General features: G+C 62.2%; 103 protein-coding genes, 1 tRNA gene and 1 riboswitch (1 of these 105 cut by a window edge). Of the genes, 55 read left to right on the forward strand and 49 right to left on the reverse strand.

The genetic code is table 11. From position 1 onward, the window contains the following. Window positions 1-9 precede the first annotated feature (9 nt). Window positions 10-85 (reverse strand) — tRNA-Thr (locus tag ACYVKQ_RS05910). A gap of 149 nt (window positions 86-234) precedes the next feature. Between ACYVKQ_RS05910 and ACYVKQ_RS05915 the strand changes: the two genes are divergently transcribed. The 7 genes from ACYVKQ_RS05915 to ACYVKQ_RS05945 all read left to right on the forward strand — a co-directional run bounded on the left by ACYVKQ_RS05915 (window position 235) and on the right by ACYVKQ_RS05945 (window position 7,843). Further along, window positions 235-690: a hypothetical protein gene (locus ACYVKQ_RS05915; RefSeq protein WP_460576620.1), complete on the forward strand. Its 456-nt coding sequence runs from the start codon at window positions 235-237 to the stop codon at window positions 688-690. A gap of 807 nt (window positions 691-1,497) precedes the next feature. Next, window positions 1,498-2,268: an FkbM family methyltransferase gene (locus ACYVKQ_RS05920; RefSeq protein ID WP_460576621.1), complete on the forward strand. Its 771-nt coding sequence runs from the start codon at window positions 1,498-1,500 to the stop codon at window positions 2,266-2,268. Beyond that, on the forward strand, window positions 2,268-2,567 hold the full coding sequence (locus tag ACYVKQ_RS05925) for a hypothetical protein (RefSeq protein WP_460576623.1): 300 nt from the start codon (window positions 2,268-2,270) through the stop codon (window positions 2,565-2,567). Before ACYVKQ_RS05920 ends, ACYVKQ_RS05925 begins: the two co-directional genes overlap by 1 nt. 192 nt (window positions 2,568-2,759) lie before the next feature. Then, window positions 2,760-5,327, forward strand: coding sequence for a YfhO family protein (locus ACYVKQ_RS05930; RefSeq protein ID WP_460576625.1), 2,568 nt, complete (start codon window positions 2,760-2,762; stop codon window positions 5,325-5,327). A 181-nt stretch (window positions 5,328-5,508) separates the two neighbouring features. Then, window positions 5,509-6,435: a 1-aminocyclopropane-1-carboxylate deaminase/D-cysteine desulfhydrase gene (locus tag ACYVKQ_RS05935; protein ID WP_460576627.1), complete on the forward strand. Its 927-nt coding sequence runs from the start codon at window positions 5,509-5,511 to the stop codon at window positions 6,433-6,435. A gap of 30 nt (window positions 6,436-6,465) precedes the next feature. Beyond that, a complete protein-coding gene (locus tag ACYVKQ_RS05940) occupies window positions 6,466-7,098 on the forward strand; it encodes a DUF4230 domain-containing protein (RefSeq protein ID WP_460576629.1) in 633 nt (210 codons plus the stop codon). 214 nt (window positions 7,099-7,312) lie between these two features. Further along, window positions 7,313-7,843 carry a cupin domain-containing protein gene (locus ACYVKQ_RS05945; RefSeq protein ID WP_460576631.1) on the forward strand — a complete coding sequence of 177 codons (531 nt, stop codon included), beginning with the start codon at window positions 7,313-7,315 and terminating at the stop codon, window positions 7,841-7,843. Between the two features lie 78 nt (window positions 7,844-7,921). Here ACYVKQ_RS05945 and ACYVKQ_RS05950 read toward each other — a convergent pair whose 3' ends face one another. After that, window positions 7,922-8,419, reverse strand: a complete 498-nt coding sequence (locus ACYVKQ_RS05950) for a regulatory protein RecX (RefSeq protein WP_460576633.1) — start codon at window positions 8,417-8,419, stop codon at window positions 7,922-7,924. Window positions 8,420-8,758: 339 nt separating this feature from the next. On the opposite strand from ACYVKQ_RS05950, the gene ACYVKQ_RS05955 reads away from it, so the two are divergent. Both ACYVKQ_RS05955 and ACYVKQ_RS05960 read left to right on the forward strand, forming a co-directional pair. Then, on the forward strand, window positions 8,759-9,634 hold the full coding sequence (locus ACYVKQ_RS05955) for a DMT family transporter (protein WP_460577253.1): 876 nt from the start codon (window positions 8,759-8,761) through the stop codon (window positions 9,632-9,634). A gap of 126 nt (window positions 9,635-9,760) precedes the next feature. After that, the gene (locus tag ACYVKQ_RS05960) at window positions 9,761-12,403 is read left to right on the forward strand and encodes a DUF5686 and carboxypeptidase regulatory-like domain-containing protein (RefSeq protein ID WP_460576635.1); all 2,643 of its coding nucleotides are present in this window, start codon (window positions 9,761-9,763) and stop codon (window positions 12,401-12,403) included. Window positions 12,404-12,445: 42 nt separating this feature from the next. On the opposite strand, the gene ACYVKQ_RS05965 is transcribed toward ACYVKQ_RS05960, so the two are convergent. Next, entirely contained in the window at window positions 12,446-13,387 is a 942-nt protein-coding gene (locus ACYVKQ_RS05965; RefSeq protein WP_460576637.1) for an EamA family transporter, read from the reverse strand. Window positions 13,388-13,549: 162 nt separating this feature from the next. Here ACYVKQ_RS05965 and ACYVKQ_RS05970 point away from each other — a divergent pair, with 162 nt between their 5' ends. The 4 genes from ACYVKQ_RS05970 (at window position 13,550) to ACYVKQ_RS05985 (ending at window position 21,281) form a co-directional block, all read left to right on the forward strand. Next, window positions 13,550-16,051 carry a type III PLP-dependent enzyme domain-containing protein gene (locus ACYVKQ_RS05970; protein ID WP_460576639.1) on the forward strand — a complete coding sequence of 834 codons (2,502 nt, stop codon included), beginning with the start codon at window positions 13,550-13,552 and terminating at the stop codon, window positions 16,049-16,051. Window positions 16,052-16,220: 169 nt separating this feature from the next. Continuing rightward, a complete protein-coding gene (locus ACYVKQ_RS05975; RefSeq protein ID WP_460576641.1) occupies window positions 16,221-19,052 on the forward strand; it encodes a TonB-dependent receptor in 2,832 nt (943 codons plus the stop codon). Between the two features lie 136 nt (window positions 19,053-19,188). Then, window positions 19,189-20,577 (forward strand): alpha/beta hydrolase family protein, encoded by a 1,389-nt coding sequence (locus ACYVKQ_RS05980; protein ID WP_460576643.1) that lies wholly within the window; start codon window positions 19,189-19,191, stop codon window positions 20,575-20,577. 77 nt (window positions 20,578-20,654) lie between these two features. Next, window positions 20,655-21,281: an OmpA family protein gene (locus ACYVKQ_RS05985; protein WP_460576645.1), complete on the forward strand. Its 627-nt coding sequence runs from the start codon at window positions 20,655-20,657 to the stop codon at window positions 21,279-21,281. A gap of 171 nt (window positions 21,282-21,452) precedes the next feature. On the opposite strand, the gene ACYVKQ_RS05990 is transcribed toward ACYVKQ_RS05985, so the two are convergent. Beyond that, the gene (locus ACYVKQ_RS05990; protein WP_460576647.1) at window positions 21,453-22,301 is read right to left on the reverse strand and encodes a carboxypeptidase-like regulatory domain-containing protein; all 849 of its coding nucleotides are present in this window, start codon (window positions 22,299-22,301) and stop codon (window positions 21,453-21,455) included. 240 nt (window positions 22,302-22,541) lie between these two features. On the opposite strand from ACYVKQ_RS05990, the gene ACYVKQ_RS05995 reads away from it, so the two are divergent. Beyond that, window positions 22,542-22,799 (forward strand): FeoA family protein, encoded by a 258-nt coding sequence (locus ACYVKQ_RS05995; RefSeq protein WP_460576649.1) that lies wholly within the window; start codon window positions 22,542-22,544, stop codon window positions 22,797-22,799. Window positions 22,800-22,808: 9 nt separating this feature from the next. Next, the gene (gene feoB, locus ACYVKQ_RS06000; protein ID WP_460576651.1) at window positions 22,809-24,974 is read left to right on the forward strand and encodes a ferrous iron transport protein B; all 2,166 of its coding nucleotides are present in this window, start codon (window positions 22,809-22,811) and stop codon (window positions 24,972-24,974) included. 14 nt (window positions 24,975-24,988) lie between these two features. On the opposite strand, the gene ACYVKQ_RS06005 is transcribed toward feoB, so the two are convergent. From ACYVKQ_RS06005 to ACYVKQ_RS06040, 8 genes are all read right to left on the reverse strand, one after another. Then, complete coding sequence (locus ACYVKQ_RS06005; RefSeq protein ID WP_460576653.1) at window positions 24,989-25,699, reverse strand: SAM-dependent methyltransferase; 711 nt, start codon at window positions 25,697-25,699, stop codon at window positions 24,989-24,991. Between the two features lie 70 nt (window positions 25,700-25,769). Then, window positions 25,770-26,546, reverse strand: coding sequence for an alpha/beta fold hydrolase (locus ACYVKQ_RS06010; protein ID WP_460576655.1), 777 nt, complete (start codon window positions 26,544-26,546; stop codon window positions 25,770-25,772). Window positions 26,547-26,604: 58 nt separating this feature from the next. After that, window positions 26,605-28,509, reverse strand: a complete 1,905-nt coding sequence (locus ACYVKQ_RS06015) for an ATP-binding protein (RefSeq protein WP_460576656.1) — start codon at window positions 28,507-28,509, stop codon at window positions 26,605-26,607. 93 nt (window positions 28,510-28,602) lie between these two features. After that, the gene (locus ACYVKQ_RS06020; protein ID WP_460576658.1) at window positions 28,603-29,187 is read right to left on the reverse strand and encodes a hypothetical protein; all 585 of its coding nucleotides are present in this window, start codon (window positions 29,185-29,187) and stop codon (window positions 28,603-28,605) included. Beyond that, window positions 29,188-30,264 carry a selenide, water dikinase gene (selD, locus tag ACYVKQ_RS06025; protein ID WP_460576661.1) on the reverse strand — a complete coding sequence of 359 codons (1,077 nt, stop codon included), beginning with the start codon at window positions 30,262-30,264 and terminating at the stop codon, window positions 29,188-29,190. It lies immediately after the preceding gene. Window positions 30,265-30,312: 48 nt separating this feature from the next. Beyond that, window positions 30,313-30,702, reverse strand: coding sequence for a VOC family protein (locus ACYVKQ_RS06030; protein WP_460576663.1), 390 nt, complete (start codon window positions 30,700-30,702; stop codon window positions 30,313-30,315). Continuing rightward, window positions 30,699-31,751, reverse strand: coding sequence for a tRNA 2-selenouridine(34) synthase MnmH (gene mnmH, locus ACYVKQ_RS06035; RefSeq protein WP_460576665.1), 1,053 nt, complete (start codon window positions 31,749-31,751; stop codon window positions 30,699-30,701). The genes ACYVKQ_RS06030 and mnmH overlap by 4 nt, the downstream gene beginning before the upstream one ends. Window positions 31,752-31,840: 89 nt before the next feature. Next, on the reverse strand, window positions 31,841-32,554 hold the full coding sequence (locus ACYVKQ_RS06040) for a pyridoxine 5'-phosphate synthase (protein ID WP_460576667.1): 714 nt from the start codon (window positions 32,552-32,554) through the stop codon (window positions 31,841-31,843). A 171-nt stretch (window positions 32,555-32,725) separates the two neighbouring features. Between ACYVKQ_RS06040 and ACYVKQ_RS06045 the strand changes: the two genes are divergently transcribed. The 14 genes from ACYVKQ_RS06045 (at window position 32,726) to ACYVKQ_RS06110 (ending at window position 46,370) form a co-directional block, all read left to right on the forward strand. Further along, window positions 32,726-33,187, forward strand: coding sequence for a GatB/YqeY domain-containing protein (locus tag ACYVKQ_RS06045; RefSeq protein WP_460576668.1), 462 nt, complete (start codon window positions 32,726-32,728; stop codon window positions 33,185-33,187). A gap of 81 nt (window positions 33,188-33,268) precedes the next feature. Next, window positions 33,269-33,787, forward strand: a complete 519-nt coding sequence (locus tag ACYVKQ_RS06050; protein ID WP_460576671.1) for a CvpA family protein — start codon at window positions 33,269-33,271, stop codon at window positions 33,785-33,787. A 72-nt stretch (window positions 33,788-33,859) separates the two neighbouring features. Beyond that, window positions 33,860-34,540 (forward strand): anthranilate synthase component II, encoded by a 681-nt coding sequence (locus ACYVKQ_RS06055; protein ID WP_460576673.1) that lies wholly within the window; start codon window positions 33,860-33,862, stop codon window positions 34,538-34,540. Then, window positions 34,506-35,303, forward strand: a complete 798-nt coding sequence (locus ACYVKQ_RS06060) for an alpha/beta fold hydrolase (RefSeq protein ID WP_460576674.1) — start codon at window positions 34,506-34,508, stop codon at window positions 35,301-35,303. Before ACYVKQ_RS06055 ends, ACYVKQ_RS06060 begins: the two co-directional genes overlap by 35 nt. A gap of 140 nt (window positions 35,304-35,443) precedes the next feature. Then, window positions 35,444-36,124, forward strand: coding sequence for a CBS domain-containing protein (locus ACYVKQ_RS06065; protein ID WP_460576676.1), 681 nt, complete (start codon window positions 35,444-35,446; stop codon window positions 36,122-36,124). A 101-nt stretch (window positions 36,125-36,225) separates the two neighbouring features. After that, window positions 36,226-37,608, forward strand: a complete 1,383-nt coding sequence (locus tag ACYVKQ_RS06070; protein ID WP_460576678.1) for a BamA/TamA family outer membrane protein — start codon at window positions 36,226-36,228, stop codon at window positions 37,606-37,608. 27 nt (window positions 37,609-37,635) lie between these two features. After that, window positions 37,636-38,529 carry a diacylglycerol kinase catalytic domain-containing protein gene (locus tag ACYVKQ_RS06075; protein WP_460576680.1) on the forward strand — a complete coding sequence of 298 codons (894 nt, stop codon included), beginning with the start codon at window positions 37,636-37,638 and terminating at the stop codon, window positions 38,527-38,529. A gap of 129 nt (window positions 38,530-38,658) precedes the next feature. Further along, a complete protein-coding gene (locus tag ACYVKQ_RS06080) occupies window positions 38,659-39,588 on the forward strand; it encodes a DUF6089 family protein (protein ID WP_460576682.1) in 930 nt (309 codons plus the stop codon). 36 nt (window positions 39,589-39,624) lie between these two features. Then, the gene (gene porG / locus ACYVKQ_RS06085) at window positions 39,625-40,368 is read left to right on the forward strand and encodes a type IX secretion system protein PorG (protein ID WP_460576684.1); all 744 of its coding nucleotides are present in this window, start codon (window positions 39,625-39,627) and stop codon (window positions 40,366-40,368) included. A 124-nt stretch (window positions 40,369-40,492) separates the two neighbouring features. Continuing rightward, window positions 40,493-41,182 carry an undecaprenyl diphosphate synthase family protein gene (gene uppS, locus ACYVKQ_RS06090; protein WP_460576686.1) on the forward strand — a complete coding sequence of 230 codons (690 nt, stop codon included), beginning with the start codon at window positions 40,493-40,495 and terminating at the stop codon, window positions 41,180-41,182. A gap of 12 nt (window positions 41,183-41,194) precedes the next feature. Then, a complete protein-coding gene (gene bamA, locus ACYVKQ_RS06095) occupies window positions 41,195-43,807 on the forward strand; it encodes a BamA/OMP85 family outer membrane protein (protein ID WP_460576688.1) in 2,613 nt (870 codons plus the stop codon). Between the two features lie 36 nt (window positions 43,808-43,843). Next, a complete protein-coding gene (locus tag ACYVKQ_RS06100) occupies window positions 43,844-44,521 on the forward strand; it encodes an OmpH/Skp family outer membrane protein (RefSeq protein WP_460576689.1) in 678 nt (225 codons plus the stop codon). Between the two features lie 37 nt (window positions 44,522-44,558). Then, window positions 44,559-45,230, forward strand: a complete 672-nt coding sequence (locus ACYVKQ_RS06105) for an OmpH/Skp family outer membrane protein (protein WP_460576691.1) — start codon at window positions 44,559-44,561, stop codon at window positions 45,228-45,230. Between the two features lie 81 nt (window positions 45,231-45,311). Next, window positions 45,312-46,370 carry an RluA family pseudouridine synthase gene (locus ACYVKQ_RS06110; protein WP_460576693.1) on the forward strand — a complete coding sequence of 353 codons (1,059 nt, stop codon included), beginning with the start codon at window positions 45,312-45,314 and terminating at the stop codon, window positions 46,368-46,370. A gap of 79 nt (window positions 46,371-46,449) precedes the next feature. Here ACYVKQ_RS06110 and ACYVKQ_RS06115 read toward each other — a convergent pair whose 3' ends face one another. The 9 genes from ACYVKQ_RS06115 to mazG form a co-directional block, all read right to left on the reverse strand. Continuing rightward, the gene (locus ACYVKQ_RS06115) at window positions 46,450-48,072 is read right to left on the reverse strand and encodes a tetratricopeptide repeat protein (protein WP_460576695.1); all 1,623 of its coding nucleotides are present in this window, start codon (window positions 48,070-48,072) and stop codon (window positions 46,450-46,452) included. A 56-nt stretch (window positions 48,073-48,128) separates the two neighbouring features. After that, on the reverse strand, window positions 48,129-49,109 hold the full coding sequence (locus tag ACYVKQ_RS06120; RefSeq protein ID WP_460576698.1) for a PstS family phosphate ABC transporter substrate-binding protein: 981 nt from the start codon (window positions 49,107-49,109) through the stop codon (window positions 48,129-48,131). Further along, complete coding sequence (locus ACYVKQ_RS06125) at window positions 49,096-49,347, reverse strand: hypothetical protein (protein WP_460576700.1); 252 nt, start codon at window positions 49,345-49,347, stop codon at window positions 49,096-49,098. Before ACYVKQ_RS06125 ends, ACYVKQ_RS06120 begins: the two co-directional genes overlap by 14 nt. A 191-nt stretch (window positions 49,348-49,538) precedes the next feature. Next, window positions 49,539-50,369 carry an energy transducer TonB gene (locus ACYVKQ_RS06130; protein WP_460576702.1) on the reverse strand — a complete coding sequence of 277 codons (831 nt, stop codon included), beginning with the start codon at window positions 50,367-50,369 and terminating at the stop codon, window positions 49,539-49,541. Window positions 50,370-50,599: 230 nt separating this feature from the next. Next, a complete protein-coding gene (locus ACYVKQ_RS06135; RefSeq protein WP_460576703.1) occupies window positions 50,600-51,424 on the reverse strand; it encodes an energy transducer TonB in 825 nt (274 codons plus the stop codon). Then, window positions 51,421-51,879, reverse strand: a complete 459-nt coding sequence (locus ACYVKQ_RS06140; RefSeq protein WP_460576705.1) for an ExbD/TolR family protein — start codon at window positions 51,877-51,879, stop codon at window positions 51,421-51,423. The genes ACYVKQ_RS06135 and ACYVKQ_RS06140 overlap by 4 nt, the downstream gene beginning before the upstream one ends. Window positions 51,880-51,945: 66 nt before the next feature. Then, window positions 51,946-52,545 carry an ExbD/TolR family protein gene (locus tag ACYVKQ_RS06145; protein WP_460576706.1) on the reverse strand — a complete coding sequence of 200 codons (600 nt, stop codon included), beginning with the start codon at window positions 52,543-52,545 and terminating at the stop codon, window positions 51,946-51,948. Window positions 52,546-52,625: 80 nt separating this feature from the next. Beyond that, window positions 52,626-53,519, reverse strand: a complete 894-nt coding sequence (locus ACYVKQ_RS06150; RefSeq protein WP_460576707.1) for a MotA/TolQ/ExbB proton channel family protein — start codon at window positions 53,517-53,519, stop codon at window positions 52,626-52,628. Window positions 53,520-53,788: 269 nt separating this feature from the next. Continuing rightward, a complete protein-coding gene (gene mazG, locus ACYVKQ_RS06155; protein ID WP_460576708.1) occupies window positions 53,789-54,622 on the reverse strand; it encodes a nucleoside triphosphate pyrophosphohydrolase in 834 nt (277 codons plus the stop codon). Between the two features lie 108 nt (window positions 54,623-54,730). Between mazG and glmM the strand changes: the two genes are divergently transcribed. Both glmM and ACYVKQ_RS06165 read left to right on the forward strand, forming a co-directional pair. Further along, window positions 54,731-56,125 (forward strand): phosphohexomutase domain-containing protein, encoded by a 1,395-nt coding sequence (gene glmM / locus ACYVKQ_RS06160; protein ID WP_460576709.1) that lies wholly within the window; start codon window positions 54,731-54,733, stop codon window positions 56,123-56,125. Window positions 56,126-56,351: 226 nt separating this feature from the next. Next, entirely contained in the window at window positions 56,352-57,515 is a 1,164-nt protein-coding gene (locus ACYVKQ_RS06165) for a cysteine desulfurase family protein (RefSeq protein WP_460576711.1), read from the forward strand. Between the two features lie 96 nt (window positions 57,516-57,611). Here ACYVKQ_RS06165 and ACYVKQ_RS06170 read toward each other — a convergent pair whose 3' ends face one another. Beyond that, window positions 57,612-58,802: a hypothetical protein gene (locus ACYVKQ_RS06170; protein ID WP_460576713.1), complete on the reverse strand. Its 1,191-nt coding sequence runs from the start codon at window positions 58,800-58,802 to the stop codon at window positions 57,612-57,614. Further along, entirely contained in the window at window positions 58,799-59,800 is a 1,002-nt protein-coding gene (locus ACYVKQ_RS06175; protein ID WP_460576715.1) for a DUF2157 domain-containing protein, read from the reverse strand. The genes ACYVKQ_RS06170 and ACYVKQ_RS06175 overlap by 4 nt, the downstream gene beginning before the upstream one ends. 194 nt (window positions 59,801-59,994) lie before the next feature. Between ACYVKQ_RS06175 and ACYVKQ_RS06180 the strand changes: the two genes are divergently transcribed. Together ACYVKQ_RS06180 and ACYVKQ_RS06185 are read left to right on the forward strand one after the other, a co-directional pair. Continuing rightward, on the forward strand, window positions 59,995-60,678 hold the full coding sequence (locus ACYVKQ_RS06180) for a hypothetical protein (protein ID WP_460576717.1): 684 nt from the start codon (window positions 59,995-59,997) through the stop codon (window positions 60,676-60,678). 31 nt (window positions 60,679-60,709) lie between these two features. Beyond that, window positions 60,710-61,240 carry a YlmC/YmxH family sporulation protein gene (locus ACYVKQ_RS06185; protein WP_460576719.1) on the forward strand — a complete coding sequence of 177 codons (531 nt, stop codon included), beginning with the start codon at window positions 60,710-60,712 and terminating at the stop codon, window positions 61,238-61,240. A 73-nt stretch (window positions 61,241-61,313) separates the two neighbouring features. Here ACYVKQ_RS06185 and ACYVKQ_RS06190 read toward each other — a convergent pair whose 3' ends face one another. The 9 genes from ACYVKQ_RS06190 to ACYVKQ_RS06230 form a co-directional block, all read right to left on the reverse strand. Continuing rightward, window positions 61,314-62,831, reverse strand: a complete 1,518-nt coding sequence (locus tag ACYVKQ_RS06190; protein ID WP_460576721.1) for a TSUP family transporter — start codon at window positions 62,829-62,831, stop codon at window positions 61,314-61,316. 6 nt (window positions 62,832-62,837) lie between these two features. After that, the gene (locus ACYVKQ_RS06195) at window positions 62,838-64,541 is read right to left on the reverse strand and encodes an assimilatory sulfite reductase (NADPH) hemoprotein subunit (RefSeq protein WP_460576723.1); all 1,704 of its coding nucleotides are present in this window, start codon (window positions 64,539-64,541) and stop codon (window positions 62,838-62,840) included. A gap of 56 nt (window positions 64,542-64,597) precedes the next feature. Further along, window positions 64,598-65,383 (reverse strand): DUF2490 domain-containing protein, encoded by a 786-nt coding sequence (locus ACYVKQ_RS06200; RefSeq protein WP_460576724.1) that lies wholly within the window; start codon window positions 65,381-65,383, stop codon window positions 64,598-64,600. A 42-nt stretch (window positions 65,384-65,425) separates the two neighbouring features. After that, complete coding sequence (locus tag ACYVKQ_RS06205) at window positions 65,426-68,335, reverse strand: TonB-dependent receptor (protein WP_460576726.1); 2,910 nt, start codon at window positions 68,333-68,335, stop codon at window positions 65,426-65,428. Between the two features lie 48 nt (window positions 68,336-68,383). Further along, window positions 68,384-70,207: a diflavin oxidoreductase gene (locus tag ACYVKQ_RS06210; protein ID WP_460576728.1), complete on the reverse strand. Its 1,824-nt coding sequence runs from the start codon at window positions 70,205-70,207 to the stop codon at window positions 68,384-68,386. 55 nt (window positions 70,208-70,262) lie between these two features. Further along, window positions 70,263-71,024, reverse strand: coding sequence for a uroporphyrinogen-III C-methyltransferase (cobA, locus tag ACYVKQ_RS06215; RefSeq protein WP_460576730.1), 762 nt, complete (start codon window positions 71,022-71,024; stop codon window positions 70,263-70,265). 147 nt (window positions 71,025-71,171) lie between these two features. Continuing rightward, window positions 71,172-72,443 (reverse strand): sulfate adenylyltransferase subunit 1, encoded by a 1,272-nt coding sequence (locus ACYVKQ_RS06220; RefSeq protein WP_460576732.1) that lies wholly within the window; start codon window positions 72,441-72,443, stop codon window positions 71,172-71,174. Window positions 72,444-72,555: 112 nt separating this feature from the next. After that, on the reverse strand, window positions 72,556-73,470 hold the full coding sequence (gene cysD, locus ACYVKQ_RS06225) for a sulfate adenylyltransferase subunit CysD (protein WP_460576734.1): 915 nt from the start codon (window positions 73,468-73,470) through the stop codon (window positions 72,556-72,558). 131 nt (window positions 73,471-73,601) lie between these two features. Further along, on the reverse strand, window positions 73,602-74,348 hold the full coding sequence (locus ACYVKQ_RS06230) for a phosphoadenylyl-sulfate reductase (RefSeq protein ID WP_460576736.1): 747 nt from the start codon (window positions 74,346-74,348) through the stop codon (window positions 73,602-73,604). Between the two features lie 315 nt (window positions 74,349-74,663). Beyond that, window positions 74,664-74,756: riboswitch (SAM riboswitch) on the reverse strand. Window positions 74,757-75,001: 245 nt separating this feature from the next. Between ACYVKQ_RS06230 and ACYVKQ_RS06235 the strand changes: the two genes are divergently transcribed. Then, entirely contained in the window at window positions 75,002-75,745 is a 744-nt protein-coding gene (locus ACYVKQ_RS06235) for a hypothetical protein (protein WP_460576738.1), read from the forward strand. Window positions 75,746-75,822: 77 nt separating this feature from the next. Here the strand turns inward: ACYVKQ_RS06235 and hemH are convergent, their stop codons facing one another. Next, window positions 75,823-76,902 carry a ferrochelatase gene (gene hemH / locus ACYVKQ_RS06240; protein ID WP_460576740.1) on the reverse strand — a complete coding sequence of 360 codons (1,080 nt, stop codon included), beginning with the start codon at window positions 76,900-76,902 and terminating at the stop codon, window positions 75,823-75,825. Window positions 76,903-77,167: 265 nt separating this feature from the next. On the opposite strand from hemH, the gene era reads away from it, so the two are divergent. The 4 genes from era (at window position 77,168) to ACYVKQ_RS06260 (ending at window position 80,334) form a co-directional block, all read left to right on the forward strand. Beyond that, complete coding sequence (era, locus tag ACYVKQ_RS06245; RefSeq protein WP_460576742.1) at window positions 77,168-78,067, forward strand: GTPase Era; 900 nt, start codon at window positions 77,168-77,170, stop codon at window positions 78,065-78,067. Window positions 78,068-78,140: 73 nt separating this feature from the next. After that, window positions 78,141-78,503, forward strand: a complete 363-nt coding sequence (locus ACYVKQ_RS06250; RefSeq protein WP_460576744.1) for a hypothetical protein — start codon at window positions 78,141-78,143, stop codon at window positions 78,501-78,503. An 85-nt stretch (window positions 78,504-78,588) separates the two neighbouring features. Further along, on the forward strand, window positions 78,589-79,911 hold the full coding sequence (gene der / locus ACYVKQ_RS06255; protein ID WP_460576746.1) for a ribosome biogenesis GTPase Der: 1,323 nt from the start codon (window positions 78,589-78,591) through the stop codon (window positions 79,909-79,911). 168 nt (window positions 79,912-80,079) lie between these two features. Then, window positions 80,080-80,334, forward strand: coding sequence for a hypothetical protein (locus ACYVKQ_RS06260; protein ID WP_460576748.1), 255 nt, complete (start codon window positions 80,080-80,082; stop codon window positions 80,332-80,334). Window positions 80,335-80,429: 95 nt separating this feature from the next. Here the strand turns inward: ACYVKQ_RS06260 and ACYVKQ_RS06265 are convergent, their stop codons facing one another. The 4 genes from ACYVKQ_RS06265 to ACYVKQ_RS06280 all read right to left on the reverse strand — a co-directional run bounded on the left by ACYVKQ_RS06265 (window position 80,430) and on the right by ACYVKQ_RS06280 (window position 83,699). Then, window positions 80,430-80,999 carry a hypothetical protein gene (locus ACYVKQ_RS06265; RefSeq protein ID WP_460576750.1) on the reverse strand — a complete coding sequence of 190 codons (570 nt, stop codon included), beginning with the start codon at window positions 80,997-80,999 and terminating at the stop codon, window positions 80,430-80,432. A 365-nt stretch (window positions 81,000-81,364) separates the two neighbouring features. Beyond that, on the reverse strand, window positions 81,365-82,171 hold the full coding sequence (murQ, locus tag ACYVKQ_RS06270; protein WP_460576752.1) for an N-acetylmuramic acid 6-phosphate etherase: 807 nt from the start codon (window positions 82,169-82,171) through the stop codon (window positions 81,365-81,367). Window positions 82,172-82,214: 43 nt separating this feature from the next. Continuing rightward, the gene (locus ACYVKQ_RS06275) at window positions 82,215-82,466 is read right to left on the reverse strand and encodes a cytochrome b5 domain-containing protein (protein WP_460577255.1); all 252 of its coding nucleotides are present in this window, start codon (window positions 82,464-82,466) and stop codon (window positions 82,215-82,217) included. A gap of 90 nt (window positions 82,467-82,556) precedes the next feature. Further along, the gene (locus ACYVKQ_RS06280; RefSeq protein WP_460576755.1) at window positions 82,557-83,699 is read right to left on the reverse strand and encodes a formimidoylglutamase; all 1,143 of its coding nucleotides are present in this window, start codon (window positions 83,697-83,699) and stop codon (window positions 82,557-82,559) included. Between the two features lie 154 nt (window positions 83,700-83,853). Between ACYVKQ_RS06280 and ACYVKQ_RS06285 the strand changes: the two genes are divergently transcribed. The 8 genes from ACYVKQ_RS06285 (at window position 83,854) to ACYVKQ_RS06320 (ending at window position 94,180) form a co-directional block, all read left to right on the forward strand. After that, on the forward strand, window positions 83,854-85,638 hold the full coding sequence (locus ACYVKQ_RS06285) for an AMP-dependent synthetase/ligase (RefSeq protein ID WP_460576757.1): 1,785 nt from the start codon (window positions 83,854-83,856) through the stop codon (window positions 85,636-85,638). Between the two features lie 117 nt (window positions 85,639-85,755). Beyond that, window positions 85,756-86,514, forward strand: a complete 759-nt coding sequence (locus tag ACYVKQ_RS06290; RefSeq protein ID WP_460576759.1) for a carboxypeptidase-like regulatory domain-containing protein — start codon at window positions 85,756-85,758, stop codon at window positions 86,512-86,514. A gap of 117 nt (window positions 86,515-86,631) precedes the next feature. Next, complete coding sequence (locus tag ACYVKQ_RS06295; RefSeq protein WP_460576761.1) at window positions 86,632-87,108, forward strand: MarR family winged helix-turn-helix transcriptional regulator; 477 nt, start codon at window positions 86,632-86,634, stop codon at window positions 87,106-87,108. 84 nt (window positions 87,109-87,192) lie between these two features. Next, a complete protein-coding gene (locus ACYVKQ_RS06300) occupies window positions 87,193-89,598 on the forward strand; it encodes a 3-hydroxyacyl-CoA dehydrogenase/enoyl-CoA hydratase family protein (protein ID WP_460576763.1) in 2,406 nt (801 codons plus the stop codon). Window positions 89,599-89,697: 99 nt separating this feature from the next. Then, on the forward strand, window positions 89,698-90,876 hold the full coding sequence (locus tag ACYVKQ_RS06305) for a thiolase family protein (RefSeq protein WP_460576765.1): 1,179 nt from the start codon (window positions 89,698-89,700) through the stop codon (window positions 90,874-90,876). Between the two features lie 55 nt (window positions 90,877-90,931). Next, window positions 90,932-91,240 carry a 50S ribosome-binding protein YggL gene (locus tag ACYVKQ_RS06310; RefSeq protein ID WP_460576767.1) on the forward strand — a complete coding sequence of 103 codons (309 nt, stop codon included), beginning with the start codon at window positions 90,932-90,934 and terminating at the stop codon, window positions 91,238-91,240. Between the two features lie 216 nt (window positions 91,241-91,456). Next, window positions 91,457-93,244, forward strand: a complete 1,788-nt coding sequence (locus tag ACYVKQ_RS06315) for an acyl-CoA dehydrogenase family protein (RefSeq protein ID WP_460576771.1) — start codon at window positions 91,457-91,459, stop codon at window positions 93,242-93,244. A 393-nt stretch (window positions 93,245-93,637) separates the two neighbouring features. Next, a complete protein-coding gene (locus ACYVKQ_RS06320; RefSeq protein WP_460576773.1) occupies window positions 93,638-94,180 on the forward strand; it encodes a hypothetical protein in 543 nt (180 codons plus the stop codon). A gap of 91 nt (window positions 94,181-94,271) precedes the next feature. Here the strand turns inward: ACYVKQ_RS06320 and ACYVKQ_RS06325 are convergent, their stop codons facing one another. Together ACYVKQ_RS06325 and ACYVKQ_RS06330 are read right to left on the reverse strand one after the other, a co-directional pair. Further along, entirely contained in the window at window positions 94,272-94,589 is a 318-nt protein-coding gene (locus ACYVKQ_RS06325; RefSeq protein ID WP_460576775.1) for a hypothetical protein, read from the reverse strand. Between the two features lie 3 nt (window positions 94,590-94,592). Beyond that, window positions 94,593-95,996, reverse strand: coding sequence for a hypothetical protein (locus ACYVKQ_RS06330; RefSeq protein WP_460576777.1), 1,404 nt, complete (start codon window positions 95,994-95,996; stop codon window positions 94,593-94,595). A gap of 330 nt (window positions 95,997-96,326) precedes the next feature. On the opposite strand from ACYVKQ_RS06330, the gene ACYVKQ_RS06335 reads away from it, so the two are divergent. Next, a complete protein-coding gene (locus ACYVKQ_RS06335) occupies window positions 96,327-96,668 on the forward strand; it encodes a hypothetical protein (protein WP_460576778.1) in 342 nt (113 codons plus the stop codon). 41 nt (window positions 96,669-96,709) lie between these two features. On the opposite strand, the gene recG is transcribed toward ACYVKQ_RS06335, so the two are convergent. The 4 genes from recG to mutY form a co-directional block, all read right to left on the reverse strand. After that, the gene (recG, locus tag ACYVKQ_RS06340; protein ID WP_460576780.1) at window positions 96,710-98,806 is read right to left on the reverse strand and encodes an ATP-dependent DNA helicase RecG; all 2,097 of its coding nucleotides are present in this window, start codon (window positions 98,804-98,806) and stop codon (window positions 96,710-96,712) included. An 87-nt stretch (window positions 98,807-98,893) separates the two neighbouring features. After that, a complete protein-coding gene (gldD, locus tag ACYVKQ_RS06345; protein WP_460576782.1) occupies window positions 98,894-99,475 on the reverse strand; it encodes a gliding motility lipoprotein GldD in 582 nt (193 codons plus the stop codon). 132 nt (window positions 99,476-99,607) lie between these two features. Then, window positions 99,608-100,045 (reverse strand): single-stranded DNA-binding protein, encoded by a 438-nt coding sequence (locus ACYVKQ_RS06350; RefSeq protein WP_460576784.1) that lies wholly within the window; start codon window positions 100,043-100,045, stop codon window positions 99,608-99,610. Window positions 100,046-100,139: 94 nt separating this feature from the next. Continuing rightward, complete coding sequence (gene mutY / locus ACYVKQ_RS06355; protein WP_460576786.1) at window positions 100,140-101,234, reverse strand: A/G-specific adenine glycosylase; 1,095 nt, start codon at window positions 101,232-101,234, stop codon at window positions 100,140-100,142. A gap of 146 nt (window positions 101,235-101,380) precedes the next feature. On the opposite strand from mutY, the gene ACYVKQ_RS06360 reads away from it, so the two are divergent. The 3 genes from ACYVKQ_RS06360 to ACYVKQ_RS06370 all read left to right on the forward strand — a co-directional run bounded on the left by ACYVKQ_RS06360 (window position 101,381) and on the right by ACYVKQ_RS06370 (window position 104,755). Next, window positions 101,381-101,722, forward strand: a complete 342-nt coding sequence (locus ACYVKQ_RS06360) for an HU family DNA-binding protein (protein WP_227762932.1) — start codon at window positions 101,381-101,383, stop codon at window positions 101,720-101,722. 106 nt (window positions 101,723-101,828) lie between these two features. Then, window positions 101,829-102,740, forward strand: a complete 912-nt coding sequence (locus tag ACYVKQ_RS06365; protein WP_460576788.1) for a tetratricopeptide repeat protein — start codon at window positions 101,829-101,831, stop codon at window positions 102,738-102,740. 407 nt (window positions 102,741-103,147) lie between these two features. Then, on the forward strand, window positions 103,148-104,755 hold the full coding sequence (locus ACYVKQ_RS06370) for an Rne/Rng family ribonuclease (RefSeq protein ID WP_460576790.1): 1,608 nt from the start codon (window positions 103,148-103,150) through the stop codon (window positions 104,753-104,755). Window positions 104,756-104,905: 150 nt separating this feature from the next. Here the strand turns inward: ACYVKQ_RS06370 and ACYVKQ_RS06375 are convergent, their stop codons facing one another. Continuing rightward, window positions 104,906-105,598 (reverse strand): porin family protein, encoded by a 693-nt coding sequence (locus ACYVKQ_RS06375; RefSeq protein ID WP_460576792.1) that lies wholly within the window; start codon window positions 105,596-105,598, stop codon window positions 104,906-104,908. Window positions 105,599-105,711: 113 nt separating this feature from the next. Here ACYVKQ_RS06375 and gldB point away from each other — a divergent pair, with 113 nt between their 5' ends. After that, entirely contained in the window at window positions 105,712-106,731 is a 1,020-nt protein-coding gene (gene gldB, locus ACYVKQ_RS06380) for a gliding motility lipoprotein GldB (RefSeq protein WP_460576794.1), read from the forward strand. 82 nt (window positions 106,732-106,813) lie between these two features. Next, window positions 106,814-108,013, forward strand: coding sequence for a glycosyltransferase family 4 protein (locus ACYVKQ_RS06385; RefSeq protein ID WP_460576796.1), 1,200 nt, complete (start codon window positions 106,814-106,816; stop codon window positions 108,011-108,013). Here the strand turns inward: ACYVKQ_RS06385 and nth are convergent. The 5 genes from nth to ACYVKQ_RS06410 all read right to left on the reverse strand — a co-directional run bounded on the left by nth (window position 108,010) and on the right by ACYVKQ_RS06410 (window position 110,854). After that, window positions 108,010-108,684: an endonuclease III domain-containing protein gene (nth, locus tag ACYVKQ_RS06390; RefSeq protein ID WP_460576798.1), complete on the reverse strand. Its 675-nt coding sequence runs from the start codon at window positions 108,682-108,684 to the stop codon at window positions 108,010-108,012. The genes ACYVKQ_RS06385 and nth overlap by 4 nt on opposite strands. Window positions 108,685-108,774: 90 nt before the next feature. Next, the gene (locus tag ACYVKQ_RS06395) at window positions 108,775-109,005 is read right to left on the reverse strand and encodes a hypothetical protein (RefSeq protein ID WP_460576800.1); all 231 of its coding nucleotides are present in this window, start codon (window positions 109,003-109,005) and stop codon (window positions 108,775-108,777) included. Continuing rightward, complete coding sequence (locus ACYVKQ_RS06400) at window positions 108,944-109,579, reverse strand: RNA polymerase sigma factor (protein ID WP_460576802.1); 636 nt, start codon at window positions 109,577-109,579, stop codon at window positions 108,944-108,946. The genes ACYVKQ_RS06395 and ACYVKQ_RS06400 overlap by 62 nt, the downstream gene beginning before the upstream one ends. Window positions 109,580-109,814: 235 nt before the next feature. Continuing rightward, on the reverse strand, window positions 109,815-110,366 hold the full coding sequence (locus tag ACYVKQ_RS06405; protein ID WP_460576805.1) for a DUF6799 domain-containing protein: 552 nt from the start codon (window positions 110,364-110,366) through the stop codon (window positions 109,815-109,817). Between the two features lie 83 nt (window positions 110,367-110,449). Next, window positions 110,450-110,854: a hypothetical protein gene (locus tag ACYVKQ_RS06410; RefSeq protein ID WP_460576808.1), complete on the reverse strand. Its 405-nt coding sequence runs from the start codon at window positions 110,852-110,854 to the stop codon at window positions 110,450-110,452. 135 nt (window positions 110,855-110,989) lie between these two features. Here ACYVKQ_RS06410 and ACYVKQ_RS06415 point away from each other — a divergent pair, with 135 nt between their 5' ends. The 3 genes from ACYVKQ_RS06415 to ACYVKQ_RS06425 form a co-directional block, all read left to right on the forward strand. Continuing rightward, window positions 110,990-112,273 (forward strand): MFS transporter, encoded by a 1,284-nt coding sequence (locus ACYVKQ_RS06415; protein ID WP_460576810.1) that lies wholly within the window; start codon window positions 110,990-110,992, stop codon window positions 112,271-112,273. Between the two features lie 162 nt (window positions 112,274-112,435). Next, entirely contained in the window at window positions 112,436-113,038 is a 603-nt protein-coding gene (locus ACYVKQ_RS06420; RefSeq protein WP_460576812.1) for an RNA polymerase sigma-70 factor, read from the forward strand. A gap of 86 nt (window positions 113,039-113,124) precedes the next feature. Continuing rightward, window positions 113,125-113,583, forward strand: partial view of a head GIN domain-containing protein gene (locus ACYVKQ_RS06425; RefSeq protein WP_460576814.1) — the 5' portion only. Its footprint extends 270 nt past the window's final position; the window shows 459 of its 729 coding nt (coding positions 1-459); its start codon is at window positions 113,125-113,127; its stop codon lies beyond the right edge, outside the window.

Here is a 113,583-nt window from a genome sequence, read left to right on the forward strand (position 1 = left end):
CTTTGTTTGTGGAGCCTGCTATTGGACTCGAACCAACGACCTGCTCATTACGAATGAGCTGCTCTACCAACTGAGCTAAGCAGGCTTCTCAGTTCCCTTGTGCGAAGCCGCGCAATGGGAGTGCAAATATAATGGGCCCTGGCGCATGCCGCGCAAGTCTTAGCTGAAATTTTTTTCGCTCGAAGGCGGCCGATACGCTGCAATGGCCCTTTCACCCCTCAAACTCGTCCGATCATGAACTCTGCCTCTTCCGAAATTACCCAAGCGCTGATCAGCGGCCTGAGCGGCTCTATTGTGCTGACGCTGGTGCATCAGACCGCCAAAGAACTTACCCCGGATGCCCCGCGCATGGACGTGTTGGGCGTGCGCGGCCTGCGTAAGCTCGTGGCTGCCGCCCACGCCCCGCAGCCCGGGGCCCAAACCGCCTACAACGCCACGATGGCCGGCGACCTGCTGGTAAACGGGCTCTACTACAGCTTGGTGGGCACGGGCACCGACGCGTGGTGGCGCGGCGCGGCGCTGGGCGTAGCGGCCGGAGTAGGGGGCGTGGTGCTGCCCGGCCCGCTCGGCCTCGGCGACGGCCCCAGCAACCGCACCCCGCAGACCATGCTGATGACCGTGGCTTGGTACACGCTGGGCGGACTGGTGGCCGCTGGGGTGTCGCGGTGGTGGAGCCAGACGGCGAGGTAGCGGGCTGGCTCCGATATTGCCAGCCGCTTCTTGCCCTGTACCATGAAAGCACGCCGTCTGCTGCTCAGTTTGTGTTTGCTGATTCCCGCCGTACGGGCTACCGCGTTGAATGGCTCGGAAGGGCTAGTCAAGGTTGCCGTTGGAATGCACCTGCTGGCGGCGCCGGTACTAATCATAACGATGCTAGCATTTATGCGAAGCCGGCTTACTAGGTTGCGGTAGCTGAGTACGGTATTGGTGGCAGTGGGCGTAGGGTGGGAGCTGGGGCTTATGTGCTTCGATAAGGGCCTGCCCTCATTGATCAACCCTTTTCTAACGTTCTGCCTACCTTCGGCCTTGTGGCTGAATGGCATATGGTACGCCCGCCGAGTGGCCGGCTGCTGGCCGCTGATGCTGAGCTCAGCCGCCGCCGCAGTAGGATTGATGACGTTAGCTAGTACAGGGCTGGCCCTGATACTTCCGGCTCCTGCGGATGAATGGGCTTGGTTGCCGGTGTTGTTTGGGGCGTGGTGGCTGGTGCTGTGTCAGGCGCAGCAATACCGGGCTCTGCCTTGGTCTGATTGGTCATCTACTCTGCGAATAGCTACGATATTCTTGGCCATGGATGCCGCGTACGCACTGCTGCCGCTGTGGCTGTCAGCGCACCAGTCGGCAGACGAAGGAACCGCCGCGCCGACGTATGATTACTGGCCGGCCTTGCTGCTGCAGGTCGGATTAAGTTGGGGAATCAGTCTGCTGGCTATCCGGACCGAGCTGTGGTGGCGCAGCAGGCGGGCCCCAATCCGGTAGCTGCTACCTTTGCCCCACATGAAGGCATTGCGCAAACTGCTGGTCAGTACCCTGGGCTTCGAGCGGTATATCCGCCTGGCGAGCTACGCCTACCTGCGCCTGGTGGCGGCGGGCTGGGGCCGCAAGAAGTACCCCGAGCTGTTTTTCCTGGAAAAGCTGGTGAAGCCCGGCGACGTGTGCCTCGACATCGGGGCCAACCTGGGCTACTACTCCGTGGCGCTGTCGCGCCTGGTCGGGCCGCAGGGCAAGGTGCTGGCCGTGGAGCCGGTGCCCCTGTTTCAGCACATCTGGCAGGACAACGTGCGCCTGAGCGGCCACGACAACCTGCTGCTGTTGCCCTACGCCTTGGGCGGGCAGAACGACACCGTGCGCATGGGCACCCCCGCCCGCAACGGCCTGCTGCACCACGGCATGACCAAGGTGGCCGACAGCAGCCCCGCCGAGCAGTACGGGCAGTACTACGAGGTGCAGATGCGGGTGCCCGACGAGCTGCTAGCCGACTTCGAGCGCCTCGACTTCATCAAGTGCGACGTGGAGGGTTTCGAGTACGAAGTGTTCCGCCACATGCAACGCACCTTGCGCCGCCACCGTCCCGTTATCCAGACCGAGCTGAACGGGCTCGACAACCGCCGCCGCGTGGCCGAGCTGCTGGCCGACCTGGGCTACCGCCCCTACGTGCTGGAAACCCTGAGCGGTCCGGCGCGGTTAGTACCTTGTCCGCCGGCGGTGCTCACGGGCCCCGCCGACCGCGACTTTTACTTCAAACCCGACGCTGAACCCGCGAGCTGATGAGCTTTTTCTCTTTCCTGCTGGTCTCTTTCCTGGTTTTCTGGCTGCTGCGCCTCGTGCTGCCGCACCTGCTGCGCTGGGCCCTCACGGCCTTCGTGAAAAAGCAGATGCGCACCGGCGGCATGCCGTTTGGGGCCGAGGGCAACCCCTTCGGCGGCCAAGTTCCGCCGCCCCGCTACGAGCGCACTACCGAGTCCACGGGACGGGTGCGCGTCGATTACGTGCCCCCGACGGCCAAGCGCCAGCCCAAAAAGGATTTCCGCGGCGGCGACTACGTGGAGTTCGAGGAAGTAAAATAATCGGACTACCTTCGGGCTTCAAGCCCGGCTGGCGCCTGCCGGCCGGGCTTTTTTATGGATTGTCAGCGGCGGAAAGTCGGTTGCCAGGGTGCCAGCGGCGCGCGGCGGCCAGCCTTCCGCTTTCCACTAGCCGGGGGCTGACTTCCCGCCGTCCATCTGCTGCTTACTACCTACCGACTACCGACCTTCTCCATGCCCTCCGTAGTTCCGCCGACTCCGGCTGCCGCGCCGCTACCCCTGTGGCAGCGCCTGCTACCGCACTTGCTGGCCGTGGCCTGCCTGCTCGTGCTGGCCGTCCTGTACTTCTCGCCCATCGTGTTTGGGGGCAAAACCCTGAGCCAGCACGACATCGTGCAGTTCAACGGCGGCGCCCGCGAGGCGCTGCTCTACCGCGAGCAAACCGGGCAGGAAGCCCTCTGGACCAACTCCATGTTCTCGGGCATGCCCACCTACCTGATCAGCACCCGCTTCCCGGGTGATTTGTCGGTGTACCTAGTCAACCTGTTTACCCTGGGCCTGCCGCCGGTGGTGGCCAACCTGTTTGCGGCCCTGTTCTGCGGCTACCTGCTGTTTGCCTGCATCGGCCTGCGGCCTCTGCTGGCGGCCATCGGCGCCATTGCCATCGGCTTCACGAGCTACAACCTGATCATTCTCGCGGCCGGCCACAACTCCAAGTCGTACGCGCTGGCCTACGCGCCGCTGGTGCTGGCGGGGCTGCTGGTGACGTTCCGGCGGCACCGGCTGCTGGGCGGGGTGCTCTTTGCCCTGGGCCTGACCATGAACATGCGGGCCAACCACCTGCAGATTACTTACTACCTGCTGCTGCTGGTGCTCGTGTTCGGCATCGTGGAGCTGGTATTTGCCGTGCGCGAAAACCGCCTGCCGGAGTTTCTTAAGAACACGGCCGTGCTGGCCCTGGGCGCGGTGCTGGCGGTGGGCGTGAGCTTCGGCCGCCTCTACACCACGGCTTCCTACGGCAAGTACAGCATCCGGGGCGGCTCGGAGCTGAAGACACCCGCGCCCACGGCCCCCGGCCAGGCACCCGCGGCGGAGGAGGAGGGCGGCTCGGGCCTCGAGCGCGAATACGCCTTCTCCTACAGCTACGGCGTAGGGGAGACCATCACGCTATTGGTACCCAACTACTTCGGCGGCGCGTCCACCAGCAAGCTGGCCGCCGATTCGAACACGGGCAAGGCCCTGAGCGGCCTCGTCGACCCCAGCCAGCTGGATCAGTACCTGGCCGGCATGCCCACCTACTGGGGCGACCAGCCCATTACCAGTGGCCCGGTGTACGTGGGGGCGGTGGTGTTCGTGCTCTTCGTGCTCGGCCTGTTCGTGGCCGACCGCCGTACCCGTACCTGGCTGCTGGCGGGCACCATCCTCTCGATTATGCTGGCCTGGGGCAAGAATTTCGCCTCGTTCAACGACCTGATGTTCGACTTCTTTCCGGGCTATAACAAGTTCCGGGCGGTGTCGATGGCGCTAACCATTGCCCAGCTGGCCATGCCGCTGCTGGCCGTGCTGGCCCTGGCCCGCGTGCTGCGCGCCCGCCCCGCCGCCACGGCGCCTCTGCACCCGGGCCTGCCCACGGTGCAGCCGGATACGCCCGAAACCGCCGAGCTGCGCCGCAAGCTGCTGCTGGCCACCGGCATCACCGCCGGCATCTGCGTGCTGGCCCTGGTGCTGGGCCTCGGCAGCGACTTCGCCGGGACGGTAGACGGGCAGCTGCCGCAGGGTTTCCCGCTGGACGCCCTGCGCCAGGACCGCGCCGCCCTGATGCGCGCCGACGTGTTCCGCTCCATCTTCTTCATCGTGGCCACGGCCGGGGTGCTGTGGTTTTACCTGAGCCGCAAGCTGAGCCTGACCATGGCCGCCGGCCTGGTGGGCCTACTGGTGCTGGCCGACCTCTGGACCGTGGACAAGCGCTACCTGGGCGAAAACAACTTCACCACCACCACCATCACCCAGCAGTTTGTCGCCTCGAAGGCCGACGAGCAGATTCTGGCCGACACCACCAAGCACTACCGCGTGCTGAACCTGAACAACCCGTTCAACGACGCGCAGACCTCGTACTTCCACAAGAGCATCGGGGGCTACCACGGCGCCAAGCTGCGCCGCTACCAGGACCTGATCGAGCGGCAGATTTCGCAGAACAACCCGCGCGTGCTCAACATGCTCAACGCCCGCTACGTCATCACCCCGCCCGATCAGCAGACGGGTGAGCAGCAGGCGCAGCAAAACCCCGGCGCCCTCGGCAACGCGTGGTTTGTGACGAGCGTGCAGCCCGTGCAGAACCCCGACCAGGAAATGGCCGCCCTCACCAGCTTCGATCCGGCCACCACGGCCATCGTCGACGTGAGCAAGTTCCCGCAGGCCAAAACCAGCTACAACGCGGCCGGCTCCACCGTGGCTCTGACGAAATACTCGCCCAACGAGCTGACCTACGCCGTTAACGCGGCGCAGGAAGGGCTGGTGGTATTCTCCGAAGTCTACTACGCGGAGGGCTGGAACGCCTACCTCGACGGCAAGCTGGTGCCGCACCTGCGTGCCAACTACGTGCTGCGGGCCCTGCCCGTGCCGGCCGGCAAGCACACAGTGGAGTTTAAGTTCGAGCCCAAGCAGTACACCCTCGGCAACACGGTGTCGCTGGTATCGTCGGTGCTGCTGCTGCTGGTGCTGGTGGGAGGCGTGGTGTACGCCCTGCGCCGCCCGGCCACGCCCGCCGCGGCCGCCCGCCCCAACGAGCTGCTGACGGCTTAAGTGCCGCTCAATCCGCTGTACAAGCCCGGTCTTGCGCGTCCGCCGCGCGGGGCCGGGCTTGTGTGTACTCGATGCCGGGCACCGTCTTCGACGGGCTAGCTTTGTCCACTGCCTGGCCGGTCCATCATTTTCGAACGCGGAGTTCTGGAAATGGAGGCCAAGCTCTCAGGTTGATGTGCCGATGACTGCTGCTCCCATCCTGCTGGATTTGCCCGAGCCCGCCGCCGAGCGCCGCGGCGTGCGCTTGCGCCTGCTTCGCGACGACCTGCTGCACCGGGAGCTGCCCGGCAACAAGTGGCGCAAGCTCAAATACAACCTGCTGGCGGCCCGCGAGCAGGGTCACGATGCGTTGCTGACCTTTGGCGGCGCCTACTCCAACCACTTGGCGGCCGTGGCGGCCGCGGGCCGCCTGCGGGGCCTACGCACCGTGGGCGTGGTGCGGGGAGAAGAGGCCGACGCCTTAAGCCCCACGCTGCAGCAGTGCCGGGCCGACGGTATGCACCTGCACTTTGTGAGCCGCGAGGCCTACCGCCGCCGAGCGGAGCCGACGTGGATCGGGGAGTTGCTCACGCAGCTGGGCCCGGCCTACGTGCTGCCCGAAGGCGGCACCAACTCCCCGGCCCTGCGCGGCGTGGCGGAGCTGGTACAGGAACTGGACGCGGCCGGCCAGCCCTACGACGCGCTGGCCGTAGCCTGCGGCACCGGCGGCACATTGGCGGGCCTGCTCACCGGGCTGAACGGTCGGGCGCAGGCCGTGGGTGTAGCGGCGCTGAAAGGCGCGGGCTGGCTGCGGGCCGAGGTCGATGGGCTGACGGAGCAGGCCGTGGGCCGGCGCTTCGCCAATTACTACCTCCACCTCGACGCGCATTTCGGGGGCTACGCCAAGCCCTCGGCCGAACTGCTGGCCTTTGTACACGCCTTTTACCAGCGCCACGGCGTCGTGCTGGACCCGGTGTACACCGGCAAGCTGCTGGCCGGCACGCTGCAACTCATCGAGGCCGGGTACTTCGCGCCGGGCAGTACGGTGGTGGCCATTCACACCGGCGGGCTGCAGGGCTGGACGGGCTTTGCGCAGCGCTTCGGCGTGCGGGCACCCGGAGCCGTATAGTTTCGCAGTTGCCCTTCCATATTGCCGCTTATGTCTCTTGTTCGTTTGCTGCGGCGCCTGCTGCCGCTGTTGTTTCTGCTTGCCCTGGGCTGGTTTCTGTGGAAGAAAGTCGCCGGTACACTCGACGACGCCAACCCGCTGCGCGCCGAACCCCGCGTGACGGTGACCCACAACACGGTGCTGGAAAAGATTGAGGGGCTGGGCCGGCTGGAACTGGTGCGCTACCGCTTCAAGGACGTGGTGGAGTACAAGAAAAGCACCTACCGCTTCCTGCCCGACGCCAAAGTGGCCCTCATCGTGGCCGGCGAGGCAGTCGGCTGCCTGGATCTGCGCCGCATTCGCCCCACCGATGTGGTGTTCGAAGGCGACTCCGTGGTGCGCGTAGCGCTGCCGGCGGCCGAGCTCTGTACCTGGCGCATCGACCACGCGCAGAGCCGGGTGTACAGCGTGGAAAACGGCTTTCTGCAAGACGCCGAGCTAGTAGACCAGGGCTACAAGTACGCCGAGCAGAACGTGCGCCGCGCCGCCCTGCAGTCGGGCATCCTGGCCCAGACCGAGCAAAACGCCCAGCAGATTCTGCGGCCCATGCTCGAAACCATGACCGGCCGCCGGGTAGTGCTGGTGCCTCAAACCGCTCCGCCGCAACGGGGAGCCCTCCGCTGACCAGCTGCTTCGGAAGCCAGTGGAGGCCAGGCGACTGCGCTACTACCAGGGCCGGGCTGCTGAGGCCTCACATAATGATGTGCAGGCCGAACGGCAGTAGGTGATGGTCAGGGATATGTTTTGATAGTCACCCGTTTATGTGATGCGTGGCGTTTGGGCCAAGCAAGTGAGGTGGATAGCTTTGGGCTAACGCCAACTGACCAACCTGCCCGCTATGAAAACCACCGCCCCGGCCGTGCTGGCCTGCACCGAAGCCCGCCCCGAAGACGAAACTACCCTGATGCCCTGCGCGCAGCCATTCGTGCGGCGGCGCAGCCTCGCCAATTCATCTTGGTGCATGGGCACGCTGGTCACAACCCTTGTTTCCGGGGCCGATACCCTCGGGGAGTTTGCCCTGCTGGATATGTGCCTGCAGCGCGGCAGCGAACCGCCCGCCCACACCCACCGGTGCGAAGATGAAACCTATACCGTGCTCGAGGGCCGCCTGCGCTTCTACGTGGGCGAACAGGTGCTGCACGCCGGCCCCGGCGACGTGGTGCACCTGCCCCGCGACAGCCGCCACTGGTACCGCCTCGAATCGGATTATGCCCGCGTGTTGGTGCACTTGGCCCCGGCCGGGTACGAAAACTACTTTCGGGCCGTCGGGGAGCTGGCCCGCGCGCTGATTGTGCCGCCGCTACCCGCCGAGCCTGACCTGCCGCGTCTGCTGAGCGTGGCGGCCCGCTTCGGCGTGACGTACGGCTAGAAGAATTCTGTGCAACGACTGCGCCCCGGCCTTAAGAAGTCGGGGCGCAGTCGTTATCGGAGCGCGGCCAAGCTGGGCTCAGTCCTGCTCGCCCAGCACTTCGCCCAGCGCGTCCTGAATGAACTCGCCCTCGTAGCCTTTCTGGGTGGCGTAGGCTGTGAGTTTCTGGCGGCGCTTGTGCGGGTTCGATTCCTTTTCCAGCGCATTCTTCTTTTCCAGCAGCTCCTTTAAGTTCTGGTAATACTCGTCGCCGTCGATTTCGCTCAGGCCGGCTTTGATGCAGAATTCGGAGAGGCCGCGCTGCTTGAGCTCCAGCCGAATGCGGCGGCGGCCCCACTTCTTGAGGCGGTGCTTGCCGCGCACGAAGGAGCGGGCAAACCGCTCGTCGTCGAGCAGCTTCTCGCGCACCAGCCGCATCATGATTTCGGCGGCTTCGTCCTCGTCGAGGCCGTAGCCGCGGAGCTCGGTTTCCACTTCGCGGTGGCTGCGTTCCTGGTAGGCGCAGTAGGCCGCAATTTTTTGCAGGGCCTCGCCGGGCGTGTAGGTTTTGCGTTTGCGCGGGCCGTGGTCGTCCATACCGGTCAGAATAAAAAAGCGGGGAGAGGGGACTTACGCAGCCCGGAGCCGCGCGGCTGCGTTCCTTGGAAATGGCCAAAAAAACAGCCGCCGCCCAGAAGGCGGCGGCTGTTCGCTCACATAAACAAGTTGAATCCAAAAATCAAAACCAAAAGAATCGGGAGAGGTTCTTGGGTTCAGCTGCGGCAAGGTAATACGCTTGCCGCACATTTCACACAATATTAAGGAATTAATATCCATTCTCCTGTAAATGGGAATGGATTCGCCGGTTTGCTGCGAGCTTCGTAGTCGACCCGCACTTTTACCTCCAAGATGATATTCAGCCGCGGTGCCCGTTACATGTTGCTTTCCACGTTCTGTTTTGCGTTAATGAACGTGTGCGTAAAGCTGCTGGGGCATCTGCCGGCCATGGAAATCATCCTGTTTCGCTCGGCGCTGTCGGTTCTGCTGAGCTACCTCACGCTGCGGGCCCTGCGCATCCGTCCGTGGGGCACCAATCACCTGCTGCTCATCTCGCGCGGCACCACCGGCGCCCTGGCCCTGATGCTGTATTTCGGCACGATTCAGCACATGCCGCTGGCCACGGCCGTGACGGTGCAGTACCTGGCGCCCATCTTCACGGCCGTCATCGGCATCTTCGTGGTGAAGGAGCGCGTGCTGCCCTGGCAGTGGGGATTTTTCCTGCTCTCCTTCGCGGGCGTGGTGTGGGCCGAGGGCGTTGACGCGCGCGTGGAGCCGCTGTGGCTGGGGCTGGGCGTGCTGTCGGCCGTGTTTTCGGGCTTCAGCTACAACTCCATCCGCCGGCTCAAGGGCAAGGAAGACCCGCTGGTGGTGGTGTTTTACTTCCCGATGGTGGCCCTGCCGATTGCGGGCGTCTACTGCCTGTTTCACTGGCAGACGCCGCAGGGCTTCGATTGGCTGTGGCTGCTGCTCACCGGCGTGTTTACGCAGGGCGCGCAGGTGTTCATGACCAAGGCATACCAAGCCGAGCGGCTGGCCAGCGTGGCCAACCTCAACTACATCGGCATTCTGTACGCCATCGGTTTCGGCTTCGTGTTCTTCGGCGAAGCCTTTCCGCCGGGCGCCTACGTGGGCATGAGCCTGGTGCTGCTTGGCGTGCTGCTCAACGCCTGGTACCTGAGTCGCCACGCCCGGCGCACCCAGGCGCCCACGCCCGAGCCCGACGTGGTAGAAGGCGAAGCCTTGCGCACCTAAGCCTGGGTGTACCGCACGCGGGCAAGTGACCGTAGCGGGGCGGCAAATATTGCATAAGCCGTAGGCAACGTTGGACGCGGGAAGCTTCTCTAGTCCATAAATTGCCCATCCATGCAGGCTTAGCTTATGATTCGTCGCTTACTCTATTGCTTTACCATTGGGCTGTGGCTGCTGCCGCTGCTGGCGTCGGCGGGTATTCTGCGCGGCCGCATCACCGACCCGAAAGGGCAGGCGCTGGGCTTTGCCAACGTAGCAGTGAAGGGCACCACCACCAACACGGCTTCCAACGAGCAGGGCAACTACCAGCTCAGCCTCGCCGCCGGGCAGTACGACCTCGTGTTTCAGTACGTGGGCTACAAGCCGGTGGTGCAGCCCGTGCGCGTCCTGGGCGGCGACACGGCCACGGTGCTGAACGTGACGCTGACCCCTGAAAACTACCAGTTGCGCGAGGTGGTGGTGCGCGCCAAGGACCGCGACCCGGCCTACGCCATCGTGCAGCACGCCATCGACTGGCGCAACTACCACCGCCGCGAGGTGGCCAGCTTCACGGCCCGCGCTTACATCAAAGCCCTGGCCCGCCTCAAGGACATGCCCAACCGCGTGCTGGGCATGTTCAAAGTGGGGCCGGACCTGAAGCCCGGCATCATTTACCTCTCCGAGTCGGTGTCGGAAGTCTCTTTTCAGCAGCCCAACGTGGTGCGCGAGCGGATGATATCCTCCCGGGTAAGCGGCGACGCAAAGGCCTTCAGCCTGAACCGCGCCGGGGCCGGGCGCGGCCTGAACTTTTACAACCCGGTGCTCAAGGTGTTTTCGGAGCGCGGCTTCGTGTCGCCCATCGCCCCGAACGCCTTCCTGTTTTACCAGTACGTGCTGGAGGGCAGCACCCAGCAGGACGGGCAGTTGATTCACAAGATCCGGGTGACGCCGCGCCGCCGCACCGACCCCGTGTTTTCCGGCCACATCTTCGTGGCCGAGGGCACGTGGCGGCTGCACTCCGTGTCGCTGAGCCTGAACGAGGACTCCCAACTCGATTACGTCGACAACGCGCGCATCGAGCAGCAGTACGCCCCGGCGCCCGGCGCCCCGCACGTGTGGGTGATGCAGTCGCAGACGCTGACGGCCAATATCTCAGCCTTTGGCTTCAAGGGCAACGCCTTCCTGACGGCCATTTTCTCGCAGTACCGCGTGAAGCCGACCTTCCCCAGCCGACCAGCCCCCGCCGCCCCGGCCCCGGCGCCCTCGAACGAGCCCGTGCACGCCGAAACCGTGGCCGAAGCCCGGCAGCAGCGCCCCGAAGTGCGGGCCGCCACCCGGCAGGTGAAGCGCCAGGCCCGCAAAACCGCCCAGGCCGCCGCCGATTCGGCCGCGCGCCGCGGCGACCTGCTGGAGGTGGAAAAGCTGGCCGTCGGCGAAATCATGCGGGTGGAAAAGGGCGCCAACGAGCGGGACAGCGCCTACTGGGCGCAGATCCGGCCGGTGCCTTTGACCGAGGACGAGGTGAAGGATTACCGCGTGAAGGACAGCACCGAGGTCATCCGCAACTCCAAGCCCTACCAGGATTCCCTGGACCGCCTGCGCAACAAGTTCGATGCCGGGCAATTCATCTCGCTGGGCTACACCTACAACAACAGCCACCGCAAGCAGACGTACTTCGTGAAGCCGCTGATGACGCTGCTGCAGTACAGTACCGTGGAGGGCACGATCCTGAACCTGGAGGCTACCTACTCGCGCTACACCGACGACGAGCGGCGCTTCTGGCTGACGCCCACGCTGCGCTACGGCACCACGGCCGAGCTGTTTAGTCCCTCGGTTGAGATAAACTGGCAGCACGAAGCTAACCGCTTGGCGCGTTGGCAGGTGCAGGTGGGCCGTACGGTGGAAAACTTCGACCCGAACTCCCAGCTCACGCCCGTTATCAATACCGTCGCGACGCTGTTTCGCAACCACAACTACGCCAAGTACTACCAGCGCCGCGGCGCCGAAATCGGCTACCTGACCGAGGTGGTAAACGGCCTGCAGGTACGCGGCGCGGTAAACTACTTCGACCGGCGGGAGCTGGAAAACACCACCATCGACCTGATAACGGACATTCCGGGCCGGGCTTTCACGCCCAACGACCCGGTAGCGGCCGAGTTACCCGGTGGTACCGGCTTCGGCCGCAGCCGGGCGCTGGGCTCGGAGCTGTGGGTGAGCTGGCGCCCCGGGCAGCGCTACATCACCCGCCCCGACGGTAAAATCACCCTCGGCTCGCGCTACCCCACGCTGCGCCTGACGTGGCGGCAGGGCTGGGGCACGGGTATTTCCGACGTGCGCTATACCTTGCTCGAAGCAGGCATCCGCCAGTCGGTGCAGTTCGGGCTGCTGGGTACCAGCAGCTACCGCCTGAACGTGGGCGGTTTCCTGGGCACGCCGAAGCTGGCCTTCATGGATTACCGGCAGTTTTCGGGCAACCGTTTCTTCGCCGCCGCCGACTTCTCGCGCTTTCAACTGCTCGACTACTACCGTTTCGCCACCCGGCAGCACTTCGTGGAGGGCCACTTCGACCACCACTTCAACGGCTTTTTCCTGAACAAAATCCCGCTGATGCGCCGGCTGAAATGGCAGGAAGTGGGCTCCGTCAATTACCTCTACACGCCCTCGGCCAAGCAGTACGTGGAGTTGGGCGTGGGCATTGAACACATCTTCAAAGTCCTGCGCCTGGATTACTATACGGGCTTCCAGCAGGGCACCAAGCTCAACCACGGATTCCGCTTCGGCATTGGCTTCTAAGCCGTAGATATGTGGCGAAGCTCCCGGGTAGCCTGAGCCTGGCTACGCCACCTCCCGTACCGCTGACTTAAGCTTAGGCTGCTTGCCCGCTTTGCCCGGCCAGTTGTAGAGCAGCACCGAGGCAATGATCAGCCCGTAGGCGGCCAGCTGCCCCGGCGTGGCCGATTCCCCGAAGTACACAAAGGCCAGCAAGAAGCTCACCAGCGGGTTCAGGTACATCAGGATGCCCACCGTGCCCGACGACAAACCGCCGAGGGCGAACAGGTTCAGAAACAGCGGCAGCACGGTAAAGACCGCACTGAGCAGCCCCACCACGAGCAGCAGGCGCGCATCGGCCAGCCCGGCGGCGGGCTGCGCGCCCAGCGGGCCAGCCAGCGGCACCAGCACGGCCGTGGCCAGCAGCAGCTGCGCGCCGAGCAGCACCAGCTTGTCGTAATGGCGCAGTACCCGCTGGCTAATCAGGTAGCTGGCGTAGCTCAGGGCCACCAGCAGGCTCATGCCTACGGTTTGCCAGGCCCCGGCGGCCAGCAGGCCGCAGCTGACCAGGCTCAGCGCAATGGCCGCGCCCTGCACCGGCCGCAGCCGCTCCCGCAGGATGGCCCAGCCCAGCAGCGCCGTGAGAATCGGGCAGAGCAGGTACGCAAAGGAGCCCGCCTGCACGCTCACGTTGTTGACCACGTAAATGAACAGCAGCCAGTTAAGCGTGAGCAGCAGGCCGCCCAGAGCCGTGAGGCCCACCAGGCGCCGCCGCTCGGCGGGCAGGGCCGAGCGCAACTGCTCCCAGGTACGGCGCAGGGCCGCGCGGCGCCCGAGCAGCAGGATGCCGGCCAGCAAGGCCAGTGCCAGCAGCACCCGAAAATACAGAATCTGCCCGCTGGGGTAGCCGGCCAGCAGCCGGAGCGGAATCGGGAAAAAGCCCCAGATAAGGTAGGCCGCCAGGGCAGCGGCGTGGTAGCGCGTCGGTTTCAACAGCAGGTCAGGCAAGCGGCACGGCGCCGGGTGAAAAAGGCCGCAAAGATACGGCCGCCGCCCCCTAACCCCATTGACGATTATAAAGTTGATGTTGCGGGGACGCCGCCGGGGTGCCTGCCATGCGCGGCGCGGCTGCGGCCAAGCCCTACCTTTGCCGCGGAATCCCGCCGCCCTATGCTGACTTTTTCCGACCTGCCGGCCCTCACCCACGGCACGCTGCTGCAGGCGCCGGCCGACGCGGCCGCGCCCGTACTGCACCTGCTGCTCGACAGCCGCCGCATGGCCCAGGCCTCCGGCACGCTGTTCGTGGCCCTGCGCGGCCCCCACCACGACGGTCATCAGTACCTGCCGGAGCTCTACCGGCGCGGCGTGCGGCTGTTTGTGGTCGACCGGGCGGAAGCCGTGACGGGGGGGCTGGCGGCATATCCGGAGGCGGGCATCTTGCTGGTGTCCGATGCCCTGGCGGCGCTGCAGGCCGTGGCGGCGCGGCACCGCGCGCAGTTTGCTCCGCGGCCGGTGCTGGCCATTACGGGTTCCAACGGCAAGACCATCGTGAAGGAGTGGCTGGCGCAGCTGCTGAGTCCCGACGAGCTGATCTGCCGCTCGCCGCGCTCCTACAATTCGCAGGTGGGCGTGCCGCTGAGCGTGTGGGAGCTGCGGCCCGCGCACACGCTGGGTATTTTCGAAGCGGGTATTTCCGAGCCCGGCGAAATGGCGCGGCTGGCAGCCGTGATTCAGCCCACGCTGGGCCTGTTTACCAACCTGGGCCCGGCCCACGACGCGGGCTTTGCCTCGCGGGCGCAGAAAGCCGCCGAAAAGATGCAGCTGTTCCGGCACGTCGATACGCTTTTTTACTGCCAGGACCACCCCGACGTGCACACCGCCGCGGCCGCGCTGCCCGCCGCCGTTCGGCGCGTCACCTGGTCGCGGCAGGGAGCGGCCGGAGCCGCCGTGCAGGTGCGCCTGGAGCCGGGCGCCGACCCGGAACAGACGCTAGCTTACGTGGGCTATCAGGGCGCGGAGCATCCGTTTACGCTACCCTTGGCCGATGAGCCTTCCGTGGAAAACGCGCTGCACTGCCTCGTGGTGCTGCTCTGGCGCGGGCTGCCGGCCGCGGAGGTGCAGCGCCGGCTGCTGCGCCTGCAGCCCGTGGCCATGCGCCTGGAAATGAAGCAGGCCATCCACGACTGCTACGTGCTCGACGACACGTACAACAACGACCTAACCGGCCTCGACCTCGCCCTCGACGCCCTCGGCCGCCAGGCCCGCCGGGGCCGCCACACGCTCATCCTCTCCGACGTGCTCGAATCGGGCCTGCCCGCCGCCGAGCTCTACCAGCGCGTGGCCGAGCTGACCGCCCGCCACGGCGTGCAGCGCCTGCTGGCCGTGGGGCCCGAAATGGGGGCGCACGCGGGCGTGCTGCGCGCGGCCGTGCCCGACAGCGCGTTTTTTGCCGATACCGACGCCCTGCTGCGCTGGTTTTCGCCCGATCATTTTCGCAGTGAAACCATCTTGGTGAAAGGGGCGCGCCGGTTCGGCTTCGAGCGGGTGGTGGCGGCGTTTCAGCGGCAGATTCACGGCACTGTGCTCGAAGTAAACCTCGACGCGCTGGTGCACAACCTGAACTACTACCGCGCCCGCTTGCAGCCCCACACCCGGCTGATGGTGATGGTGAAGGCCTTCGCCTACGGCAGCGGTTCCTACGAAGTAGCCAACCTGCTGGAGTTTCACCGCGTCGACTACCTCGCTGTGGCTTATACCGACGAAGGTGTGCAGCTGCGGGAGCACGGCATTTCGCTGCCGGTGATGGTGATGAACCCCTCGCCGGATTCTTTCGCCCTGCTGCGCCAATACCACCTGGAGCCCGAAATCTACTCCTTTGCCCGGCTGCACGAGTACCTGCAGGCCGCTCAAGACGGCCCGCTGCCGCCCGTTCACCTGAAGCTGGATACCGGCATGCGCCGCCTCGGCTTCGCCGAAGAAGACCTCGACGAGTTGCTACCCCTGCTCCGGCAGCACGCCGGCACGCTGCGCGTGGCCAGCGCCCTCACGCACCTCGCCGGCGCCGACGAGGAGCAGCACAACGACTTCTCGCACCGGCAGCTGGCAGCCTTTCAGCGCATGGCGGCTCGTCTCGAACAGTCCCTGGGCTACACCGTCATGAAGCACGCGCTGAACTCGCCGGGTATTATGCGCTTCCCGCAGGCGCAATTCGATATGGTTCGGCTTGGTATCGGCCTGTACGGCGTCGAAGCGGCCGGCCTCGAGCCCTCCGCTCTGCGGCCCGTCAGCACGCTGCGCACCACCGTCTCGCAGCTGAAGCGGCTGCCGGCCGGCCACACCGTGGGCTACGGCCGGCGCGGCGAGGCCGCCGACCACGACCGGCGCATTGCCACCCTCGCCATCGGCTACGCCGACGGCTACGACCGGCGGTTTTCGCGCGGGGGCGGGGAGGTGCTCATCCGGGGCCGTCGCGCGCCCGTCATCGGCAACGTATGCATGGACATGTGCATGGTCGACGTGACGGGCATCCCCGACGTGCAGGAGGGCGATGCGGCGGTAATTTTTGGCGAAGATCTGCCGCTCACGGAGTTGGCCGCTCGCATCGGTACCATTCCTTACGAGCTGCTGACCAATGTGAGCGAGCGGGTGAAGCGAGTGTTTGTGGCGGAATAAGGTCCGCCGTCGGGAGAGCAGAGGATACCGTTGACACAGCCGGTGTTCATCCCCGGCAAGTAACAGCGAATAAATAAAAACTGAATTCCATTTTTACTCAGAAAAGCAATGTACTATTGTCGCTTGATAGTACTTTGCGAAGACGTGAATAAAATTTTGGTCAAATTCTATGCGACAAACATTTACTATTGCTGCTGTCGTTGGGCTGACGGCTTGTGCCCTGGGCAGCGCGCGCGAGGCGGTAGCGCAAAGCCGCAGCGCTAGCCTTAGTGGCACCGTAAAATCGGAAAACGACGATATGATAGTTGGAGCAACGGTGGTGGCCATCCACATGCCCACGGGCATCCGCCGCACGGGCACCACCGATGCATTCGGCCAGTTTTCCATTCCGGACATGCTGCCGGGCGGGCCGTTTACTTTGCAGATCCTGCAGCCTGGTTTTCGTACGCAGGTGGTAACCAACGTCTTTCTGACCGCCGACAAGCCCACCCAGCTCGATTTTGCCCTTGCGGCCGACGTGCTGGCTGTGGGCACGCGCCGCGCCGACCGCACCCTGCTCGACTCGCCCGTGCCCGTCGACGTCATCGACCTGCGAGAGCTGGCGCCGATGAGCCCGCAAACAGACCTTACGCAGGTGCTGCACTACGCGGTGCCCTCGTTCAACTCCACCCGCCAGACCTCCGCCGACGGGGCCGACCACATCGACCCGATCAGCCTGCGCGGCCTGGCCCCCGACCAGGCCCTGGTGCTGGTGAACGGCAAGCGCTACCACACCACCGGCCTCATCAACCTGCTTGGCAGCCGGGGCCTGGGCTCCGTCAATTACGACCTGAACGCCTTCGGCACCAACGCCCTGGACCGGGTGGAAATCCTGCGCGACGGCGCCGCCGCCCAGTACGGCTCCGATGCCATCGCCGGAGTAATCAACCTGAACCTGAAAGGCGACAACCACGGCGGCAACGCCCTGCTCAGCACCGGCCTCACGGGCCAGGGCGACGGGTTCACGTCGCTGCTGAGTTTGAACCGCGGTATAAAACTCGGCCAGAAGGGATTCCTGAACGTGACGGCCGAGGGCGACTACCGCGGCGCCACCACCCGCGGCTCGGCCCAGCGCGACATCCGCTCCTGGCCGGTGTTTTCGTTTGACCCCGTGGAAGAGGCTCAAATGCTGCGGGCCAGCGGCAAAACCTACGACGACTTCCGCCAAATCAACGGCGACGCGCGCATCCACAACCTGCGCGGCAGCTACAACCTGAGCGTGCCGCTGTCCAAGACGGGCGGCAAGAGCCGGTTCTACTCCTTCGGCGGCTACAACCGCCGCCGTGGGCAGGCCGTGGCGCCGTGGGTGCTCATCTCGGCCCAGCCGCTGGACGTGCCCGAGGCCGGCCCGTACGCGCTCGGCTACCAGCCCAACATCAACACGCGCATCCACGACGGCACGGCCGTGGCTGGCTTGGCCCTAGGCCTGGGCGCCTGGACCCTCGACCTGAGTCACGTGCTCGGCGCCAACCGCATGCGCTACGACCTGAGCAACTCCCTCAACGCTTCGATGGGCGCGTCTTCGCCCACCGAGTTCGACGCGGGCGGCTTCCAGTTCGTGCAAAACGTGAGCAACGCCACGCTCACGCGCTTCTTCCCGAAAGTGCTGGCCGGCACCAACGTGGCCTTCGGTGGGGAATTCCGCGCCGACCGCTACGAAATTGTGGCGGGCGAAGAAGCCTCGTGGCGGGATTATGGCCGGGGCGAAACCGACGGGGTGAGCAGCTCGACGGGCGGTGCCCAGGGCTTCATTGGTTTCGATCCAACCTCGGCCGTAGCTGGTACGCGCACCAACATGGGCGCCTTCCTCGACGTGGAAGCCGACGTGACCAAGCGCTGGACCGTGAGCACGGCCCTGCGCTACGAAAACTACACCGACTTTGGCTCGGCCTTCATCTACAAGGGATCCACGCGCCTGCAGCTGGGTAAGAAGCTGGCCGTGCGCGCCGCCTACAACACCGGCTTCCGCGCCCCGGCCCTGCAGCAGGTGCTGTACCGCCAGCTCACGCTGCTGCCCACCTCGGGCGGCAACGTGTACGCGGGCATCTTCAACAACCAGAGCGACGTGGCCCGCGCCGCCGGCATCGGCCGCCTGCGCCCCGAAAAGTCGCGCAACGTCAGCGCCGGCCTCGTGTTCACGCCCACGCCCACGCTCACGCTCACGGCCGACGCTTACCAGATTGACATCGACGAGCGCATCATCCTCTCGGGCATCTTCGGCTACGATAGCACCAACGCACGCGCATCCTTCAACCAAGCCTTGGTTCGTGCCAACGCCGACAACGCGCAGTTCTTCACCAACGCCGTGGACACGCGCACCCGCGGCCTCGATTTGGTGGCTACTTACCGCGACAACCTCGGCCGCGGCCTGGTGCACTTGAGCCTAGCGGCCAACGTGAACCGCACCAGCATCCGCCGCTTGCAAGTGCCGGCCGCGTTCCAGCCCTTGCAAACCGACAACCTGCCCGGCAACGACTACATAGACCAGCGGCAACTCTCGCTGATTGAGTCGGGCAACCCGGCCAATAAGATCATCCTGAACACGGGTTACGAAATCGGCAAATTCAACGTGTTGCTACGCAACGTGTACTTCGGCCAGGTCAAGACTTACGATTTCAACTTCGACCCACTCGACGAGGGGAGCGTGTACATGGTGTTCCGGCCCAAAACATCGACGGACCTGATGTTCACTTACAAGCCCACCAAGTCGCTGCTCCTGACGGTTGGCGTGAACAATCTGCTGAATGTGTACCCGGACAACATATACACCGCCGCCTACAAAAATGGCCGGCCGCCAGTCGGCTTTGCGACCTTTGACCAATTCAATACTTATTTCGCCAACAAGTACGGCCGCCCATCCAACCTGCCCTACGACTTTGACATCCTGCCGTACCAGTCCCAGCAAATGAACTTCAACGGCCGCTTCTTTTTCCTAAAAGCGGCCTATAGCATCGGACTGTAAGCTGTGACGGCGGGTTTTGGCTCATTTTGGGACACTGATTTATTTTGATAATAAATTTGATTATGTTCGTATGCCGGAAGCCTGCTTATTTAGCTGGCCCCCAATAATTCGCGCCGTTTACCGCCTCCATTCCACCATGAAGCAACGACTACTTTATTTCCTGAAAAACGCCTGCGGCTTGCTTCTGCTGCTGAGCTGCTTGGGTGCCCAGGCCGCGCCCGCCCTCGACGGCCTCTGGAAAGGGCCACTCAAAGTACCCGGCGGACAGTGGGAAGTCATTTTCCGCGTGGTTACGCTCGCCGGCGGCAAGTATTTCGCCACCCTCGACGTGCCCATGCAGAAGGTGTCGCGCATGAGCGTGGACGTGCAGCTGCACGGCGACACGGTGGTGTTCGTGGCCGAGGAGGCCGCCAGCCAGTTTGTGGGCCGGCTGCTGCCCGACGGCAAGCACGTGGAAGGCACCTGGCAGCAGCCGGGTCTGAAAGCGCCCATGACACTGGAGTACAGCGCTCCGCCCGCCAGCACCGGCGCCAAGGTGCGCCTCACGCCGCCTTACCGCGAGGAGGAGGTCACCTTCACCAACATCCCGGTAGACCTGCGCGTGGCCGGCATGCTCACCATCCCGCCCGGCAAAGGCCCCTTCCCGGCCGTGGTGCTGGTGTCCGACGCTGGCGCCCAGGACCGCGACGCCACCATCGGCGACTACCGCCCCATGGGTGCCCTGGCCGATTTCCTGACCCGGCGTGGCATTGCCGTGCTGCGCGTGGACGACCGCGGCGTGGGCCAGTCGGGTGGCACGCCGGCCGCGGCTACCACGGCCGAGCTGGTGAGCGACGTGCAGGCCGGACTGAACTTTCTGCGGGCCCGGCCCGAGGTAAACCTGTCCCGCCTGGGCGTCATCGGCCACGGCGAGGGCGGCAACGTGGCCCTGCTGGCCGCCGCGCAGCCGTTGCCGCCGGCGTTTGTGGTGACGCTGGCCGCCCACGGCCTGCCCGGCCGCGACATCGTGGTGCAGCAGCAAACCAACACGCTCCGCTCCCTGGGCACCGAGCAGCCCCAGATCGAAGCGGCCGCCAAGCGCCAGAAGGCCATGCTCGACATCATTCAGCAGACCGCCGACAACAACCAGGCCCAGGCCATCGTGGCCAACATGCTGCGCCAGAACAACGAGGCCATCGACCAGGCCACGGCCCAGGCCAGCGCCGCCGAGCTGACCTCGGCGCGCTACCGCCACTTCCTGAGCTTCAACCCCGCCGAGAAGCTGGCCGGCATCACCTGCCCGGTGCTGCTGCTGCACGGCACCGCCGACACCTACGCCACCGCCGATGTCAACCTGCCGCTGCTCGCCAAAGCGCTGAAGGGCAACCGGCACGTGGTGAGCAAAAAGCTCAACGGCGTGAACCACCTGTTCCAGTCCGATCCGGCCGAGTGGCCCATCGTGGGTGGCCAGCAGCGCGAGACGTTTTCGCCCCAGGCCCAGGAGGCCATCCGGGAGTGGATCATGGATTTGGGGAAGGATCAGTAATTAACTTGCCTGTGGGCGCCAACGGGGGGAGAACAAGCGCGTATACCGCGCTTGTTCTCCCTTTCCCTTTTTCCGCCATGGTCAAACACCTGCTCCCCCTCACCGCCCTCACGCTGACGCTGGCCGCCTGCGACGGGCTCAACAAGCCCCAAGCCAAAGACGAACCCCAGGAGGCGACCCAGGACACCGCCGTAGTGTACCGCGACGGCCAGACGGCTGCCGATGCCGCCGGCGCTGCCGCCAGCACCGCCGCCAACGCCGTCGATAACTGGGACGTGGATGCCGACCTGCCCGCCGCCCGCTACGAAGAGGTGACGTCCACGGACGTGACCGTGCGCGGCAACGAGCGCTACAGCGTGTATTCCGTGGATGAAACCGTGTTCTTCGACACTGATAAGAGCGAGCTGAAGCCCACGGCCAAAACCACGCTCGAGCAAATCACGGGCTCCATCGGCAAGCGCTTCGGCGGCAAGCAAGTGCAGATCCGGGGCTTTGCCGACTCGCGCGGCGACAAAAACTACAACCGTGAGCTGAGCGCCCAGCGCGCCGAAGCCGTGAAAAACTGGCTGGTGCAGAACGGCAAGATCGAGGCCGCGCGCGTGAGCCTGCAGCCCATGGGCGAAGCGGCACCGGCCGCTTCCAACGCCACTGCCGCCGGCCGCCAGCAAAACCGCCGCGTCGAAATCGTGGTGCGGAACAGCTGATTGATTGCTGACTGCTGACTGCTGACTGTTGATGGTCGGATGGCGGGATAGTAAAACCGTCTCCGGCGCCCGGCAAGGCTCGACCAACTAAAAAGGCCGACCCAGATGGGTCGGCCTTTTTAGTTGTGGCTGTTGTTGTCGAAAAACAATCCACAAACAGCAGTCAACCCTTTACTTATACACGTCTACTTCGGCCTTGATCATGGCGTTGTAGCGCAGGCCCGAGCCGTTCGACATCGTAATCAGGCTCCAGCCCTTGCCCATGGAATACGTCCAGGTACGGCTTTCCTTGAACTCAAAGGTCGGGCGCATGATCTGGCCGTAGGGTGTGTAGTTGTCCATGAAGTTCGTGGTGTAGAACTTATCGCCCGATACAATCCACTCCATGGCCACGAAGAATCCTTCGTCGGGGGCGGGAATGTTGTAAGGCGTCATGTCAACGGTAAACCACTGGCCACCGCCCGGGGCCGACACCACCACGTTCTCCGTGAGCAGGTCGGTGTTGGGCGCGTTGTAGTCGCCGTCGTTCTTGTAGATGCGGACGCGGAACGGCTCCTTCGGGAAGCCATGTTCCCCGATGTAGAACGACACGGTGCGGATCATGCCGAGCTTTTTGCCCTTCTCGTTTTTCACAAAAAAGGCGTACTGGCTGCCGGGCATGCCCTGAATCATGCCTTCACCCGGGTTGTTGTTGCGGGCGCCCATGTCGCTGGCCTTCACCTTGCCGGCCGTAACTTCCACGTTCTTCAGCACGATGTTGCGCTTTTCCACCTCGATGATGAGGTCTTCGAGCTTGTCGGTCTTCTTCACCGCCACGGCTTTGCGCAAGTAGCCCAGCGCCTGCACGATCAGGGAGTCCTGCGTGGCTTTCTCGGGCTTGGCCATCTGGAAGAAGCCGTACTCGTTGGTCAACGCGCCGGTTTGCTCTTCTCGGAGGCCGATGGAGGCGAAAGGAATGGGCTCTTTGGTCTTGGCGTCAACCACGCGGCCCGTAATGCGGTTATCCTGCGCACTAGCCAACTGCGGAAGCAACCAACCTAGCGCAACGAAAAAAAGTAAGCGTCTGAGCATAAGCGGTGGATTATACCCTCAAAAATACAAGCCAGCAGTCGGGTAATTGCAAGTCCACTAAGAATATTTATAAGAATGCAATTCCGAACGGGGTAAGTGCTAACGGCTTAGTAAAAAGGTGTGATGTTGGCAGAAACCTTTGTGGATCGTACCTTTGTTTATAGCTTGTCTAAATAACCCGCTCCACCCGTGCCTGCACCCACCCTTGCTTCCGCCACGACGCCCCGCAGTGTCAAGGACCTGCGCCTCGGCGAAACGGGTACCATCTGCTGCCTCAAAGACCCCGAAATGGCGCTCAAGCTCCTGGAAATGGGGTGCATTCCGGGTACGCGCGTGACGCTCAACGGCCGCGCGCCGCTGGGCTGCCCCATCACCCTGCACGTGGACGGGGAGTACACGCTGTCGTTGCGGGTGAGCGAGGCGGCTACGATCATGCTGAAAGACTAACCTGAAGGAATGGCGCGTGCGGCGGTGGTAGATGAGCCCCAACAGGGGCAGGTAGCGGCAGCTTTGCCAACGGCGGAGCGCCACACGCGCATTGCGCTGATCGGCAACCCCAACTCGGGCAAGTCCTCGCTGTTTAACCAGCTCACGGGCCTGAATCAGAAGGTCGGCAACTTTCCGGGCGTAACGGTGGACCGCAAAACCGGTTCGGCCCAGCTCACACCCCAGCACCGGGCCGACATCATCGACCTGCCCGGCACCTACTCGCTGTATCCCAAGAGCCTCGACGAGAAGGTCATCACCGACCTGCTCTACGACCAGGGCGCCGACGGCTACCCCGATTTTGTGGTGGTAACAGCCGACGCGTCGAACCTGAAGCGCAACCTGCTGCTGTTTACCCAGCTGGCCGACCTGCAGCTGCCTATGGTGCTGGCCCTGAACATGATGGATACAGCCGAGCAGCACGGCGTCCAGATCGACGTGGCGGAGCTGCAGCGGCAGCTGGGCGTACCCATCATTCCCATGAATGCCCGCAAGGGCGTGGGCGTGACGGCCCTCAAGATTGTGATGGCGCAGGAGCTTGGGCCGCCCACCCAAACGTTCTACGAACCCTCGGAGGAGCTGCTGCCGATGATCCGGCAGATTCGCTACTACTTCAACCTGCACAATGACTACCTGGCGCTGCACTACGCCCACCAGGGCGACCGGCTGAAGTTTCTCTCGGCCGACGACCGGGCTTATTTGGCCGAGTTGCGCGAGCAGTACAAGTTCGACTCGATCAGCCTGCAGGCGCAGGAAACCATCGACCGGTACGCTCGCATCTCGGAGCTGCTGCTCGACGTGGTGCGCGTCACCCGGGCGGAAAAAAACGAGTCGGCCAGCAACAAGCTCGACCGGATACTCACCCACAAGGTCTGGGGCTACCTGATTTTCCTGAGCATTCTGTTCCTGCTCTTTCAGGCCATTTTTGCCTGGGCGGAGTACCCCATGGACCTCATCGACCAAGGCGTGGCCTGGCTGGGTGGGCAGGTGAAAAGCCTGGGCGAAGGTCCGCTGATCGACCTGCTTTCCGACGGCATCATCGCCGGGCTGGGCGGGGTGCTGATGTTCATTCCGCAGATTGCCCTGCTCTTTGCCTTCATTGCCGTGCTCGAGGAATCGGGCTACATGGCGCGCGTCACCTTCATGATGGACCGCATCATGCGCAAGTTCGGGCTGAACGGCAAGAGCGTGGTGCCGCTGATTTCGGGCATGGCCTGCGCCGTGCCGGCCATCATGAGCACGCGCACCATCGAGAACTGGAAGGACCGCATCATTACCATTTTCGTGGTGCCGCTGATGTCGTGCTCGGCCCGTATTCCGGTATACACGGTGCTGGTGGCCCTGGTGGTGCCCGATGAGAACGTGCTGGGTATTTTCAACATGCAGGGCGTGGTGCTGATGGGGCTGTACCTGCTGGGCTTCGTGTCGGCGGTGCTTTCGGCCTGGGCGCTCAAGGTGGTGCTCAAAGCCAAGGAGCGCAGCTTCTTCATCATGGAGTTTCCGGTGTACCGCTGGCCGCGCTGGAAAAACGTGGGGCTGACCATCATCGAGAAGAGCAAGGCTTTTGTGTTTCAGGCCGGTAAGGTCATCGTGGCCATTTCAGTGCTGCTGTGGGTGCTGGCTTCCTACGGTCCCGGCAATGCCCTGCAGCAGGCCGAGCAGCAGGCCCGCATTGAGGCCACCCGGCAGCAACTGACGCCCGAGCAGACCGAAAACCTGATTGCCGCGCACAAGCTGGAAAACTCCTACGCCGGCGTGTTTGGCCGCAGCATCGAGCCCGCCGTGCGGCCCCTGGGCTTCGACTGGAAAGTGAGCATTGCGCTGCTGACCTCGTTTGCCGCCCGGGAGGTGTTTGTGGGCACCATTTCCACCATCTACAGCGTGGGACAGGATGCGGACATGAGCACCGTGCAGGAAAAACTGCGGGCTGAGAAAGACGAGAACGGCCAGCCGTTCTTCACGCCGGCCCGCGCCGCTTCGCTGCTGGTGTTTTACGTCTTTGCTATGCAATGCGTGAGCACCCTGGCCACCACCTACCGCGAAACCAAAGGCTGGACCTGGCCGCTGCTGCAACTGGTATACATGACAGGACTGGCTTATGTACTGTCCTTGCTCGTGTACCAGGTCATGAAGTAGCGCGCCGCAAAGGGCTACGTTCCGATCAGGAATACCGCCGGCTGTTTGTGGATATCCGGCAGCTTGCCTTTCCAGCCGGCTACAGTATCGGTGCGCAGGTACTCGTTCGGAGCCGTCAGGCTGGCGGCGATGCAAAGGCGCATACCCGGCTGCAGCGTAGCCAACAGGTCTTCCAATAACTGCCCGTTGCGGTAGGGCGTTTCGATAAACAGCTGCGTCTGGTGCTGGGTCTGGGCGTTGCGTTCCAGCTGCTTCAGCGCGGCCACGCGTTTGGCCCGCTCGATGGGCAGGTAGCCGTGAAACGCAAAGCTCTGCCCGTTCAGGCCCGAGCCCATCAGCGCCAGCAGCAGCGACGACGGCCCCACCAGCGGCACTACCCGCACGCCCACGCGGTGCGCCTCGCGGGCCAGCAGCGCGCCGGGGTCGGCAATGCCCGGGCAGCCCGCCTCCGACAGCACGCCGGCGTCCAAGCCTTCCTGGAGCACCGGCTGCAGTGCGGCCCGCACCTGCGCGTCGCTCGAGTCTTTGTCGATAACGGTAAGGCGCAGCTCCTCAATTACCTGCGCGGGCGCTACCTGCTTGATAAAGCGCCGAGCCGTGCGGGCGTTTTCGACCAGGAAATAACGGAGCGCCGCTACCTGGGCCGGCACCTGCGCCGGTAGTACCAGCGCGGCCGTATCATCGGCCAGCACTGTGGGAATGAGGTAAAGCGTGCCGGGTTTCAAGCAGAGAAGAAGAATAGAGACGAAAGATGAACCCTGAACCAAGTGCACCGGGCTGTTGCCGCCGCGCCGATCAGCTGGCGGTGAAAGCCGACACGAGGCCAAATACCTCTTCCGGCTTTTCGGCGTGCACCCAGTGGCCGGCGTCAAGCACGGTTTCCACCTGCGAGTTGGGGAAGAGGGCCGGGATGCCGTGCAGCTTGTCTTCGGCGCTGACGTAATCCGACTTGCCGCCGCGGATAAACAGGGCGGGCTTCAGAAAAGGCTGCTCAGCGGTAATTTCTTCGCCCAAGGCCGCCAAGCCAGCCGTGAGCACCGGCAGGTTGATGCGCCAGGCAAAGGAGTTGTCCTCGCGGCGGTACAGGTTTTTGAGCAGAAACTGGCGCACGTCGGACTGCCGAATGTGCCGGGCCAGCGCGTCATCGGCCTGCTGACGGTTGTCGATGGCGGAAAAATCCAGGGCATTGAGGCCCTCAATGACGTCGTCCTGGTGTTCCATGTCGGAGAACCGCGGCGCAATGTCCACGACGACAATCTTGGCGACCCGCTCGGGGTGGTCGAGGGCGAAGCGCATGGCCACCTTGCCGCCCATGCTATGGCCCATCAGGGTCGTATCAGATCCAAGCTGAAGTTGGTCGAAAAGGCCGAGCACGTCCTGGGCCATCAGCGCGTAGCTGTGCTCCGCGGCGTGGGGCGAGCGGCCGTGGTTGCGCAAATCCACCATGATGACGCGAAACTGCTCGGCCCAGCGGCGGGCCAGCGTCTGCCAGTTGTCGAGGGTGCCGAAGAGGCCGTGCAGGATGACCAGCGGCCGGCCCTGGCCCTGCTCGCGGTAGTGAAGCTGTAGCATGGTGGCAAAGGTCGGAAACCGGCGCTAAACGCCGTCGGAACGGGGTGTCAGCAGCCAATCAGCTCCGCGCCAGCGGCAGCGTGAACTGCACCGTGGTGCCGGTGCCGGGCTGGCTGTGGATGTCGAGGTGGCCTCCCTGCCGCTGCACGAAGGCCTGGCAGAGCGGCCACCCGAGGCCGGTGCCCGAGCGGGTATGCCCATTCTGGTGCCGGGCCAGTACCCGCGTCGGGTGCAGCAGCGCCTGCACCTGCTCGGCGGTCATGCCCGCGCCGGTGTCGGTCACCGTTACCAGTACTTCATCGGCCGAGCCGGCCCGGACGGCGCCGAGGCGGATCAGGCCGCCGCGCGGGGTAAAGCGCAGCGCGTTGCCGATGAGGTTGCGCAGCACGGTGCGCGTCATGTGCGCGTCGGCCCAGGCGCTCATGCCCTCCGGCACCGCGGCCGAAAGGGCAATCTGGCGGGCCTGCGCGGCGCTCTGGTGCAGCTCTACGGCCTCCTGCAGCAACTCGGGCAGCGCCAAGTTCTGCGGCTCGAACGCCAGCTCCCCGGTCTGGCTTACAGCCCAGTTCAGCAGGTTGTCGAGCAGTCCGTTGAGGTGTTGGGCCGACTGCCGCACCTGTTCGGGCAGGCGCCGCAGGCCTTCCTCGTCGCCGGTGCGCAGGTAGAAGTCGATGAGCTCCGTCACGCCGACGAAGGAGGTGACCGGGCCCCGCAGATCATGGGCCACGATGGAGTAGAGGCGGTCTTTGCTGGACGCCAGCTGGCGGGTCGCGGCGTTGGCTTGCTCCAGCGCGGCGTGGTTAGCGGCCAGGGCCTGGCGGCTGCGGCGCAGCTTCCAGGTCAGCGCGCCTACGCCCGTCAGGCCCAGCAGCAGAGTGCCCACCACGGCCCACAGCTCGCGGTTGCGCAGCTGCTGCAGCTGCGAGCGTTGCGTGAGCAGGCGAATCTGGTTTTCCTTGGTGCGTGTTTCGTAGCGGGCCTGCAGGGCCGAGAGCGTGCTGAGACGGGCACGGCTGTTGAGCGTATCGTTCAGCCCTACGTACCGCTGCCGCCACTCGTACGCCTGCTCAAAATTGTGCTGGCTGGCGTTGATGTTGGCCAGCAGGTCGTAGGCGTCGAGCACGCGTTCGGGGTAAACAATGCGCCGGGCCAGCTGCAGGGCGCGGCGGGCCAACTCCCCGGCTTCGTCGAGCTGGTCGCGAAACAGCAGGGCCGTGGCCAGCAGCACGAGCTGGCTGGTCTGCACCCTCGGGTTGTTCGATGCCTCGCTCAGAGTCAAGGCTTTGCGCAGCAGGCCCTCGGCCACGTCGTAGCGCTCCAGGCCCAGGTAGTAGGTGCCCAGGTGCCCCACGTACACCGACTCGCTGGCGAGGTCGCCGTGGCGGTGGGCCAGCTGCATGGCGCGGCGCGTGTAGAGCAAGCCCTCGTCGTGACGACCCATATAAAAGGAGAGGCTGCCCAGGTTGCCAAACAGCATGAGCTGGGTGCGCACGCTCACGCCCGGCTCCTGCACGTGGGTCAGGGCCAGGCGGTAGTTGCGCAGGGCGCTGGTCGTGTCGCTGCGCTCGTGGTGAATGCTGCCCATGCCGGCGTAGCCGCGCACGATGCCGTCGGCGTGGCGCAGGCGCTGGGCCAGGGTCAGGGCTTCCTGCTGCAGCCGCAGGGCCTGGGGGCCGTCGGATAAGTTGGCGTAGCAGCTGCCGAGGGTAAGCAGGGCATGCAGCAGGCCGGGCCGGTCGGCCAGGCGGCGGGCCAGGGCGACGGCCTGCTCCCCGTAGGGCAGGGCGCGGGTGGGGGCCCGGTCGTGGAGCGCGTAGCAGAGCTGGGTAAGGGCCCGGACGCGGCTGGTATCGGCGGGAAGGGTGCGTAGGTGCTCCCGCAGCCGCGTGACGGCAAGCGTATCCTGGGCGCGTGCCGGCAGCACGCTCCCCAGCAGGAGCAACCAGAGCGGAATCCACCGCATGTAGGGCAATAGGTGTGGGAGTAAGCGGAGTCGAGGGCCCAAGGGCGGGTTCAAGATAAGCAGGCCCCGGCAGGTTTCGGCAGCCGCCCCGGCTCAGAGCCAGCAGAACCAGCGCCACGCGGGGCGCAGCTGGGTGTGGCGCAGAAACTCCGCCAGCGGCCGCAAATCCGTAAGCAGGGAAGTCAACTCCACGCGGCGGCCGTCGTGCAGGTGCAGGCGCAGGTACTCGTAATTGCTCCAGAAGGCGCGGCGGGCGCGGCAGCGGCCGTACTCCACCTCCCGGATGTCGGCCCGCTGAAAAGATACCTGACTGGCTCCTTCGTAGACTTCTAGGAAATTGCGCTTGGGCTCAAAAAGCAGGGTGGTGCGACGGTTGCGGCGGTAGTACTGCAGGTGCAGCAGCAGGCTGGGCAGGGCAAAGCCCAGCACCACCGCAAACAGCACCCCGAACAAGGCCACTTCCCACCAGCGCACCGGCCCCACCAGCAGCGGCCGCAGCAGCGGCAGCGCCACCGACAGGCTGGCCAGCGGCCAAATTAGCAGGTACACCCCGCGCCAGTACGTGACCTGAAACACGGTGCGCTGCCGGCCGAACAGCCGGAGCACCCACTGCAGCAGCCAGCTGGCCGCGCCCACGGCTACCACCAGCTGCAGCAGCGGAACGAGCAGCCGCCGCACCTACCCGACGACGATGGCCGGCTCCTGGGCCGAGCGGCGGGCCCGCAGGCGGCCAAACGGCTCGGCCGGCACCCCGGCCTCGCGCAGCAGCGCCTCCACGGCCGCGCGGCCTGCCGGCGTCACGCACACGAGCAGGCCGCCCGAGGTCTGCGGGTCGCAGAGCCAGTGGCGCTGCTCCTCGGTGATGGTGCCAATCTTGTGGCCGTACGAGCCCCAGTTGCGGTGCGTACCGCCCGGAATGGCATTCTGCTGGCGGTAGTGCTCGGCGGCCAGGATGCGCGGTACGGCGGCAAAATCCACTTCCGCCGTCAGCCCGCTCCCTTCGGCCACTTCGGCCAGGTGACCGAGCAGCCCAAAGCCCGTCACGTCGGTCATAGCTTTGACTTCCGCCAGGCGGCCGAGCGGTTCGCCAAGCTTGTTAAGCTGCATCATCTGCTGGGGCGCCAGCTGGGCGTCTTCGTCGCGCAGCAGGCCTTTTTTCTGGGCCGTGGTGAGCATACCTACGCCCAGCGGCTTGGTCAGGTACAGTAGACAGCCCTCGGTGGCGGTGTCGTTGCGCTTCAGGTGCCGAATGTCCACGAGGCCGTTCACGGCCAGCCCGAAGATGGGCTCGGGCGAATCGATGCTGTGGCCGCCGGCCAGGGCAATGCCGGCCTCGGCGCAGATGCTGCGCCCGCCCTCAATCACCCGACGGGCAACTTCGGGGGCCAGCTTATCGATAGGCCAGCCCAGGATGGCAATGGCCAGTACCGGCCGCCCGCCCATGGCGTACACGTCCGAAATAGAGTTGGCCGCCGCGATGCGCCCGAAGTCGTACGCGTCGTCGACGATGGGCATGAAGAAGTCGGTGGTGCTGATGAGCGCCTGGCCGGTGCTCAGGTCGTACACGGCCGCGTCATCGCGGGAGGCATTGCCGACGAGTAGGCGGGCGTCGGGCTGCTGCGGCACGGTGGTGTGCAGGATCTGGTCGAGCACGGCCGGCGCGATTTTGCAGCCGCAGCCGGCACCGTGGCTGTACTGGGTCAGGCGAATAGCCTCGGTATCGACGGCGGAAGTGGAAGCAGGGGAAGAAGCCATAGTAGTCAAAGTCGGCGGGGGCATAAAACCAGCGCGGGGCAAACAAAGTTACCGCTCCCAGGCGGCTCGCTGCAGTACCACGCGGTAGCCGTCGGGGTCCTGAAAGGTCAGGCCGTGCTGGTCCCAGTACGGATTGCGGGCCGGCACGGGCGCAAAGCCAGCCGCTTGCATCCGCTTCACGGCGGCCTGCCACGCATCAGCATCGGGCAAGTAGAACACCAGCAGGTGCTCGGGCGAGGGCGCGCCGCCGGTCGGCTGGACGCGCTCCGTGGTAAACTCTAGGTGGTAGGGGGCCTGCGGGTGGCCCAGCATCAGCCCATCGAAGCCGGCGTGGTCGTGAAAGGCGCCGATAACCTCGAAGCCGATTCCGTCGCGGTAGAAGGGTAGTAGGGCGGTGAGGTCGTTGGTGGGGCGCGCCACGCGCAGGACAGGTATCATGCTGGGTCAGCTGGCTGTGGCAGCGCTTGTCCCACCGTGGGCAACGCCGCCAGCACCCGGTCGGCGTTGGTTTCCGGGTCGCAGGTGTCGGTGGGCACGCGCAGCAGCACGGGGCGGCCTTCGAGGCCGTGCGCGTAGGTACGGTCGTAGTAGTCGAGCACCAGCGTCACCATCTTTTCCATGTCGCCTTCCCCGATGGCGCCCATGGCTTCCTTGGTGGCCAGCCCGCCCAGGCGCTTGCGGATACGCAGGATGGCGGCGGCCAGCGCGGCCGGGTCGTGGCGGCCGTACTCCTCGGCCAACTTCTGCACCCGCACCGCGCGCGGCACCTCCAGCACCACCAGCGGCGCCTGCTGCATCTGTCCGTACAAGCCCGCCGGCACGGCCACCGCCCCGATGGTCCGGCTTTCGTCCTCCACCCACAGGCGCGTGGTGCCGGCCGGAGTCTGGCTCAGCGCCCAGGCCAGCTCGTTTTCGAACTGCTCGGTGGTGGGCTGGGCCGGCAGCCCGATGGCGCCGAATGAGGAGCCCTTGTGACTGGCCAGGCCTTCGAGGTCGAGCACGGCCTGCTGCCGGCGGGCCAGGGCGTGCAGCACGTCGGTTTTGCCCGAGCCGGTGAGCCCGCCGAGCACGACCAGCGGCTGCGGCTGCTCAAACTGCGCCAGCGCCCAGCGGCGGTAGTCCTTGTAGCCTTTGTCGAGCAGGTGAACTTTGAAGCCGGCCAGCTCCAGCAGCCACTGCATGGCGCCCGAGCGCATGCCGCCGCGCCAGCAGTGCAGGCGCACCTCCTTGCCCGGAGCCAGCTTCTGCGCGGTCTTCACCATCTGGCCCATCTTCGGCCCGAAGAAGTCCAAGCCCAGCAGCACCGCCCGGTCCGGGTTGACGCGCTTATAGGTAGTGCCAATCTGAGCCCGCTCGTCGTCGGAGAAAATGGGGAAGCTCACGGCCCCGGGGATGTGCCCCTGGGCGTACTCCAGCGGGGCGCGCGCATCAAAAATGGGCGCATCGGCCGGGCCGGAAAGAAAGTCGGGGAGGGAAAGACGGGGCACGGCGGGGAAGGAAGAAGGACGAATGATAAAGGATGAATAAGAGAAGAAGAAGGCCTGCTATTCGTCCTTCTTCCTTCCTCATTCTTCACTTACTGTAACTGCCGCAGGTACTGCTGAATGGTGTTTTCCAGGCCCAGGTAGAGTGCGTCGCAGATGAGGGCATGGCCGATGCTGACTTCTTCCAGGCCCGGTAGCTGCTGCTGCAGGTAGGCTAGGTTGTCGAGGTCAAGATCGTGGCCGGCGTTTACCCCCAGGCCCAATTGCCGGGCCAGCGCGGCGGCGGCGCGGTAGGGCGCTACGGCTGCTTCGCGGTCGTGGTGGTAGCCGGAGGCGTAGGCCTCGGTGTACAGCTCGATGCGGTCGGTGCCGGTGCCTACGGCGGCCTTCACCATTTCCAAGTCCGGGTCGAGGAAAATGCTCACGCGGCAACCCATTGACTTAAGCTCCTGCACGATACCCGTGAGCAGCTGCTGGTGGCGCACCGTGTCCCAACCCGCGTTGGAGGTAATGGCGTCGGGCGCGTCGGGCACCAGCGTCACCTGCTCGGGGCGCACCTCACGCACCAGGGCTAAGAAATCGGGGGTGGGGTTGCCCTCTACGTTCAGCTCGGTGGTCACCACGGCCTTCAGGTCGCGCACGTCTTGGTAGCGGATGTGCCGCTCGTCGGGGCGCGGGTGCACCGTGATGCCCTGCGCACCAAACCGCTCACAGTCCCGGGCCGCCTGCAGCACATCGGGGCGGTTGTGGCCGCGGGCGTTCCGCAGCGTGGCAATTTTGTTGATGTTTACGCTTAGCTTCGTCATGAATCGCAGATTTAGCGGATTTTTGCCGTTTACGCAGCCGCCGCCCCAAATATCGGGCGTGGGCCGCGGTGGTGAGTTGGTGTGGTGGTGAAATGGTGAGTTGCCCGGCAACTTGCTCCACCAAAACATCGAACTCATCATTTCACCACCATCCCATTTCATATCTCTCCTATGACCCTGAAAGAGCGCATCGACACCGATATCAAAAAGGCCATGCTGGCTAAGGACAAAGTGCGCCTGACCGCGCTGCGCAGCATCAAATCGCAGATCATGCTGGCCGAAACCGCCGAAGGAGCCCACGGCAGCATCACGCCCGACACCGAGCTGAAGCTGCTCAACAAAGCCGCCAAGCAGCGCCGCGAAGCCGCCGAAACCTACCAGCAGCAGTTCCGCTCCGACCTGGAAGAAATTGAGCTGGCCGAGCTGGCCATCATTGAGGAATACCTGCCGGCCCAACTCTCCGAAGCCGATTTGACCGAGCGCCTCGTCGAAATCATCCGCCGCGTGGGCGCCACCGGCCCCTCGGACCTGGGCAAGGTGATGGGCGTAGCCGCCCGCGAGCTGTCGGGGCAGGCCGATGGCAAAGCCATTTCGCAGACGGTGAGCCTGCTGCTGAACAATACCAATTTCTAATGAGTGATTAGGTGATTGAGTGCCGTTCACGCGCCCGAGACCTAATTACCTAATCCCTCAATCACCTAATCACCTATAACAGTGTCCGGCTTCGACCTGCTCTTGCTGATGCCCCTCGCCGTGGGGGCCGTGAAAGGCTTCCGGCGCGGCATTGTACTGGAGGTAGCCTCCCTGGTGGCCTTTGTGCTCGGCGTCGTTGGTGGGCTGAAGCTGCTCGGCACGGCCATTCCGCTGGTGCGGCACTACGTGGGCGAGGCCTTTGGCATGCTGCCGCTCGTGTCGTTCCTGCTGGTGTTTGCTCTCATCGCCTGGGGCGTGCACCTGGCGGGCGGCCTGCTCAAAAGCATGGTGCACCTCACCCCGCTGGGCATGCTCGACAACCTGCTGGGCGGGGCGGCCGGGGTGCTCAAGTGGGTGCTCGGGCTCAGCCTGCTGCTATATGCCACCGGTTTGGCCGGCCTGCCGCTGGGCCGGGAGCTAGTGCAGGATTCTATGGTGCTGCCCATCGTGCAGGAGGCTACGCCGGTAGCCCTGAATGTGATGAGCGTGGTAATGCCATTTGCTAGTGAGCTGCTGAGCACTTTGCGGAACGTGTTCTAAATGGCTAAATGGTTAAATGGCTGGTCGTTCAACGATTCGCCAGAACGGCCAGCCATTTAACCATCAAGCCATTTGACCATTCCTCCGATGCGCCTGCTGCTGCTCGACAACTTCGACTCGTTTACCTACAACCTGCTCGACTACTTCCAGCAGCTCGGGGTCGAGGTGGTGGTGCGCCGCAACGACACGCCGCTGCCCGATCTGCTGGCCCTCGACTTCGATGCGGTGGTGCTCTCGCCGGGGCCGGGTGCGCCGCGGGCGGCCGGCGTGATGATGGACCTGCTGCGGGAAGTCCACGCGCGCGTGCCGGTGCTGGGCGTGTGCCTGGGGCATCAGGCACTGGGCGAGTTTTTCGGAGCGGAGCTGCAGCGGGCGGCCCGGCCCATGCACGGCAAGGTATCCGATATTGTGCTGAGCCAGCAGGCCGAAGCGCTGTTCGAGGAGCTGCCGCCGCACATGCCGGTAACGCGCTATCATTCGTTGGTGCTAAGCCGCTTGCCGGCCGAGCTGCTGCCCCTCGCCCACACTGCCGATGCCCATGCCGAACTAATGGCGCTACGTCACCGTACCCTGCCACTCTACGGCGTGCAGTTTCACCCCGAAGCCTTGCTAACCACCTGCGGCATGGCTTTGCTGCGCAATTGGGTCCGGATTGTTGCGTATCATTGCACGGATCGGGCCGCCCCTGCGGCTCCGCCCACGGCGCAGAATAACCACGATGGAATTGCAGATCAAGCAGCACAACGGATTTAAGTACGTCGACGAAGGCCAGGGCGAAATCCTGCTGCTGTTGCACGGCCTGTTCGGCGCGCTGAGCAACTGGCAAGGCGTGGTCGATGAGTTTTCGCGCACGCACCGCGTGATTATTCCCATGCTCCCGGTGTACGACCTGCCGCTCACCCGCGCCGGCATTTCGGGGCTGGTCGAGTTCGTCGAAGACTTCACCAAAGCCATGGGCCTCACGCAACCGGCCGTGGTGCTCGGCAACTCCCTCGGCGGCCACGTGGCGCTGGTGTACACGCTGCGCAACCCCGCCCGGGTAGCACGCCTGGTGCTGACGGGCAGCAGCGGGCTGTTCGAGGACAGCATGGGCGGTTCCTTCCCCCGGCGCGGCGATTACGGCTACGTGCAGGAACGGGTGGCCTACACGTTCTACGACCCTAAAATAGCGACCCAGGAACTGGTGGACGAGGTGTTTGATGTCACCAATTCCAATGCTAAGTGTCTGCGTATCATTGCTATTGCGCGTTCGGCTCAGCGGCACAACCTCACCAAGGACCTCGGCAAGATCCAGGTACCCGTCCTCCTGATCTGGGGCCTGAACGATACGATTACCCCGCCGGTCGTCGCGCACGATTTTCAGCGCCTGCTGCCCAACGCCGAGCTGCACTTCCTCGACCGCTGCGGCCACGCCCCGATGATGGAGCGCCCCCAGGCATTTAACCGCCTGCTGCATCAGTTTTTGATGCCTGCCGTAAAGCCCACTGCCGCCGGCCAGCCCGCCGCCACCGCGTAGCAAATCTGCTCGTTGCCTCGTAGTTTCGGACAGCCCCGCCGGGAGCCGCTGCGGCTGCCGGTCAGCGCGTGCAACCTCAGCGGCCCGTCGTCGCTTCTATAGGGTGCGACCCTGTTTTCCACTGCTTACCCCGAGCCGCCATGCATTCGATGCTCGCTGAAGACTTGCTCAACCAGATGATTCCGCCGCTGAAAGTGTCAGACTCCGCCGGGAAGGCGGCGCGCTGGCTGGAGGAATTCCACGTGGATCAGCTGCCGGTGGTGCAGAACCGCCAGTACCGGGGCATGATTACCGAAGCCGACCTGATCGACGTAGCTGCCGACCCCGAACAGCTGCTGTCCACCGTGCCCTTCGGATACTCCGACGTGCACGTGCAGCGCGACCAGCACTTCTACACGGTGATGGAGCTGGCGATTCGCAACAAGGTGCAGCTGATACCTGTGCTCGATGATCAGCGCGAGTACCTGGGCGTGGTGACGGTGGGCGACACCCTGGCGGCCTTCGGGCAGACGCCGGGCAGCGCCGGCGAAAACGGCATCATCGTGCTGGCCCTGGAAGAACGTGACTACTCCCTAAGCCAGATCAGCCGCTACATCGAGGAAAACAGTGCCAAGGTGCTCAGTGCCCACGTGTCGGAAGATGCCGACGACCCTCGCCGCATCCGGTTGACCCTCAAGATTAACACCAGCAACCTGAACCGTATCGTGGCCACGCTGGAGCGCTTCGGCTACGTAATCACGGCGCAGTTCAGCGGCGCGGGCGAAATAAACGAAACCGACCAGGACCGCCTCGACGCGCTGCTGCGTTACCTGAGCCTGTAGCAGTGCGCGTGGGTTTGCTCGTCGTCGGGCTGTGGCTGACGGCGGTTTCAGCGGGGTGGGGGCGAAATCAAAGCTTGGGCGTAACCGTACCTCGTGTCGCGGTGGGGGCGCCCGATTCGCTACGACGCCCGGTCCTCGACAGCCTGCTGCAAGGCCAATGCCCCGGTTACGAGCAGCTGCGCCTCGCGCAGATTCTCTTCGTGGGCAATGAAGTCACCAAGGAGCGGGTGCTCCGCGCCGAACTGGACCTGCACGAGGGAGACTCGCTCAGCACCGCTACCGTGGCGCGGCGTTTGGAGCTGAACCGACGCCGGCTGTTCAACCTGCAGCTGTTCAACCAGGTCAACGTGCAGGCAACCTGCCGCAACGGCGAGTTGATTGTGCTCTTCAGCGTGCAGGAGCGGTGGTACACCTTCCCAGTACCCATTTTCTCATTGGCCGACCGCAACTTCCGGTCTTGGCAGGAACGGCCCGACCGGTGGCGCCGCATCGATTACGGCATCCATTTGGTGCGCAACAACTTCCGTGGGCGCAACGAACAGCTGTATGGTAACCTGCAGCTGGGTTTCAACCGCAAGTACGAGCTGTTCTACATTACGCCTAACCTGGGGCGGCACCGCATTGGCCTTTCAGCGGGTGCCTCGCTGTATCAGACGCGGGCCCTCGACTACCGGACTTTTAATGACCGGCTTTACGCCTACAGTGCCGATGATAATTTTCCCATCCGGCGTTGGTATGTGACCGGCGGCCTGCGGTGGCGTCGCACCGTGCAGCGCCTCACCACGCTGGAAGGCTTTTACTTTCAGGAGCGCATCACCGACTCCGTGCGGCAGCGCAACCCGGAGTATTTTCTCGGCGCTACCCAGCGGGCCTATGTCGATGTCGTGCTGAGCCGCACACTCAACCGGCGCAACACGTTTGCTTACCCGCTCGCGGGCTCGTTTCTGCAGGCTAGCTTGGCCCAGCGCTTCTTCCTGGAGTCGGCCGGTGCGCCTATGACTACTGCCCTGCTTACCTACACCCGCTACTTCGACCTGGGGCACGGTTTCTACGCCAACACCGGAGTACAAGGCCGGGTACGCCTGTCGCGTCGGCTGGCCTATGCCGATAGCCACGCCCTGGGCTTCCGGCAGGCCTTGGTGCGGGGTTACGATGCCTACGTGGTCGATGGCCGCCATTACGGGATACTGCGGCAGGGGCTTTCGCTTCGGCTGTTCGACGCCGGCCGCCTCAATATTCCCGGGTTGAAAGACCCCCGCCTCGACCGTATTCCGCTGGTTATCTACCTGAATACCTTTGCCGATGCCGGTTTCGTGGCCGAGCGTACGGTGCCGGTTTCCAACCGTTTGCCCAATAGCTTGTTAGCCAGCGGCGGCATCGGGCTACACTTGGTTACATACTACGACCGGGTTTTTACGCTGGAGTACACCCGCACCATTCATGGTTATAGTGGTTTCTTTGTCCGCACCGAGTTTCCCTTCTAATGGGCCCGTAGCGGCCGCCCTTCGAATATGCGCATTGCCATCTTGGGAAAACCCTTCGACGCTGACATGGCGCCGCATCTGCAGGCGCTGTTCGACGACCTCGCCGCCCGCCAAACTCGCATTACGGTAGCGGGGGGCTTCTACCAAGCGCTGAACCAGCAGCTGCGCCTGCCCGAAGGCATCAGCACATTTGAGCGCGGCGCCGACCTAGTCGGCACCGATTTCGTGCTGAGCATCGGCGGCGATGGCACTTTGCTGGATACGGTCACCTACGTCGGGCGCAGGCAGATACCCATCTTGGGCATCAATACGGGACGTTTGGGCTTTCTGTCTACCGTCTCGCCCCAGGATATTCCGCAGGCCTTAGACGCGTTGTTCCGTGGCCACTTCACGCTGGAAAGCCGCAGCCTGATCCACGCCGATACCGATCCGGACGTGTTCGATGGGCTCGACTTTGGGCTTAACGAATTCTCAATCCTAAAGCGGGATTCCTCCTCCATGATTGTGGTGCACACCTATATCGATGGAGAATATTTAAACTCTTACTGGGCGGATGGGCTAGTTGTCTCAACGCCAACGGGTTCGACCGGGTACTCGCTCAGCTGTGGTGGCCCGGTCATGCTGCCGCATACCAACAATTTCATCATCGCTCCCGTATGCCCCCACAATCTCAACGTGCGGCCGCTGATTGTGCCCGACCGCAGCGTCATCTCGTTCGAAATTGAGGGACGCAGCAACAACTTCCTCTTGTCGCTCGATTCTCGTTCGGTGACGGTGGATGCGGGCATACAGGTAGCCGTACGGCGAGAGGCATTCGACGCCAAACTGATTAAGTTGAATCACGTGAATTTCCTCAGCACCTTGCGCAGTAAACTCAACTGGGGGCTTGATCGGCGTAACCCAGCTGGATTTTCAGTATAAAGCATCGGATTTTTTCTATGAATTGTTTTTATAATTCCTAGGTCCTGTTACTTTTGCTTTCAACTGCAACCGTGCCCGCGTGGATTTCACGCACTCCTGAACTTTGATATCATAATCTTGCTCCACAGTATGAAGAAACTCTTGACTCTCACCCTGACGCTGGTATTAGCGCTGGCGCTGGTTGCGAACCAGGCGAGTGCGCAGCAGTTCAGCAAGCGGAAGCAGTACAACTCCGTTGGCCTGAGCCTGAATGCGATGAACTACTTCGGCGATGTTGTGCCTAAGCCCAGCATTACCAGCTTGCGTGTCGCTGCTTCGCGCCCCAACATCGGTCTGAGCTTTACGCGTCGCTTTGCCCCCCGGATTTCGGCTCGCGCCGCTTTGTCGTACGGCCGCATCACCGGTGACGACTCCAAAGCCGCTAGCGCCACCGACCCGGAAGCTGGTTTCCGTAACAACCGCAACGTGAGCTTCCGCAACGACATCGTTGAGCTGTCGGCCGTTGGTATCTTCGACCTCGTCGAAAACCGCAACAACTACCTGAAGCGTCCGGACTTCGTTCCCTACGTTTTTGCAGGGGTATCCGTATACCATCACAACCCCAAGGGCCTGGTGCAGGAAGGCACGGCCGTTCCTTCCTCGCTGAATGCGGGTGACTGGGTTGCCCTGCAGCCGCTGGGTACCGAAGGCCAACTCGGCACCGGTGGTGACGGCGCTTACAGCCTGTGGCAGTTCTCGATTCCTTTCGGTGGTGGCCTGCGCTACAAGCTGAACAAAAGCTTCGACCTGGGAGTAGAAATCGGCTGGCGCAAGACCTTCACGGACTATCTTGACGACGTAAGCGGTAACTATGCCGACCCCGGTGCCCTGCAATCCGATGCTGCGCGCTATTTTGGCCGCGGCATTACGAAAACCAACGCCGTCAACGGTCCATACCCCAACTTCGATGCTCCCGGCAACATGCGCGGCAAGAGCAATGAAAAGGACTGGTACATCGTTACGGGCCTTACGCTGAACTACATTCTGGCTCCGCGCATCAAGAGCCCCAAATTCCGTTAATCAGACGTTGGCTGCTGCCAACGCAGCCTTCACCTGATGACCAAGCAACTCCTCTTCAAAACGCTCCTGGTTTGCTCCGTGCAAGCCGGGAGCGTTTTTTTTGCCCAAGTGGCCACCGCCCAAAACACGAGCGAACTAGGCATAGGCCTTGGGGCGCTCAACTACAAAGGCGAATTATCCCCAGAATACCGGCTGCTGAACAACCGGCCAGCCGTTTCGGCCTTTTACCGCAAAGACATTTCGGCGCCCGTGACCCTGCGTGGGACGGTGACTTACGGCCTGTTGCGCGCCAATGACGCGGACGTGACCGGCGAGAACGGGAACTCGCTTCCGCTACCTACTTTGCGCCAAGCAAGCATGAAAGGCTCTCTGTTGGATGTGGCAGGCACATTGGAGTATAATTTCTTTGACTACCATAACCGGCGTGAAAAGGTCCATTTCACGCCCTATGTGTTTGTGGGAGTGGCCGGCTTTATGGCTTTTACCAAAACCAGCGGCCCCCAGCCCGGCTTCAACCAGTCCAGTAACACGTTGGGTATTGCCGTCCCGGCGGGAGTAGGCCTGAAATTAGCCCTGTCACGGCACTGGAACCTGGGGCTGGAAACCGGCGCCCGCAAAGCGGTTACCGATTTGCTGGACCACGTGAAGGATCAGAGCCCGGCTTTTGCCAACCGCTTCGACCAGGACTGGTACTACTATACCGGCCTGAGCGTGTCTTATACCTTCTACAAGATTAACTGCCCAGACCCCTATAAGGCAGACCCGAAGCTGCTGCGCTAAGGCACTCAAAGCCCGGCGTGTGCAACCATTTGCGTAACTTGCGGCCTCTTTTACGCAAACAGTTCGCATGTCTGCCCACGCCGCTATTGATCCTACTCGCATCCCTGCACACGTTGCCGTCATTATGGATGGCAATGGCCGTTGGGCCAAGAAACGGGGGGGGCTGCGCATCTTCGGGCACCAAAGCGCCATTACGGCTGTTCGCGACACGGTAGAAGCTGCTGCCGAGCTTGGGGTTCAATACCTCACGCTCTACGCTTTCTCCACCGAGAACTGGGGCCGCCCCACCCACGAAGTAATGGCTTTGATGCAGCTGTTAGTGCATACCATCCGTCAGGAAACGCCCACGCTGCTCAAAAACAACATTCGGCTACAGGCCATTGGCGACACCACGCAGTTGCCGGCAGCTTGCCAGCGTGAGTTGGCTGAGGCCATGGAAATGACCGCTGCGGGTAGCCGCACCACCTTGGTGCTGGCCCTGAGCTATAGCGGCCGTTGGGATTTGGCTCAGGCCGCCCGCCGGCTGGCTACTGACGTGGCAGCCGGTACCGTTGCACCGGAGAAGGTGGGAGAGGAGGAGCTGGCGAGTTACCTGTCGACAGCCGGTATGCCCGATCCGGAGCTGCTGATCCGCACCAGCGGGGAGCAGCGCATCAGCAATTTTCTGCTGTGGCAGCTGGCCTACACCGAGCTATACATAACCGAACTGTTGTGGCCGGACTTCCGGCGTGAACATTTCTACGAAGCTATTCTGGCCTACCAGCGCCGGGAGCGGCGCTTCGGCAAGACTAGTGAGCAACTGACCGTTTCGTAAGTTCTTTCTTCGATGAATTCTTTTCTCCCTCGGCTTCGCGGCACCCTGCTGACGGGGCTGCTGCTGGGACTGACGGCCGGTTCACTCCGGGCGCAAACCACGCCGCCGGCCGGCACTTCGGGCCAGGAGCCGCCGCGCTACGAAATCGGTGGTATTACCATCAGCGGTATTCGGTACCTCGATGCCAATACCATGGTGGGCCTGACCGGCTTGAAGGTGGGTGACCCCGTCTCGCTGCCGGGCGAGGAAATCGGGCGCGCCATTCGCCGCCTCTGGGACCAAGGCATTCTGGGCGACGTGAACGTGGTGGTGGAGCGCATCGAGGGCAACCGTGTGTTCCTGGACTTCCAGCTGAAGGAGCGTCCGCGTCTTTCCAAGATTTTCTTCACCAGCATCAGCAAGACGCAGGCCGACGAGCTGCGCAACAAGGTGAAGATTGTGCGCGGCAAGGTGGTGACCGATGCCCTGCTCAGCAACACCCGGCAGGCCGTACGCAAGTACTACACCGACAAGGGCTTCATGAACGTGAAGGTGAACATCACGCAGGAGCCGGACTCGACGCTGCCCAACAGCGTGGAGCTGGTCATCGACGTGAAGAAGGGCGACAAGGTCCGCATCTCCGACATCAGCTTCGTCGGCAACGAGGCCATCAAGGAGGGCAAGTTGAAGGGGAAGATGAAGAAGACCAAGGAAAAGAAGTCGTACAAGTTCTTGAACTCCGGCAAGTTCAACAAGTCCGACTTTGAAGACGACAAGCAGAAGGTCATCGACTTCTACAACGCGCAGGGCTACCGCGACGCCATCATCACGGGCGATTCGCTGGTGACCGTGCAGGACGAGTATTCCTACCGCTGGCTGGGTACGGAGAACGGGAAGTTTGGCATTCACAAAGCCACGGTACGCGAAGCCGATAAGCTGACGCTGCGCATTTTCGTGGACGAGGGGCCGAAATACTACTTCCGCAACGTGACGTGGAACGGCAACTATCTGTACGACGACCGGACGCTGTCTTCGGTGCTCGGCATCAAGAAGGGCGACACGTACAGCAAGGAGTCGCTGGACAAGCGCCTGAACTACAACCCAACCGGGCAGGACGTAACGTCGCTCTACATGAACGACGGCTACCTGTTCTTCTCCATCGATCCGGTGGAAACGCGGGTGGAAGGCGACTCGATTGACATCGAGATGCGCATCTCCGAAGGCGTACAGGCCCGCATCAAGGAAGTCAACATTGCCGGCAACACCAAGACCTCGGACCACGTGATCCGCCGGGAATTGCGCACGCTGCCGGGCGACAAGTTCAACCGCGAGTTGCTGATCCGCTCCCAGCGAGAAATTTCCTCGCTGGGCTACTTTGACCCGGAGAAAGTCGGCCTGAATCCCGTGCCCAATCCGGCCGACGGGACCGTGGACATCAATTACACCGTCTCAGAAAAGCCTTCCGATCAGATTACGCTGTCGGGCGGCTGGGGTGGCTTTGCGGGCTTTATCGGTACGGTGGGCTTGGTGTTCAACAACTTCTCCATGCGCAAGGCCGGCGACCTGCGCAACTGGCGCCCGGTGCCGGGCGGTGACGGGCAGCGCCTGGCGCTGAACATCCAGGCCAACGGCCTGCAGTTCCAGTCGTACTCGCTTTCCTTCACGGAGCCGTGGCTGGGCGGCCGCAAGCCCAATTCGCTGACCGTGAGCCTGAACAAGAGCATTCAGCGCTACTCCACTGGCGGAGCGCTCGACGCCGACGCCATTCGCAATGGCAGCTTCATCAAGGTGAACAGCGCTTCGGTTGGTCTGGGGCGTCGCCTGCGTTGGCCCGATGATTACTTCACGCTCAGCAACAGCCTCTCGTTTAGCCAGTACAAGCTGAAGGATTATCCTTATTTCAGCGGCTTCAGCACGGGTACGGCCAACAACATTACCTTCAACACGACGCTGGCGCGGAACAGCACCGACAATCCAACCTTTACCCGTCGTGGTTCTGCCCTGTCCTTGTCGCTTAACCTGACGCCGCCGTACTCGGTGTTCAAGGGAGCCCATCCGAACGTAAACGAGTGGGTAGAATTCCACAAGTGGATGTTTGACGCCTCGTGGTTTACGCCGCTGGGCAACAAGCTGGTGCTGAACACGCGCGCCCACTTCGGCTTTATCGGGCGCTACAACAAAAGCCGGGGCTACGGCCCGTTTGAGCGCTTTAAGCTCGGTGGCGCCGGTTTGGGTTTTGGCGGGGCGTCCAACTTCTTGGTGGGTACGGAATTCGTGGGCTTGCGCGGCTACGACGACCCCAACGACCAGTTTGCTATTCCGACGGCCCGGCAGAACGAAAGCGGTGGCATTGCCTTCAACAAGTACGTGATGGAACTGCGGTATCCGGTGTCGCTGAACCCGGCGGCTACGGTATACGTGCTGAGCTTCGCCGAAGCGGGCAACGCGTTCGACAACTACAACCAGTACAATCCCTTCAAGCTGTACCGCTCGGCGGGTGTAGGGGCGCGTATCTTCATGTCGGCGTTCGGCCTGCTTGGTTTCGACTACGGGTATGGCTTCGACAACGTGCCGGTACCGCTGGGAGCGGCGGGCAAACAAGACCGCAGCAAGTTCCACTTCATCATCGGTCAGCAAATCCGCTAAGGCACCAAACAGCCGGTGGCCGGCGTTCAGTAGGATATGAAACGACTATTGTTTGCGCTGCCCGTGCTGTGGCTGGCGCTGCTGCCCTCCCTGGCGTGGGCCCAGAAGTTTGGCTACGTCGACTCGGAGTTTGTCATGAGTAAATTGCCGGCTTATGCGCAAGCGCAGCAGGAACTGAACACGCTTTCGCTGGCTTGGCAGAAAGAGGTGGAAGTGCAGAAGAAGGACATCGACCGCCTGTACCGCACTTACCAGGCCGAAGAAGTGCTACTGACCGAGCCGATGAAAAAGAAGCGGCAGGACGAGATTCTGAAGAAGGAGCAGGACGCCAAGGCGTACCAGAACAAGATGTTCGGCTACGAAGGCATGCTCTTCAAAAAGCGGCAGGAACTGACCAAGCCTATTCAGGACCAAGTATTCGAAGCGGTGGAAAAGGTGGCCAAGAAAAAGCAGCTGGCCATTGTTTTCGACAAATCCGGCGACGTGACCATGCTGTATACCAACCCCGCACACGACTACACGGAATTTGTATTGGAAGAATTAGGTTTAGCTTCTGAAGACCGTAACCAACCTGGCCCGAAAGGTGCAGTGCGTACGGTAACCCCGCCTCAGACGCCCGCTGACCCGGAGTTTGGGGACGAACAACCCGCCGCCAAACCGGCCCCGGCCACCAAGGGCAAGCAGCTTTCCAAGCCGGGTGCGCGGAATAATTAACTTTGTGCTTCTCAACCTTCCTGACATTTTTCGCTCAATGACCCTGACCCGCAAGTTTCGCCTCGTGCTGGCCGCCGCGGCCCTGACGCTGACCGCCGCTCCCGCCGCCCTGGCCCAAACTGCTCCGGCTACCACTGCTGCGACCGGCGCGCTGAAAATCGGCTACACCAACGTCGATTATGTTATCAGCCAGATGCCCGAAAGCAAGCAGATAGAGTCGCAGCTGAAAGATTACAGCACGCAGCTTAAAAACCAGCTCGACGCGAAGGTGGCCGACTTCCAGAAAAAGGCCAAGGACTATCAGGACAACGGCGCCAAGATGGCTGACCCCATCCGGGCCGACCGGGAAAAGGAGTTGCAGAACCTGCAGAGCTCCATCCAAGAGTTTCAGCAGAACGCCGAGCAGTCCGTACAGCAGCGTCAGCAGACCCTGCTGAAGCCGGTGTACGACAAGCTGCAAAAGACCATTGACGTGGTAGCCGATAAAAACGGCTACACCTACGTGTTCAACTCCGACGCCGGCTTTGGCACGACGCCCATTCTGCTGCACGGCCCGAAAGACGGCGACATTTCGGACCTCGTCCTGAAAGAAATGGGCGTAACGCCCGGCCAGAACAACGCTCCGGCTCCCAGCGCCAAGCCTGCTACCACGCCGGCTCCCGCTACGCCTGCAGCCCAGACTGGCAAAACCAAAGTGAAGAAGAAGTAAATTCAGCTCCTGAGATTCCCGAAAGCCGGGGCCTGCACGCAGGCCCCGGCTTTCGTATTTTTGCGCGACTACCCTACCACAATGCACGAACTCGACCCTGACCTGCTGCCCGAAGATACGGCGGGGCTTGCCGAAGAAGACGAATTGTTCGAGCATCACCGCATTCAGGCGGATGGCCGGCAGGAACCCATGCGGCTCGACAAATTCCTGCTCAACCGCCTGCCCAACGTGTCGCGCACCAAGGTGCAGGCCGGTATTGAGGCCGAGGCGGTGCAGGTCAATGGCAAACCCGCCAAGTCCAGCTACAAGGTGAAGCCGGGCGACGTGGTAACGGTGGTGTTGCCCGAGCCTCCGCGGGAGGATAAAGTGGTGCCCGAGCAGATGTCACTGGACATCCGCTACGAGGACGACCAACTGCTGATGGTAAACAAGCCCGCTGGCATGGTTGTACATCCCGCCTACGGCAACTGGAACGGCACATTGGTAAATGGTCTGGCCTGGCACCTGCAGAACCTGCCAACGGGCCGCAACGGCGATATCCGGCCGGGGCTGATTCACCGCATCGACAAGGATACTTCCGGCCTGCTTGTCATCGGTAAAACCGAGTGGGCCATGACCCACCTTTCCAACCAATTCTTCTACCATACCATCGAGCGAACGTACCTAGCTCTGGTGTGGGGCACGCCGAAAGAAGCCAGCGGCACCATCCGGGGCAACATCGGCCGGCACCCCAAAGACCGGAAGCTCATGACGGTGTTTCCGGAAGGCAGCGCCGAAGGCAAGCACGCAGTGACGCATTACCGCGTGCTGCAGAGCTTTGGGCCGGTTGCGCTGGTGCAATGCAACTTGGAAACCGGGCGCACTCATCAGATCCGGGCGCACATGAAGCACATCGGCCACCCGCTCTTTGCCGACGCAGCCTACGGGGGGGACCGAATCCTGTATGGGCAACGCACAGGCTCTTACAAGAGCTTTGTGGAAAACACGTTTGACATCATCCCGCGACAGGCTTTGCACGCCAAATCACTGGGTTTTATTCACCCTGCTACCGGAGCACAGATGCAATTTGAGGTAGAACTACCTGAGGATTTCCGCACTGCACTCACGCGCTGGGAACGATACGCTACTCAGCCCAACTAGATGATGTATCCAGGAAGGCCACAAAAAAGCCCGCTACGAAAACGTAGCGGGCTTTTTTAATTCTGGGTGGCCTCGACAATTATTTCTTCGTGGTGCCTTTTGGAGCGGGCTTAGCGGCGGCCTTTCCTTTGCCGGTGATTTCCCCAATAGCCGTGGTGGCTTGGGCGTCACCGGGGTTCAGGGCCAGCGCCTGCTGCCAATAGGGCAACGAAGCTTGCTTGTCGCCTTTCTGGTAGTAGTAGTAGCCAAGATACTTGTAGGCTTCTACCAGACCGTCCTTGTTCTTAGCCGGGTCAGCCTTGGCCATGTCTACGTATTTCTCATAGTGCGGCTTGGCGAGGCCCTGCTTGCTTTCCGGGTCCAGGTTGGCGTTGGCCCGGGCGCGCATCTGGTAGCCCGGCAAGTAGTCCGGTTTCTCCGTCACCACAATGCCGTAGAGGCTATCGGCTTTGGCATACTGCTTGTTCATCTCGTAAGCCCGGCCCAAGTAGATGTTATCGGCGCGGGTACCCTTGCCGGCCTTCATAATGGCCGTGTAGGTACGGATGGCGCCGGGGTAGTCTTTCTTGAGTAGGTAAGCCTGAGCCAAGTCGTGCTGCAGGTCCACGGCTTTGGCCGGGTCAGCCTTGATGGCTTTTTCGATGATGGCAATACCTTCATCCGAGCGGCCCGCTTTCGTCAGGATTTTGCCCTGGTACACGTAGTCGTCGGTGATGACTTTTTCAGCCGGCGCCATTTTCATGTACTTATCCATTGCCGCCACTGCCTGGTCGTTCTGACCGGTTTCGAACAACGTGTAAGCACGCAGACGATTCATGGTCAAGTTGCTGGGGTCTTTGGCCAGCACCTCATCAATCTGCGTCAGGGCCTCGGCATATTTCTTGTTCAGGTACAGGAAAGCTGCGTAAGTCGCCTGCGTGTTGGGCGTCTTCTCCGACATATCCGTGTACTGCTTCATCGTCTGCGACGCCTGGTCGTACTGGCCAGCGTAGTAGTACATTTCAGCCATGTCGCGGTATACCGGGGCATAGTTCGAGTTCATGCTCGTCACCTTGCCAAAGTTGGCCAGCGCTTCCTGACCGTTACGCGAACGGACGTTTAGCTGCCCCTTGCGGTAATAGGCCAGCGTGTAGCCAGCGTCAGCCGCCAGCGCACGGTCATAGGCATTCATGGCGTCACCGCCGCCGTTGTCGCGCTTCTGGTGCATGTCGCCCAGGTACACAAGCCAAGCCGGATCATCCTTCTTGTTCAGCTTCAGGGCCTGATTAATAGCATCAATGCCCTTCTGGTTGTCCTTTATGCCCGACTCAGCGTAAGCCTGACCAATGGCTGCAAACACCTTGGCATCTTTGCTCTTCGTGGCTTTGATGGCCGCGTCAAACTGAATGTCGGCTTCCACTTTCTTGCCTTGCGCCAATAGCGCCCGGCCCGACGAAACCATGGCTAGCGGAAAGCGCACGTCTTTCGAAGCCATGTTGAAGAAGTAAGCGGCCGAGTCGGCCTTCTCTTGCTTCTGGTACAAACGGCCCAACTCAAACGCGGCTTCGGCGTTCGACTGGCTGGGCAGCAGCTGGCGCTTGGCCTCGCTGTAGCGCTCCAGTTCGATGGCTTGGCGAGCGGCCGGCAGGTTTTGAGCAAACACGGCCGAACCGGCGAGCGAAAAAGCAGCGAGGAGCGTGAGCTTCCAGGGCTTATTGGTCATGAGGTAAGGGTAAGTGAAAAAAGAGTGAGAGACAATGTCAACGAGCCGGTTCGCCGTTATTGGCTATCGGCTTGCACCAAGCGGACCTGACCCGTAGCGGGCATCAGCCCGGACTTCAGGAAGATCAGCTGTCCTTGGTTGCCCGCAACGAAGGATGCAAACCCGGTGCCAAGTCCAGTGCGCGCCTCGCGGCTGATGACGAACAGCTTCCGCCGCAAGGGATATTCCTGGGTGGCCAGGTACGCCTGGTACGGCTTCACGTAGTCGCTGGGCTTTTGTGGTGCAGGAACCTTGCCGATGGCGGCAACCTGCACCTTGCGCAAAAAGCTCTGCACCTGCGCGTCATCCTGGTCGCTGATCCAATTAACACCGATTACGCCAATTGCGTTCGGATGGGTAGCAACGTAATCGATGAGTTTAGGGTTCGATTCGCTCGCAAACACCCCCTGCGCCAGGGCCTCTCCCCGGGTCACGGAGTCCTGCACATAGCGCGTGGTGCTGGAGTTATTCTGGTCGAAAACGGCGTTGATAGCGCCCAGTTTCGACGCTTTGCCGCTTACCTGCGACCATTGCTTGGTGGCACCGGTAAAAATGTCGCGCAGCTGCTTTAGGGTTAGCAGTGAGTCCGGGTTCGAGGGGTGAAGGATGATGGCCACACCATCGGTCGCAACGTGCGTGGTGCGCGGCACAATCTTCAGTTGATCAAACACCGCCTGCTCGTTGGGCTTCAGCCCGCGGGCAATGATGATGGCCCGTACCTTGTCGTCGAGCAGATCCTTCATGGCCTCTCGCTCGGGCTTATAGGCCGCCTGCACGTGGGCGTACTGGTAAAGCTTCTGGAACGTATCGACGTGCGACTTCAGAATGGGCTCGAAGGTGTTGTCGATGCTGACTTTGATCGTGCCGCTGGTAGGCGTATCACTGTCCGACTCCGCAGTTGAGGAAGCATTGTTGCCACCGCAACCGCCCAACAGCAGGGTGGCTCCCAGAGCCAGCGTCGCCCCCAGGGCGCGCGAAGGTGCACTAAAGCGTGTCATGTCGTTTGCGGAAATGCTGGCGGAAGGCGCGAACAAATCTAAGTAATCCGTACAGGATGAAAAGGCCACCCACAATTCGCCGCGTCGTGAGGGCCAGGGCGAAGATGCCCGGGGGGGCCGCAATCAGAAAGGCCCCGAGGCCAATGTATACCAGCGCCATCAGCATCGTGAAATAGCGCATGGTGGTGCGCTGTCCCCGACGGCTGTTGACGCGCTCATCCGCGTTTGAATCAAGCATAGCTCAAGAGGTTGAAGCTGCAGAAACGTCAGCTATTTCTTAACGCGTAAAAGTAGAACGTTTGTTCGCTGCATTACGGCAATCCGATGTTTGAGGTCACGAAAAAAAGACAAAAGCCCGTCCGAGCGAAGGGCTCAGGCGGGCTTTGCCGCATGTAGAATGCAAATATGGGATGGGCGGGGATGGTTTGTCTAGTGCGAGAAGCGGAAGGTAATCGGCAAGGTGTAGCGCACGGCTACTGGGTGCCCGTTCTGCTCACCGGCCTGCCAGCGGGGCATGTTGCGCACCACCCGCAAAGCCTCCTCATCGGTACCTGAGCCCAGGCCCTTGATGACTTCGACATCTACGATATCACCGGTTGCGCTGACGGTGAAGGCAACGTATACCTTTCCTTCTACTTGGTCACGCAGGGCGCGAGCAGGGTAGTGCATGTTGCGCCGCAAATACTGCAACATAGCCTCTTGGCCTCCCACAAATTCCGGCATGTGTTCCACGGACAGGAATACTTCCGGCTTGGCGGCCGGGGCTGCCGGTCCCGTCCCGGCACCTGGAGTGAGGCCGGTGCCCGGCAGATTTACCGTCCCATCGACCGGCACAGTGCCGGTCCCGACGGAGGGAGTCGTGCTGGGCATGGCATCAAGGGGTTCTACGGCGGGAACTGCCTGCGGCTTGGCCTGCTCGTTTGGCACCACACGCGTAGGCACGTGGTAAGTAGCCATGGGCTTGGCGGTTGACGCCACCGGCGTAGCTGCTTCCGGTTTGGGTTCCTCGACTTTAAACGTCACATCGGTGAACTCAACCTCCTTGCTTGGCAGGACAGGCGGCGCAGCAGGGGCGGGCATGAATAGCCGAGTTACCATGGGTGCCGCCGCCAGCAGGGCAAACAACAGCAGCGCAATGGTCAGCGCGCGCCGAACGTGCACGGGGTAGTTCCGGCGTAAATCGAAGGCGCCGTAGGCTTTGTTACGCCCTTCGAAGAGCATTTCGTCGAAGGAGGACGGGCGGAGTTGCAACGGAGTCATGGCGAGTATGGGATTAAGTGAACGGTAATGCTTGCTCTTCCCAGGTCTGGTTCTGCTCCACAGGGTTCCAACTCGTCACGGCCTGGCCTTCACCCGCAAAACGTACCCTCTTTGACGGGTGGTATGGGCACCTGCTGAAAAATTCTGTATGAGCCCAAAAAACAAAACCCCGAACTGAGCAGCGCTCAGTTCGGGGTTTTGATGGTTGATTGCGAGGCAGTCAGGCAGCCTTACTTGATGGTGAAGGTCACCGGGACGGTGTAAGACACGCTCACGGCACGGCCGTTCTGCTTGCCCGGGGCCCAGGCCGGCATTTTGCTGATTACGCGAACGGCTTCTTCGTCGCAACCGGCACCAATGCCCTTGGTAACTTTCACATCCGTGATTTGGCCACCAGGACCAACCACGAAGTTTACGAACACCTTGCCTTCTACCTGGTTGCGCAGGGCCAGCGCCGGGTACTTGATGTTTTTACCGAGGTATTGCATCAGGCCTTCCATGCCACCGGGGGGCTGAGGCATCTGTTCTACGTACGTGTAGACCTTCTGCTCTACCACCTCTGCTACGGCTTCGTTTTTCTCGTCGCCGAGGCCGCTCAGGTCAATGGGGTTGTTGGTGTTGCCTTCCACCGTTGCGGTGGCTACCACTTTGTCCTCGAGTTCCTCCTGATCCGGGATTTCCTCCACTTTGCGCACTTCCTCGTCTTTCTTCACGACGGGCGGAGTGAACTTGATGGTCGAAAGCTTGGGGGGAGGGGGCGGCGGAGCCGTGGGGGGAGGGGGAGGAGGTGGCGGCTCGGTTTTATCCAAGGGCGGGGCCTCCAGCACCACTTCCGTGTCGAGTTTGGGCTTGGCCACATCTTCTTTCGGCGTGAGCAGACGGGCCAGTAGCGGACCGCCGATCATCAAGGCGAAGAAGATGATGGCGACCAGGAATGCCCGCGTTACGTGCTTGCCGTACAGCCTGCGCAATACGTATGCTCCGTAAGCTTTGTTCCGGCCCTCAAAGACGATGTCTTCGAAGGATGCCCGTGCCAGTTGGGCGTTGTCCATCATAAGCCAGAAGATTTAATAAGGGTTTCGTCATCGGCTGAGATGTCCACCAAGGCGTATTTCTTCTGCCCGGTGATGGTCATTTCGTCCAAGATGTCCACCATGTTCTTGTAGTTCGCCTTGTCAGCAGCCTTGATCATCACTACCGTCGACGGACGCGAGGCGCGGCGCTGGAGCAGCACTTGGCGGATGCCCGTAGCCGTATAATCCGTCGGCTGCAGCTTCGTGGTAGCGGCATCCAGCAAGCCTTCGTAATAGAAGATCTTGTTGTTCTCGCCCAGCAGAATCGTGAAGGCGTCTGAGGCTTTCAGTTCGTTCTGCTCGTCTTCCTGCTTAGGCTTGACGGGCATCGAAATCTGCATCACTTTCGGCTTGGCGAAAGTCGTGGTGAGCATGAAGAAGGTCAGGAGCAGGAAGGCCAGGTCCACCATCGGGGTCATGTCGATTTTGGTCGACATTTTCTTGGCCCGCTTCTTCCCTCCTTTACCGGAATCGGCCTGTTGTTGAATTTCTGCCATGGTCGATTAGTTGCTAGCCACCGGCTTGTTTTCCAAGTCGGTGATGAGATAGAAACGGTTGAGGTTCTTCTCCTGCAGAATCTTGATGACGTTCTTCACCGTCGGCACATCGGCCGCGCCGTCGCCCTTGATGGCGATGTACGGCGCCGTGCCGAGCACGTTGATGTTGGCGCTCCGCGAAGCCATTACCCACTCGGCCAGCTGGTTGTTCAGCGAGTCGATCGGAATACCGGGCTGGTTTACCTGCTTGCGCTGGTCAGCGGGCAGATTGAGGTAGGCACCCAGCTGCTGCGCTGGCAGACCGAAGTCCGGCAACAAGGCAAACTGCTTTTTCTGCTTGTCCGAGAAGCTTTGGCCATACTTGGCGCCCACTTGCTCCAGGGCTTTCATTTTGACCTGTTGCGACTCGGTGCTGAAAAAGACGCGCTTGTTCTTGTCGATGGAAATCGTCAAAACGCCTTTGTCCGGCAGTTGTCGGTCCGACGTGGACGACGGAGTGTCCACCACCACGGCCGTGTCTTCCGTCGGCGTTGCGGTGAGCATGAAGAAGGTCACCAGCAAGAAGGCCAAGTCTACCATCGGGGTCATGTCCAACGATGGCGACACTCTATGAGGTTTTACTTTGGGCATTTCTGGCTAGTCAAAGGTTTCTTTGATTCAGTAACGTACGGCGTTGCGCGATTAGTTTACGCTACCGGTGCGTTTTGGACGCCGTTGTCGCCGTGCTGCGAGGCGAAGGTCTGAATGATGGAGAAACCAGCTTCGTCGATGCTGTAGGTCAGCTCGTCAATCTTGCTCGTGAAGAAGTTGTAGGCAATGATGGCAATGGCCGACGTCAAGATACCCAGAGCGGTGTTGATCAGAGCTTCCGAAATACCGTTGGCCAGACCTACGGCGTCCGGAGCACCGGCGTTAGCCAGAGCGGCGAAGGCGTTGATCATACCGAATACGGTACCGAGCAGACCTACCAGGGTAGCCACCGAAGCCAGGGTAGAGATGATAACCAAGTTCTTCTCCAGCATCGGCAGTTCCAGGGCGGTCGATTCTTCGATTTCCTTCTGGATGGCGAGGATCTTCTGGTCTTTGTCCATGCCCCGCTCGCGGGCCATTTCCTGGTACTTCAGCAGGCCCGACTTCACGACGTTGGCTACCGAACCTTTCTGCTGGTCGCAGGCGGCAATGGCGCCGGTGATGTCGTTCACGTTCAGCTTCTGGCGCACGGTGCGTACAAAGCTCTCGATGCTCTTCGAGCCTTTGGCGCGGCCGATGGTCAGGAAACGCTCAATCGAGAAGGTAATCACGATGAGGAACATGGACATCAGGATCGGTACGATTACACCGCCTTTGTACACAATGCCGAGGTAGTCGCCGGGCAGGGGGTTGTTATGGTTGTTGTTGCCTTGGAAGTGGCTGGGGTCACCCATGACAAATTTCCATACAAGGTAGCTTACGACGAGGGCCAGCGGAATAACGATAGCGGCCAATGCCGAACCGCCTTTAGCTTCGCCAGTCTTCGGCGCGGCAGGAGCGGCAGGCCGGGGAGCCGTAGCCGGCTTGTTCGTGGCATTCTTTTGTTCCATTGTTCCGGAGATTAAGGGAAAGAGTTGGTTGGTGAAAAAGGTTGACTTGGGTTGGAAAGTGGTTGAAACAACCGAAAGGCCTAAGACGGCGGAGCCCCGCTCACCCTCACAGCTGGCTCAGGAAAAGAAGCCAAAACTATGGGTCTGCTCGTGGGCGGGGCCTTCGTTCGTAGTAGGTCTATCCTTGGCAAACCTAAACAAAAGGCTTGGCGCCGCCAAATTAAAATAGGGCCTAAAGCGTTTAAAACGCTATGCCCCCCGAAAAAAGGCTATTTTGTAGGGTGGGGGTTAGTACCGTCCAAAGGCAAGTGTTTGGCAGCGTTCCAGTATTGATCCATCTCGGGCAGCGTCAGATCGGCAAGGCGCCGACCCGAGCGCGCCACTTCGGTCTCCAAGTAACGGAAGCGGTGGATGAACTTCCGGTTGGTCTGCTCCAGGGCCTCTTCGGGGTTGATGCCGGCGAAGCGGGCGAAGTTGACGAGCGAAAACAGCAGGTCGCCGAACTCCGCTGCGGCGCGGGCCGGGTCCACCACGTCGCCGTCGCGGAACTCAGCGCCGAATTCGGCCAACTCTTCCTGAACTTTAGCCCATACCTGCGCCTTTTCTTCCCAATCGAAGCCGGCACCGCGCGCTTTCTCCTGAATGCGCATGGCTTTGACGAGGGCCGGCAGTGAAACTGGTACGCCGCCGAGCACCGAATCGTTGCCTTTCTCTTTGAGTTTCAACTGCTCCCAGTTGCGCTTGACCTGTTCTTCGGTTTCTGCCTGCACATCGCCGTAGATGTGGGGGTGGCGGTGAATAAGCTTTTCGCACTGAGCATTAAGCACATCGGCGATGTCGAAGCGGCCCTGCTCACTGGCAATCTTGGCGTAGAATACCAGATGCAGCATCACGTCGCCCAGTTCCTTCTGCACGTCGTTCAGGTCGTCGCGCAGGATGGCGTCGGCCAGTTCGTAGGTTTCCTCGATGGTCAGATGCCGGAGCGTCTGCAGGGTCTGTTTCCGGTCCCAGGGGCATTCGGCCCGCAGGCGGTCCAGCACATCCAGTAAGCGGCCGAAGGCAGCCAGTTGATCGGGGCGGCGGCCGGGGGTGTTGTACTCCATTGTCTCAAATATACGAGGCAAGCTAAAAACGAAAGCCACTGCTAGGGCACCCGTATGCCGGCCACCGGGGATTCGCTACTTTTGCGCCCTGAAAAACTAACTTGGCTTGTGGCACTAATCAAATCCATCTCGGGCATTCGGGGCACTATTGGCGGCGCAGCGGGAGAGGCTCTTACTCCCATCGACGTGGTAAAGTTCACGGCGGCCTACGGCACGTGGATGCTGACGCAGACGCAAAACCGCACGGTGGTGGTGGGGCGCGACGCGCGCATCTCCGGCGACATGGTCAGCAAACTCGTCATTGGCACCCTGCAGGGCCTTGGCATCGACGTCGTGGATCTGGGCCTCTCGACCACGCCGACCGTGGAAATGGCCGTGCCGGCGCGCAAGGCCGGGGGCGGCATCATCCTCACCGCTTCGCACAACCCCAAGCAGTGGAATGCGCTGAAGCTGCTCAACGACAAAGGGGAGTTTATCTCCGATGCCGAGGGCAAACGCGTGCTGGAGCTGGCCGAGCAGGAAGCATTCGATTTCGCGCAGGTAACCGCCCTGGGGCAGGTACGCACCGATGATGCGGCCCTGCAAAAGCACATCGACGCCATTCTGGCGCTGCCGTTGGTGGACGTGGAGGCCATTAAGGCCAAAAACTTCCGCGTGGTGGTCGATGCCGTGAACTCCTCGGGCGGCCTGGCCGTGCCCATGCTGCTGGAGGCCTTGGGCGTGACGACGGTGGAAAAGCTCTTTTGCGAGCCGACCGGAGACTTTGCCCACAACCCCGAGCCGCTGCCCGAGAACCTGCGCGACATTGCCAAGGTGCTTGAAAAAGGCTCGTTTGACCTCGGCATCGTGGTGGACCCCGACGTGGACCGCCTGGCCCTGATCAACGAGGACGGCACCATGTTCGGCGAGGAATACACGCTGGTAGCGGTAGCTGACTACATCCTGCAGGCGCAGGGCGGCGGTAATACCGTGAGCAACCTGAGCAGCACCCGCGCCCTGCGCGACGTGACCGAGAAGCACGGCGGCAGCTACGCCGCGGCGGCCGTGGGCGAGGTAAACGTGGTGACCATGATGAAGCAGACCAACGCCGTGATTGGCGGCGAGGGCAACGGCGGCATCATTTACCCCGAGCTGCACTACGGGCGCGACGCGCTGGTGGGTATTGCGCTGTTTCTGACGCATCTGGCCAAGTCGGGCAAGACGATGACGCGCCTGCGGGCCTCATACCCGAGCTACTTCATCTCCAAGAACAAGATCGAGTTGACGCCCGACATCAACACCGACCAAGTGCTGGCGCTGATGGAGAAACGCTACGCCAAGCAGCCGGTGAATACCATCGACGGGGTGAAAATCGAGTTCGACAAGGAGTGGGTGCACCTGCGCAAGTCGAATACCGAGCCCATCATCCGCATCTACGCCGAGTCGGACTCGAACGCAACGGCCGACCACCTGGCGCAGAAAATCATCGGCGACATCAAGGAAATTATTTCGGCGAAAGGCTAATTCCGCTTTTTACCGTCCGGCTCCGCGATTGGTGAATTTGCCAGCGAATCCGGGCAATCAACGCTGCCGCGCCACGGTCCCTGGGCCGTGGCGCGGCCGTTTTTAGCAGCTTCGGGCTGATCATTATAGGTTTGGCGCTATGCTTGGGCGGCCACCGCCGGCGCTTCGACGACCGGGATATGGTCAATCCGTTATTTTTGCAGTCCATCCCTGAACGCGCTAGCGTATGACGCCGATCCACCCCACGACTTCGGTTTACTTCGACAACGCCGCCACCACGCCCCTCGACCCGGAAGTGCTGGACGCCATGCTGCCCTTCCTGCGGGAGCATTTCGGCAACCCCAGTTCCATCCACAGTCACGGCCGAAAGGTGCGCGCCGCCATCGAAAATGCCCGCAAGACCATTGCCCACCTGATTGGCGCCGCGCCGGCCGAAATCAGCTTTACCTCGGGCGGGACGGAGGCCGACAACTACGCCGCGTTCGGCTCTATTCGTACCCTGGGGCTGAAGCACGCCATTACCTCCAAGCTGGAGCACCACGCCGTGCTGCATACCCTGCAGGCGCTGGAAAAAAGCGGCGAGGTGCAGCTGAGCTACGTGCGCTTTGATGAGCGCGGCCGCCTGGACCTGGAGCACCTCGACGAGCTGCTCGGCTCCCACACGCGCTCCTTCGTGAGCCTGATGCACGCCAACAACGAAATTGGTAACCTGAACGACATTGAGGCCATTGGGGCGCTGTGTCGGCAGCACGGGGCCATCTTCCACACCGATACGGTGCAGACGATGGGCCACTACCGCCACAACGTGCAGCAACTGCAAAACCACTTCCTGGTGGGCTCGGCGCACAAGTTTCACGGGCCGAAGGGCGCGGGCTTTCTGTACACCAGCTCCGGCGTGCAGGTGCAGCCGCTCATCCACGGCGGCTCGCAGGAGCGCAACGTGCGCGCCGGCACCGAAAACGTGTACGGCATCGTGGGGCTGGCCAAGGCGCTGGAAATTGCCTACCGCGACATGGATCAGCACCAGCAGTACATCCAGGGGTTGAAAGACCGGTTTATCGAGAAGCTGCGGGCCGAAATCGAGGATGTGCAGTTCAATGGGCTGTCGGCCGAGGCTGAGCAGAGCCTATACACGGTGCTGAGCGTGAGCCTGCCGCCGTCGGATATGAACGAGATGCTGCTGTTCAACCTGGATATCAACCACGTATCGGCCTCGGGTGGCTCGGCCTGCACCAGCGGGTCCAACATCGGCTCGCACGTGCTGACGGCCCTGGGCTGCGACCCGGCCCGCGGTGCCATCCGCTTCTCCATGAGTAAGTACAACACGGCCGAGGAAGTCGATTACGCCGTGGCGCAGCTGGCCAAGATGTACCGCAAGGTACCGGCTTAGCCCAACGGGGTGAGCCAGCAACAGCCCGGCGTGCAGCTTGCACGCCGGGCTGTTGCTTGTGGCAGAAAGGCCTCTGGGCCCGTGGGGTACCAGGTATTAGTAGCTGCCGGTGGCGCCGCCCCCGCCGGAATGCCCGCCGCCGAATTCGACCCCTGCGGGCGTGGCCGCCGTGGGGGCGGCGTGAGCGGTCTGCGCCACAATCAGCGACTCCAGGTTCAGGTGCTGGGGCGTGGCTTCGTCGGCGGCAGAGGTAAGGCCGTGGCGGCCGTGGCGCAAATAGCGGGTGGCCCACACGGCGAAGGCAATCAGCGCGGTACCGACCAGCACGGCCGCCGTTTCGAGGGGGAGCAGGCTGCGGTAGTGCCGCAACGTGTACACGGAGAAAGCCGCCGTCAGCAGGCCCAGCCACAGCCAGATACGATCGGGGCGGCGCAGGCCCTGCACCAAGTACAGCACCGGAATGCCGGCGGTGGTCAGGTAAAACAGCGGCGCCAGCGGAATCTGGCCGGAGGTGCCAGTACCGAGCAGAGCGGCGTTGCCTTCGCGCACCACCAAGTAATTAACCGCGAGGTAAGCCGTGCCGAGCGCCAGCGCCTTGAGCACGATCAGGCAGCGGCGGTAGTAGAATTGCCGGGGCTGTTGCAGCAAGCGAACCACCGCGGCGTACGTTCCGGCCGAAGCCAGTAGCAGCACGAAGGGCAACACCAGCGGCCCGAACGGGAGCAGCAGGGTGGTGTTGGCAAGGGTCAGCAGGACCGCCAGCAGGGCTGTGGCCGCCACCAGACGGTCGGTGTAGCGCAGCGTGGCCAGCAGCAGCACGCCCACGGCAGGTAGGAGCACCAGCAGCAGGCGCGCGCTGCCAAAGTCGGACCCGGAAGTGCCGGCCGGTGCCCAAGCCTCAAACACCACGTAGCCGATGAGGACGATGAGGCCCAGCAGCTCCAGGTACAGCAGGGCGTTGTCGGCGCCAGAGTGATACAGCCGCTTGTTGCGGATGGTGGTTTCCAGCATTACGCCGCCGATCAGCAGGGAAATGATCAACGTGCCGAGGAAGTTGAAGCCGAACATGGTGCCTACCAGCCCCACGCCGGCCAGCGCCCCGAGCGTGGTAAAAAGGAACAGCCCAATGCGCACGAACACCGGCGGGCGGTAGAAATCGAGTGGATGAGCCGCCTGAATCTCCGCTAGCTGCTGCGCGGAGAGCAGGCCGCGCCGATGCCAACGGGTGGCCGCCGCGTGCACGGCCTCGTGGTGCGGCCAGTCAGGGTTATAAGCGTAAAGGCTCATCGCAGACGCAGGATTTTCTTGATGTTCAACAGGAAGAGCACCACGCCGACGGCCGACAGCGGAAAATACAGAACCACCAACCCGAAATCATCTCCCGCCCCGTCGAGCAGCTGGAAGAACAGGTAGGTGACGACCACGTAGGCGTAGCCTACGCCCATCAGTAGGAACAGGTAGGAGTGCGTGCGCCGGGCGTACCACACCAGCGCCGCGCACACCAGCAGAATCAGCGGCACGAGCACCAGCGGCGGGAAGGCTTCGGCGCCGGGCGTGAAGTCGAGCAGGGCCGCCGTGGCCGCGATAAGCAACAGGTTGCTGCCCAGCGAGAGGTAGGTGAAGCCGAAGTGCGCCTTGCGCCGGTACTGTTCCGAGAACAGACCGGCCAGCATCAGCCCCAGGCCCAGCACAATGGCGGCCGTGCTCAGGTGCGAGTGCCAGAAATCATTGGCCGAAAACGCCGATACCGGCTGCACCGTCACGCCCACCCACGAGGCCAGCGCCGTAACGGCCATGGCCAGCACGCCGCGGTGGTCGAAGAGATAGGCCAGCGGAAAAAACAGCAGTGCGGGCAGCAGCGTGGCTAGGCCGTAACGGGTGCCGAACAGTTGGTACTGCACCTGCAGGTAGGTTTCCAGCGTGACGAAGAGCAGGCAGCCGAGCAGCAGGCTGTAGTCGGGTAGAAAGCCGGCCCGGGACGCCTCCTGCCAGGTGAAAGGCTGCCGGTGGCGCAGGGCGTAGCCCAGGCAGGCCAGCATCAGCAGGGCAACGCCGGCTACCACCACCCCGTGGCCGATGTCGTCGAGGTGCTGGTAGATGAGCACGCCCAGGCCCCCGCTCAGCGCCACGATGCCCACGTACAGCAGCAGGCGCAGCTCGTAGTGCAGCGACAGGGGCCGGGTGGCTTCGTCCTGGCGGATCAGGTCAGCTTGCGCGGGCGGCAACAGCTCACGGGCCTGCAGGTCGGCGAGGATGGACTCGGATAAGGTAGTGCGGGGCGGCATGCGACGGCAATACGGAATGTAGCGGCGGCAAGTAATGCTTCTGCCGGCATACTTAGGCGTGACGTCGTCGGCCGGCCCGGGTACCCAAGCCCGCTCCGCCGACGCTTCGGCGGCACAAATAGCGTTCGGCCTATCTATTTTGGGGCCGGCTGCGTATGGCAAGCCCAGAAGATTTGCTTACCCGACTCCCCATTATGGCCGAAATCAACATCCAACGCAAAAAGAAATCCTTTAGCCCGTGGCCGCTGATTGTGGCGGTACTGGTGGTGCTGGCGCTGGGCATCTGGTACCTGGTGAGCCGCGACAGCGGCAGCGCGCCGGCCGAGCCGGTACCCGCCGAAGCCCCCGCCGCCGGGGCGGCCGCCGTGCCCGGCGGCCCAACCGATACCACCGGGCAGGCCACCGACGCGGCAGCGCCCACCGGCGACCCGTCGGTAGGAGCCCTGGCCAACGAGGCCAGCCCGGAAACCGGCACCGACCCCGCCGATTTTTACGCCTTCGTGGCCGACGACCCGAGCAGCAGCACCTACGCCCGTCGTGGCCTGCTCCTGCTCAGCAACGTGCTGGTGAGCATGGCCGACCGCTCGGACCTGCGCAACGCCGCCGTGGAAGAAAAGCGCAACGACCTGACCAGCGCCACCAGCCGCGTGGGCGACGGCGGCTCCTTGCGGCCCGGGTTCGTGGCGGCCGCCGAGCTGATGCAGGAGATGCAGCGCCGCGGCTACAGCACCGTGGAAAGCGACGTCAAAGCCCTGGTGGAGCAGGCCAACCAGCTCAGCGGGCGCACCGCCACGCCGGCCGAGCAGCAGGCCCTGCAGGATTTCTTCCTACAAGCGGCCAACGTACTGCGCGTGCTCGAAAAGCCCGTTTCCGCGTAAGGGCACCCACTAACACTCCCGACCAACCAGCATGGAACCGACTCCCATACCCAGCTCCGAAGGCATGCACCTGGTGCGCCTGCGCGACCTGCGCGATTTTGAAGTAGCCGACAGCAGCCCCGACGTGCGCGGCTGGAACGTGCGCGGCGCCGATGGCAAGCGGTTTGGCGACGTGTACGAGCTCATTGTGGAGCCCGACGCGCTGAAAGTGCGCTACCTCGACGTAGAGCTGGACGCCGCCCTGCACATCAACAAGCACGAGCGCCACATCCTGATTCCCATCGGGGCGGCGGCCCTCGACGACGACGGTGACAACGTGTTTGTGCCGGCCCTCACCAGCGAATCGGTGCTAAACTACCCGCCCTACCAGGAAATCAGCATCAGCCGCGACTACGAGGAAGCCATGCTGCGCGCCCTGAGCCTGCCCGTGCCGGTGCGCGACGGCAGCCCCTTCTACGAGCAGCCCGTGTACAGCGAGGATTACTTCTACCGCAACCGCCGCCCCGCCGAGCTGCCCAGCTCTTTTCGCCGCCGCCCGGAAGGCAATGAGCCAATAGCCTAGCGCATTCAGACTACAGCCGAACGCCCCGCCGAGCTAACTCGGCAGGGCGTTCGGCTGTAGGAGCAAACCCGGCTTAGAAGAACACTTTGCGCAGCGCCCAAAGGCTCCAGATAATGACCATGGTGCCCACGCCCAGGAACATGAAGCGGGTGGAAATACGGCCGGCCAAGCGGGCCGCAAACGGCGCGGCTGCCACGCCGCCCACGATCAGGCCGAGCACCACCTGCCAGTGCGAAATGCCGATGGTGGCGAAGAAGGTGAGGGCGCTGGCAAAGGTCACGAAGAACTCCGTCAGGCTCACCGAGCCGATGACGTACTGCGGCGTGCGCCCCTGCGAGATGAGCGTGCTGGTGACCAGTGGGCCCCAGCCGCCGCCGCCAAACGAATCGAGGAAGCCGCCGGCGCCGGCCAGCCAGCCCACGTGCTTCACCTTGCGCTTGCGCAGATCGGTTTTGCGAAACGCGCGCGAGATAATGCGCACCCCGAGCAGCAGCAGGTAGCAGGCCAGCACGGGCTTCACGTAGCCGCTGTACTCCTCCCCAAGCTTCGAGAGCAGGTACGCCCCGCTGACCGCGCCCAGGATGCCCGGAATCAGCAGGGCCTTAAACAGGCGCCGGTTCACGTTGCCGAAGCGGTAGTGGTTGTAGCCCGAGGCGCCCGCGGCAAACATTTCGGCCGTGTGAATGCTGGCGCTGACCGCCGCGGGGTTGAGCCCCAAGGACATCAGGCTGATGGCCGTGACCACGCCGTAGCCCATGCCCAGCAGCCCGTCGACGAGCTGCGCGGCGAAGCCCACGGCCATGAAGATGTAAAACGTGCGGGCATTGCTCACCACGTCCCACACCTGCGGCCAGGTGTAGTAGATGGAGAGGATGTTGATGCCCAGCAGCAGGGCGAAGGCAAACAGGGAAAACGTGGCGATGCGCCGCCACATGGTCGTCTCGGGCGATTCGGCCAGCTCGGCCGTCACCTCGTTCAGCGACCGGACTTTCTGGGCGAAGTCGCCGGCCAGGCGGCCCCGGATGACGCTCATGTGCTGCAGCACCTCGTGCAGCTCGTCGGGCAGCACGTCGCTGAGCACGTCGCGCAGGCGCTTGGCCACCGTCGGCGACTTCCCGTTGGTGCTGATGGCCACTTTCAGGTCGCCCTTCTGCACGATGGAGCCGAGGTAAAAGTCGCACTCCGCGGGCGTGTCGGCCACGTTGGCCAGCAGGCCTTGGCCGGCCGCTTCCTGCTTGATGCGGCTGTTCAGGCCGCGGTCGTTGGTGGCAATGAGCACCAGGTCGTGGCCGATGAGGTCGGTGAGCTGGTAAGCGCGCTCGTGCAGCAGCACCGGCGGGTGCTGGGCGGCCAGCGTGCGGATTTCGGGGGAAATCTGCTCACTCACCACGGTGATGGCCGCCTGCGGGCTGTTGCGCAGCATGGCGGTGAGCTTCTCCAGGCCCACGGCCCCGCCGCCAACGAGCAACACCCGCAGCTGCTCCAGCTTCAGGAAAACGGGGAAGAGGGCATTGGTGCTGGCCGTGGCCGCCCCGGCCGGTGGGCCGGTCGCAGCGGACTGAACCGAAGCGGGAAGAGCGGATGAGTTCATACGAGCTCAGGCGTGGAAGTTTTGGCCGTGGGTAGTGGGGCGGACGTAGCCCTGGCGGACCACGAAGTCGCCAAAGCGTTCGGTGGGTTGGCGCTGCTGGGCGTAGGCGGCCAGCAGGGGCGTCAGCTCCCCGATGATGCCGTCTTCGTCCAACATCTCCCGGTAGAGCTTGTTCAGCCGCTCGCCGCTGTGGCTGGCGCCGAGGTAGAGGTTGTAGCGCCCGACGGCCTTGCCCACCAGCCCGATTTCGCCCAGGTAGGGGCGGGCGCAGCCGTTGGAGCAGCCGGTCATGCGGATCAGGATGCCTTCGTTGGCCAGGCCATGGGCCCGGATAACGGCGTCCAGCCGGTCGAGGAGTTGGGGAAGATAACGTTCGGCTTCGGCAAAAGCTAGCGAGCAGGTGTTCAAGGCCACGCAAGCCAACGCGCCCAGCCGCAAAGTCGTTCGCGCTATAGTCGGCCCGAGCACGCCGTACTGCGCCAGAATCTGCCCGACCCGGGCGCGGTGCGCGGGCTCGATGTTGGCAATGATCAGGTTCTGGTTGCCGGTCAGCCGGAACTCGCCGGTGTGGAAATCGGCCACTTCGCGCAGGGCCGTTTTGAGCTGCACGGCCGCGGTGTCCTTCACCCGGCCGCCTTCCACGAACAAACCCAGGTGCAGCTGGCCGTCGGGGCCCTGCACCCAGCCGAAATGGTCGCTCGACGTCTCGAAGCGGTAGGCGCGGGCGGGCTCCAGGGCGTAGCCGAGGCGCTGCTGCAGCTCGGCCACGAACACGGCCAAGCCCACGCGGTCGAGGGTGTACTTCAGGCGGGAAAACTTGCGGTTCTGCCGGTTGCCCCAGTCGCGCTGAATGGTCACAATTTTCTCGCACACGTCCACCACCTGGTGCGTGGGGACGAAACCGATAAGGTCGGCCAGGCGCGGGTATGTGTCGGGCATGCCGAAGGTCATGCCCATGCCGCCGCCCACCGCCACGTTGAAGCCCATCAGCTCCCCGTTCTGCTCGATGGCCACCAGGCCAATGTCGTTGGCGAAGATGTCGGTGTCGTTGTAGGGCGGCACGGCCAGGGCAATCTTGAACTTGCGCGGCAGATACGTCTTGCCGTAGATGGGCTCCGCGTCCTCGGCCGGCTCGGTCGTCAGGTGCTGCTCCCCATTGAGCCACAGCTCCCAGTAGGCGGTGGTTTGCGGCGTCAGGTGCGCGCTGATCTGCCGGCTAACCTCATACACCTGCGCGTGCAGCTGCGACTCGTGCGGATTAGCGCCGCACATCACGTTGCGGTTCACGTCGCCGCAGCCGGCTATACTGTCCATCAGCACTTGGTTGAAGCCCTGAATGGTCGGCTGCAGGTTGCGCTTGAGCACGCCGTGCAGCTGAAAGGTCTGGCGCGTGGTCAGTTTTAGCGTGCCGTTGGCGTACTCGTTGGCGAGGTCGTCCATGCGCTGCCACTGCTGGGCCGAAGCCACGCCGCCGGGCACGCGCACCCGGATCATAAAGGAGTAGAGCGGCTCCAGCTTCTGGCGTTTCCGCTCGCTTTCCAGGTCGCGGTCGGTTTGCTGGTAGGAGCCGTGAAACTTGATCAGGTGGGTGTCGTCGGGGTACAGCGCGCCCGTGATGGGGTTCTGCACGCTCTGGCGCAAGGTGCCGCGCAGGTAGTTGCTGGCGTCCTTGACGTGCTCGACTTCGGAAAGCAGGGGCTTGTCGGTCATATCGGTGGGCGGAAGCGGGTTCCGCAGGCGGTGAACGGGGGTAGGGGAAGCGCGGCTCAGGTGCCGACCGGCGCGGCCGCCGGAGCGGTGGGGGGCGCCGGAGCTGGCGTGGGCCGGAAGTCCAGGTTGTGGAAGTAAAAAACCCGGATGGTGTGCTGGTTGCGGTAAGTGCTGCCGGCCGGCAGCTGCTGAAACAGGTGCATGTAGCCGGCGTGCAACTGGGCGTGCTTGTTGAGCTGGTACACCACACCGGCAAAGGCCCGGTTCTGGTCGAAGTAGTTGTAGCGCACTTCCTTGCCCAGGTTGACCATCAGCTCGTTGTTCAGCAGCAGCTGCAGGCCGCCGGGCTCGAACTTGCGCCGGGTCAGGGGCACGAACAGGGCCAGGTTGTAGCGGGTGCGCCAGTTGAAGTCAAACTCGTCGGTGGCTTCGTTGCCCGCAATGCGGCGCCGAAACCGCTCCTCCAGCCGCACCCACTGCATCAGCCGGGCTTGCGGAAACTTGGCAAACCACTGCACCTGCTGCCAGGGCCGGTGTTCGGCCTGCGCGATGGGGCGGGCGCCATCGGGGAAGTGGTGCACGTAGGCGTAGCCCCCGGTCAGGCGCACGTCGTCGGTGAGGTAGTAGGTCAGGCCCAGGCGCGCTACCCCCTGAAACTTTGCCCGCACAAAGTGGTCGTGCAGGCGCAAGTGCAGGTCGGTCCAGGTGCCCCAGCGCGGCGAGAAGCGCGTCTGGTTGAACACACCGAGCCAGGTTTGCTGCTCGCGCACAAACTGTTTCTGCGCCCGCGCGACCGGGGCCGACAGCAGCAGAAGGGCAAGGGGAAGCGTGAAGCGTTTCATGGTTCGTTTGCTCAGGATGACAAGCTGAATGGGCTAAGCGGCCTACCGCAGCACGGTGCCGTCGAAGGTGACGGCCACGTAGTACAGCCCGCCGATGGTCGGGCCGGCGGCGTACTGGATGTAGCGGTTGTTCAGCAGGTTGGCCCCGCCGACTTTGACGGTCGACTTCAGCGCGGGCACGCGCACGTTTACCTGCGCGTCAACGGTCTGGTAGCTGGGCACCCGGCCGTTGGCCAGCGGGCTTTCCCAGGTGAAGGCGCTTTGGCGGCGCCACACCACGTTGAAGCCCACGTTGCGCACCACTTCGCGGTTGCCGAAGGTCACGTTGGTCACCCACTTCGGGGTGTTGAAGCCGGTCACGAAGATGTCGGCCTGCTTGTTTTCCGACAGCGCGTTGTAGCTCACGTTGCCGCCCAGGGTGAATTTCTGGATGAAGTTGTACGTCAGCCCCAGCGTCGAGCCGTAGCTGTGGTAGTCGTTGCGGGCGTTGGTGTACACGCGGTAGCGGTCCTGCCGAGCGGCGCGGTTGGCGTTCAGCGCCGCCAGCACCGCGTCGTCACTGCCGACCTGCACCTGCTGGCCGCTGGCGTCCTTGGGCACGCTCACTTCCACCTGGCCCAGGAAGCCGGAGTAGATGTTGTAGTAGGCGTCCACGTCGACGGAGAGGCGGTTATCGAGCAGCACGCTGCGGTAGCCCACCTCGTAGGCGTTGATCTGCTCGGGCTGCTCGGTGGGCAGGTTACCGACCTGCAGCAGCTGGCGGATGTCGGGGCGCAGGGCGGCCTGGCTGGCCGTGGTGCCGGCGTTGGCGGCCACGTAGGCGTTGACGGCCGCGTTGAACTGCGAAATCGAGGTCAGCGTGTAGGAGTTGTCGAGGTAGTTCAGGCCCTCGTTCACGCGGGCCAGGCCGCCCACGCGGCGCACATTGCCGTTGTTGACGAAGGACAGGGCCTCAAACAGCGAGGGAAAGCGCCAGCCGTTCTGGTAGGAAGCCCGGAAGTTGTGGTTTTGGTTCGCCCCGGCCGAGTACACGGCCGCAATGCGCGGGTTGAGCTTGGGGTTGAACTCGGGGTTGTAGTCCAGGCGCAGGGAGCCGGTGAGCTTGATCCGGTCGTGCAGCAGCAGCTTGGTCGCCTGCGCGAAGCCGCCGACTTTGCGGTAGTACTGGTTGGCCCCGCCCGGTTGGGTGCGCTCCGCCAGCGGGCGGCCGAAGTCCACGAAGTTGTTGCCGTCGGGAATGACGGCGTACACCCGGGCGTCGGCGCCGAGCACCACGTCCACGAACTTGATGCGCGGCCCGAGGTTCCAGAGTGCGTCGGCGTGGTAGGTGTGGCTGCGCTGGGTGAGGGCCGCGCCGCCGGGCACGGGCGCGCCGGGCACGTTCACGCCGCTGTCCCAATTGTTGGTGCCGGTAATCTGCTTTTTCAGGGCCTCAAACTCCGGCGTGCCGGGCTGGGCGCGGCCGGCGTCGGCTACGGCGCGGGCCTGGCGCATGGCATCGGCCAGGCCCACACCGGCGCCCAGCTGGCGTTGCAGCTCGGTGCGGAACTTGGCGCCCCAGGCGGCGTTGGAGCCGTTCTGCAAATCCAGGTTCAGGGCCAGCGGGTTGAGGTTGTAGGAGTCGCCGGTGTTTTCGACCAGCATGTAGCCGCGCAGGGTGAAGTCCGAGCCGCGCAGCTCCAGCTTGTGGTTCTGCACCGTCACGCCATCGAGCTGAATCTTATTACCGCGCTGAAACACCCCGTCCATCAGCCCGAAGCGGTAGCCGTAGCTCAGCTCCAGCTTGTCGGTGAGCTTGTAGTGCAGGCTGGCATCGGCCTTGATGTTGCGCACGATGGGGTTGGTGAGGTCCCGCTCGTAGTAGCCGCTGCGGCGCACGTTAAAGGTTTCGTTGCGGCCCTGGTAGGGAATGGTGATGCTTACGTTGCCGGCGTTGTCGTCGCCGTAGCGGTTCCAGAGGTCGGCCGCAGGGTTATTGGCCCCGCTCAGCTCCGGAAAGCGCGGGTTGCCCGACGACAGATTCTGCGGGTTCTGGTCGGTCTGGGTGTTGGCCAGCCAGTCGGTGCCGCGCAGGTAGGAGAGGTTCACCTTGTAGGCGAAGCGCTGCGCGGTGCCCACCGCCTGGGCCCAGCGCAGGGCCGTTTCGGTCAGCGCGCTCGGGTCGCGGTCCTTGCCGTCGACGTGGTTCAGGCCCACTTTCTGGTACACGCTCAAACCCTGGTAGGTGAAGGGGCTCTTGGTCGTGAGGTTGGCCATGCCGTTGATGGCGTTCATGCCGTACAGGGCCGAAGCCGCGCCGGGCGTGATTTCCACCGAGGCCACGTCCAGCTCGGTCGGGCCGATGGCGTTGCCCAGCGGCACGCCCAGCGTGGCCGCCTGCATGTCCACCCCATCCACCAGTTGCATGAAGCGGAAGTTGTTGGGGATGTTGAAGCCGCGGGTGTTGGGCACCTTGAACGTGAGCGAAGAGGTAGTCATCTGCACGCCCTTCACGTTTTCCAGCGCGTCGTAGAAGCTGGGCGCGGGCGTTTCCTTGATGGCCCGGATGTCGAGCTTCTCAATGGCCACCGGCGACTTCAGTCGGCTTTCCTCCACCCGCGACGCCGACACGACCACCTCATTCGTGAGCACCGCCTTCGACTCCAGGCCCACCGAAATCGGGGTTTTGGCGTCGAGGATGCTGATTTCCTTGGGCTCGTAGCCGATCATGTTGAACACGAGCACGAAGGGAAATTGCAGCCGGTCCTTGAGCTGAAACTGCCCCGCCGCGTCGCTGACGGTGCCCGTAGTGCCGCCCTTGATGCTCACGCTCACGCCCGGCAGCGGCTGCTGGGTGCCGGCTTCGCGCACGGTGCCTTTGATGGCTATGATTTGTTGCTGGGCCGCCGCCGGCGCCGTGGCCGCCAGCACGGCGGCAATAGCTAGCCAGGACGAAGCGTAGTGCTTCTTCATAATCAATGCGTTGGACTAAGGAGAGAAGGGTAGGGGCGAAGCCGGGCGTTAGTACACGTCTTCGAGGTAGCGGCGCTGCTTTTTGAGGGCGCGCACGTAGGCTTCGGCCTCTTCCAGCGAGGCGCCGCTTTCCAGCTGCACCACGCTCACGAGGGCTTTGTGTACCGTCGCGGCCAGGCGCTGCTTGTCGCCGCAGACGTAGAGGTAGGCGCCGCTTTCGAGCCAGTCGTACACGTCGCGGGCGTATTCCAGGAGTCGGTTGTGCACGTAGATTTTTTCGGTTTGGTCGCGCGAGAAAGCGACGTGAAGTTTGGCCAAGGTGCCGCGCTTGAAGTGCTGCTGCCACTCGGTCTGGTACAGAAAGTCAGTGGTGAAGTGCGGGTTGCCGAACACCAGCCAGTTCAGGCCGCTGGCCCCTAGCTCGGCCCGTTCCTCCACGAAGCCGCGGAAGGGGGCCACGCCCGTGCCCGCGCCCACCATGATGATGTTGGCGCTGGGGTCCTGGGGCAGCTTGAAGTACTCGTTGCGCTCCACAAACACCCGGAGCGAGTCACCGACCTGCACGCGGTCGGCCAAGTAGCACGAACACGCGCCCTGCTTCCGGCGGCCGTGGGCATCGTAGCGCACCGCCCCCACGGTGAGGTGGGCTTCGTCGGGGTGGGCCAGCAGGCTGCTGGCCAGGGAGTAAGCCCGGGCCGGCAGCGGCCGTAATGTGTCCACCAGCTGCTGGGCCGACAGCTCGGCCGGGTAGTCCACCAGCAGGTCGGCGGCGTCGCGGCCGTAGAGGTAGCGCTGCAACTGATCAGTGGCGCCGGTCAGCTCCTTGAGTTTGGGCTGCGGCTGGTGCTGGGCGTAGCGCTCCAGCACGTCGCGCGAGAGGGTGCTCAGCTCCAGCCGCTCGGTGAGGGCCGTTACCAAGGGCAGCGGCTCACCTTTGAGCAGCACCGGCGCGTCGGCCGGCAGCTGGGTGGCGCGCAGCACCTCTTCCACCAAGGCGTCGGAGTTGGTCGGAATCACCGACAGCGCGTCGCCGGGTTCGTAGTGCTGGCCCGAGCCGGCCAAGGACAGCTCCAGGTGGTAGGTTTCCTTGGTCGAGCCGCGGCCGTTGAGCTGAATCTTTTCCAGCACTTCGGCGGTCAGCGGCTGGTGGCGGGAATACGTATCGGCTACCTGCGGCGCCGGCTCACTCTTGGTGCTCACCGTGGCCAGGGCGGTCGGTTGGCCGAGAGCATCCAATACCGCCGTTATCCACTGCTGAGCGGCGGTGTGAAAGTCTAAGTCGCAGTCGACGCGGGGTACCAGGGCCGTGGCGCCCAGCTTGCCCAGCCGCTCGTCGAAGTCGCGGCCGGTCTGGCAAAACTGCAGGTAGCTCCGGTCACCCAGAGCTAGCACCGAGTAGCGCAGCGCGGGCAGCTTGGGCGCCCGGGCGCTGCCCAGAAACTGGTGCAGCTCTTCGGCGGCCACCGGCGGCTCGCCCTCGCCCTGGGTACTCACGACCACCAGCAGCACCTGCTCCTTGCTCAACTCCCGGCCCTGGTAGTCGTTCATGTCCAGGGCGGTGGCTGGCAGGCCGCGCTGCTGGGCAGCTTCCACGGCTTGCAGGGCCACTTTCTTGCTGTTGCCGGTTTGTGAGCCGTAGAGCACCGTGAGGCGCGGGCTGTCTGCCGGAACCGAAGCGGAGGGCGCCGCGCCCAACTTGGCAGCCGGCGCTACGGCGGCCGCCAAGTTGCTGCCGTTGCCGGCGGCGTAGCGGCCGTAGAAGTAGCCGCTCAGCCACAGTAGCTGCTGCTCGCTGAAGTCACCGGCGAGTTGGCGCAGCGTGTTATCGTCGAAGCCGAGGGGCAGGCGCTGGTCGGGGGTGAGCGTAGACATGGCTAGGAGTGAAAAGGCGGTGGTCGTAGAAAAGAGGGGTGGAGCAGCCAGGGCCCTAGGCCACGGCCGCGAGGGGAGCCAGTTGCGGGGCCAGCTCGGCCGGGGCGGCGGCCAGGTCAACCACTTCGCCGATGACGATGATGGCCGGCGCGGTCAGGCCCGCTTCGGCCACTCGGCGGGGTAGCTCGGCCACGGTGGTTTGGAGCAGCTTGGCCGTGGGCAGCGTGCCTTCCTGAATTACGGCGGCGGGCCGGTGGCCATGGCCGAAGTGCACGTAAGCGTCGGCAATGGCCGCCACCTGGCCCAGGCCCATCAGAATGACGGCCGTGGCCTTGATGACTTCCTGCGCCAGTTCGCCATTGGCCGTGGTAGCGGTAATCACCCGAAATGCCTCGCTCAGGCCGCGGTGCGTCACGGGGATGCCCAGGCTGCCGGGCACGGCCACCGCGCTGCTGATGCCCGGCACGTAGGCCGTCTGCAGGCCGTGGCTTTGGGCGTATAGCATTTCCTCCCGTCCCCGCCCGAACACGAACGGGTCGCCGCCCTTGAGCCGGACCACGTGGCCGTGCACCCGGGCGTAGAGCACGATGAGGTCGTTGATTTCCTGCTGCAGGTAGGCGCGGGTGCCCTTGCGCTTGCCCACGTACACCTTTTTGGCGCCGGGGCGGGCGTAGTGGAGCAGTTCGACGTTGCTGAGTGCGTCGTAGAGCACCACGTCGGCCTCGGCCAGCACGCGGGCGCCCTTCACGGTAATCAGCTCCGGGTCGCCGGGGCCGGCGCCTACTACGGTCAGGCGAGGAACAACGAAAGAAGACATGGCAAGGAGGAAATAGCGGCTGCGGCAGCCGGTGAGCGGGTGGGTCGTTGGGCCAGGCGGCGGCAAGGCCCCGGAGTGAGTGAAGTGGGCTGCCCGCGGGCAGCAGGGCCTCACCGGCACCGGGCCCGACGAACCCAGTGCCGCGGGTTAAATCTCAAATTCGGGCTCCACCAGGGCCGTCTGCTCGATCAGGCCGGCGGCCAGGGTGGCGCCGGTTTGCTCGTCGAGCAGCACGAACGCGCCGGTGGTGCGGTTCTGCTGGTAGGTGTCGGCGGCCAGCGGCGCGGCCGTTTTCAACCGCACCCGCACGATGTCGTTGAGCTTGGCTTCAGTGGCCTCCTGCTGGGCAAAGGACTGGATGTCGGTTTTGCCCACGATGGCCTGCACCACGGCGCGGGTCCTGGCCGTGTGGTGCTGCACCAGCAGCTTGCGGCCGGCGCGGAGGGGCTGTTCCACCATCCAGCACAGCGTGGCTTCCAGCTCCCGCGTGGGCTCCAGGGCCTGCGCCAGGGGCACAATGGTGTCGCCGCGGCTCACGTCCACGTCGTCGGCGAGGCGGAGCACCACGCCCTGCGGGGCTACGGCCACTTCCACTGCCTGCTGATTGATTTCGATGGCTTCCAGCGTCGTTTCGATGCCGGCGGGCAGCACCACTACCTTGTCGCCGCGGCGGTACACTCCGCTCTGGATGCGGCCAGCGTAGCCGCGGTAGTCGGGCAGCTCCACGCTCTGCGGTCGGATGACGTACTGCACCTGGAAGCGGCCGGCATCGGTGGTAGCCTCGGTGGTTACGGGTACTGTTTCGAGGTATTCCAGCAGGCTCGGGCCCTTGTACCAGGGCAAGTTGCCGGAGGTCTTCACCACGTTGTCGCCGTGCAGGGCGCTGATGGGAATGTTGGCCACCTGCTTGATGCCGAGCTGCGCCGCTACCACCGCGTAATCCGCCACGATGTCGTGGAACACGGCCTCGGAGTAGCCCACCAGGTCAATCTTGTTCACGGCCAGCACGAAGCGCTTGATGCCGAGCAGGGCCGACACGATGGTGTGCCGCCGCGTCTGCTCCACGATGCCCTGCCGGGCGTCGACCAGCACGATGGCTAGGTCGGCGTTGGAAGCGCCCGTCACCATGTTGCGGGTGTACTGCACGTGGCCGGGCGTGTCGGTGATGATGAACTTGCGGCGCGGCGTGGTGAAGTACTTGTGCGCCACGTCGATGGTGATGCCCTGTTCGCGCTCGGCGCGCAGGCCGTCGGTGAGCAAGGCCAGGTCCACGGTGCCGGCGGCCGAGGTGCGGTTCTGCTCTTCCAGCGCCGCCAGTACGTCCAAGGATACGGCGTCGGAGTCGTACAGCAAACGCCCAATCAGCGTGCTCTTGCCGTCGTCGACGCTGCCGCAGGTGATGAATCGGAGAAGGTCCACTGTTGAGGTGATTAAGTGATTAGGTGATTGAGTAATTAGGTGTTCGAAGTGTGGGAGTAATTGGGCAAGACCATAAGCTCAAAGCCTAATCACTTAGTCACTTAATCACCCCTTAGAAGTAGCCGTTGCGCTTCCGGTCTTCCATGCCGGTTTCCGAAATCTTGTCGTCGAGACGGGTGGCGCCCCGTTCGCTGACTTTGGCCTGCAGGATGTCTTCGATGATGGCCTCCAGCGTGGCCGCGTCGCTTTCCACGGCGGCGGTGCAGGTGGCGTCGCCCACGGTGCGGAAGCGCACCTGCCGGGTGGTCAGCTCGTCGGTGGCGTCGAGGGCAAGGTGCTCGGTCACGGCCAGCAGCTGGCCCGAGGGCAGCACCACGCAGCGCCGCTCGTGGGCGAAGTAGATGCTGGGCAGCGGGATGTTCTCGCGCTGGATGTAGTTCCACACGTCCAGCTCGGTCCAGTTCGAAATCGGGAACACCCGCACGTTCTCGCCGGGCTGAATCTGCCCGTTGTAGATATTCCAGAGCTCCGGGCGCTGCCGGCGCGGGTCCCATTGCCCGAATTCGTCGCGCACCGAGAAGATGCGCTCCTTGGCCCGGGCCTTTTCCTCGTCGCGGCGCGCCCCGCCGATGCAAGCGTCGAAGCCAAATTCCTCGATGGTGTCGAGCAGGGTGTAGGTCTGCAGGGCGTTGCGGCTCGGGAACTTGCCGCCCGGCTCGCGCAGGCCGCGTTGCTTGATGGTGTCCTCCACCCGGCGCACAATCAGCTGCTCGCCCAGCTCGGCGGCCAGCTCGTCACGAAACTGCAGCACCTCCGGGAAGTTGTGGCCGGTGTCGATGTGCACCAGCGGGAAGGGAAACCTGCCGGGGCGGAAGGCTTTCTGGGCGAGGCGCACCAGGGCAATGGAGTCTTTGCCACCCGAGAACAGCAGCGCCGGGCGCTGGAACTGCCCGGCCACTTCGCGCAGGATGTGGATGGCTTCGGCTTCGAGCCGGTCGAGGTAATCTAGGCGGGGGAGCGTAGGCATACGGCAAGGAGGTGCCTGTTCGGCCATTTCGGACCGATTGTGAGGAGTCAAGAAAAGTGGGGAATGCGGTAGTGGGGCGGGAGTTAGGCGCTAGAGTGGCCTGTTCCGGTCGTCAGGGTCAGCAGGAATGGTTAACGCCCTTCGAGCGTGGCCGTGGGCACGGCGGCCGTCTGGTGCAGGCCGCACTCCTTGGCCGATTGGTCTTCCCACCACCAACGGCCGGCGCGGAAGTCTTCCCCGGGCTTGATGGCCCGGGTGCAGGGCGCGCAGCCGATGCTCACGAAGCCCTGCAAGTGCAGCGGGTTGTGTGGAATGCTGTACTCGCGGACGAAAGCCCAGGTTTGTTCCCAGGTCCATGCCAGCAGCGGGTTGACCTTGAACAGCTGGTAGGCGGCGTCCCACTCCACCGCGTGCATGCCGCTGCGGTTGGCCGATTGCTCGGCGCGCAGGCCCGTCACCCAGGCGGCTTGGCCGGCAAGGGCACGGCTGAGTGGCTCCACTTTGCGCACGTGGCAGCAGGCTTTGCGGGCGTCTACGCTTTCGTAGAAACCGTTGGGGCCCTGGCGCTCCACCAGCGCGGCTACTTCATCCTGGTTGGGGTAATAAGCACGGATGGTTTTGCCGTATTTCAGCACGGTCTTGCTCCATGTGGAGTAGGTCTCCTGAAAATTCCGGCCCGTATCGAGGGTGAATACTTCGATGGGCAAATCGTGGGCAAAAATCAGGTGCGTAATTACCTGATCCTCGAGGCCAAACGAAGTGGAGAAAGCAGCCTTGCCCGCAAATTCAGCGGAAATGACGCGCAGAATATCCAAGGGATCAGCACCAATTAATTGCTGACGGATTTGCGCCACCTGTGCATCGATTAAAGTCGACATGCGCAGCAGAAATAAGCCCTAACCGCTGCAAACAGCGGGCAAGGTCGAAAAGCAGAAAGAAGAGGGAAGCTGGAAGGAGCAGCGCGCCGAATTCGGGCGGCGCCAGGCACGGCTCAACGACGCGCGGAGCGGCAGCGCTTAGTTGTCAGGCGTTTCCAGCAAAACGGCAAAGAGGTCGTGGGGCCTCAACAACACACGCGGCGCGTCGGCATACAACAGCAACAGGAGCCGTTGAAGCCGAAAAGGCCCGGCTGCGAGGCAGCGGAGCCGATAAAATTTGCGCGGGGAGTGAGGTCGGAATGCACGACGTCGGTGTTTTTATATGGTCAGGAATTGGCACCGTTCGGGACTGTCCCGATGGTTGCCGGCGCTTCGTAGAGCCTGTCTCTCCACGCCTCTGTATAAAAACAATCCTGAGAAGAATTGATGCTGCAAAGGTAGCGGCACGAATTCCAGAATTGCAAATCTTTTATTGCGGCCTTAACCACAGCAACCGCGCCAATGTTTTGCGGGCTGCACCAATAATTACGTTCATTGCCCGTTTCGTGGATACGAACCGATCCGAAAAGCTTCGGAAAATAATCCGGCCGGACCTGACAACCACGCGGGTAGATTTCAAGTCAAGCCTGTACCATCGTCAGCCTCCGAATTCCGTGCGCACTGCTACTATTCTTTCCCAAGCCTCGCTGTTGCTGCTGCTGAGCGGCTGCGCCGCCGTGGTGCCGCACACCCTGCAGACGCCCTTGGTGCAGCAGCGCGGCGAAACCGAACTGGCGCTGAACGCCGGCACCCACGGCACCGACGTGCAGGCTGCCTACGCCCTGACCGACCGCCTGACGGTGCTTGGCAGCGCGCACCAGCGCATTCGTGGCAAGCACGGTCACTGGGCCTACACCGGGGAGGCCGGCGCCGGATACGCCTTTTTCCGGCCCGGCAGCCAGCGCTGGAGCTTGTACGGCGGTATGGGCTACGGGGCCGGTTACGCCTTCTCCACCTTCTGCCCCGACCTTTGCGGCGAGTTTCGCGCCTCCGACCGGGTACGCTACAGCTACGCTTTCGTGCAGCCTACCTATGTGTGGATGCCCGAGCCCGACTTCGCCTTGAGCGCAGCCGTCAAGATCACGGCGATGCGCTTTTCGCGCTGGCGCACCGTCAGCAGCGGGTTCGACGACGTGCAGGGCGCGTTCGTGGCGAACGTGCGCGAACAGTCCGGCCGCACCGGGCCCGTGCTGCAGCCGGGCGGCAACATTTACGTGGGCCTGTCGCGGCATTTTCGGCTGAATTTCAGCAGCAGCGTATTTATTCCCCTGCAGCGCGACTTTCCCTCCACCCTCGGGCTGGCTGCCGGCATCGGCGTGCAGTACCGCTTCGGCGGGGCGCCGGCCGGGCAGCCCTGAGCTAGTTCGGTCCATGAAAAAGGCGTCGACCAGGAATAACCCTGTCCGACGCCTTCTGCTAGCTACCCGTCGGCCGCCTAATGGCGCCGCACCATGTCTACTACGGCATTTACCCACAGCGGGTGGGTGTTGCAGCTGGGCACCAGCTGCCAATGCTGACCGCCGGCTTCCTCAAACATTTCCTTGAATTCTTCGCCTACCTCAATGGTGGTTTCCAGGCAGTCGGCCACGAAAGCCGGGCTAAAGGCCAGCACGTTTTTGTAGCCTTTGGCCGGCATTTCCTTCAGCACCTCATCGGCGTAAGGCTGCAGCCACGGGTCGCGTAGGCGGCTCTGCAGGCGGCTCTGAAAGCACACCGTGTACTGATCTTCCGTCAGGCCCATGGCCTTGGCCAGCAGCCGCGAGGTTTCGAAGCACTGGGCCCGGTAGCAGTAGCGGTTGTTTTTGTTGTAGTGGCTGCAGCAAGTGCCGAGCTTGCAGTAGCCTTTGTGGCTGCCCTTTAGCACGTGACGCTCCGGAATGCCGTGGTAGCTGAATACCACATGGTCGTAGGAGTGCTTCTTCATTTCCTCCAGCCCCAGGGTGGCGAAGGTGTTGATGAAGCCGGGGTCGTCGGCGAAGGTGCTGATGAAGCTCACGCTGGGCACTACCCACCACTTGCCCACCAGTTCCATTACTTTCTCTTGCACCGAACCCGTGCTGGCCGCCGCGTACTGCGGAAACAGCGGCAGCACAATGATGCGCTCTACGGCCGCGGCGCGCAGTTCTTCCAGCGCCGACTCGATGCTGGGGTTCTGGTAGCGCATGCCGAAGGCCACTAGGTACTCCTTGCCGAGCTTTTCCTGCACCAGCTTCTGCAGATCCAGGCCGTGGTAGAGCAGCGGGGAGCCGCGCTCGTCCCAGAGCTGCTGATAGATCTTGGCCGACTTGGGCGCGCGCAGCGGCACCACGATGCCCTGAAACAGCGGGTAGCGCACCGCGGCCGGCATGTCGATGACGCGGGGGTCGGTCAGAAACTCGTTGAGGTAACGGCGGACGTCGGAAGTGCTGGGCGAGTCGGGCGTGCCGAGGTTGACGAGCAGCACGCCGATGCGGCCGCGCGTGGTGGCGGATGCCGAAGTGGTGGTAGAAGCAGGAGCGGAAGCAGGGGAGAGCATGCCGAAGAGAATCGTTCGAATGGCATACAAAGGTACAGCCCCCAAAGTTTGCGCCCTTGCTACCAGAATGAGCGTGGCTATCTGATTTCCATCAGGTTTTCGCGGCTGCGGGCGGGCGCGGCGCCGCCAAACGCTACCTGCCCCGCCTGCCTGAAGCCCGGCACCTTACCCGGCGGCGGTTTTGCCGTAAGCCGCTATTATTCAGCCCATGCTGCCCAGCCGGCCATAAAGCCGTACCTTTGTGCCCCTTAACCGATTACCTCCCGTGACTACCGACCCCAAACCGCACCGCGCCGGCTTCGTGAGCATCATCGGCAAGCCCAACGTGGGCAAGTCGACCCTGATGAACGTGCTGGTGGGCGAGCGGCTCAGCATCATCACCAGCAAAGCCCAGACCACGCGCCACCGCATCCTGGGCATTCTGAACGGCCCCGACTTTCAGCTGGTGTACTCCGATACGCCCGGCATCATTCAGCCCAAGTACGAGCTGCAGTCGGCCATGATGTCCTTCGTGTATTCCTCCCTGGAAGATGCGGACGTGATTCTGTTCGTGACGGACATCTACGAGAAGCACGACGAGGAACCGGTGGTGGAGCGCCTGCGCCGCTCCGAAGTGCCCATTCTGCTGCTCATCAACAAGATTGACCAGGCCACGCAGGAAGAAGTGGAGGCCAAAATGGCCTACTGGCGCGAACAAATGCCCAACGCCGCCGAAATCATCCCGATTTCGGCACTGAACGCTTTCAACACCGAGCAGGTCTTTCAGCACATCCTCGACCGCCTGCCCGAGCACGAGGCTTTTTATCCCAAGGACGAGCTGACCGACAAGCCGGAGCGCTTCTTCGCCTCGGAGATGATCCGCGAGAAGATATTCAAGCTCTACAAAAAAGAGGTGCCCTACAGCACCGAAGTCGTCATCGAGGAGTTCAAGGAAGACGAAACCATCATCCGCATCCGCGGCATCATCTACACCGAGCGGGCCTCGCAGAAGGGCATCATCATCGGGCAGGGCGGCGCCGCGTTGAAGAAGGTTGGCACCTGGGCGCGGGAGGAAATGGAGAAGTTTTTCCAGAAGAAGGTGTTCCTGGAGCTGCACGTCAAAGTCAACGAGAACTGGCGCGCCGACCCGAAAATGCTCAACCGCTTCGGCTACAAGCCGGAGTAGAGTAACTTCTTTCGGGTTGTTGTGTGGAATAAGTTTTTGGCTGCATCATAGGCTCGGTTTTGATAAGGAGCATATGCATAAAACAGCCGGAATGATAATAGTCGGAGTAGTGTTAACCACCGCTGCTAAGGCTCGGACAGCACCAACCAGCCTCCGGCAATTGGTTGAAGAAATGCAGCAACGACTTAAACCAACCGTGGGGCAAAAGCCGCCGGTGCACATAGCTGGCGCTGCAGCTTACAACATGGCTGGTCACTCGATGCCACTATTTCTGAATGGGCACTTTGCTACGCTCGATAGCCTAAACAGCTATACCGTCGAAGACCTCGAAGAACTGCGGGTGGATCGAAGTGAAAAGTCCACCGCGCTTTTGGTAACCTACGGTTCGTGGGGAACCATATATGTCCGCTTGAAAAACAAAAAACAGAGGCCCTAGGCCTGATAGCATTCCGACCCTCAAACTCACTTAACTACCCCGGGCACTGCCGCACATGGTCGGAGCGGCGGCTGGGGTCAGCAACATGCGAAATACCATTGCAATTGTGGGCCGCCCCAACGTGGGCAAATCCACCCTGTTCAACCGCCTCGTCGGCGAGCGGAAAGCCATCATGGACAACCAGTCGGGCGTCACGCGCGACCGGCACTACGGCTACGGCGACTGGACCGGTAAGTACTTCACCGTTATCGACACCGGCGGCTACGTGGTGGGCTCCGACGACGTGTTTGAGGAAGGCATCCGCAAGCAGGTGAAGCTGGCCATCGACGAGGCCGACGTGGTTCTGTTCATGGTCGACGTGGACGCCGGCCTGCACCCGCTGGACGAGGAGTTTGCCAACGTGCTGCGCCGCTACCAGGACAAGAAACCCATTTACCTGGTGGCCAACAAGGCCGACAGCACGCAGCGCTTCCAGGCCGCCGGCGAGTTCTACGCCCTGGGCATCGGAACCGGCGACATTTACCCGATTAGCTCGCAGTCGGGCTCGGGTACTGGCGAGCTGCTCGACGCGGTCATCAGCCATTTCGAAGAAGAAGGCGTGGAGAATCCGGACGAAGGAATTCCGCGCATCTCGGTGATGGGGCGCCCCAACGTGGGCAAGTCTTCGTTCGTGAACGTGCTGCTGGGCGAGGAGCGCAGCATCGTGACGGACATTGCCGGCACCACACGCGACGCCATTCACACCCGCTACAACGCCTTCGGCAACGAGTTTATCCTGATCGATACCGCCGGTCTGCGCCGCAAGGCCAAGGTCGACGAGGACATCGAGTTTTACTCCAACCTCCGCTCCCTGCGGGCGTTGGAAGAGTCGGACGTGGTCATCGTGATGCTCGACGCCACCCGCGGCATCGAGTCGCAGGACGTGAACATCATCGGCCTGGCCGACCGCAACCGCAAGGGCATCGTCATCCTCGTGAATAAGTGGGACTTGATCGAGAACAAGGAGTCGAACACCGCCAAGGAGTTCGAGGACAAGATCTACGACATGATCAAGCCCATCAGCTACCCGCCCATCATCTTCACCTCGGCCCTGACTAAGCAGCGCGTGCACAAGGCCATCGAAACGACGATGGAAGTGTATGCCAACAAGCGCAAGAAAGTATCGACGTCGGAGCTGAACGAGGTGATGCTCAAGGAAATCGAGAAGTACCCGCCGCCCTCCACCAAGGGCAAGATGGTGCGCATCAAGTACGTGACGCAGCTGCCCACGCACAACCCGGTGTTTGCCTTCTTCTGCAACCTGCCGCAGTACGTGAAGGAGTCGTACACCCGCTACCTCGAAAACCGCCTGCGCGAGCATTTCGACTTCACGGGCGTGCCCATCGGCATTGTGTACCGCAAAAAATAATCTTCCTCTGCCGCGTCGGGCGGGCCTTTCTTCGGAGGCCCGCCCGATTTTTTTAGGGCGAAGGGTTACCTAGTGACCGTGGTGGTATAAAGCTGCAGATTCGCCGCTGCCCAGCGGTGAGCCTTGCATAGAAAACTCATTTTCACCATTTCCACCACACCAACTACCATGAAAAAGGTTCTGTTCCTCGCTCTGGCCGCTGCTTCGTTCACCTTCGCTTCGTGCGACAGCCAGAAAGAAAACAACGCTGAAACCACTGCTGACAACGTAGAAGCCGCTGGCGAGCAGAAGGCTGACGCCATGGAAGAGCAAGCTGACGCCGTACGTGACTCGACGGAAGCCAAAGCTGACGCCATGGAAGATGCTGCTGATGCCAACCCGAGCCAGGCTACCCCGGCTCCCGCTACGACCCCGGCTCAGTAATTATAGCCGGCTCCGGACTGCGGTCCTGGAAGCCAAAACGGGCGCCCCGCTGCTGCGGGGCGCCCGTTTGTGTTTTGTATCGGTCGGGTGAAAAGCTACATGCCCAGGCGGCGCTGCAGCAGGCCATCCACCACGTGCACCAGTTTCTTGGGCGGGTAGGTGCGCCACGGCAGCTCGTCGAGCTGCCCGCCGAAATTTACGTAGGAGTCGATGTTGTACTGGTGCATCTCGCGCACCACGTGCTCCTGAAAGTTGACGGCCGCAATCCAGCCGTCCTCCACGTCCTCAAACCACTCCTCGTAGTAGGAATCGTCGGAGCCGTGGAAGTTGAACACGTTCTCCCCAATGATGATGAATTTGCGGATGCCTTCGTGCACCATCGGGTCGATGATCTGCCGCTTAAGCTGCATCACGTCGTTTTCGATGGCGTCGTTCCACTCTCCGATCAGCTCGATGACGCCCACCCGCTCCTCGTAGTCCACGAAGAGAATCTTCAGAAACAGCGTGTCCGACTCCATGCCGTCCCACTGCGGGTGGATGTAATAGCCGTAGATGGTGTTGACGTAATTATCAAGGTTGTTCTCAGCCCCATAGAGCGGCGAACGTTCGTCTTCGGAAGCCTGGTACTGCTCCAGCCAGGCGTAGTGGGGTTCGATGGTGTGCATGGCGCTGGGGGTTGCTATCAGGCAGAACGACGAGAGCCGGCAATGTGTTCAGCCAAATGAGCCGCGCGGCTACAACGTAAGTAGATACGCGGACCAGCTGCCTACCAGTACCCCGGCCATACCAAAAAGCAAAGCACCGATTCCGCGTCCCCAGGACCTGGTGCGCAGAAATTCGGCGGCTATAGCGGCAAGGCCTAAACCCCAAGGCAATAACCGGAAGCCCCCGTCGGCCATGCTCACGAGCGGGTCACGCGGTTCTAGGCTCAGCACCAGATGCCAGACGAAAAGCTGGGCTACCGCCAAGGCCAGGGCTATCCACCCCGAATAGCGCCGGTACAACCCCGTCGTACGCAACGAGTTCGGGCCTAATGCCCGTTGTAAGAGGCCAAGGCCGCCCGCACCGAGCCATGCAGCTCCAGCAGCTCGGCGGCTTTGTCTTGGTCGATGCCCAACTCGTCCATGAGCATGCGCTGCCCGCGGTCCACCAGCTTGGCGTTGCTAAGCTGCATGTCCACCATCTTGTTGCCCTTCACGCGGCCCAGCCGAATCATGGTGGCCGTGGTGAGCATGTTCAGCACCAGCTTCTGGGCGGTGCCGGCCTTCATGCGGGTGCTGCCCGTCACGAACTCCGGACCCGTCACTACTTCCACCGGAAATTCTGCTGCGGCGGCTACGGCCGAGCCGGCGTTGCACACGATGCAGCCCGTGGCCAGCCCGCGCTGCCGGGCTTGCTGCAGCCCGCCGATAACGTAGGGCGTACGGCCCGAGGCGGCAATGCCCACCACGATGTCACGTTCGTTGATGTCGTGCTCGGACAGGTCCCGCCAAGCTTGCTCCGGATCATCCTCGGCGTTTTCGACGGCTTTGCGGATGGCCGTGTCGCCGCCGGCAATCAGGCCTACTACTAGGCCGTGCGGCACCCCGAAGGTGGGCGGGCACTCCGAGGCGTCCAGAATGCCCAGCCGGCCGCTGGTGCCCGCGCCGATGTAGAACAGGCGGCCACCGGCCTGCAGCCGCGCCACGGTCGCTTCGACCAAGGCCTCGATCTGCGGCAGGGCTTTTTCCACCGCCAGGGGCACGGTCTGGTCGAGCTGATTGATGCCGGCCAGCAGCTGGGCGGTGGGCAGGGTTTCGAGGTGGTCGAAGAGCGACGCGCTTTCGGTAGTACTCACGGGAAGGGGAATAAGAGGAGCGGGTTGGAGGCGCGGGAGGCGGTCAGGAAGTAGCCGGGGCCGCGCCCTTGAGGCGTCCGACTACGTAAAACTTATCGAGTACGTTCACGGTGTGCGGGGCATCCCGGTCCAGCTCGGCCGTCAGGTCCTGGCCCGCCCAATGCTCGTAGTGGTTGCCGCGTCGCCACAGCCGCGACGTAGTCACGTCGTAGATGAGTCCCCGGTAGGCAAACCAGATTTCGTCGCGGTCCTGGCCGTTGCGCAGGGCCAGTTGATGCACCGAGTATTCCGGCAGCGCGGTAACGGGCTGCCCGTCGGCCGTGGCAGGAACGTGGGGTGGGGGAGTGTCAGCAGCCAATAACCATCAACAATTAACAACCAACAATCAGCCCAGCAACGCCTGCGTCAGAATCCAGCGGTTGGGCAGGTCGCCCTGCGCGGCGCGCAGGTAATCCTGGTAGCTGCAGGGCACGATGCGGCGCACGGAGTGGTCCGACATGCTTTCGACCTCCATCCACCATTTCTCGGTGCGCTTGGCCTTGTAGAAAACCAGCTTGGCAGGGTTGCCGGGCAGCCCCACGGCGTAGCGAATAAAGCGCCGGCTCTGGAAATCCGTTTCGTGGCGGCGGTGGTAAAAGCCCTCCACGAAGTACCAGAGCATGGTGGCTGCCGTGGCCGCGCCCAGGCCCAGCAGGTCGTGGTCGGGGCGGTAGCCGTAGAGGCCGATGCTGGTGAGCTGGTCGTTGTGGCCGGCGTACCAGCACAGCTGAGCAGCTTCCTCAGCGGTGAGGCCGAACGGGGAGGCCGGCAGGTAGCCCGGAAACTCCGGCCAGCGCAGGGCCGTCAGGTCAAAGCTCAGCAGGTCGGCTTGGCGCAGCAGCGGCTCGGCCTGGCGCACGTCGTCGCGGATCTGGCCCAGGCGCAGCGTTTCGAAGTGCAGCTTTTCCAGCGCCGCCAACACGCTCGTCGGCACCAAATACTGCTGGTGCGCGAGCTGCCCGAAGTTGAACAGGAAGTTGGGCTCGTGCATCAGGATGCGGCGCAGGTGGCTTTCCTCGGCCGCCACGCCGTCGTCCTCGGCCATGTCCACGCGGGCGTCGATGCAGGTCAGGCTCACGGCGCGGTCCAGGGTCTCGTAGGCGAGGAACTGGCCGATATCGAGGTCGTGCGAGCCGCCGAGCAGGATGGGCACCGTGTTTTCTTCCAGCAGCGCCGCCACGATTTCGCGCAGCCGCAGGTACGTATCTTCGAGGGTGAGGCCGTTGCGCAGGTTGCCCAGGTCCACCAGCCGGCAGGGGCCGGTGCCGCGCTGCAGCTGGTAAAAGCGCGGCCGGACGGCATCGGGGGCCGAAGCGGCCGGCTCGCCGGCCGCACTGCCCCGCCACTCGTTCAGGCCAATCAGCGCCAGATCGGCCCCGCGCCAGTTCGGGAACGTATCCACGAAGCGGGCCACGTGGGCGCCCAGGGTGGTGCCGGTTGCGGCGGGCGCATCGTCGGTGAGCGGGTCGAAGAACAGGGCCAGATTCATAACGAAGGCGGCTTCCGCAGCAGAAGGCCCGCGGAGGCTTGTGTCAAAACTACTGAAAAACCCTGCCTTGCGTAAGCTGATTAAGCGCCCTTAATAGGCATTGCGCCGAAAAATCCATTTATTTCACCTGCTTTTCCCTCCCGACACCGCATTTATGGAAGCCCCACGCCGCTCCTTCGATATCCTCGCTCACCAGCTGAAGAACTCGCCCAAGCCCGATGCCCTAGCCGCCAAGCGCGATGGGCAATGGCAAAAGTGGACTACTCAGCAACTGGTTGACTATTCCAACCTCGTCAGCCTGGGCCTGCGCCAGCTCGGCATCGGCAAGGACGACAAGGTGGCCATCATCTCGATGAACCGCCCGGAGTGGATGTTTGCCGATTTCGGTATTGCCCAGATCGGCGCCGTGACGGTACCCATGTACCCCACCATCACCACCGAGGACTACAAGTACATCTTCGCCGACGCGGGCGTAAAAGCCGTGTTTGTGGCCAACCAGGAGCTGTACGACAAGGTGAAAGCCGCCACCGTCGGCCTCGATATTTCCGAGAGCTGCATCTTCACCTTCGACAACATTCCCGGCGCCCGGCACTTCGAAGAAATCCTGGCCATGGGGCGCGAGGGCAACGTGGCCGACCTGGAGCCGCTCAAAGCTGCCGTGCAGCCCGATGACCTGCTTACGCTCATCTATACCTCGGGCACCACCGGCTCGCCCAAGGGCGTGATGCTCTCGCACGACAACATCCTGAGCAACTGCCGCAACTCGCAGCCGTTCGTGCCCGTCACCAAGGAGGACAAGGCACTGAGCTTCCTGCCGCTCTGCCACATTTTTGAGCGGATGGTGACTTACCTCTACATGATTAACGGCGTGAGCATCTACTACGCCGAGAGCATGGAAACCATTGCCGACAACCTGCGCGAGGTCAAGCCCAACATCTTCACCACCGTACCGCGCCTGCTCGAGAAAGTGTACGACAAGATTGTGGCGAAGGGCCACGACCTGACCGGGGTGAAGAAGAACCTGTTCTTCTGGGCCTTGAACCTGGGCCTGGAATTCGATACGCAGGAAAACAAGGGCTTCTTCTACAACACGCAACTGAACCTGGCCCGCAAGCTCATCTTCTCGAAATGGCAGGAGGCGCTGGGTGGCAACATTCGCGTTATCGTGTCGGGCGGTGGGGCGCTGCAGCCGCGCTTGGCGCGCGTGTTCTGGGCCGCCGGCATCCGCGTCATGGAAGGCTACGGCCTGACGGAGACTTCGCCCGTTATTGCCGTGGGCGGCTTCGAGCCTGAAAACAACCTCATCGGCACGGTGGGGCCCGTCATTGCCGATACCGAAGTCAAAATTGCCGCCGACGGGGAAATTCTGACTAAGTCGCCTTCGGTAATGAAAGGTTACTACAACAAGCCCGACCTGACCCGCGAGGTCATCGACGAGGAGGGCTGGTTCCACACCGGCGACATCGGCGAATTCGTGAAGGGCCGCTTCCTGAAAATCACTGACCGCAAAAAGGAGATGTTCAAGACCTCCGGCGGCAAGTACGTGGCCCCGCAGGTCATCGAAGGCAAATTGAAAGAGTCGCCGCTGATCGAGCAGGCCATGGTGGTGGGCGACGGGCAGAAGTTCCCGGCCGTGCTGCTGGTGCCCTCCTTCGACGAGCTGCGCAATTGGTGCAAGCGCCACCAAGTGCCCTGCGAGGGCTCCAACGAGGACCTGATTCGCAACGAGAAGGTGCGCCAGATGTATCACGAGCTCGTGAGCAAGTACAACCAGGGCTTCGCGCAGTGGGAGCAGGTCAAAAAAGAAGTGCTGTTGCCCCAGCAGTGGACGGTGGAATCGGGCGAGATGACGCCTACCATGAAGGTTAAGCGCAAAATCATCAGCCAAAACAACAAAGACCTGATCGATAGCCTCTACAATACGGAAGCGGTACGTTAGCCACCGCGCTGCCGGCCCCGGCCCCGCTGGTGTTACCAGCGGGGCTTTTTTATGGCTACTTGGAGGCTGCCTTTCTGCCTGACTATCTTTCGAAGTTATTAACCTCTTCTTTTCTCCATGATGCAAGCGTATACCAAGCTTCTTGTTTCTTCCGTAGTACTTGTAGGCGCCTTGCTCGGCGGCTGCGCCGGTAAAGAGGGCGACCCGGGCCCCGCCGGGCCCAGCCTGACGGGCAGCATGGTGGGTTTTGTGAACCCGACCGACGAAAACGGAGTGGTGCAGAACCGCGCGGGGGTAACCGTGACGCTGGACAACACCACCCCGGCCCGCACGGCCACGTCGGATGTGGACGGCCGCTTTGAGTTTACGGCCCTGCCGACCGGAACCTACAACCTTACCTACACCCGCCAGGGCTACGGATCCATGCGGCGCGTAGGCGTCGGCCACGTGGGCGGCGACCAGCCTACCTTCCTCGGTACAACTTCCGTCACGCAGCCGTCCAGCGTCCGCGTGACCAACCTTTCGTTCGGCTTCCCGACTCCGACTGCTATACCGGTAAACCTGACGCTGACCAACACCAACCCTGCCAATGCCACCTACCGGGTGATGTTCTTCGCCGGCACAACGGCCAACGTAACGGCCGCGACCGGTACGCTGATTACGACTTTTATCTTCAACAGCGCCGGCCAGCAGAACGCCTCGCTCAACAAGACCGCTTTCACCAGTGCTGGTTTTCCGGTCGGCTCTCCGGTATACGTGGTGGCCTATGCCTCACCGGCCATCAACCCCACCTACGTCGACCCGCAAAACGGGCGCGTGGTGTACACGGGGCTGAGCACGAGCCCTTCGAACACGCAAGGTTTTGTGCTGCAGTAAGCCAGCCAGTTGCATGCCAGCGGCGCCGGAGGCATATTTGCTTCCGGCGCTTTTTTTTGTTTAATTAGTATGCAAGCATAACAAATTTATGTACGTTTACCGTACATCGACCCCGAGATGAGACCCGAAGAAACCGTTGACTATAATATCAAAGTTGCGTGGCACGCCATTTCGCGCATGTACAACCTGCAGGCGGCCAAGCACGACATCACCACGAGCATCGGTTTCGTGCTGCTGAACATCGATCAGGAAAACGGCACGCCGGCGACCAAAATCGCGCCCCTGCTCGGCCTGGAAACCCGCTCCCTGACGCGCATTCTGCGCTCCATGGAGGAAAAGGGGCTCATCTACAAGCAGGCCGATCAGCTGGACAAGCGCTCCGTGCGCATTTTCCTGACGGAGGAGGGCCTGCGCAAAAAGGAGGTGTCGCGCCAGACGGTGCGGCAGTTCAACCAGAAGGTCCGTGAGAAGGTACCCACCGAGCAGCTGGAAGTGTTTTTCCGCGTGGTGGGGCAGATCAACGGGCTCATCGACAGCAAAAGCATTTTTGAGGGCTTCAAAGTAAAGCCCCTGCGTGCCGAGAAAAAGACCTAAGGCCGGCTTTGCGGCGCTTTTTGGCTTGCATCCATTCACCCTTTCATACGCTTCGGATTCCCGACCTACCCGACCGAACTCCCTATGAATCGTACCATCAAAAAAGTAGCCGTGCTGGGCTCTGGTGTCATGGGCTCGCGCATTGCGGCTCACTTCGCCAACATCGGCGTGCAGGTGCTGCTGCTCGACATCGCGCCGAAGGAGCTAACGCCCGATGAGGAGAAGAAGGGCCTCAAGCTCGATTCGCCGCAGGTGAAAAACCGCATCGTCAACGCCTCGCTCGACGCGGCGGTGAAGGCCAACCCGTCGCCCCTGTACCGCAAGCAGGACGCGGCCCGCATCAAAACCGGCAACTTCGACGACAACCTCAAGGACATTGCCTCTTGCGACTGGACTATTGAGGTGGTGGTGGAGCGCCTCGACATCAAAAAGAGCCTGTTTGAGCGCGTGGAGCAGTACCGCAAGCCCGGCACGCTCATCACGTCGAATACCTCGGGCATTCCGATTCACCTGATGACGGAGGGCCGCTCGGAAGACTTCAAGAAATACTTCTGCGGCACGCACTTCTTCAACCCGCCGCGCTACCTGAAGCTGCTGGAAATCATCCCGACGCCGGACACGGACCAGTCGGTGGTGGATTTCCTGATGCACTACGGCGACCTGTACCTGGGCAAGACCACCGTGCTGGCCAAGGACACGCCGGCCTTCATTGCCAACCGCGTGGGCGTGTTTGCCATCATGGACGTGCTGCAGGTGATGCAGCAACTGGGCATGACGGTGGAGGAAGTGGACAAGCTGACCGGTCCGGTTATCGGCCACGCCAAGTCGGCCACCTTCCGTACCTCCGACGTGGTGGGCCTCGACACGCTGATGAACGTGGCCAACGGCCTCGCGCAAAACCTGCCCAACGACGAAGCCCGGGACGCCTTCCAGTTGCCCGAGTTCCTCAAGAAAATGGGCGAGAACAAGTGGCTGGGCGATAAAACCGGCCAAGGCTTCTACAAGAAGGTGAAAGGCGCGGGCGGCAAGTCAGAAATCCAGGCGCTGGACCTGGGCACGCTGGAGTACAAGCCCAGCCAGAAGGTGAAGTTTGCCACCCTGGAAACCACCAAGGCCATTGAGAAGCTGGCGGACCGCTTCAAGGTGCTGGTGGCCGGCAAGGACAAAGCGGGTGACTTCTACCGCAAGACCTTCGCCGGGCTGTTCGCCTACGTGTCGAACCGCATTCCGGAAATCACCGACGCGCTCTACAAAATCGACGACGCCCTGCGCGCCGGTTTCGGCTGGGAAATGGGCCCGTTCGAGACCTGGGACGCCCTTGGCGTACAGAAAGGCTTGGAGCTAGCCCAGGCCGAAGGCAAGACCGTGGCCCCCTGGGTGCATGAAATGCTGGCCGCCGGCCACGCTTCGTTCTACAAGGTGGAAGGCGGCGTGAAGAAGTTCTACGACATCGAGGCGAAGGCTTACAAAGCCATTCCGGGCGTCGCAAACTTCGTCATCCTCGACAACCTGCGCGCTTCGGGCAAGGTGGTGTGGAAAAACTCGGGCGCTTCCGTCATCGACCTCGGCGACGGTATCCTGAACGTGGAGTTTCACAGCAAGATGAACGCGCTGGGCTCCGATGTAATCCAGGGCCTGCTCAAGGGGGTGGAACTGGCTGAAAAGGACTTCCGCGGCCTCGTGGTAGGCAACGACGCGCCGAACTTCTCGGCCGGCGCCAACCTGGGCCTCGTGTACATGTTCGCCCTCGAGCAAGACTATGACGAGCTGAATATGATGATTGCGCAGTTCCAGCAAGCCATGATGCGCATGCGCTACAGCTCCATCCCCGTAGTGGGCGCCCCGCACGGCCTCACGCTGGGTGGCGGCTGCGAGCTGAACCTGCACTGCGACAAAGTGGTAGCGGCGGCCGAAAGCTACATCGGCCTCGTGGAGTTCGGCGTGGGTTTGATTCCGGGCGGCGGCGGCTCCAAGGAAATGACGTTGCGCACCGCCGCCAAGTACGAAGAGGGCGAGCCGGAGTACAACCTGCTGCGCAACGCCTTCATGACCATTGCCATGGCTAAAGTGTCTACGTCGGCCCACGAAGCCTACGACCTGGGCTTCCTGCGCCGCGGCGACGAGGTGGTGGTGAACAGCAACCGCGTTATCGCCCAAGCCAAAGCTGCTGCCATCGAGCTGGCGGAGGACGGCTACACCATGCCCACTCCCAAGACCAACATCAAGGTGCACGGCAAGGGCGCCCTGGGCATGTTTATGACCGGTGTGCACGCCATGCGCGTGGGCAACTACATCTCCGACCACGACCTGAAAATTGCCAACAAGCTGGCCTACATCATGTGCGGCGGCGACCTGTCGGCCCCCACGGAAGTATCGGAGCAGTACCTGCTGGACCTGGAGCGCGAAGCCTTCCTCTCGCTCTGTGGTGAGCGGAAAACGCTGGAGCGGATTCAGAGCATCCTGACCACCGGCAAGCCCTTGCGCAACTAGTAGTTGACAGTTGTTAGCTGTCAGTTGTTAGACATAAAGTCGGCAGCTGGCAGCTAACAGCCTCCCTGACAACTGACAACTTCAAACTGACAACTCCCAATGGAAGCATATATCGTAGCTGGTTACCGCACGGCCGTGGGCAAGGCTCCCCGCGGTGGTTTCCGCTTCACCCGCCCCGACGACCTGGCCGCCGAGGTAATCAAGCACCTGCTGAAAGAGGTGCCGCAACTGGACCCTACGCGCGTGGACGACGTCATCGTCGGCAACGCCGTGCCGGAAGCCGAGCAGGGCCTGCAGATGGGCCGCTTGATTTCCTTGCTGGCACTGCCCATCAACGTGTCGGGCCTCATCGTGAACCGCTACTGCGGCTCGGGCGTGGAAACCATTGCCATGGCCGTGGGCAAGATCAAGGCCGGTATGGCCGACTGCATCATCGCGGGCGGTACCGAAAGCATGAGTTTGGTGCCGACCGTCGGCTGGAAGACCGTGCCGAACTATAAGCTCGCCCAGCAGCACCCCGACTACTACCTGGGCATGGGCCTGACCGCCGAAGCCGTGGCGCAGGACTACAACATCTCGCGCCAGGAGCAGGACGAGTTCAGCTACCACTCGCACCAGAAAGCCATCAAGGCCATTGCCGAGGGCAAGTTCAAGGAGCAAATCGTGCCGATTACCGTCGAGGAAACCTACCTCGATCAGGCCAGCGGCAAGAAGAAAACCCGCTCTTACGTGGTGGATACCGACGAAGGCCCCCGCGCCGACACCTCGGTGGAAGCGCTGGGTAAACTGCGTCCGGTATTCTCGGCCACCGGCTCCGTCACGGCCGGTAACTCTTCGCAGACTTCCGACGGCGCGGCTTTCGTCATCGTCATGTCGGAGCGGATGGTGAAGGAGCTGAACCTGGAGCCCGTGGCCCGCATGGTGAACTACGCCACCGAGGGCGTGGACCCGCGCATCATGGGCATGGGCCCGATCAAAGCCGTGCCGAAAGTGCTCAAGCAGTCAGGCATGAAGCTCGAGGATATCGACCTCTTCGAGCTAAACGAAGCTTTTGCCTCGCAGTCCATTGCGGTGGTGCGCGAGCTGGGCATCGACCCGGACAAGCTTAACGTGAACGGTGGCGCCATTGCCCTTGGGCACCCGCTGGGCTGCTCCGGTGCCAAGTTGAGCATTCAGCTGTTCCACGAGCTGCGTGCCCGCAACAAGAAGTACGGCATGGTCACGGCCTGCGTAGGCGGTGGCCAGGGCGTAGCGGGCATCTACGAGCTGCTGAAATAACCCCGTAAAGGTGGCCCGACTGGATTCAGTCGGGCCACATTATGCTGCTACCGCCATGAAAAAGCGTCTTAGGAAAAAACTGCGGCTGAAGGAGTTTCAAGAGTTGGGCTTTCATGCCTCGTTTGATTTAGCGCCAGCACAAGACGACCTGACGTTTTTTGACCAGTTGATTCCTTTCGTTGAGTCCATCGGACTTTTCATTGGCGGCGGCATTAACAACTTCTACGCCGTGGCCGGACACCGTCAATCGGCCACGCCAGAACAGCAGCAGGCGCTACGCGAGTGGCTGACCCAGCACCCGCAGGTGAGCAACATCGACATCGGCCCGCTAAACGACGCTTGGCACTCAACGGACTACGACTAAAAACCCGTTGACAATCAGAACCAGAGCGCATATCTTGGCGTTCTGATATTGGTAACAGACAGAAACCCCGGCCTTTTCGGGGTTTCTTTTACCAAAAATAGTCGGCACGCCTAACATTTTTTCTTACCTTTCGGTACTACAGTCAGGCGGCCCTTGCTGGCCTTAAATAGTCGGCAAGCCTAACAGTTTCGACACCTCAACATTCCCACCACGGCCATGGAAGTAACCAACAAGCTTGTAAAAGGCGGCGAGTTCATCATCAAACCGACCGACGCCCAGGATGTATTCACGCCCGCCGACTTTTCGGAGGAGCAACACATGATGCACCAGACCGCCCTGGACTTCGTGGAGAAAGAGGTGCAGCCTCTGCTGGAGCGCCTCGACAACCACGAGGAAGGCCTGATGCGCGGCCTGATGGAAAAGGCCGGCGAACTGGGTCTGTTTGGCGTGAGCATCCCTGAGCAGTACGGCGGGCTTGATATGGACTTCCCGACCTCGCTGCGCGTGACCGAGGGCGTGGGCGGTGGCCATTCCTTCCCGGTAGCCTTCGCGGCCCACACCGGCATTGCCATGCTGCCGATTCTGTACTTCGGCAACGAGGAGCAAAAGGCCAAGTATCTGCCCGGCCTGACCTCCGGCGAGTTGATGGGCGCCTACTGCCTCACCGAGCCCGGCTCCGGTTCCGACGCCCTGGGCGCCAAGACCAAGGCCGTGCTGACCGAGGACGGCGAGCATTACGTGCTCAACGGCCAGAAAATGTGGATTACCAACGGCGGCTTCGCCGACGTGTTCGTGGTGTTTGCCAAGATTGACGGCGAGCAGTTCACGGGCTTTATCGTGGAGAAGAACACGCCCGGCCTGAGCCTCGGCAACGAGGAGCACAAGATGGGCATCAAGGGTTCCTCTACCCGCCAGGTGTTCCTCTCCGACTGCAAAGTGCCGAAATCGGCCGTGCTGGGCGAAATCGGAAAGGGCCACCTGATTGCCTTCAACATCCTGAACATCGGCCGCATCAAGCTGGCCGCCGCTTGCCTGGGTGCTTCCAAAATGGCCGCCACGCTGAGTGTGCGCTACGCCAACGAGCGGGTGCAGTTCAAGCTGCCCATCTCGAAGTTCGGCGCCATCAAGTACAAGCTGGCCGAGCAGGCCGTGCGCATTTACGCTGTGGAATCGGCCATTTACCGTGCGGGTATGGATATCTACCGCATGGAGCAGGAACTGCTGGGCAAGGGCATGAGCCACAACGAAGCTCTACTGGGTGCTGCCCGCGAATTTGCCGTGGAGTGCGCCGTGCTGAAGGTGGAAGGCTCTGAGGTGCTCGACTACGTGGTGGACGAAGGCGTGCAGGTGTACGGCGGCTACGGCTTCTCGGCCGACTACCCCATGGACCGCGCTTACCGCGACTCGCGCATCAACCGCATCTTCGAGGGCACGAACGAAATCAACCGCATGCTGGCCGTCGACATGATTCTGAAGAAGGGTCTGAAAGGCGAGCTGGACCTGATGGGCCCGGCCCAGGCCGTGCAGCAGGAGCTGATGGCCATTCCGGACTTCGGCGGCGACGAGGACAACAGCCTGTTTGCAGCTGAGCTGCGCACCATTGCCAAGCTCAAGAAGGCCATTCTGATGGTTGCCGGTACGGCCGTGCAGAAGTATATGAACTCGCTCGCCAAAGAGCAGGAAGTGCTGATGAACATCGCCGACATGGCCATCAAGGTGTACACCGCCGAAAGCACCATCCTGCGCGTGCAGAAGGAAGCGGCCGCCAAAGGCGAGGAAGCCGTAGCTGCCCAGATCGACATTGCCCGCGTGTACCTCAACGACACGGTGGACAACGTGAACAAGTTCGGCAAGGAAGCCATTGCCTCCATGACCGAAGGCGACGAGCAGCGCCTGCTGGCCCTGGGCCTGAAGCGCTTCACCAAAGCCGACCTCTTCAACGCCAAGGACGCCCGTCGCCGCATCGCCGACGTGCTCATCCAGGCCAACGAATACGCGTTCTAACTCAGAGCGCAACCGCGCAGCCGGCCGCGGGGAAACGGCCGGTTGTTATTTCCCGATGGGGGAAAACTTAAAAGGGCCGCTCCGGTATCGGGGCGGCCCTTTTTGTTGCTTTAGGGCTTACAGCTGACCTTTGCTTTTGTGATGTGGCATGCATTGAGCCTAATTGCCAAGAAATTCGCCACTACATTTCTGCATGATGGCACGGGGTGCTTTGGCAAAATCGTGTGAGTAACTACTGCGGATCTTGTGCTGTCAATCCAATTGAGTGCTATGAGATACGGTCTGCCGGAAATCGCATAGCCAACGCCTATGAGTCTGTATGTACAAACTACCAATTGGTGTTGCACCACTAGAGTGTTTGTCGCGTTATTTATGAAGTTCTTTTAATAGCCAATGGCATTCCTAGTGGCGGGCGGAAACAATCAACGATACAATGGAGTGATGCAGCGGCCATTTCTCTGGGAACATTGGCATAAAGGCTTGATGGCTGCCTTTGCTACCTGGGTAGTCGTGTTTCTTGTCACGGGCAGCCTATCGTCTCTTTCTGTTACGGTAGCAATGATAGTTGCGAGTACAATCAGCGCGGGCATTCTGCTGGCTGTACTGACGCATTATCAAGGCTTCTCTATCGACCTTGTGAAGCAACGCTTCCGCAACTTTGTTTGGGTCGCAGGCCTACGGTTTGGGGATTGGCGTCCCTTGCCAAAGATCGTACAGGTTAAGGTACGTGCTGTTCAGCGCAAGCATCACCTACCCACTGAAACATACCCAATTGAATTAGGTGCAGTAGCTACAGAACATGTCTGGCAGGTACTACTAAATGTGGAACGCTCTCAGATAGGTATCATAGCTGCTCATACCAAAAAGTCAAACGCCCTGCGGATTGCTGATGAGCTAGCTGCCCTGCTAAACACGAAGGTTAACGTAGAATCGTAGGTCGTTTTGGGTTGGTACTAATTGCTGGCAAACAAACGTACAAAGGCCGCCCTGATACCAGAGCGGCCTTTGTACGTTTGAATTTCGGTCACTAATCCGCAATGGCCAGCAGGCCCGAGTGTGCCGCAGAGGCGTTGAGCAACAGCAGGAAGAAGCGTTGCTCCACAGAATCGGTAGTGGCAGTGGGCGTGAGCTGCGGGTGGCGGTGCAGCAGCAATTGCAGCTTCAGGTGCACCACGCCGCTACTCCAACGGAAGTCCTGCTCGAAGTCCAGGCGGGCTTCGAGGATGCGCTGCTCCTGCAGTTGTGCGAAGTCCTCCGCCGACAACTCACCGGCTTTGGGCAGTTCTTCCAGTTTGATGCGACTGGGCCGAGGCTCCTCGTCCGCCAGCAGGTAGAAAACCAGCATGACTTATTTAAAGACGAGCTTGTTGAGCTGCAGCGCCGCCGATTTCTTGCTGGGGCGGGTCACCACAATCATCGTCTTGCCGTCGAGCCAGGCGGTAAAGTCCTTCACGTAGGCCACCTGCTGGTCGTTGGCCACGTTCAGGCCGAGGGCTTTGGGCTCCGTCACCGTGCCTGTCAGGCCGGCCACCTTGCGCAGGTAGAGGTCGGTTTTGTCCTTGAGCTTCTCCAGCGTCACCACTTGCACGTCGTTGCCGATGGGGGCCGCCCGGTAGCCGATGCCGGTAAAGCTCTCGGTGATGGGCGCCGACTGGTTTTTGGCAATGATCTGGTGCCAGGTAGGCGACTGAAATTCGTTGTAGCCGAACACGTGCAACTCGCGGGCCCGCACCGGGGCGCCGGGGCCTTCCTCGGCTTTGTGCTCGGCAATGACCACCACGTTCTGATCCTCGGTGCGAATCACGTCGGAGAGGTAGATGTCGTCGAGACGCTTGGCACTGCCTGCTGTGGCTTTATTGACTTCGGTCAGGTACTCGGGCCCAAACTTCAACTCCGGCGCAAACTTCATGTCCGTGTTGGCGAAGTCAAACTTGACGAGCTTCAGGCTATAGTACTCGCCCGAGGCATAATCGGCGCAGATGGTGGCCGCATAGAGCGTCTGCCCGTCGAGCAAACGCCACTGCGAGTCGCGCACCGTCACCTTCTTGCCGCCAAAGGTGCCGCCCACCGCCACCGACATCACCTTGACGTCGGCTTCCTGGTCGCGGTAGCGGCGCACGGTGAGCTTCTGGTTGTCGTCGCCGATCAGGGCTACGTACTGCGTGCCGTCGTTGGCTACGTGCACGCTGGGAGAAAAGAACGAGCCCAGGTCGCGGAAATCGTATACGCGGTCCTTCTGCTTCTCCAGGCGCCGGTCGTAGTGCACCGCCGTCAGCGACTTGATCTGCTGGTCGCGCAGGGCGTAGCGCCAAGCCACCAAATGGGTGCCGTCGGGCGAGATATTGATGCCGGGGCGTCGTTCGCGGGGACCGGCTTCCGCCACCTTTTTGGCCGGCAGCTTCTGGCCTGTCTGCAGATCAACGGGCTGCACGAGCAGGTGCTGACCGGTCTCATCGCCGTGGTGCACCACCACCAAGGCCTGCTGGTCGTTGCGGGCAAAGGCTTCCATGCTTTCCCCGGGGCCGACGGGCACCGTGGCACTCCACCGCTTTTTCAGGTCCGCGTCGTAGCGCTCCACGGCATACTCCGAAGCCGACCGGTGGCTCAGGATGATGAAGTCCTGGCTGCCAGGCAGGGCCAAGGTCTTCACGTGCACCCGTTGGTTGTAGGGGTCTTCGCTGTGTTCGGGCACGTAGGCGAAGGGCGTAGAGCGTACGCGCTGGGCCGCCACCGGCTGGGTGAAGAGGAGCACGCCGGTCAAAATCCCGGCGAAAGAAATTTTAAAAAGAGTAAAGCGCACGTCGTTAAGGGGTTAACGGAGCGAAAGTCGTCCAACTGGCAAAAATGTACTTCCCAAAGGTATCATTCAGTCGACCATTCCCGTAAAGGCCCCGCTGGGTAACCCCTACAATGGAAACTTCATGCTTTCATAACCTCTCAGCTGTCACCAAATGCACCCGCCACCGTTTTCTTTGTGAAGGCAAGCAAATACAGATTTCAGCCTGAAAAGCTTGTAAATTTGTATATAATTTATAAATTTGTGCACAGATAATGTCTTTTCAGCTGCGCCACGCTGATTTCTGTGCTTGAAGTTCACGCCACTGGACTTTTGCAGGCTGTGCCGACCGGGCTCAGCAGAAATCCTGGCGCGCCGTTTGATACGGCGCGCCGCACCTCCACTGATTTTTCCTCCACCATGAAGTCTTTACTACAGTTTTTCCTTTTAATAGCGCTGGTTATTGTCGGCAAGCAGGTTAAAGAACAGTCCCGTGCGGCCGTTGCTAGCAATGCACAGCCCGTTCGCCAGCACGTAGAGTCCATGCAGTCGTTTTTTGTACAGCACGTTAGCTACAAAGCGGCGCCGGGCGAGCGAAACGCAGCCAGCGAATACAATCGAAAGGCCACCCTGGTTTCGCTTAACTAGGATGCTAAACGGCTGACAAGCCGTTTTTTTATGCCCTATTGTTAGCTAATACGGCTCCAGTTAACGGCCGTCGCCGGCAACGATTCAATGTGCCGGCGGATGTTTTGATTGTCGGGCTTGCTAAGCGTTGGGTCCTCGTTAAGGATTTCCTGCGCCGCCGCCCGTGACTCGGCCAGGATCTTCCCATCCTTGGCCAGATCGGCCACCAGCAAGTCCAGCACACCGCTCTGTTGCGTGCCCATCAGGTCGCCGGGGCCGCGCAGCTTCAGGTCGATGTCGGCAATTTCGAACCCGTTGTTCGTGCGCACCATCGTTTCCAGGCGAGTGCGCGTGTCCTTGCTGAGCTTGTAGCCCGACATCAGGATGCAGTAGCTCTGATCGGCGCCGCGGCCCACGCGGCCGCGCAGCTGGTGCAGCTGCGAGAGGCCGAAGCGCTCCGCCGATTCGATGACCATTACCGAGGCGTTAGGCACATTTACGCCCACTTCGATAACCGTGGTGGCCACCATGATCTGCGTCTGCCGCTGCACGAAACGCTGCATTTCTGCGTCCTTTTCGGCCGCCGACATGCGTCCGTGCACAATGCTCACCTGGCACTCGGTGAAATAGCGCGTCACGCTTTCAAAGCCATCCATCAGGTCCTTGTAGTCGGCCATGGCTTCGCTCTCTTCGATGAGCGGGTAGACCACGTAGCACTGCCGGCCCTCCCGAATCTGCTGGCGCATGAACTCAAACACCTTCAGGCGGTTGGAGTCGAAGCGGTGCACCGTTACGATGGGCTTGCGGCCCGCCGGCAGCTCGTCAATGACCGACACATCCAGGTCGCCGTAAAGCGTCATGGCCAAGGTGCGCGGTATCGGCGTGGCCGTCATTACCAGCACGTGCGGGATGATGTCGGGATTTTTCTGCCAGAGTTTGGAGCGCTGCGCCACACCGAAGCGGTGTTGCTCGTCCATAATGGTCAGGCCCAGGTTTTTGAACTGTACCACGTCCTCCAGCAGCGCGTGGGTGCCCACCAGCATGTGCATTTCCCCCGAGCGCAACTGCTCGTGGAGCACCCGCCGGTCAGCCGTGCGCGTCGAGCCGGTGAGCTTGCCGATCTTGATGCCTAGCATGTCGGCAAACTTCTTCAGGCCCTCATAATGCTGATCGGCCAGAATTTCGGTGGGTGCCATCATGCACGATTGCGCCCCGTTATCAGCCGCAATGAGCATGGCGATAAACGCCACAATGGTTTTACCGGAACCCACGTCGCCCTGCAGCAGGCGGTTCATCTGCTTGCCGGCGGTAAAATCCTTGTAGATGTCGTGAATCACCCGCTTCTGCGCCATCGTCAGATCGAAGGGCAGCACGTTCTTGTAGAAGTGCGTGAGCGTAGGCACCTTGTCAAAGATCTGCCCGGCCAGCTCGATTTTGCGCTGGGTGCGCTGCCGCAGCAGCTTGAGCTGCACGTAGAACAGCTCCTCAAACTTCAGGCGGAAGCGCGCCGCCTGCAGCAGCTCAGTGCTCTGCGGGAAGTGGATTTGCTGCATTGCCTCCGCCTTGGGCATCAGCGCGTACCGCTGAATCAGGTCGGGCGAGAGGGTTTCGTGAAAGTGCGGTGCGGCGAGCTTTAGCACCTGTGCCGTCAGGCGTCCGATGCCCTTGCTGTCGAGGTGGAAGTTGCGCAGCTTGTCGGTGCTCGAATACACCGGCTGCAGAAAGCTCGCGCCGGGCTTCTGCTCGGTTACTTCCTCCAGCTCGGGGTGCACCATCTGCGCCTTGCCGTTGAAGAGAGCCGGCTTGCCGAACACGAGGTATTCCTGGTGATTCTTGACGAACTTCTCGAAGAACTTGACTCCTTTAAACCAAGTCAGCTCCATCACCCCGCTCTCGTCGTGTAGCTGGGCCACCAGGCGTTGCTTGCGGCCTTCGCCCAGCAGCTCTTTGGTGCGCACCGTGCCCTTCACCTGCACCATAGGCAGGTCGTCGTGCAGGTCCACCACGTGGTAGATCTGCGTGCGGTCGAGGTAGCGGAAGGGGTAATGCTGAACTAAGTCGCCGTAAGTGAAGATGTTCAGCTCCTTGGCCAGCACGTCGGCCCGGCGTGTGTCCATCCCACGCAGCAACGCGACTTTGGTGTTGAAAAAGCTACTCATAAAGTCAATGAGCAATGATCAATGAACAATGAGCAATTGACCCTTTGCGAAGGAGCTGCTCACTATTCATTGCTCATTGATAATTGTTCATTGATATTTCAGGGTGTTGACCAGGTGCACGATGTCCTCCTTTACATACTCGATAACCGGAGCCAGCGAGTCATTGGCTACCGCCGTCCGGAAGTACAGTGCCCCGCGGAAAAAATGCCGCGTCGAGTCGGTGGTGTAAAACTGAAACTGGCTCGGTACGTCGCCGCTCAGCTCGAACACCGCCACTTTCTTGCCGTCCGGCGTATTCAGCGTGTTTTCCTCGATGGCCGTGGCTTTGATCTGGTGCTTGCCCGTGAGCTTGCGCGCGTCCTCCAGCATCTTGTTGAATAGCTTGGGGTTGCCGCTGATATCGGTGTAGGTGATCTGCACGTTGGCGTGCAGCTTGGGGTAGTTCACGTTGATCCAGTGCGGCTGGGCCAGATACGACGAGTCGCGCAGGATGCGGGCCGACTTAGAATACTCAAACCGGTAAGGGTGACCCGGCGCCAACAGCTGATAGGCATGCGGGGGCAGGTCGATGCGGTTGAAGCCTTTGGGTTTGGGCGTGTAGTCCGGTGCCGAGTTGCAACCCGAAAGCAGCAAGCCGGCTACCAGCAGCGCACAGCAGGAGCGAAGCACAGGCGGGTGGAAAGAAGGTGATAGATCAAAATTAGCCGGAAATCGGCGCGCAAGGGTGCCGCCGGCCCTGGAACAAACAAAACCGCCCCGGCCAGCGTGTGGCCGGGGCGGCGTAGCCCGCAAACAGCAGTATTAAAAAGGCAGTTCGTTCAACTCAGCTTCCTGGCGGAAGGTTTTCTGCTCAGCCGGCATGTTCTGGGCTGCGCCAGCATTGGCAGTTGCGTGGTCGCCTTGGCCGCGCCCGCTGCCCAGCATGGTAATCTCGTCGGCTACGATTTCGGTTACGTAGCGGGTCTGCTGGTCTTTGTCCTGGTACTGGCGCGTACGAATCTTGCCCTCCACATAAATGGACTGGCCTTTCTTCACGTACTTCTCTACCATCTCAGCCAGCCCGCGCCAGGCAACAATGTTGTGCCACTCGGTGCGTTCGACGCGGTTACCCTGCTTGTCTTTGTAGAATTCGTTGGTAGCTAGCCGGAATTGCGCTACGGCGGCACCACTTTCCAAGTGCCGAACTTCCGGATCAGTACCTAGATTGCCGATGAGAATGACTTTGTTAACGCTTGACATTTTTTCGTTGTGTTAGAGGGTGAAGTGAGCAGATAAGGGGTTTAAACTGTATACAATAACTAAATCAAAACGCATAATTCCAAATATTTTAGCTTCAAAGTATTCCTTTCTGTGATAAGTAGTTGCTGATGATGACCGGCTTAGGCAGCTCATCAACTTGGTCTGATGCATAAGCTTCAAGGCCAAGGGCTTGTGCTGCTGCAGCAGGCAAAGGCGAGTGCAGCCAGAGCTCATGAAAGAGCGCTTCGACTCTCTGGTGGCTGAGCACGTGCCGCAGGGCCGCTGCCGGCTCGCTGGCGCGGCTGCCATCCAGCCAGGCCCCAAGCTGGGCTAGCTCACGCTGCAACGCCTGCGCCGATAAGGTAGCGTCCGGGGTTTCCAGCAAATGAAAGTCGTACAAACTGTGCCAGATGTCCTTGGTACTGCGGCGACGCAGGTAAATCCGGTCTTCGTGGCGCAGCACGAAATAGTGGAAGTAACGGGTACGCGCCGCTTTGGCCTTGCTCTTCACGGGCAACTGCTGCACCATGCCGTGCTGGAAAGCAAAGCACTGCTCGCGCACCGGGCAAAACAGGCAGTCGGGGTTGACGGGCGTACATTGAATGGCCCCAAACTCCATAATGGCTTGGTTGTAGTCGGCCGGGTTGTCGTGCGAAATCAGCTGGTCGGCCAGCTGCTGAAACTCCTTGCGGGCCGCGGGCTGCGCAATGTCGGTGGTGATGCCAAAGACGCGGGCCAGGACCCGGTACACATTACCGTCGAGCACCGCTACCCGCTCCCCAAACGCGAAAGAGGCAATGGCCGCCGCCGTGTACGGACCGATGCCGCGCAACTTGACCAACTCAGCGTAGCGGCCTGGAAAACGGCCTTCCCACTCAGTTACCACCTGCTGAGCCGTGTGGCGCATGTTGCGGGCCCGGGAATAGTAGCCCAGACCCTGCCAAAGACGCAATACTTCCTGCTCGGGGGCCGCCGCTAGCTCCTGGACCGTAGGGTAGGCCTGCAGGAAACGCTCGTAGTAGGGCAGGCCCTGCTGCACCCGAGTCTGCTGTAAAATGATTTCAGACAGCCAGATAGCGTAAGGGTCCTGGGTGCGGCGCCAAGGCAGGTCGCGGCGGTGGCGTGGGTACCAGTCCAATAAGGCCTGGGCAAAGAAAGGGTGGGCAGGAGCGGGCTGAATGTTGGTCAACTTGCTGATTGTTAATATATTGCTTTGCAATTGCCTCCGTCACGGTATTTGGCAATTACATTTGTAAAACCAAAAATCGGGGCTACCTTTGTGGCCCGAAATGCCTACCGGGCAAGGGCTTACGGATTTTGAAAGCTTTTTTGCCCATACTTTTTTTCACTTTTCAGGTTCCTAATACAGTGACCAAAGCAGAAGTAATTGCCGAGATTGCCGAGAAGACCGGCATTGAGAAAACCGACGTGTCTGCAACCGTTGAGGCGTTTTTCAAAGTGGTGAAGGATTCGATGGCCAACGGCAGCAACATCTACGTGCGTGGCTTCGGTAGCTTCGTAAACAAGAAGCGGGCCCGGAAAGTAGCCCGTAACATCTCGAAAAACACCTCCATCATCATCGACGAGCACTTCATTCCGAGCTTCAAGCCGTCGAAAACCTTCATCAGCAAAATCAAAAACAGCAAGAAGGTAAAAGAGCAGCCGGTACAAGCCTAGCCCCGGCGAAGCCCATAACCGCTCGGTTCTTCGTAAACTTGCCGGCCGCCGCCGAGCTGGACTGCCCCGAAAGCAGCAGCCCGGCGGCAGCCTTTTTCTTTCGCGTATGGCTGCCAGCCGCTCTTTTGTTTCCCCCCAACTGCTCATTCTCATCTTGGCTGCCGCCGTGGTGGCCGGGCTGTTTTTGTTGCCGAAAGGCGTGGTGAAGCCCAAGGAAGGCAAAGGGGAGGCCGCCCGGGATGCGGCCAAAACCGCCACCCGCGACGGCGGCGGACCCGCTACCAACGGCTCCAAAACCGAAGCGTCCTCTGGGCCGGTCCCGGCCAACGGCGGTGCCACGGAGCAGCAGCCACACACCATGGCTTCAGGCGAGCAGCGCAAGCAGCTCAACGGCCTGGTGGCTCGTTACCAGGCGGCTCAAGGTCCAGCGAAGCTCAGCATTGCCAACGACCTGGCGAAGCAGTACCAGCAGGTGCAGCGCTTCGACAGCGCCGGCTATTACTACGAGCAGGTAGCGCTGGTGCGGCCGGGTGAGCAAGCCTGGAAGCGCGCCGCCGATCAGTACTTCGAGGCGTACAGCTTCGCAGCTACGGAGGAGCGCGCCAAGATGCTGGGCGGGAAGGCGCGCGAGCTGTACGAAAAGGTGCTCAAGCAGAACCCGCAAAACCTCGACGCCAAAACCAACATGGGCATGGCTCTGATGGCCAGCGACAACCCCGTATCCGGCATCATGATGTTGCGCGAGGTGCTGGCTGCCGACCCCAAAAATGAGAAGGCCCTCTACAACCTGGGTATCCTGGCGCTGCAAAGCAACCAGCCCGACAAGGCCGTGGAGCGCTTCCAGGAGTTGGTGAAGGTGAACCCCAAGAACGTGAACGGACAGTTCTATCTGGGGGTAGCCTTGGCGCAGGACGGGAAGAAGGAATTGGCCAAACAGGCGTTTCTGAAGACCAAAAGTCTCAGCGCTGACCCTGGCCTGCTGACCTCCGTAAACGAAGAACTCCAAAAATTGCAATGAGAAACACCGGGTCGTCATGCCGGGCCTTGCGGCGTAGCATGACGGGCGGGTTTTCCGAAATCAATCAACCCAACCCTTAACCACTCTAACTCATGCCCTGCGGTAAAAAGAGAAAGCGCCACAAGATTGCCACCCACAAGCGGAAGAAGCGCCTGCGCAAGAACCGTCACAAGAAGAAGTAAGCCCGCGGGGGTTTGCTGGGCGCTAACGTGCTGGCCATGAGCCACCCGGCGCCCTATGTTTCACCCCGCCGACTCCCGGGCGTGGCTTTGTGGTTACGTTCTCCCCGTGGAACTGAAAAGGGGGAAGCTGGTGCCTCGGCGCTGGCTTCCCTTCTTGGCTTATGCAAGGGGTAGCTTAATTAACTACGATGCGACATCCGGACAGCCGGCTAACCCCGAACTCCATTGAGTAACGAATTAATCATTAATTCTACTCAGGAAGGCGAGCGGATTGCCCTGCTTCAGGACAAGCGGCTGATCGAGTATCACTTCGACCGCAACGACACCAACTACGCGGTGGGCGACATCTTTCTGGGCACCGTCAAGAAAGTGATGCCCGGTCTGAACGCCGCGTTTATTGATATCGGGTATCAGAAGGACGCCTTCCTGCATTACGGCGACCTGGGCGAGCAATTCCAGACCCTGGCCAAGTGGACCCGGCTCGTGCACACGGGCAAGGCGCCCGTCGGGCACCTGAAGGGCTTTCCGCGCGATGCCGCCCTTGAGAAGGTCGGCAAGATGGCCGACGTGGTCAAGAAAGGCCAGCAGCTGCTCGTGCAGATCGTTAAGGAGCCCATTTCGACCAAGGGCCCGCGCCTCTCCTCCGACTTATCCATGGCCGGGCGCTACCTGGTGCTCATTCCGTTCTCCGACACCATCTCCGTGTCGAAGAAGATTGTGAGCCGCACGGAGCGCGAACGGCTCAAACGCCTGATTGCTTCCATCAAGCCCGATGGCTTCGGCGTGATTATCCGCACCGTGGCCGAGGGCCGCGACGTGGCCGAGCTCGACCGCGACATGCAGAACATGTCGGCCATGTGGGAGCAGCTTTACCAGAACCTGCGCACCGCCAAGCCCAACGACAAGGTGCTTGGCGAGCTGGGCCGTACGTCGTCCATGCTGCGCGACATGCTCAACGAGTCGTTCGACGCCATTCACGTCGACTCGCAGCCCATGTACGACGAGCTGCGCCAGTACCTGCAGCAGATTGCGCCCGACAAGCTTGACTTGCTGAAGCTCTACACGGGCAAGACGAAGATTTTTGAGCAGTTCGACATCGAAAAGCAGCTCAAAACCCTCTTCGGCAAGACCGTGACCGTGCCGGGCGGCGGCTACCTCGTCATCGAGCACACCGAAGCGCTGCACGTCATCGACGTAAACTCCGGCAACAAGAGCAACCAGCAGAGCGACCAGGAAGCCACCGCGCTGATGGTCAACCTGGCGGCGGCCAAGGAAGTGGCCCGGCAGCTGCGCCTGCGCGACATGGGCGGCATCGTGGTCGTCGACTTCATCGACATGCGCTCCGGCGACAGTCGCAAGAAGGTGGAAGACACGGTGCAGCAGATCATGGCCCGGGACCGGGCCAAGTTCACCATCCTGCCCATTACCAAGTTCGGGCTCTTGCAAATCACGCGGCAGCGCGTTCGGCCCGAGCAGAACATCATCACTACCGAGGTGTGCCCCACCTGCGGCGGCACGGGCAAGATCACGGCCTCCATTCTGGTCACCGACGAAATCGACTTCAGCATCGATGAGCTGCTGGTAAACCAGAACCACTCGGGCCTGACTTTGCACGTGCACCCTTTCCTGCACGCGTACTACACCAAAGGTTTGGTCAGCAAGCAGATGAAGTGGTACATGAAGTATTACAAGTGGGTGAAAGTGGTGAAGGATACCTCGCTGGGCCTCACCGACTACCGCATCCACGACGAGCGGGGCGAAGAAATCGAGCTGCACAGCCGGGCAGCCGAAATCAACAGCCTGCAGGACCGCGACGACGAATCAGACGACTAAGCCGGCCGCTTCGTAAACTGATTGCAAACCACAACGCCCCCACCGTTCACGCTGCTGGAACGGTGGGGGCGTTGTGTTGGTATTAAGTATTGGTTATCAGGTAGTAGGACAATCCTTTGGTCTTACTACCTCATACCTATTACCAGCTACTTAAAACTTCAAGCCGAGGTCGAGGGCAATTTCACGGTTCTTCAGGCTCACGTCCTTGTACTTGCGCGTGTTGTCGAAGAAACGGTCGATGTTCAGCAGGCCGTGGTGGTACGATACGCCCGCGAATACCTTGGTGCTTTGGCCCAGCTGGTACTCCACGCCGGTACCGCCCAGCAGGCCGAAATCGGCGAAGAGGAAGTGGCTGCGTGAGCGTTTTTGCTCGTTGTTGTTGGCCGCGTCGGTGAAGTACTTTTCGCCGTTGATCCGGCCGCCGGTAAGGCCGCTGACCACGCCGCCGACCTGGAAGTACAGCTTCACATCGGTAGCCACCTCGTTGGTGAACAGCTTCACCGTCACGGGGACTTCCACGTACTGCAGACGCACTTTTTGCTTGAGCGTGACATTGTTGCCCACGCCGGTCAGCGCCGGATCGAAGTAAGTGATGGAGCCGCCCTTGCTGGTCAGCTGCAGGCCGGTGCTGAAAGCGTAGTTCTGCCCGAAAAAGTAGTCGACTACCAGCCCGCCGCCGATGCTGGCCAGGCCGCCGTCCTTTTCGAAGTTGTACTGAGCAGTAGAGTTGGCGGCCAGGCTGCTGACGCTGGGCGAAACTTTCAGGCCGATTTCAACCTGGGCCGAAGCCGAGGTGACGGCGCCGCCCGTGAGCAGGGCCAGCGCGAGTAGGTGTTTTTTCATAGGGAGATGACACGCTTAGCGGCTGCAGCGCGTTGCTACTGCCAGGCCCGATACGAGCGGCCCGGCGTTTTGGCTAATTTCGCCCTAAATATAGAAGCCCCTTGTTACGAACCATGCTCTTTCCTCGTTTGCGACCCTGGCTAAGCGCCCCGGTGCTGGCCGCTTTGCTGCTTTTTCAAACGGCCTGTGGCCGTGACGAGAAGTGTGAAATGTCGGCGGAAGTGCAGGCGGTAAAGGCCCCGGTGCAGTTGCAGCGGCTGGAGAAGTCTTTTTTCCAGGTTCGGACTGCTGCCGACGCACGGCAGTTTATGGACCAGCAGCCGCTGTTTGCGCGCTATTTTCTGCAGCGGGGAAAGTACCCGGCCGACGAGGTGCTGCAGCAGACGCTGGTAAAACTGGCCACCAACCCCGGCTTGCAGCGGCTGGGCCGGCAGGCCGACAGCACGTTTCAAAACACCGAGCAGTGGCAGGGCGAGTTGCAGCGCTTTTTTCAGCACGTGCGCTACTACTTCCCCAATTTTCAGGTGCCGCAGGCCAAAACCTTCGTCAGCGGCCTGAGCCAGGATATCTTCGTGAACGATAGTCTGCTGGTCATCAGCACGGATTTCTTCGTGGGGCCGCAGGCCGCGTACCGCCCCAACGTGCCCAACTACATCCTGCGCCGCTACCGGCCGGAGTACGTGATGCCGACCGTGGCGCTGGCCGTATCGAGCAAGTACAACCAGAAGAACGTGACCAACACCACCATGCTGGGGGAGATGATTCAGAACGGCAAGGCACTGTACTTCGCCGAGCGTATGCTGCCCTGCGCCGACGATTCCCTGCTGATCGGGTTTCCGGCGAAGGAGCTGAAGAACGTGAACTTCAACGAAGCCAAGATCTGGGGGCACTTCCTGCAGAAAAACCTGCTGTACAGCACCAACACGTTTCAGATCCAGAAGTACATCGGCGAACGGCCCAACGTGCCCGAAATTGATAAAACCTGCCCGGGCCGAGTAGGGCAGTGGGTCGGCTGGCAGATCGTGCGCAAGTACATGGCCGAGCACCCCGATGTGACGCTGGCCCAGCTGATGGCTAACAAGGATGCCCAGCGCATCCTGAGCGATTCGCGCTACCGCCCGCGCAAACAGTGACGAGAGTGGGCGAGCGGCTTGTTGCTTCCGCGAAGCCCTCGAATGCCCGCTCACCAGTTCACCCCTCACCAGGCCGTTCCGAGTGCACATTGCTGTTTTCAGCCAGTACCACACCAATCCCGACTGCCCGGCGACGAGCAGGCACTATTCGCTGCTGAAGCACATTGTCCGGGAGCACCGCGTCACCCTCATCACCACCAATACCTGGGAAGCGCAACGGCAGACACAGCTGTACCCCTGGCTGCCGGAGGGCGTGGAAATGCGGGCAGCCAACATTCCGTACCACAACCGCATGGGCGTGGCCGCGCGCGGCTGGGCTTTTCTGAAGTACCTCGGGTACGCGTGGCGGCAGGGGCAGCGCATCGCCCGGCCCGATGTTGTCTGGGGCATCAGCACGCCGCTGTCGGCGGCTTGGGTAGCGGGGCAGGTGGCGCGCCAGCGGCGGGTGCCGTGGGTGTTCGAGGTGCAGGATCTGTGGCCGACGTTTCCCATCGAAATGGGGGCCGTGCGCAACCGATTGGCGCAGCAGCAGCTCTACGCGGCCGAGCGGCGCCTTTACGAGCAGGCGCGGCACGTCATTACGCTCTCCCCGGGCATGACGAGCTACGTGCGTGGCCTGGGCACTGCTGAGGATAAAATCAGCACCATCCTGAACGGTACCGACCTCGATCAGGCAGCCCACGCCACGCCGGAGGCCGTAGCAGCGCTGCGCCGCGAATGGGGGCTGACCGCCCGGCCCGTGGTGCTCTACGCCGGCACCTTCGGGCGGGCCAATGACATTCCGACCCTGGTGCAGGCCGCGGAGGCGTTGTACCGCCAGCGCCCGGAGGTCGTGTGGCTGTTCATGGGCCTGGGCTACTACGAGCCTTTGCTGCGCGAAGCCGCAGGCCGCTGCCCGGCTATCCGGCTGGTGCCGCCGCAGCCCCGCCACGCCGTATTTACCTGGTTGGCTGCTGCCGACATTTCCCTTGTTTCGTTTATCAACAAGCCGGTACTCGACACGAATTCTCCGGCTAAGTTCTACGATAGCCTGGCCGTAGGTACGCCGGTGATAGTGACCAATCCCGGCTGGACCAAGCAACTAGTGGACGAGCACCGCTGCGGCTGGTACGTACCCGCCGAGCAGCCCGAATTACTGGCCGATCGGCTGCTACAGCAGCTGGGCCAGCCGCAGGCGTTGCTGGCGGCCGGGCAGCGCGGGCAGCAACTGGCCCGGCAGCAGTTCGACCGGCAGCAGCTGGCCGCGGAGGTGCAGTTGATTCTGGAACGGGCCGCCAGTTAAATCGGCGTTACCACCGGCTCGAGCGTAGGCCGCACCTGGTCGTTGTAATACTTGCAGAAGTCGGTGAGCGGGCACTGCAGGCACTTGGGGTTGCGCGCCACGCAGATGTAGCGTCCGTGCAGGATCAACCAGTGGTGGGCTTTCGGAATTAGCTCTTCGGGAATGTACTTCACGAGGCCTTTTTCCACCGCCAACGGGGTAGTGGCGGTTCGGGGTACCAGACCCAGCCGGTGCGCCACCCGAAACACGTGGGTGTCCACCGCCATAGCCGGCTGGTTGTAGATAACCGACACGATAACGTTGGCGGTTTTGCGCCCAACGCCCGGCAACAGTTGCAGATCCTCCAGCCGGTCGGGCACCTCACCGCCGAAGCGCTCCACCAGCAGCTTGCCCAGGCCCGCCAGGTGCTTGGCCTTGTTGTTGGGGTAGGATACGCTGCGGATGTAGGGAAATACCTCTTCCGGCGTAGTCGCTGCTAGGTGCTCGGGCGTTGGGAACCGCTCGAACAGGGCCGGGGTAATCTGGTTTACGCGCTTGTCGGTGCACTGGGCACTGAGCACCACGGCCACCAGCAGCTCGTACGGGCTGCCGTAGTGCAGCTCGGTTTCGGGCGCGGGAAAGTGGTCGGTGAAGTAGCCCAGAAAGCGGCGGAACCGTTCGGCAAGGCGCATAAAAACGGAATGGTGAGGTAGAGACTTAGCGAAGCGCAGCCAAAGCTACAATTCGGTAAGGCACTACATCACCATTTCGGTAAATCGTTGCTAGGCTGGCCGCAGGAACGTGCGGGAGTATTGCAAGATGTTTTGCACGGCGCGGTCCGAAGGACCGGGCTGCAGCGCGTCGAGGTAGCGCTGGGCCTCCAGCAGGTCGGCGCAGCGGGCCGCCAGGTCGGCGTCGTGCAGCAGGGCCTGCTCTATGCTGAGTTGCTCCTTAGCCGGCAATTCGTTGTACACATACCGGAGCAGGGTCTCGTGGGTAAAGGTTTTGATCATAGAAAACAGGTTGGGCGGCCATTTTCTTCCGCAGGTTGATGAGCGCGTAGCGCATACGTCCCAGCGCCGTGTTGATGCTCACCCCCGTTGCGTCGGCAATTTCCTGGAAGCTCATGTCGCCGTAGTGACGCATGATCAGTACCTCCTTTTGCGCGGCCGGCAACTCCTGTATTAACTCCCGAAGGCGGCTATAGGTTTCCTCCCGTGAGAGAGTCGTATCTATGCTTTCTTCCGACAACGACAACGAATTGTAGGCGTGGCCGGTGGCGTCGAGGTTAAGCTGGGGGTTGCGCTTTTGGCGGCGGAAAAAATCGATGGCTAGGTTGTGGGCAATGCGGCAGATCCACGACGAAAACTTCCCCTCTTCATTGTACCGACCGCTCTTCATCGTGTGCACCGCTTTGATGAACGCATCCTGCAACAGGTCCTCGGCCACGATGGGGTCTTTCACGATCAGCATGATCGTGGTAAAAACCCGGCGCTTGTGGCGGGCGAGCAACAGGGCGAAGGCTTCTTCCTTGCCGGCAATGTAGAGCGATATCAACGCGGAGTCGCTCGGCTGCATGGTTTCCATAAAGGCTACGGTTAGGGGAACGTAGAGCTTTAGGCCATATTGTGCAGGTTGCCGTGAAAAATCAGGAAGTGAAGGGCGTATGAAAAACCGCTGAGACCAAATGTATAATTCTGCCACCGCCCGTGCAACGGGTATTGTCGGGTTCACGACAATATTTTTTTAGGCGAGAAGAACAAGCAAAAAATGCCCGCCAAAGAGCGGGCATTTTCGTGCGCAAAAATCGGGCCTTCCGGCTTTAGCGTGGCGCGTCAAGGGCACGCAGCTGCTCATCGAGGGCCGCCGCCCCGGGGGCGCTGCCCACCGCCTGCGTGGTGCGCTCCGCCAGCCGGTCGGTGAGCTGCTGGAGCAGTGCCACGCGGCGCTCCAGCAGCTGTAGCTGCCGGGCGGCAGCTACCGAAACGTTGCTGCCGGGCACGGAAAAAGTGGTTTCGCCGCGGCCGCCGGCCACCGCACGGTTGCGCTGTTCGATGGTTTGGGCCGCCTGCATGTCGTCGCGCAGGTTTACTACCACGCCCTGCATGTTCACGGCCTGACCGTTGGGCAGCAATTGGCGCGTGCCGTCTTTGCGCACCAGAATGCCGGTGGCATTTATCACGGAGCCGTCGTTGAGCGTCATTGGGCCCTCGAGGCGGTAGGCCTGGCCGGCCTGCAGGCGCATCACCACCCCGTTTTCCCGAAACGCTCCGTCTTTCAGGGCGTAGGGCGCGGCGGCTTGGGAAGAAGCAGACTGGGCCCGGGCAAGGGGGGCAGCAGCGAATAGCAGAGCGCTAAGCAGAAATACCTTCATGGAAGCCAGGCTACCGACGGAGTGTGCGCGCCGGGGCCTGGGAACTGTACGAAACCCTGTTCAGCGGCGTTGAGGCCCGTTGCCTAGTTGGACCCGCGCAGCCACTGCAGGGCCGCCACCGGGTCGGCAAAGTGGGCCACGCGCAGCAGCTCACTGTCGTTGCAGAACTGCTCGTGCCACTGCTCCTGCAGGTAGCCGTAAAAGTCGGGGGTGAGCACGAAGGCCACGCGCGGGACCGGCGCGCCGGCCTGGAGCAGCAGCGGGCAAAACTCCTGGGCTACCCAATCCTCATCGGCGTTGCCGAGCTGGGGGCCCCGGCGGCGTAAGTCTACCAGCAGACGGGAGGCGCAGGTGAGGCGCAACTGCTCGCGCAGGGCGTCGTAGCCGGCCTGAATTTCTGCCTCCGAAACGGGTTGTTGCCACACCACCTCCACCAATTTCTGGGCGGGATGGTACTGCAGCGTGATGGAATTGCCGGTGACTTCCATGGGCCGATGAGTAAGGAGGGATACCACTTACCGAGCAACCGGTGGAAGCCGCCTAGTTATCAATAATAAGCAAAAAGCCCCGTATCCGCAAGGGACCGGGGCCCGTACCTTTGGCGCCACTTTGCCCACCTTTTCATGACTGTTTCCTCCGGTACGCCCGCCCACGACCCTTACGCCGCGCTGCGGTTACCGGAATTTCGCCGCCTGATTTCGGCCCGCGTGTGCTTTGTGGTGGCTACTCGTATCCAGGGCTTAGTGGTGAGCTGGCAAATCCTGCACCTGACCAACGACCCGCTCGCGCTGGGCTTTATCGGGCTGGCCGAGGCGGTGCCCAGCATTGGCGTGTCGTTGTACGCCGGGCACGTGGCCGATACGGTGCGGCGCAAGAACATCGTCGTGGCGGCGGTGGCGGTGCTGCTGCTGTGCGCGGCGGCCTTGTGGGCCCTGGCCTCGCCGGCGGGGCGGCCGCTGCTGGCCAAAGAGCAGTTCTACACGCTGCCGCTCTACGGGGTGATATTCGTCAGCGGCATTGCCCGCGGGTTCCTCGGGCCGGCGCTGTTTTCCTTTATGCCGCAGCTGCTGCCCGACCGGAGCGCGCTGCCGAACGCCATTACCTGGAACAGCACCACGTGGCAGGCCTCCTCGGTGCTGGGGCCGGCCCTCGGCGGCTACCTGGTGCATTACATCGGCGTGGAGTACTCCTACGTGGTGGTTGTGGGGCTGTTGGCGCTGGCGCTGCTGCAGTTTGGCAGCATCGGCGGGCGGGCGCTGCCGGTGATGGAAGGGGAGCGGCCCACGCTGCGGGAAAGCATTACGAGCGGGCTGCAGTTTATCTTCCGCAACCAGCTGGTGCTGTCGGCACTGGCGCTGGATATGTTCGCGGTGCTCTTCGGCGGGGCCGTGGCGCTGTTGCCGGTGTTTGCGGTGCACATCCTGAAAGTGGGTGCGGCCGGGCTGGGGCACCTGGAGGCCGCGCCGGCCGTGGGTTCGGTGCTGATGGCGGTGCTGCTCACCTACTTTCCGCTGCGCCGGCGGGTGGGGCGCAAGCTGCTGTGGGCGGTGGCGGGATTCGGACTGGCGACCATTCTGTTTGCGCTGTCGACCAACTTCTGGCTGTCGTTGTTTCTGCTGTTCATGACCGGCGTGTTCGATTCGGTGTCGGTGATTGTGCGCTCCACGCTCATCCACACCTTCACCCCGGAGCACATGAAGGGGCGCGTATCGGCCGTCAACAACATCTTCATCGGGTCCTCCAACGAAATCGGCGCGTTTGAATCGGGCGCCATGGCCCGCCTGATGGGCACGGTGCCGTCGGTGGTGTTCGGCGGCCTGATGACCCTGGTAGTGGTGGCCGTGACGGCGCGCCTGGCCCCGCGCCTGCGCCGCCTGCACGACGTGCGGGAGGAACTACCGGCCTAGAGGCGGAGCCGGCCTACGGGCGGCGGGCATGGTGGCAGTAGCTGACTACCGTCGGTCATGCAATTCCACCTATGATAAAACATAGGTAGAACGGTATCTTCCGTAGCTTTGCGCCGCGCGAAACGGCCCGTGCCCGCGCCAGCCGAGGTTACTGCCGCCGTTATGTCCGAAGTCGACACGCTTGATGCCCTTGAAGTCCGCCTGGCGGAGCTGCAGCGCACGGGAGAGGGCGAGGCGTTCATGCAGGCCCTGTTCAAGGGCTATTACCGGCCGCTGGGCAACGTGATTTACCGCGTGGTGCAGGACCGCGACGTGACCGAAGACCTCTTGCAGGACGTGTTTACGCGCATCTGGACCAACCGCGAGACGCTGACCATCACCACGACTTACAAAGCCTACCTCTACCGGGCGGCCATGAACGCGGCCCTGCGCCATGCCGATCGCCGCAAGCGGCAGGTAAGCTGGGACGACGCGCCGCTCGCGGAACCCGCCCGCGACACCACCGCCGAGCACCTCGACGGGCAAGAGGCCGAGCAACTGGTGGCCGCCGCGCTGCAGGCCCTGCCGCCGCAGTGCCGGGCGGTGTTTTTGATGAGCCGGCAGGAGGGCCTGAGCTACCAGCAGATTGCCGAAGCCCTGGACGTGGCCCCCAAGACGGTGGAAAACCAGATGGGCAAGGCCCTGCGCATCATGCGCGAGAAGCTCAGCGGCTTCTTCGCCGGGCTGAACGCCTGGTGGCTGCTGCTGTGGCTGCTGGAGCGGTAAGCACAAATTTTTCGCCGCGGCGTGGGGGTACGGGCGGGCTTGCGGGTCTTAGGACCAAACAAGCTCCTCAACAACCTACTGCTGCTATGAAAACCACCCTGCTTTCCGGCCTGCTGGCCGTGCTGTTGCTAACCACCAGCTGCGACAAAGGTGAATTTGGTCCCTGGGTGCGCGGCACCGGCCCGGTAGAAACGGAAACGCGCGCCGTTAACGCCTTCCGCCGCATCGAGGCCAAAGACCACATCGACGTGGTGCTAACGCAGGGCACGCAGCCCGAACTGCGCCTCGAAGCCCAGCGCAACATCCTCGACATCGTGGAAACCGAGGTAAGCGGCGACCAGTTGCTGCTGCGCCTGACCCGCCCGACCAGGGGTAAGAGCACCAAACGCGTGCGGGCCTTCGTGACGGTGCCGAGCCTTTCGGAGGTGGCCGTGGGCGACCACGCCGCCGTGCGCAGCGCCGCTACCTGGCAGGCGGGCACGTTTCGCCTGCGGGTGAAGGACCACGGCGTGGCCGAGCTGGTCTTGGCGCAGACGGATCAGCTG

Source organism: Hymenobacter coalescens, assembly GCF_054783195.1.

Coding starts and splice junctions, on each gene's coding strand:
- ACYVKQ_RS06125 (WP_460576700.1), bottom strand. CDS start 49,347: ATGCTTGATTCAAACGCGGATGAGCGCGTCAACAGCCGTCGGGGACAG.
- recG (WP_460576780.1), bottom strand. CDS start 98,806: ATGAGTAGCTTTTTCAACACCAAAGTCGCGTTGCTGCGTGGGATGGAC.
- ACYVKQ_RS05960 (WP_460576635.1), top strand. CDS start 9,761: ATGATTCGTCGCTTACTCTATTGCTTTACCATTGGGCTGTGGCTGCTG.
- ACYVKQ_RS06300 (WP_460576763.1), top strand. CDS start 87,193: ATGAATCGTACCATCAAAAAAGTAGCCGTGCTGGGCTCTGGTGTCATG.
- ACYVKQ_RS06165 (WP_460576711.1), top strand. CDS start 56,352: ATGACGCCGATCCACCCCACGACTTCGGTTTACTTCGACAACGCCGCC.
- ACYVKQ_RS06265 (WP_460576750.1), bottom strand. CDS start 80,999: ATGCACACCATCGAACCCCACTACGCCTGGCTGGAGCAGTACCAGGCT.
- ACYVKQ_RS06065 (WP_460576676.1), top strand. CDS start 35,444: ATGCATTCGATGCTCGCTGAAGACTTGCTCAACCAGATGATTCCGCCG.
- ACYVKQ_RS06230 (WP_460576736.1), bottom strand. CDS start 74,348: ATGTCGACTTTAATCGATGCACAGGTGGCGCAAATCCGTCAGCAATTA.
- bamA (WP_460576688.1), top strand. CDS start 41,195: ATGAATTCTTTTCTCCCTCGGCTTCGCGGCACCCTGCTGACGGGGCTG.
- gldB (WP_460576794.1), top strand. CDS start 105,712: ATGCTCTTTCCTCGTTTGCGACCCTGGCTAAGCGCCCCGGTGCTGGCC.
- ACYVKQ_RS06190 (WP_460576721.1), bottom strand. CDS start 62,831: ATGAACTCATCCGCTCTTCCCGCTTCGGTTCAGTCCGCTGCGACCGGC.
- ACYVKQ_RS05945 (WP_460576631.1), top strand. CDS start 7,313: ATGAAAACCACCGCCCCGGCCGTGCTGGCCTGCACCGAAGCCCGCCCC.
- ACYVKQ_RS06325 (WP_460576775.1), bottom strand. CDS start 94,589: ATGCTGGTTTTCTACCTGCTGGCGGACGAGGAGCCTCGGCCCAGTCGC.
- ACYVKQ_RS06400 (WP_460576802.1), bottom strand. CDS start 109,579: ATGGAAACCATGCAGCCGAGCGACTCCGCGTTGATATCGCTCTACATT.
- ACYVKQ_RS06015 (WP_460576656.1), bottom strand. CDS start 28,509: ATGCGGTGGATTCCGCTCTGGTTGCTCCTGCTGGGGAGCGTGCTGCCG.
- ACYVKQ_RS06120 (WP_460576698.1), bottom strand. CDS start 49,109: ATGACACGCTTTAGTGCACCTTCGCGCGCCCTGGGGGCGACGCTGGCT.
- ACYVKQ_RS06280 (WP_460576755.1), bottom strand. CDS start 83,699: ATGAATCTGGCCCTGTTCTTCGACCCGCTCACCGACGATGCGCCCGCC.
- feoB (WP_460576651.1), top strand. CDS start 22,809: ATGGCGCGTGCGGCGGTGGTAGATGAGCCCCAACAGGGGCAGGTAGCG.
- der (WP_460576746.1), top strand. CDS start 78,589: ATGCGAAATACCATTGCAATTGTGGGCCGCCCCAACGTGGGCAAATCC.
- ACYVKQ_RS06010 (WP_460576655.1), bottom strand. CDS start 26,546: ATGCTACAGCTTCACTACCGCGAGCAGGGCCAGGGCCGGCCGCTGGTC.
- ACYVKQ_RS06175 (WP_460576715.1), bottom strand. CDS start 59,800: ATGCCGCCCCGCACTACCTTATCCGAGTCCATCCTCGCCGACCTGCAG.
- ACYVKQ_RS06100 (WP_460576689.1), top strand. CDS start 43,844: ATGAAACGACTATTGTTTGCGCTGCCCGTGCTGTGGCTGGCGCTGCTG.
- ACYVKQ_RS06080 (WP_460576682.1), top strand. CDS start 38,659: ATGAAGAAACTCTTGACTCTCACCCTGACGCTGGTATTAGCGCTGGCG.
- ACYVKQ_RS06305 (WP_460576765.1), top strand. CDS start 89,698: ATGGAAGCATATATCGTAGCTGGTTACCGCACGGCCGTGGGCAAGGCT.
- ACYVKQ_RS06315 (WP_460576771.1), top strand. CDS start 91,457: ATGGAAGTAACCAACAAGCTTGTAAAAGGCGGCGAGTTCATCATCAAA.
- ACYVKQ_RS06045 (WP_460576668.1), top strand. CDS start 32,726: ATGACCCTGAAAGAGCGCATCGACACCGATATCAAAAAGGCCATGCTG.
- ACYVKQ_RS06135 (WP_460576703.1), bottom strand. CDS start 51,424: ATGATGGACAACGCCCAACTGGCACGGGCATCCTTCGAAGACATCGTC.
- ACYVKQ_RS06405 (WP_460576805.1), bottom strand. CDS start 110,366: ATGAAGGTATTTCTGCTTAGCGCTCTGCTATTCGCTGCTGCCCCCCTT.
- ACYVKQ_RS05970 (WP_460576639.1), top strand. CDS start 13,550: ATGCTGACTTTTTCCGACCTGCCGGCCCTCACCCACGGCACGCTGCTG.
- uppS (WP_460576686.1), top strand. CDS start 40,493: ATGGATGGCAATGGCCGTTGGGCCAAGAAACGGGGGGGGCTGCGCATC.
- ACYVKQ_RS06205 (WP_460576726.1), bottom strand. CDS start 68,335: ATGAAGAAGCACTACGCTTCGTCCTGGCTAGCTATTGCCGCCGTGCTG.
- ACYVKQ_RS06130 (WP_460576702.1), bottom strand. CDS start 50,369: ATGACTCCGTTGCAACTCCGCCCGTCCTCCTTCGACGAAATGCTCTTC.
- ACYVKQ_RS06060 (WP_460576674.1), top strand. CDS start 34,506: ATGGAATTGCAGATCAAGCAGCACAACGGATTTAAGTACGTCGACGAA.
- ACYVKQ_RS06320 (WP_460576773.1), top strand. CDS start 93,638: ATGGCATTCCTAGTGGCGGGCGGAAACAATCAACGATACAATGGAGTG.
- ACYVKQ_RS06150 (WP_460576707.1), bottom strand. CDS start 53,519: ATGGAACAAAAGAATGCCACGAACAAGCCGGCTACGGCTCCCCGGCCT.
- hemH (WP_460576740.1), bottom strand. CDS start 76,902: ATGCTCTCCCCTGCTTCCGCTCCTGCTTCTACCACCACTTCGGCATCC.
- ACYVKQ_RS06185 (WP_460576719.1), top strand. CDS start 60,710: ATGGAACCGACTCCCATACCCAGCTCCGAAGGCATGCACCTGGTGCGC.
- nth (WP_460576798.1), bottom strand. CDS start 108,684: ATGCGCCTTGCCGAACGGTTCCGCCGCTTTCTGGGCTACTTCACCGAC.
- cobA (WP_460576730.1), bottom strand. CDS start 71,024: ATGTCTTCTTTCGTTGTTCCTCGCCTGACCGTAGTAGGCGCCGGCCCC.
- ACYVKQ_RS06210 (WP_460576728.1), bottom strand. CDS start 70,207: ATGTCTACGCTCACCCCCGACCAGCGCCTGCCCCTCGGCTTCGACGAT.
- ACYVKQ_RS06420 (WP_460576812.1), top strand. CDS start 112,436: ATGTCCGAAGTCGACACGCTTGATGCCCTTGAAGTCCGCCTGGCGGAG.
- ACYVKQ_RS06290 (WP_460576759.1), top strand. CDS start 85,756: ATGATGCAAGCGTATACCAAGCTTCTTGTTTCTTCCGTAGTACTTGTA.
- ACYVKQ_RS05920 (WP_460576621.1), top strand. CDS start 1,498: ATGAAGGCATTGCGCAAACTGCTGGTCAGTACCCTGGGCTTCGAGCGG.
- ACYVKQ_RS05940 (WP_460576629.1), top strand. CDS start 6,466: ATGTCTCTTGTTCGTTTGCTGCGGCGCCTGCTGCCGCTGTTGTTTCTG.
- ACYVKQ_RS05980 (WP_460576643.1), top strand. CDS start 19,189: ATGAAGCAACGACTACTTTATTTCCTGAAAAACGCCTGCGGCTTGCTT.
- ACYVKQ_RS06310 (WP_460576767.1), top strand. CDS start 90,932: ATGAAAAAGCGTCTTAGGAAAAAACTGCGGCTGAAGGAGTTTCAAGAG.
- ACYVKQ_RS06040 (WP_460576667.1), bottom strand. CDS start 32,554: ATGACGAAGCTAAGCGTAAACATCAACAAAATTGCCACGCTGCGGAAC.
- ACYVKQ_RS05930 (WP_460576625.1), top strand. CDS start 2,760: ATGCCCTCCGTAGTTCCGCCGACTCCGGCTGCCGCGCCGCTACCCCTG.
- ACYVKQ_RS06395 (WP_460576800.1), bottom strand. CDS start 109,005: ATGATCAAAACCTTTACCCACGAGACCCTGCTCCGGTATGTGTACAAC.
- ACYVKQ_RS06295 (WP_460576761.1), top strand. CDS start 86,632: ATGAGACCCGAAGAAACCGTTGACTATAATATCAAAGTTGCGTGGCAC.
- ACYVKQ_RS06415 (WP_460576810.1), top strand. CDS start 110,990: ATGACTGTTTCCTCCGGTACGCCCGCCCACGACCCTTACGCCGCGCTG.
- ACYVKQ_RS05985 (WP_460576645.1), top strand. CDS start 20,655: ATGGTCAAACACCTGCTCCCCCTCACCGCCCTCACGCTGACGCTGGCC.
- ACYVKQ_RS06365 (WP_460576788.1), top strand. CDS start 101,829: ATGGCTGCCAGCCGCTCTTTTGTTTCCCCCCAACTGCTCATTCTCATC.
- ACYVKQ_RS06410 (WP_460576808.1), bottom strand. CDS start 110,854: ATGGAAGTCACCGGCAATTCCATCACGCTGCAGTACCATCCCGCCCAG.
- ACYVKQ_RS06140 (WP_460576705.1), bottom strand. CDS start 51,879: ATGTCGACCAAAATCGACATGACCCCGATGGTGGACCTGGCCTTCCTG.
- ACYVKQ_RS06075 (WP_460576680.1), top strand. CDS start 37,636: ATGCGCATTGCCATCTTGGGAAAACCCTTCGACGCTGACATGGCGCCG.
- porG (WP_460576684.1), top strand. CDS start 39,625: ATGACCAAGCAACTCCTCTTCAAAACGCTCCTGGTTTGCTCCGTGCAA.
- ACYVKQ_RS06030 (WP_460576663.1), bottom strand. CDS start 30,702: ATGATACCTGTCCTGCGCGTGGCGCGCCCCACCAACGACCTCACCGCC.
- ACYVKQ_RS05935 (WP_460576627.1), top strand. CDS start 5,509: ATGACTGCTGCTCCCATCCTGCTGGATTTGCCCGAGCCCGCCGCCGAG.
- ACYVKQ_RS05975 (WP_460576641.1), top strand. CDS start 16,221: ATGCGACAAACATTTACTATTGCTGCTGTCGTTGGGCTGACGGCTTGT.
- ACYVKQ_RS05925 (WP_460576623.1), top strand. CDS start 2,268: ATGAGCTTTTTCTCTTTCCTGCTGGTCTCTTTCCTGGTTTTCTGGCTG.
- ACYVKQ_RS05915 (WP_460576620.1), top strand. CDS start 235: ATGAACTCTGCCTCTTCCGAAATTACCCAAGCGCTGATCAGCGGCCTG.
- ACYVKQ_RS06260 (WP_460576748.1), top strand. CDS start 80,080: ATGAAAAAGGTTCTGTTCCTCGCTCTGGCCGCTGCTTCGTTCACCTTC.
- selD (WP_460576661.1), bottom strand. CDS start 30,264: ATGGCTTCTTCCCCTGCTTCCACTTCCGCCGTCGATACCGAGGCTATT.
- ACYVKQ_RS06200 (WP_460576724.1), bottom strand. CDS start 65,383: ATGAAACGCTTCACGCTTCCCCTTGCCCTTCTGCTGCTGTCGGCCCCG.
- ACYVKQ_RS06170 (WP_460576713.1), bottom strand. CDS start 58,802: ATGAGCCTTTACGCTTATAACCCTGACTGGCCGCACCACGAGGCCGTG.
- ACYVKQ_RS06110 (WP_460576693.1), top strand. CDS start 45,312: ATGCACGAACTCGACCCTGACCTGCTGCCCGAAGATACGGCGGGGCTT.
- cysD (WP_460576734.1), bottom strand. CDS start 73,470: ATGCCTACGCTCCCCCGCCTAGATTACCTCGACCGGCTCGAAGCCGAA.
- ACYVKQ_RS05955 (WP_460577253.1), top strand. CDS start 8,759: ATGTTGCTTTCCACGTTCTGTTTTGCGTTAATGAACGTGTGCGTAAAG.
- ACYVKQ_RS06250 (WP_460576744.1), top strand. CDS start 78,141: ATGCATAAAACAGCCGGAATGATAATAGTCGGAGTAGTGTTAACCACC.
- ACYVKQ_RS06195 (WP_460576723.1), bottom strand. CDS start 64,541: ATGACCGACAAGCCCCTGCTTTCCGAAGTCGAGCACGTCAAGGACGCC.
- ACYVKQ_RS06375 (WP_460576792.1), bottom strand. CDS start 105,598: ATGAAAAAACACCTACTCGCGCTGGCCCTGCTCACGGGCGGCGCCGTC.
- ACYVKQ_RS06115 (WP_460576695.1), bottom strand. CDS start 48,072: ATGACCAATAAGCCCTGGAAGCTCACGCTCCTCGCTGCTTTTTCGCTC.
- ACYVKQ_RS06350 (WP_460576784.1), bottom strand. CDS start 100,045: ATGTCAAGCGTTAACAAAGTCATTCTCATCGGCAATCTAGGTACTGAT.
- ACYVKQ_RS06285 (WP_460576757.1), top strand. CDS start 83,854: ATGGAAGCCCCACGCCGCTCCTTCGATATCCTCGCTCACCAGCTGAAG.
- mazG (WP_460576708.1), bottom strand. CDS start 54,622: ATGGAGTACAACACCCCCGGCCGCCGCCCCGATCAACTGGCTGCCTTC.
- ACYVKQ_RS05950 (WP_460576633.1), bottom strand. CDS start 8,419: ATGGACGACCACGGCCCGCGCAAACGCAAAACCTACACGCCCGGCGAG.
- ACYVKQ_RS06180 (WP_460576717.1), top strand. CDS start 59,995: ATGGCCGAAATCAACATCCAACGCAAAAAGAAATCCTTTAGCCCGTGG.
- ACYVKQ_RS06105 (WP_460576691.1), top strand. CDS start 44,559: ATGACCCTGACCCGCAAGTTTCGCCTCGTGCTGGCCGCCGCGGCCCTG.